Annotated in this window: 71 protein-coding genes, 3 tRNA genes and 5 pseudogenes; 14 read left to right on the forward strand and 65 right to left on the reverse strand. The window is 38.5% G+C overall.

The features are described 5' to 3' along the window. Positions 1 to 285 precede the first annotated feature (285 nt). Positions 286 to 657 (reverse strand): annotated as a pseudogene (gene ubiT, locus G468_RS19540) (ubiquinone anaerobic biosynthesis accessory factor UbiT); the annotation flags it as partial. 256 nt (positions 658 to 913) lie between these two features. Here ubiT and ubiU point away from each other — a divergent pair. Next, the gene (ubiU, locus tag G468_RS0102825) at positions 914 to 1,903 is read left to right on the forward strand and encodes a ubiquinone anaerobic biosynthesis protein UbiU (RefSeq protein ID WP_026821815.1); all 990 of its coding nucleotides are present in this window, start codon (positions 914 to 916) and stop codon (positions 1,901 to 1,903) included. 14 nt (positions 1,904 to 1,917) lie between these two features. Then, positions 1,918 to 2,796, forward strand: a complete 879-nt coding sequence (locus G468_RS0102830; protein WP_026821816.1) for a U32 family peptidase — start codon at positions 1,918 to 1,920, stop codon at positions 2,794 to 2,796. Positions 2,797 to 2,800: 4 nt separating this feature from the next. On the opposite strand, the gene G468_RS0102835 is transcribed toward G468_RS0102830, so the two are convergent. Genes G468_RS0102835 through G468_RS0102845 form a run of 3 tightly spaced genes read right to left on the reverse strand, consistent with a single transcriptional unit; the run spans position 2,801 to position 6,083 of the window. Next, positions 2,801 to 3,961 (reverse strand): ABC transporter permease, encoded by a 1,161-nt coding sequence (locus G468_RS0102835; protein ID WP_026821817.1) that lies wholly within the window; start codon positions 3,959 to 3,961, stop codon positions 2,801 to 2,803. Further along, positions 3,961 to 5,103 (reverse strand): ABC transporter permease, encoded by a 1,143-nt coding sequence (locus G468_RS0102840; protein WP_026821818.1) that lies wholly within the window; start codon positions 5,101 to 5,103, stop codon positions 3,961 to 3,963. Before G468_RS0102840 ends, G468_RS0102835 begins: the two co-directional genes overlap by 1 nt. An 8-nt stretch (positions 5,104 to 5,111) precedes the next feature. Further along, positions 5,112 to 6,083, reverse strand: coding sequence for an HlyD family secretion protein (locus tag G468_RS0102845; protein ID WP_026821819.1), 972 nt, complete (start codon positions 6,081 to 6,083; stop codon positions 5,112 to 5,114). A 403-nt stretch (positions 6,084 to 6,486) separates the two neighbouring features. Between G468_RS0102845 and G468_RS25200 the strand changes: the two are divergent. Then, a pseudogene (locus tag G468_RS25200) lies at positions 6,487 to 6,561 on the forward strand (hypothetical protein); the annotation flags it as partial. Positions 6,562 to 6,647: 86 nt separating this feature from the next. Here the strand turns inward: G468_RS25200 and G468_RS0102850 are convergent. The 17 genes from G468_RS0102850 to rlmE all read right to left on the reverse strand — a co-directional run bounded on the left by G468_RS0102850 (position 6,648) and on the right by rlmE (position 24,744). After that, entirely contained in the window at positions 6,648 to 8,480 is a 1,833-nt protein-coding gene (locus tag G468_RS0102850) for a DEAD/DEAH family ATP-dependent RNA helicase (protein ID WP_026821820.1), read from the reverse strand. Next, positions 8,473 to 8,550, reverse strand: a complete 78-nt coding sequence (yrbN, locus tag G468_RS25245; protein ID WP_135678145.1) for a protein YrbN — start codon at positions 8,548 to 8,550, stop codon at positions 8,473 to 8,475. The genes G468_RS0102850 and yrbN overlap by 8 nt, the downstream gene beginning before the upstream one ends. Before the next feature lie 105 nt (positions 8,551 to 8,655). Next, positions 8,656 to 9,534: a lipoprotein NlpI gene (gene nlpI, locus G468_RS0102855; RefSeq protein ID WP_026821821.1), complete on the reverse strand. Its 879-nt coding sequence runs from the start codon at positions 9,532 to 9,534 to the stop codon at positions 8,656 to 8,658. A 122-nt stretch (positions 9,535 to 9,656) separates the two neighbouring features. Then, positions 9,657 to 11,783: a polyribonucleotide nucleotidyltransferase gene (gene pnp / locus G468_RS0102860; protein ID WP_026821822.1), complete on the reverse strand. Its 2,127-nt coding sequence runs from the start codon at positions 11,781 to 11,783 to the stop codon at positions 9,657 to 9,659. Positions 11,784 to 12,074: 291 nt separating this feature from the next. Continuing rightward, positions 12,075 to 12,344 carry a 30S ribosomal protein S15 gene (gene rpsO / locus G468_RS0102865; protein ID WP_026821823.1) on the reverse strand — a complete coding sequence of 90 codons (270 nt, stop codon included), beginning with the start codon at positions 12,342 to 12,344 and terminating at the stop codon, positions 12,075 to 12,077. Positions 12,345 to 12,467: 123 nt separating this feature from the next. Next, on the reverse strand, positions 12,468 to 13,409 hold the full coding sequence (gene truB, locus G468_RS0102870) for a tRNA pseudouridine(55) synthase TruB (RefSeq protein WP_026821824.1): 942 nt from the start codon (positions 13,407 to 13,409) through the stop codon (positions 12,468 to 12,470). Then, positions 13,406 to 13,819: a 30S ribosome-binding factor RbfA gene (gene rbfA, locus G468_RS0102875; protein WP_026821825.1), complete on the reverse strand. Its 414-nt coding sequence runs from the start codon at positions 13,817 to 13,819 to the stop codon at positions 13,406 to 13,408. Before rbfA ends, truB begins: the two co-directional genes overlap by 4 nt. Before the next feature lie 270 nt (positions 13,820 to 14,089). Next, the gene (gene infB, locus G468_RS0102880) at positions 14,090 to 16,780 is read right to left on the reverse strand and encodes a translation initiation factor IF-2 (protein ID WP_026821826.1); all 2,691 of its coding nucleotides are present in this window, start codon (positions 16,778 to 16,780) and stop codon (positions 14,090 to 14,092) included. A gap of 21 nt (positions 16,781 to 16,801) precedes the next feature. Then, positions 16,802 to 18,316, reverse strand: coding sequence for a transcription termination factor NusA (nusA, locus tag G468_RS0102885; protein ID WP_026821827.1), 1,515 nt, complete (start codon positions 18,314 to 18,316; stop codon positions 16,802 to 16,804). A gap of 23 nt (positions 18,317 to 18,339) precedes the next feature. After that, positions 18,340 to 18,792, reverse strand: coding sequence for a ribosome maturation factor RimP (gene rimP / locus G468_RS0102890; RefSeq protein ID WP_026821828.1), 453 nt, complete (start codon positions 18,790 to 18,792; stop codon positions 18,340 to 18,342). 190 nt (positions 18,793 to 18,982) lie between these two features. After that, positions 18,983 to 19,059, reverse strand: a tRNA-Met gene (locus G468_RS0102895). A gap of 60 nt (positions 19,060 to 19,119) precedes the next feature. Continuing rightward, positions 19,120 to 19,209, reverse strand: a tRNA-Leu gene (locus G468_RS0102900). Between the two features lie 56 nt (positions 19,210 to 19,265). Further along, positions 19,266 to 19,604 carry a preprotein translocase subunit SecG gene (gene secG, locus G468_RS0102905; RefSeq protein ID WP_026821829.1) on the reverse strand — a complete coding sequence of 113 codons (339 nt, stop codon included), beginning with the start codon at positions 19,602 to 19,604 and terminating at the stop codon, positions 19,266 to 19,268. Positions 19,605 to 19,845: 241 nt separating this feature from the next. Beyond that, positions 19,846 to 21,183, reverse strand: a complete 1,338-nt coding sequence (glmM, locus tag G468_RS0102910; protein ID WP_026821830.1) for a phosphoglucosamine mutase — start codon at positions 21,181 to 21,183, stop codon at positions 19,846 to 19,848. Beyond that, positions 21,176 to 22,024 carry a dihydropteroate synthase gene (gene folP, locus G468_RS0102915; RefSeq protein WP_026821831.1) on the reverse strand — a complete coding sequence of 283 codons (849 nt, stop codon included), beginning with the start codon at positions 22,022 to 22,024 and terminating at the stop codon, positions 21,176 to 21,178. The genes glmM and folP overlap by 8 nt, the downstream gene beginning before the upstream one ends. Before the next feature lie 84 nt (positions 22,025 to 22,108). Beyond that, positions 22,109 to 24,055 (reverse strand): ATP-dependent zinc metalloprotease FtsH, encoded by a 1,947-nt coding sequence (ftsH, locus tag G468_RS19545; protein ID WP_246067318.1) that lies wholly within the window; start codon positions 24,053 to 24,055, stop codon positions 22,109 to 22,111. A gap of 59 nt (positions 24,056 to 24,114) precedes the next feature. Continuing rightward, on the reverse strand, positions 24,115 to 24,744 hold the full coding sequence (gene rlmE, locus G468_RS0102925) for a 23S rRNA (uridine(2552)-2'-O)-methyltransferase RlmE (protein WP_026821832.1): 630 nt from the start codon (positions 24,742 to 24,744) through the stop codon (positions 24,115 to 24,117). Between the two features lie 134 nt (positions 24,745 to 24,878). Between rlmE and yhbY the strand changes: the two genes are divergently transcribed. Then, positions 24,879 to 25,172 (forward strand): ribosome assembly RNA-binding protein YhbY, encoded by a 294-nt coding sequence (gene yhbY / locus G468_RS0102930; protein WP_026821833.1) that lies wholly within the window; start codon positions 24,879 to 24,881, stop codon positions 25,170 to 25,172. A 119-nt stretch (positions 25,173 to 25,291) separates the two neighbouring features. On the opposite strand, the gene greA is transcribed toward yhbY, so the two are convergent. Beyond that, positions 25,292 to 25,768, reverse strand: coding sequence for a transcription elongation factor GreA (greA, locus tag G468_RS0102935; RefSeq protein WP_026821834.1), 477 nt, complete (start codon positions 25,766 to 25,768; stop codon positions 25,292 to 25,294). Between the two features lie 282 nt (positions 25,769 to 26,050). Between greA and dacB the strand changes: the two genes are divergently transcribed. Continuing rightward, entirely contained in the window at positions 26,051 to 27,481 is a 1,431-nt protein-coding gene (gene dacB, locus G468_RS0102940; protein ID WP_034249240.1) for a serine-type D-Ala-D-Ala carboxypeptidase, read from the forward strand. 50 nt (positions 27,482 to 27,531) lie between these two features. Here dacB and cgtA read toward each other — a convergent pair whose 3' ends face one another. The 3 genes from cgtA to rplU form a co-directional block, all read right to left on the reverse strand. Continuing rightward, a complete protein-coding gene (cgtA, locus tag G468_RS0102945; protein ID WP_026821836.1) occupies positions 27,532 to 28,698 on the reverse strand; it encodes an Obg family GTPase CgtA in 1,167 nt (388 codons plus the stop codon). Between the two features lie 133 nt (positions 28,699 to 28,831). Continuing rightward, positions 28,832 to 29,089, reverse strand: a complete 258-nt coding sequence (gene rpmA / locus G468_RS0102950) for a 50S ribosomal protein L27 (RefSeq protein ID WP_026821837.1) — start codon at positions 29,087 to 29,089, stop codon at positions 28,832 to 28,834. A 19-nt stretch (positions 29,090 to 29,108) separates the two neighbouring features. Further along, the gene (gene rplU / locus G468_RS0102955) at positions 29,109 to 29,417 is read right to left on the reverse strand and encodes a 50S ribosomal protein L21 (RefSeq protein WP_026821838.1); all 309 of its coding nucleotides are present in this window, start codon (positions 29,415 to 29,417) and stop codon (positions 29,109 to 29,111) included. A gap of 276 nt (positions 29,418 to 29,693) precedes the next feature. Here rplU and ispB point away from each other — a divergent pair, with 276 nt between their 5' ends. After that, complete coding sequence (ispB, locus tag G468_RS0102960; RefSeq protein ID WP_026821839.1) at positions 29,694 to 30,665, forward strand: octaprenyl diphosphate synthase; 972 nt, start codon at positions 29,694 to 29,696, stop codon at positions 30,663 to 30,665. Between the two features lie 20 nt (positions 30,666 to 30,685). Here ispB and G468_RS0102965 read toward each other — a convergent pair whose 3' ends face one another. After that, a complete protein-coding gene (locus G468_RS0102965) occupies positions 30,686 to 31,078 on the reverse strand; it encodes a DNA-binding protein (protein ID WP_026821840.1) in 393 nt (130 codons plus the stop codon). Between the two features lie 570 nt (positions 31,079 to 31,648). Here G468_RS0102965 and G468_RS0102975 point away from each other — a divergent pair. Further along, complete coding sequence (locus tag G468_RS0102975; protein WP_026821841.1) at positions 31,649 to 31,924, forward strand: helix-turn-helix domain-containing protein; 276 nt, start codon at positions 31,649 to 31,651, stop codon at positions 31,922 to 31,924. Positions 31,925 to 31,982: 58 nt separating this feature from the next. Here G468_RS0102975 and mdh read toward each other — a convergent pair whose 3' ends face one another. After that, positions 31,983 to 32,921: a malate dehydrogenase gene (mdh, locus tag G468_RS0102980; protein ID WP_026821842.1), complete on the reverse strand. Its 939-nt coding sequence runs from the start codon at positions 32,919 to 32,921 to the stop codon at positions 31,983 to 31,985. Positions 32,922 to 33,337: 416 nt separating this feature from the next. On the opposite strand from mdh, the gene argR reads away from it, so the two are divergent. The 3 genes from argR to ppa all read left to right on the forward strand — a co-directional run bounded on the left by argR (position 33,338) and on the right by ppa (position 35,669). Then, entirely contained in the window at positions 33,338 to 33,808 is a 471-nt protein-coding gene (gene argR, locus G468_RS0102985) for a transcriptional regulator ArgR (RefSeq protein WP_026821843.1), read from the forward strand. Positions 33,809 to 33,976: 168 nt separating this feature from the next. Further along, positions 33,977 to 34,990 (forward strand): class 1 fructose-bisphosphatase, encoded by a 1,014-nt coding sequence (fbp, locus tag G468_RS0102990; RefSeq protein ID WP_026821844.1) that lies wholly within the window; start codon positions 33,977 to 33,979, stop codon positions 34,988 to 34,990. 148 nt (positions 34,991 to 35,138) lie between these two features. After that, positions 35,139 to 35,669: an inorganic diphosphatase gene (ppa, locus tag G468_RS0102995; protein ID WP_026821845.1), complete on the forward strand. Its 531-nt coding sequence runs from the start codon at positions 35,139 to 35,141 to the stop codon at positions 35,667 to 35,669. A 63-nt stretch (positions 35,670 to 35,732) separates the two neighbouring features. On the opposite strand, the gene G468_RS0103000 is transcribed toward ppa, so the two are convergent. From G468_RS0103000 to G468_RS0103030, 8 genes and pseudogenes are all read right to left on the reverse strand, one after another. After that, on the reverse strand, positions 35,733 to 36,083 hold the full coding sequence (locus G468_RS0103000) for a gamma-glutamylcyclotransferase family protein (protein ID WP_026821846.1): 351 nt from the start codon (positions 36,081 to 36,083) through the stop codon (positions 35,733 to 35,735). Between the two features lie 2 nt (positions 36,084 to 36,085). Then, positions 36,086 to 39,859: an autotransporter assembly complex protein TamB gene (tamB, locus tag G468_RS0103005; protein WP_026821847.1), complete on the reverse strand. Its 3,774-nt coding sequence runs from the start codon at positions 39,857 to 39,859 to the stop codon at positions 36,086 to 36,088. Beyond that, complete coding sequence (gene tamA, locus G468_RS0103010; protein WP_026821848.1) at positions 39,856 to 41,598, reverse strand: autotransporter assembly complex protein TamA; 1,743 nt, start codon at positions 41,596 to 41,598, stop codon at positions 39,856 to 39,858. Before tamA ends, tamB begins: the two co-directional genes overlap by 4 nt. Positions 41,599 to 42,029: 431 nt before the next feature. Beyond that, positions 42,030 to 43,049: a carbon-nitrogen hydrolase family protein gene (locus tag G468_RS19550; protein ID WP_081700610.1), complete on the reverse strand. Its 1,020-nt coding sequence runs from the start codon at positions 43,047 to 43,049 to the stop codon at positions 42,030 to 42,032. Between the two features lie 133 nt (positions 43,050 to 43,182). Continuing rightward, on the reverse strand, positions 43,183 to 44,031 hold the full coding sequence (locus G468_RS24595) for a M13-type metalloendopeptidase (RefSeq protein WP_338023348.1): 849 nt from the start codon (positions 44,029 to 44,031) through the stop codon (positions 43,183 to 43,185). Then, positions 44,023 to 44,649 (reverse strand): annotated as a pseudogene (locus tag G468_RS25035) (M13 family metallopeptidase); the annotation flags it as partial. The gene G468_RS24595 and the pseudogene G468_RS25035, both read right to left, overlap by 9 nt. 74 nt (positions 44,650 to 44,723) lie before the next feature. Then, positions 44,724 to 45,209, reverse strand: coding sequence for a M13 family metallopeptidase (locus tag G468_RS25040; RefSeq protein ID WP_276324654.1), 486 nt, complete (start codon positions 45,207 to 45,209; stop codon positions 44,724 to 44,726). 376 nt (positions 45,210 to 45,585) lie between these two features. Next, positions 45,586 to 45,792: a DUF1107 domain-containing protein gene (locus tag G468_RS0103030; protein WP_026821849.1), complete on the reverse strand. Its 207-nt coding sequence runs from the start codon at positions 45,790 to 45,792 to the stop codon at positions 45,586 to 45,588. A 313-nt stretch (positions 45,793 to 46,105) separates the two neighbouring features. Here G468_RS0103030 and G468_RS0103040 point away from each other — a divergent pair, with 313 nt between their 5' ends. Beyond that, the gene (locus G468_RS0103040; protein ID WP_026821851.1) at positions 46,106 to 46,669 is read left to right on the forward strand and encodes a YtfJ family protein; all 564 of its coding nucleotides are present in this window, start codon (positions 46,106 to 46,108) and stop codon (positions 46,667 to 46,669) included. Between the two features lie 8 nt (positions 46,670 to 46,677). On the opposite strand, the pseudogene cysQ reads toward G468_RS0103040, so the two are convergent. The 20 genes and pseudogenes from cysQ to orn form a co-directional block, all read right to left on the reverse strand. Next, positions 46,678 to 47,418 (reverse strand): annotated as a pseudogene (gene cysQ, locus G468_RS19560) (3'(2'),5'-bisphosphate nucleotidase CysQ). A gap of 83 nt (positions 47,419 to 47,501) precedes the next feature. Beyond that, the gene (locus tag G468_RS0103050; RefSeq protein WP_026821852.1) at positions 47,502 to 48,122 is read right to left on the reverse strand and encodes a BamJ family beta-barrel-assembly machinery protein; all 621 of its coding nucleotides are present in this window, start codon (positions 48,120 to 48,122) and stop codon (positions 47,502 to 47,504) included. A 397-nt stretch (positions 48,123 to 48,519) separates the two neighbouring features. After that, positions 48,520 to 48,969: a 50S ribosomal protein L9 gene (gene rplI, locus G468_RS0103055; RefSeq protein WP_026821853.1), complete on the reverse strand. Its 450-nt coding sequence runs from the start codon at positions 48,967 to 48,969 to the stop codon at positions 48,520 to 48,522. Between the two features lie 38 nt (positions 48,970 to 49,007). Beyond that, positions 49,008 to 49,235, reverse strand: coding sequence for a 30S ribosomal protein S18 (gene rpsR, locus G468_RS0103060; RefSeq protein WP_000135199.1), 228 nt, complete (start codon positions 49,233 to 49,235; stop codon positions 49,008 to 49,010). Between the two features lie 4 nt (positions 49,236 to 49,239). Continuing rightward, on the reverse strand, positions 49,240 to 49,557 hold the full coding sequence (gene priB, locus G468_RS0103065; protein ID WP_026821854.1) for a primosomal replication protein N: 318 nt from the start codon (positions 49,555 to 49,557) through the stop codon (positions 49,240 to 49,242). Positions 49,558 to 49,565: 8 nt separating this feature from the next. Then, positions 49,566 to 49,958, reverse strand: coding sequence for a 30S ribosomal protein S6 (gene rpsF, locus G468_RS0103070; protein WP_026821855.1), 393 nt, complete (start codon positions 49,956 to 49,958; stop codon positions 49,566 to 49,568). A 210-nt stretch (positions 49,959 to 50,168) separates the two neighbouring features. Next, positions 50,169 to 50,903, reverse strand: a complete 735-nt coding sequence (gene rlmB / locus G468_RS0103075; protein ID WP_026821856.1) for a 23S rRNA (guanosine(2251)-2'-O)-methyltransferase RlmB — start codon at positions 50,901 to 50,903, stop codon at positions 50,169 to 50,171. 75 nt (positions 50,904 to 50,978) lie between these two features. Continuing rightward, complete coding sequence (gene rnr / locus G468_RS0103080) at positions 50,979 to 53,429, reverse strand: ribonuclease R (protein WP_026821857.1); 2,451 nt, start codon at positions 53,427 to 53,429, stop codon at positions 50,979 to 50,981. 57 nt (positions 53,430 to 53,486) lie between these two features. Beyond that, complete coding sequence (gene nsrR / locus G468_RS0103085) at positions 53,487 to 53,909, reverse strand: nitric oxide-sensing transcriptional repressor NsrR (protein WP_026821858.1); 423 nt, start codon at positions 53,907 to 53,909, stop codon at positions 53,487 to 53,489. 195 nt (positions 53,910 to 54,104) lie between these two features. Beyond that, complete coding sequence (locus G468_RS0103090) at positions 54,105 to 55,403, reverse strand: adenylosuccinate synthase (RefSeq protein ID WP_026821859.1); 1,299 nt, start codon at positions 55,401 to 55,403, stop codon at positions 54,105 to 54,107. A 172-nt stretch (positions 55,404 to 55,575) separates the two neighbouring features. Further along, positions 55,576 to 56,577, reverse strand: coding sequence for a protease modulator HflC (gene hflC / locus G468_RS0103095; protein ID WP_026821860.1), 1,002 nt, complete (start codon positions 56,575 to 56,577; stop codon positions 55,576 to 55,578). Positions 56,578 to 56,579: 2 nt separating this feature from the next. After that, positions 56,580 to 57,797 (reverse strand): FtsH protease activity modulator HflK, encoded by a 1,218-nt coding sequence (gene hflK / locus G468_RS0103100; RefSeq protein ID WP_026821861.1) that lies wholly within the window; start codon positions 57,795 to 57,797, stop codon positions 56,580 to 56,582. 84 nt (positions 57,798 to 57,881) lie between these two features. Continuing rightward, positions 57,882 to 59,174, reverse strand: coding sequence for a ribosome rescue GTPase HflX (hflX, locus tag G468_RS0103105; RefSeq protein ID WP_026821862.1), 1,293 nt, complete (start codon positions 59,172 to 59,174; stop codon positions 57,882 to 57,884). A 94-nt stretch (positions 59,175 to 59,268) separates the two neighbouring features. After that, positions 59,269 to 59,565 (reverse strand): RNA chaperone Hfq, encoded by a 297-nt coding sequence (gene hfq, locus G468_RS0103110; protein ID WP_026821863.1) that lies wholly within the window; start codon positions 59,563 to 59,565, stop codon positions 59,269 to 59,271. A 109-nt stretch (positions 59,566 to 59,674) separates the two neighbouring features. After that, on the reverse strand, positions 59,675 to 60,616 hold the full coding sequence (miaA, locus tag G468_RS0103115) for a tRNA (adenosine(37)-N6)-dimethylallyltransferase MiaA (protein ID WP_026821864.1): 942 nt from the start codon (positions 60,614 to 60,616) through the stop codon (positions 59,675 to 59,677). Next, positions 60,609 to 62,546: a DNA mismatch repair endonuclease MutL gene (gene mutL / locus G468_RS0103120; protein WP_034249235.1), complete on the reverse strand. Its 1,938-nt coding sequence runs from the start codon at positions 62,544 to 62,546 to the stop codon at positions 60,609 to 60,611. Before mutL ends, miaA begins: the two co-directional genes overlap by 8 nt. 21 nt (positions 62,547 to 62,567) lie before the next feature. Continuing rightward, positions 62,568 to 63,857, reverse strand: a complete 1,290-nt coding sequence (locus tag G468_RS0103125) for an N-acetylmuramoyl-L-alanine amidase (protein ID WP_026821866.1) — start codon at positions 63,855 to 63,857, stop codon at positions 62,568 to 62,570. A 14-nt stretch (positions 63,858 to 63,871) separates the two neighbouring features. Continuing rightward, on the reverse strand, positions 63,872 to 64,330 hold the full coding sequence (gene tsaE, locus G468_RS0103130) for a tRNA (adenosine(37)-N6)-threonylcarbamoyltransferase complex ATPase subunit type 1 TsaE (protein WP_026821867.1): 459 nt from the start codon (positions 64,328 to 64,330) through the stop codon (positions 63,872 to 63,874). 1,349 nt (positions 64,331 to 65,679) lie between these two features. Then, positions 65,680 to 65,755 (reverse strand) — tRNA-Gly (locus tag G468_RS0103135). Between the two features lie 155 nt (positions 65,756 to 65,910). Next, the gene (orn, locus tag G468_RS0103140) at positions 65,911 to 66,456 is read right to left on the reverse strand and encodes an oligoribonuclease (protein WP_026821868.1); all 546 of its coding nucleotides are present in this window, start codon (positions 66,454 to 66,456) and stop codon (positions 65,911 to 65,913) included. 130 nt (positions 66,457 to 66,586) lie between these two features. Between orn and rsgA the strand changes: the two genes are divergently transcribed. The 3 genes from rsgA to mscM all read left to right on the forward strand — a co-directional run bounded on the left by rsgA (position 66,587) and on the right by mscM (position 72,029). Beyond that, positions 66,587 to 67,636, forward strand: a complete 1,050-nt coding sequence (rsgA, locus tag G468_RS0103145; RefSeq protein ID WP_026821869.1) for a small ribosomal subunit biogenesis GTPase RsgA — start codon at positions 66,587 to 66,589, stop codon at positions 67,634 to 67,636. A gap of 98 nt (positions 67,637 to 67,734) precedes the next feature. Continuing rightward, the gene (gene asd / locus G468_RS0103150) at positions 67,735 to 68,652 is read left to right on the forward strand and encodes an archaetidylserine decarboxylase (RefSeq protein WP_210409093.1); all 918 of its coding nucleotides are present in this window, start codon (positions 67,735 to 67,737) and stop codon (positions 68,650 to 68,652) included. Between the two features lie 20 nt (positions 68,653 to 68,672). After that, positions 68,673 to 72,029 (forward strand): miniconductance mechanosensitive channel MscM, encoded by a 3,357-nt coding sequence (mscM, locus tag G468_RS0103155; protein WP_026821871.1) that lies wholly within the window; start codon positions 68,673 to 68,675, stop codon positions 72,027 to 72,029. 133 nt (positions 72,030 to 72,162) lie between these two features. Here mscM and G468_RS0103160 read toward each other — a convergent pair whose 3' ends face one another. The 10 genes and pseudogenes from G468_RS0103160 to G468_RS0103205 form a co-directional block, all read right to left on the reverse strand. After that, a complete protein-coding gene (locus tag G468_RS0103160; RefSeq protein WP_026821872.1) occupies positions 72,163 to 72,945 on the reverse strand; it encodes a tetratricopeptide repeat protein in 783 nt (260 codons plus the stop codon). Between the two features lie 288 nt (positions 72,946 to 73,233). Next, positions 73,234 to 74,040: a sugar/pyridoxal phosphate phosphatase YigL gene (gene yigL, locus G468_RS0103165; RefSeq protein WP_026821873.1), complete on the reverse strand. Its 807-nt coding sequence runs from the start codon at positions 74,038 to 74,040 to the stop codon at positions 73,234 to 73,236. 17 nt (positions 74,041 to 74,057) lie between these two features. Further along, a complete protein-coding gene (gene pldB / locus G468_RS0103170) occupies positions 74,058 to 75,053 on the reverse strand; it encodes a lysophospholipase L2 (RefSeq protein WP_026821874.1) in 996 nt (331 codons plus the stop codon). A gap of 14 nt (positions 75,054 to 75,067) precedes the next feature. Next, on the reverse strand, positions 75,068 to 76,894 hold the full coding sequence (gene recQ, locus G468_RS0103175; protein WP_026821875.1) for an ATP-dependent DNA helicase RecQ: 1,827 nt from the start codon (positions 76,892 to 76,894) through the stop codon (positions 75,068 to 75,070). Positions 76,895 to 77,147: 253 nt separating this feature from the next. Continuing rightward, complete coding sequence (locus tag G468_RS0103180; RefSeq protein WP_135677423.1) at positions 77,148 to 77,345, reverse strand: hypothetical protein; 198 nt, start codon at positions 77,343 to 77,345, stop codon at positions 77,148 to 77,150. Positions 77,346 to 77,746: 401 nt separating this feature from the next. Further along, entirely contained in the window at positions 77,747 to 78,025 is a 279-nt protein-coding gene (locus G468_RS0103185; RefSeq protein WP_026821877.1) for a hypothetical protein, read from the reverse strand. A gap of 208 nt (positions 78,026 to 78,233) precedes the next feature. Beyond that, positions 78,234 to 79,361, reverse strand: a complete 1,128-nt coding sequence (locus tag G468_RS0103190; protein WP_026821878.1) for a type II secretion system protein GspD — start codon at positions 79,359 to 79,361, stop codon at positions 78,234 to 78,236. After that, positions 79,358 to 80,392, reverse strand: coding sequence for a zonular occludens toxin family protein (locus G468_RS0103195; protein ID WP_026821879.1), 1,035 nt, complete (start codon positions 80,390 to 80,392; stop codon positions 79,358 to 79,360). Before G468_RS0103195 ends, G468_RS0103190 begins: the two co-directional genes overlap by 4 nt. 10 nt (positions 80,393 to 80,402) lie before the next feature. Beyond that, a complete protein-coding gene (locus G468_RS0103200; RefSeq protein WP_026821880.1) occupies positions 80,403 to 80,693 on the reverse strand; it encodes a DUF2523 family protein in 291 nt (96 codons plus the stop codon). A 7-nt stretch (positions 80,694 to 80,700) separates the two neighbouring features. Next, a pseudogene (locus G468_RS0103205) lies at positions 80,701 to 82,110 on the reverse strand (hypothetical protein); the annotation flags it as partial.

The following is an 82,110-nucleotide window of genomic DNA, read 5'->3' on the forward strand; positions in this document are numbered from 1 at the left end:
CAAATGTATTCTGTGTGGCGACAGGCTGCTTTTCACCGGGGCGCAAATGGGTAAAAAAGCAACGGAATTGTTGTCAGAAAGACTGCATAACCTGGAGAAAAAGCGATGGTTACGCAGCTAAACGCAGGATCAATGTGTCTAAAATAAGGAAATCAGGTTAGAAATTACACTCTCTGAGGAAATGTTAACTGGCACTAAACACAATAAATCGATCCCCATCTCCTTTTTGCAATAAGGGATGGCTTTTGCTACTCACTTTAAAAGCGATTCAATTTCCTAACCATCAAGCTCTGTATCGCCTTCGATGTGTAACCGACGTTGGAAAAATAAGGTATCAGGATCTTCTTTCCGCGCAGCGATTAAAACTAAATCATTCGCCCCACTACAAAAACTGACATCGGCTTGTTGATCTTTACTGACGATAATTTTACCTGCCTGCAAGCTAATGTACCAAACAAGTTGCACATCCAGTACCTCAACTTTTAGCCATTTATTGTGCAAAAAATCCAGTTCACCATCGTTTAGTGCCTGCTGAAATTGCCAGCTCAGTAATTGCTCCAGAATTTGACGCTCTATGATAAAAGGCGTAACTTTTAATGGTAAACGCATCAATTTCGGTCCTTGTTGGATAATCTGCTGACGAATTTTCTTTAACACGATCCAAATTCCTCTTACACTTTTATGATATATATATTTTTAAGCATTAATTATAATTATACATTCTGCCAAATTATTAATTAATATCTTTGAATCCACATCAAAATTTAACCAACAATCAATTAATCCCCATTCAATTTTATGCTCCATCTAGCAAAATCAATTCACAAAAGAAAATAATCTGGTTTAAGTCAAAACAACAATATTACACCTTGACTACAATCGATAGACATCTAACTATACGCTAGGATTACCTATGGAATTATTATGTCCGGCAGGCAATCTACCTGCCTTAAAAATAGCTGTCGACAATGGCGCTGATGCAGTCTATATCGGTTTTAAAGACGACACTAATGCACGTCATTTTGCTGGTTTAAATTTTAGCGAAAAAAAATTGGTTGAAGCCGTCAAATATGCTCATGCTTGTAAATTACATGTTGCGATCAATACTTTTGCTCATCCAAACGGTTTTAATCGCTGGCTATCCGCCGTTGATATGGCAGCGGAAATCGGTGTTGATGCCTTAATCCTGGCTGATCTGGCTATCTTAGAATATGCTGCCAATAAATATCCCCACATTGAACGTCATGTGTCTGTTCAAGCTTCAGTGACAAATATTGCGGCGATTCAATTTTATCACCGTAATTTCTCTGTCCAACGAATCGTTCTTCCTCGTGTTCTATCATTACATCAAGTCAAACAATTAGCCCAAACCAGCCCTGTCGCATTGGAAGTTTTTGCTTTTGGCAGCCTGTGTATCATGGCAGAAGGACGCTGTTATCTTTCTTCTTACCTGACAGGAGAATCACCCAATACCGTAGGTGCTTGTTCACCAGCCAGATTTGTACGCTGGCAACAAACCGATCAAGGTTTGGAGTCACGTTTAAATAATATTTTAATCGATTGCTATTCAAATAATGAAAATGCGAGTTATCCAACCCTTTGTAAAGGAAGATACTGTCTTAATGGAAAAAAATATCATGTCTTAGAAGAGCCTACCAGCCTAAATACACTGGAATTGTTACCAGAACTAATGCTGGCAGATATTGCCGCTATCAAAATTGAAGGCCGCCAACGAAGCCCAACTTATGTTGGCGATGTTACCCATATCTGGCGACAAGCGATTGATCATTGCAAAAAGGATCCTAAAAAATTCATCACCAACCAAAACTGGATGAATGTCTTGGAAAATCTCTCTGAAGGCAAACAGACTACATTAGGTGCTTATCATCGTAGATGGCAGTAGGATAAGGCGAAAAAATAAAATATTCCTTAGGTTCGGTACTTTATTATTGGTCAAAAGAAACATTAATTCAGTTTTATCAAAATGCGATTAATAGTAGTGCGGATATTATTTATCTTGGTGAAACGGTTTGTAGTAAACGTCGGCAAATGCAAGTAGCTGACTGGCTTGAACTGGCAAAAGAAATCACTTTACATGGTAAACAAGTAGTAATCTCTAGCTTGTCTTTATTGCAAAACGCGGCCGAACTTAGACAAATCGCTAAATTGGTCGACAATGGTGAATTTTTAGTGGAAGCGCACGATTTTGGTGTCGTTAATCAGCTTATTGAGCAAAAAATACCTTTTATGGCAGGATATGGACTCAATTGCTACAATGCTTATGCATTACAACTACTCTATCGCCAAGGCATGATACGCTGGTGCTTACCAATTGAACTTTCTCGTGATTGGTTACAAGATCTGCTTTATCAATGTGAACAGCTAGGATTTCGCCACAAGTTTGAAGTTGAAGTGTTTGGCTATGGGCATTTACCCCTGGCCCTGTCAGCTCGCTGTTTTACTGCCCGCTCAGAAAATCGCCATAAAGATAACTGTGAGACATGTTGTGAAAAATATCCCCAGGGCAGAAAAGTTTTTTCCCAGGAAAATCAATTACTCTTTACCCTTAATGGCATTCAGGCACAAAGTGGCTACTGTTATAATCTCGGCAATGAACAAACTTCAATGGCCGGATTAGTCGATATTGTCCGCATCTCTGCCGAAAATCTAGCTTCACTCACCATTTTGGAACAATTTAGAGCCAATCAACAAGGTAAGTATCCTCTCACATTAACTAATGATTTAAATTGCAACGGTTATTGGCGACGTGCAGCCGGTTTATCGCTTATACCATAAAAATTTAAGAACGTTTTTTTCTTTTCAATAGACTTCGCACATGGTGGCTGAACTGGCGCAGTTCACCACTACGTAGCATATTGATCAATGTGCCCAGCAAAGCATAAATTGTGCCTAACATTAGCATCATCACGATATCAATACCCACGTCAGATAAACTTAAATCAAGTTGGTTGATACCCGCTATCGCTTTTATTGCCCACGTTGAAGGTAAAGAATAAGCCACCATTCTTACCCAATCGGGCATAGCTTGTAATGGCCAAATAGCACCTGAAATATAAAATACCGGCGTGGTTAGAAAAGCCAGTGTCAGATATATCATTTCGACACTACGTAAAAATTCGGCAACAAACTTACCTAACCCCAAAACCGCTAATAAGAACGGTAAAGTGACGATCAAAAGCTGATAAAGTGGCGCTTCTTGTCGGTAACCTAATACCCAAGGCCAGAGCGCAAAAAAAATGGCCGACAGGAATAACCAAATAGGTAGCAACGCTGACCATGCACCTAGATAAATAGCGGTAGAGACTTTGTCGTTTGCCATTTTGTGAACGTCAATATAGGCTTTCACACAAGCGACTAACAGTGAGTGTTGTAATAACATGACCAATAAACCTGGAAAAACAATCGCAGCGAAACTCGGTCCTGGATTGAATAAAGGGTCTGTTATTCCTTTAATGGGTGTTAATAATGTACTAGCCTGTTGATCAGTAAACCCTGCATTTCTTAGCCGTTGAGTATTATATTCGTTTAATAACTGAAGATAAGCGGAGGAAATTTCTTGTTGTATTTGTCCACTGGCAAGTCGATTAGTACCATCACCATAAACCGGTACGGTAATATTTTTACCATTTAGTAAACTTTTTTCAAAATCGATCGGAATAAGAATAATGGCAAACAATTTTCGTTCACGCATATCAGCCCTTGCTCTGGCCAAATTATCATAACTATATAATTTTATTTTCGGTATCGTATCCAATCGATCCATGAGTAAACGGCTAGCAGAACTATGATCTTGATTAATAATCGCTACCGGCAAACCCCACAATACTGGCCGAATGTAAACCAAACTCATTATTGATAATGAAACCAACAGCAATAACCACATCGGCTTTGCCAACATGCCAAGTAATACCCGATAAAAGGTTAACAAATATTGTTTTATCAAAATGCCTCCTGCATCCTTAGCCTTGTTAACAGGCGATTACGGATCAAAAGAGCACAGATAACAGGATAAAGTAGCAATATTAAACAGACTTGTATGACACGTAGCAAAGAAACTTCTCGCAGAAAAATATCAAACATCACATTTAATGCATGGGTAAGCGGTTGAATATTTGCCACTATCTGTGCGGGCCAAGCCATTGCCATTATTGGCATCGTAAAACCGGAAAAAGCCAGTGCAATACTAACTAACATGCCGATCAAACTATAAGCTGTAAAAATATTTTTGGTAAAAACAAACAGCAGCATACCAATACTTTGAGCAGCCGTTACATAAAAAAAGCCCACCAAAAAAAGGTAAAATGGGTTACCTGCAACCCTAGCATCAAAGAAAAAAGAGAGTGCAGCAATTTCAATTAATAATAATGTGGTAAAAAACAGAGTGTAAGGTGCCAGTTTGCCGAATAATGCACTGATAAATGTTTTGTTGGTTAATAATGCTGTTCCACGCGACATAACATAAATAGTACAAGTGATAACAAACAGTTGTAACATATGAATGGTAGCGGCAAATTGCTGATAATAGATATAGTTTCCACTAGGGTTAAACAAACTATCATAAGAGAGGGTAACTCTAGCCAAGGGAGGTATGTTGCGCCCCATCGATGAAGCTAATATCGGACGGTATTGCGCATTCAATTCAGCAACTACCCCGCTAAAATCTTGAATAGCATAACTACCAGAGGCATAAAATAAAGCATTATAATACATTCTGACCGTCGGTTGCCGACCGGTAAGAACATCCTTTTCAAAATGATAAGGAATATAGAGTAAAGCATAATCTTTAGCGCTGCCTAAACGTAATAACGAAGTATTAAGTGAACCATCAATTGCTTTAATATCAGCATGTGGCGCTGCATTTAAATGACGAATTAACTTTTTTGACAGTTGACTATGATCATGATCAACGACTGAAACAGGAAGATTTAACAAGGTTCCTTCAGAAAAGTTAGCGCTTACTAATATAAACAGCAGTAATGGAAATATCCAACTGAGCCAATGTAGAATCGGGCTACGAACAGCAATCTGCATTTCTTGATTAAAAGCAAACCTAAAGTTAGGCCATATCACTTTTATGGTCATAAAAACACCTATTTATCCCAAGCCCACAGTGCGCTCATACCAGGACGCAGTCCATCAATAGGCTCTAGTGGATAAAGGCGTACTTCAAACGTTCTTAAATCAAAATCTCCTGTTGCCCGTGTTGCGCGTTTAGTTGCATAGTCTCCCATCGGGGCAATATAGCGTATTTCCGCTGTAATAATTTTGTCTTGCAAAGCAGGAACACGTATCGATACCTTATCGCCTTTACGTACATGAGCCATAATATCTTCGCGTGAATTATAGATAAAATAGGCCTGCGGTAAACGAACAAGTGTTAGCAATGGGCTATTGGCATTAAATAATTCGCCAACTTCAGCCGGTATGGGACCAACTTCACCATCAACCGGAGCTTTAACAAGTAAATCATCAACTTGCACCTGTAACTCAATCATTTGCTGCTCGGTTTGTCGTAATGCCGCAGCATATTTATTCCGCAATTCAATGCGATCACCATTTTTAGCTTCATCTAATTGCGCCTGAGCACTATTTACCTGCTGAAAAGCAACATCTTTGGCCCGGCGTGCTTTATCTAACTCATTAGCCGAAACATAGCCTTTACCGGATAAATTATTCAATCTAATATATTCGTTATTCGCATTGGTATACTGAGATTGGGCCTGTTTTAATGCCGCTTGAACATTGCGTATGGTCTCTTCGCGAGTACCGTTTAAGGATAAATCTAGCTGCGCTTTAGCTTGATCACGTACTGCACTCAATGCCGCTAGTTGCGCTTGCAATTCTGGGCTTTCCAAAGTGATCAATAATTGGCCTTTCTTTACCATGTCACCGCGTTCAATATGACGTTCAATTACGCGTCCCCTTGCTTTAGAGGTCACGATAACTTCAGGCGCGTCCACTTCCCCTTGTAATAACAGGTGCTTATTTTGTGTATAAAGTAACACCGCAATCGCAATAACGATCAGCATCAGTAGCACTAAAAATGATATTCTTCTTTTCATATTAACTTTAATACACCTTAACTATTTTATATGCAATTATACCGCTTGCAATTAACAAACAATTTAGTATGCGCTTTTAAATTGTAAGTCGTTAATAAATTCGTGCGCTAAATTGCATAAAACAGACGATATACCTTTACTACAGCACAATCTAATCTTTATCCTAAGCATATTTTGACTAGTAACCATTCAATTTTAGTCTCGCTCATGCAGTTATGCGATACTATCAAATGTGTTTTTTACTGGATTAACTATGTATGTCTTTGATTTATTAATATTATTACTCCAACAAATGTGTGTTTATTTAATTATCGCCTGGATACTTAGTAAAACTCTTTCAAAAAAGTGTCCGCTTTTTCTTGACCACGACACTTTTGCTGAAAATAGTTAGGCAAAATTAGTATTAAGTAATGACCAACCTATTCCAATCAGCCGTCGCTATCTAAAAGCCTTTAAAGAGGCGTTAGGATTATGTTGATTCGGTTAATGTCGTTTTAATAAATAAAAAGCTGAATTCAATTGAATTCAGCTTTTGCCGTCAAATAAGATATTAATCTTATTACATTAGATATTGTGATTACTACGACGACGTAATCCAGCGTTATTATGTCCTTCATTACGTCCACGGAACTGTTCACGCTCACTACGACGTTCATTACCAAAGCGACGTCCTCGCTCACGTAATTCACCACCATTGCGTTGTCCATTACCACGACGTTCAAACGGTTGTGCTTCACCTAACAATTGCATTTGCATTGGTTTGTTCAAAATACGTGTACGTGTCAAATGATTAAGTAATTCATTTGGCATTCCTTTTGGTAACTCTATCGTTGAGTGCGAGGCAAACAACTTAATATTACCAATATAGCGACTACTAATATCCGCTTCGTTAGCAATTGCACCGACAATGTGGCGAACTTCTACGCCATCATCACGACCAACTTCAATACGATACAATTCCATATCACCAACATCACGACGCTCACGACGCGGACTACGCTCCGAAGCACCATTACTATTATTGCGACGACGCTCATCACGCGAATTAAATTCACGCTTTGCACGACGCACAGGATCAGGTGGCAATATTAACGGCCGATCACCTTGCGCCATTTTTAATAGCGCAGAAGCTAAAGTTTCCATATCCAGTTCATCATTAGCAACTAATTTAGTCAGTAAGGCACGATATTTCTCTAAATCACCGCTTTCTAATTGCTTTTGAATATTTTCAGCAAACTTAGCCTGGCGACGCTCACTTAAAACCGCCGCACTAGGTAATTCAACTTCGGTAATTGGCTGCTTCATGGTACGTTCAATATTGCGTAATAGTCGACGTTCACGATTATCCACAAACAAAATAGCGCGCCCAGCTCGGCCTGCCCGACCAGTACGACCAATTCGATGCACATAAGACTCAGCATCCATCGGTATGTCATAATTGACAACTAAACTAATACGTTCAACATCTAGACCACGTGCTGCCACATCAGTGGCAATTAATATATCAAGGCGACCATCTTTCAAACGCTCTAATGTTTGCTCACGTAGCGCTTGATTCATATCGCCATTTAGCGCTGAACTGTTATAGCCACTACGTTCAAGCGCTTCAGCAACCTCTAATGTGGCATTTTTAGTGCGCACAAAAATAATTGCCGCATCAAAATCTTCTGCTTCCAAAAAACGAACCAATGCTTCATTTTTACGCATACCATAGACAGACCAGTAACTTTGGGTAATGTCTGGGCGCGTCGTCACACTGGATTGAATGCTGATCTCTTTTGGAGATTTCATAAAGCGACGGGTAATACGACGGATCGCTTCCGGCATGGTGGCAGAAAACAGCGCCGTTTGATGCTCGCTTGGGATCTGGCTCATGATATTTTCAACGTCTTCAATGAACCCCATACGTAACATTTCATCCGCTTCATCAAGAACCAAACCACGTAAATGGGATAAATTTAATGTCCCTCGTTTCAAGTGATCTAATAAGCGACCCGGTGTTCCCACTACAATTTGTGGACCTTGTCTTAGTGCGCGTAACTGCGAATCGTAACGCTGCCCACCATAGAGTGCCACCACATTAACTGAACGCATGTGTTTGGAAAATTCACCCATGGCTTCCGCAACTTGTACGGCTAACTCACGCGTTGGTGCCAGCACTAAGATTTGCGGGGCTTTTAATGTGATATCGATATTATGTAATAGCGGTAAACTAAAAGCTGCTGTTTTACCACTACCGGTTTGTGCCATACCTAATACGTCACATCCGTCTAATAAATAGGGGATACATTGCTGCTGGATTGGCGATGGTTTTTCATAACCAAGGTCATTTAGTGCAGAAAGAATTGGTGTTGATAAACCTAAATCAGCAAAAGAGATTTCAGTCTCATTAGTCATGTAAAAGTGCCTCATTCATTATGGCGGCCAGTTTACATAACTCTGCGAAAAAAATTTCGGTCATTTTCATTTAAAATGTGAACTGGCTCAAATTATGTTATTAAACGAACAACAAGCCCTCATCACAATCGATGAAGACTTAAAAAAAGCAGTGATGATATGTTCGTCGCTACTGTTAGCCTGATTCTGAAAGGTCGTCTTGTGCCTGACCTAACAAAGCCAGTTCCAACAGAGCATAGCGGTGCTCAACAAAGCTATGTGCATTGCTAGCTACCGTAAGCTTGAATAACGCTATAGCGCTATCCTTATCCCCCAGACTTAGGTAATGTTTACCTAAATAGAAGTTAGTTTCACTAAGATGCTCAGCGAGCGAAGTGTTATCTGTTGAATTTTCTTTCAGACGAATCATCAATGTTTTTTCACTGATTTTGCCTAAATAGAATTCAACTGCATTCCAGCCCCATTGCCCTTTTTCCGCTTGGTTATAACGAGATAACAAATTGGCTAGTGCCATTTTGGGTTCTATCTCTTTCTCCACTAAATATAGCCATAAGCTGCGGAAAGGATCATTTGGATCTTGTCGATAATACGCCAGCAGATCACCCTGCGCCAATCGATATCTCCCACCATAATACAGTGCAATACCCCGATTCATGCGCGCGAAATTGTAAGTTGGATCAAGCTCTAAAACAGAATCAAACGCTTCATAGGCAGCATCAAAGTTGCCTGCCTGTGTAAAATATATCCCAAGGAAATTAAAAACTTCCGGAATATCAGGACGTATAGCTAGCGCCATAGTAAAATCATTGCGCGCTAACGCCCTCAATCCGAGACTATCATACAATACACCGCGTTCATATAAAAGCTGTGCATATTCATCATCGGACAATGACAGGCTCGCAAGGATCTGTTCCATACGAGCCAATATTACTTCTTGTTGTAATGTGGGTTGCAATGGGATAGCAAAGACTTCATTTTTACGCCAGTTTCCACTGCTGCAACCGACAACAAAAACAATAGCAGCAGTATAAAGCCAGCGCAGAAAAGAATTCATTTCCTTCTCCCAAAGACAGAAACTAATCAATATATCCCGTCAATCCCCACAACTACCGGAGACTCAGCTTTTAAAAAACTGAGTAGGTGCTCTTTTTACAGGACATCGAGCCTTACGTCAAATTATTCTGCAGAAATCTGTGTTTCCGTTTCAGCCGGTTTTTCAGCAGACACCGCCTCTTTAATACTAAGGCGAATACGACCCTGCCGATCAATTTCCAATACTTTAACCGGCACTTCCTGACCTAACTGTAAGTAATCAGTAACTTTTTCAACACGTTTTTCTGCTATCTGAGAGATATGCACTAACCCTTCTTTGCCACCACCAATGGCAACAAAAGCACCAAAATCAACAATACGTGTGACTTTACCCTGATAGACACGACCAACTTCCACTTCTGCGGTAATATCTTCAATACGACGAATAGCCGCTTCTGCTTTAGAACTATCGGTTGCAGCAATTTTTACGGTACCATCATCATCAATTTCAATGGTAGTACCGGTCTCTTCAGTTAATGCTCTAATGACAGAACCACCTTTTCCTATCACATCTTTGATCTTGTCAGGATTAATGTGGATAGTATGAATTCGTGGTGCAAACTCAGAAATCTCTTCACGGGGGCGATTAATCGCTTCTTCCATAATAGTTAAAATGTGTAAACGAGCCCCTTTTGCCTGATTTAATGCAACTTGCATAATTTCACGCGTTATGCCCTCAATTTTAATATCCATTTGCAGAGCACTAATACCTTCACGACTACCTGCAACTTTAAAATCCATATCGCCTAAATGATCTTCATCACCCAAGATATCGGAAAGCACAACATAATCATCGTTTTCTTTCACTAACCCCATTGCAATACCAGCCACCGCTGCCTTAATTGGAACACCAGCATCCATTAATGCTAGTGATGCCCCGCAAACGGAAGCCATTGAAGAAGAGCCATTAGATTCGGTAATTTCAGATACTACACGTACAGTATAAGGAAACTCTGATTGGTTCGGCATAACCGCCAATACTCCACGCTTAGCCAAACGTCCATGACCAATTTCACGACGTTTTGGCGAACCGACCATGCCTGTTTCACCCACTGAATAAGGAGGAAAATTATAATGGAATAGGAAACGATCGGTATACTCACCCATAAGCTCATCAATAACTTGTGCATCACGTTCAGTACCGAGGGTGGCCGTGACCAACGCCTGAGTTTCTCCGCGCGTAAATAACGCTGAACCATGGGTACGAGGTAATACGCCAGTACGTACATCAAGGGCACGTACCATGTCTTTTTCTCGACCATCAATCCGCGGTTCACCTTTTAACACTCGCGTACGGACAACTTTTTTCTCTAAACCGGAAAGAATGTCGTTTATTTCCGCAACATCTAAAGATTCATTTTCTGCCAAAAGTGTATTAGTGACATCTTCTTTAATTGCATCAACATTAGTATAACGTTCTTGTTTTTCAGTAATACGGTAAGCATCACCCAAACGCTGTTCAGCTAATTCAGCGATACGACTATGTAATTCTTCATTAATCGCTTCTGGCTGCCAATCCCATTTTTCTTTATTCGTTTCCGCTGCCAAGGCATTAATATTCTCAATCACGATTTGTTGCTGTTCGTGACCAAAAACAACCGCACCAAGCATCTGCTCTTCCGTCAATAGATCAGCCTCAGACTCTACCATTAGTACCGCACTTGACGTGCCTGCGACAACTAAATCTAAGCGGCTGCTTTTCAATTCATCAACGGTGGGATTTAAAACATACTGGTCATCAATATAACCAACACGCGCTGCACCAATTGGACCATTAAAGGGAATACCTGATATAGATAATGCAGCAGATGCTCCAATCATAGCAACAATATCTGGATTCACTTGTGGATTAATGGAGACAACCGTAGCAATAATTTGTATTTCATTGAAAAATCCCTCTGGAAACAAGGGACGGAGTGGACGATCAATTAGCCGAGCAATCAGTGTTTCACCTTCACCAGGACGACCTTCGCGACGAAAAAAGCTACCGGGAATTCGACCGGCAGCATAAGATCGTTCTTGATAGTTAACGGTTAGTGGAAAGAAATCCTGCCCTTCTTTCACTTTTTTCTGCCCAACAACAGTGACAAATACGGCGGTATCATCCATATTAACCATAACCGCAGCAGTCGCTTGACGCGCCATCATACCCGTTTCGATAGTGACGGTATGTTGGCCATATTGAAATTTACGAACAATAGGATTAAGCAAAATAATACCCTTTTAATAGCTGATTATTTATATAACAACATCAATATTTCCCTTCTTGCTACATCCTCACGACTAATGACAATACTGAATATTTTATTTATCTTGTGAATATCAGCATTCTCATTAGCCGCGCGAACCGGCTGTAGCTAAAGAAGCTCACTTTCTTTAGAAATAAATTGGCAAAAATCTATTTCCTAAAATTATTTTGTAAGTGTAAACCAATTCTAAAAATTTTTTACGCTTTCTAGCAGAAAAGGGGCCTCAGGCCCCTTTTCTTTTGAAACCAACTAATCAGCGACGTAATCCTAAGCGCTCAATAAGTCCGGTATAACGAGCAACATCTGTACGCTTCAGATAATTCAATTGTTTACGGCGCTGAGCAACCATTCGCAACAAGCCGCGGCGGCTATGGTGATCTTTCTTATGCTCTGCAAAGTGATCTTGTAAATGATTGATTTGCGCAGTCAATAGAGCAACTTGAACTTCACTAGAACCCGTATCATTTTTATCACGACCATAGTCTGCAATAATTTGCGCTTTTGCTTCAGTACTTAGAGACATAAAATAACTCCAAATTTTCCATTAAACATAAGGAAAGCCGATCTCTAATTCAGCCTTCCCGAACAAATGCTCACCTATTTTACGCTTCAATCAATCATAACGCAAGATAACATCTAAATCCTATCAGACACTTTCCATGACTAAACGACGAGGGGCTATCCTATTTTGTTCATCTATCTCAGCAATACCAATAAATTTATGAATATCACCTTCTGTTACGCGAACTTTATTACCTTCTGAAAAACAATGATTAGCAACAACTGCTTGCCCTTGTTTAAAATAGGTTGCAACAATCGATGAAATATTGACTACCGGAAAATGACTAACCGCTGTATCCATAGGTAATAATAAAGGATCTAATTGTTCCTCCAGGGAAGTTGTCCCTAATTCAACTTGCTGCTTAAGCGTATATAGTTGCTCTAACGTTACCATACGTTCACTGGGATAAGTAGCTACCTGTAAGCGCCTTAGATAAATCACATGAGCACCACAACCCAACAATTCACCTAAATCATCAATAATAGTCCGTATATAAGTCCCTTTTGAACAATGAATCATTAATTCCAGTTCATTCTCTTGCCAACGCTCAAATTGTAAATCATAAACAGTAATCGGGCGGCCTTCACGTTCAATAGTAATACCTTGACGGGCATATTCGTAAAGTGGTTTACCCTGATATTTAAGCGCAGAATACATAGACGGTACTTGGATTAAATTACCACGAAATTTATCTAATGCCTTATCCAGTTGCCGCTGGGTTATTTCGATCGGACGTTGACAAATTATTTTGCCATGCGCATCTGAAGTATCAGTGCGCTGTCCTAAACGAGCAACAACACGATAGCGTTTATCCGAATCAAGTAAAAATTGAGAAAACTTTGTTGCCTCACCCAGACAAATCGGTAACATGCCGGTTGCCAAAGGATCAAGTGCGCCGGTATGACCTGCTTTTTTAGCATTAAATAAACGACGTACTTTTTGCAAAGCATCATTAGATGAAACTTCTGCGGGTTTATCTAATAACAACACCCCGTGAACTTCACGACCAGGACGACGCCTCATCACTTCCTCTCTTTATCTTTGGCAGTATGACGGCGCTTTTCATCATCACGGATCACGTTGCTAACTAAATTAGACATACGCATACCTTCAACCAAAGAGTTATCATAAAAAAAAGTTAATTCAGGAACGATACGTAAACGCATTGCTTTACCCAGCAAAGAACGAATATGTTTCGCCATATCGCCATTCAATACTTTGATACCATTTTTAACCATTTCTGTTTCATTTTCTTGATCTGTTATGTTTAAAAAAGTCACAAACACTTTGGCATAAGCCAGATCACGAGAAACTTCCACTCCTGAAACAGTCGCCATTTTAACTCGTGGATCTTTAATTTCTCGATGCAGAATAATGGCGATCTCTTTTTGTATTTCCTGAGCAACACGCTGAGCACGACCAAACTCTCTTGCCATTATGATATCTCCTCACAGGGGTAAATCTAAAAATATAATAACCATTCATTATTATGATATATATTAGAAAAATAAAATTTAATAGTTATATCATTTTGATTTTTATATAAAATAAATAATAACTGTTAAATATTATTTCTCATCATAGAATTAATACCACCGTCACAATCGATAACCAATATGTAAGATTTAAAAGGTTATCTATAATTCTTTAGTTAAAAGGCCATAACTGATGTTATGGCCTTTTAATAAGCAACAGTAAAAGAGGTATTAATTATCAATAGAACGTTTCACTTCAATGACTTCAAATACTTCTATCATATCACCAACACGGACATCATTGTAATTCTTCACACCTATACCACATTCCATACCATTGCGTACTTCGTTAACATCATCTTTAAAGCGACGTAGTGATTCCAATTCACCTTCATAAATAACCACATTATCCCGTAATACACGGATAGGATTATTACGCTTGATTATACCTTCAACAACCATACAACCAGCAATTGCACCAAATTTAGGTGATTTAAAAACATCACGCACTTCTGCTAATCCGATAATTTGCTGTTTATATTCAGGCGCCAACATACCACTCATCGCCTGTTTGATCTCATCGATAAGACTATAAATAACGGAGTAATAGCGCAGATCCAAATTTTCACTTTCGACAATACGTCTTGCCGCTGCATCGGCGCGAACATTAAAGCCAATAATAATTGCATTAGAAGCAGCAGCCAATGTGACATCCGTTTCTGTAATACCGCCAACACCTGAACCAATAATTTTTACTTTCACTTCATCAGTTGACAGTTTTTGCAACGAATCAATAATGGCTTCACAGCTACCTTGTACATCGGTTTTTAATACAATATTTAACTCAGAAATCTTACCATCTTCCATGTCAGCAAACATGTTCTCAAGTTTTGACTTCTGCTGGCGCGCCAATTTCACTTCCCGGAATTTACCTTGACGATAAAGTGCAACCTCACGCGCTTTCTTTTCATCACGGACAACCGTTGCTTCATCACCTGCTGAAGGTACATTTGATAACCCCAGAATTTCAACTGGAATTGATGGCCCAGCAGACTGAATATCTTCGCCTAATTCATTACGCATTGCACGAATACGGCCATACTCAAAACCACATAGTACAATGTCACCTTTATTAAGAGTGCCTTCCTGAACTAAAATAGTCGCAACCGAACCACGACCTTTATCCAAATAGGACTCGATGACAACACCACTTGCCATACCAGTACGAACCGCTTTCAGTTCTAATACTTCAGCTTGCAATAAGATAGCTTCTAATAATTCATCAATACCTGTCCCTTTTTTGGCAGATACATTGATAAATTGGTTTTCACCACCCCACTCTTCAGCCACAATACCATATTGCGATAGTTCATTTTTAACGCGATCAGGATCAGCTTCGTGTTTATCAATTTTATTAACTGCAACGACAACGGGCACATTAGCAGCCTTGGCATGCTGAATAGCTTCTATCGTCTGAGGCATAACACCATCATCCGCCGCAACGACCAAAACAACAATATCGGTTGCTTTAGCACCACGAGCACGCATTGAAGTAAATGCAGCATGTCCTGGTGTATCTAAGAAGGTAATCATGCCTTTATCTGTTTCAACATGATAAGCACCTATGTGCTGTGTGATCCCACCGGCTTCACCTGATGCCACTTTAGTCGAACGAATATAGTCAAGTAATGAAGTTTTACCATGGTCAACATGTCCCATGATCGTGACAACTGGCGCTCGTGGTTCTGCGATTGCTTCACCGGTATCACGATCACTTAAAATCGCTTCTTCCAGCTCATTTTCACGACGCAAAATGACTTTATGCCCCATCTCTTCTGCCACAAGTTGTGCTGTTTCTTGATCAACAACCTGATTAATGGTTACCATCGCGCCCATTTTCATCATAGTCTTAACAACTTGGGAGCCTTTGACTGCCATCTTATTCGCTAATTCAGCAACCGAGATAGTTTCACCAATAACAACATCACGATTAATCACCGCAACCGGTTTTGTAAAACTTTGCTGTAAAGAACTGGTTTTTTTCTGTTTACCTTTGGTTTTATTCGTACGACCAACCGCTCGCTCTTCTTCGCGATCAGCTTTCTCAGAATGTTTATTATTTTTTTTCTGCCGAGTAGCCTTCCCGCCTCGATTTCGGGCGCGACGCCCTTCTTCTTGGGCATCATTTTCGTCTTCTGCTTCACGAGCATGACGAGAAGTCGTAGTATGATAATCTACATTATCTTCCACTTCATCACTACTACTCCAACGATTGGAGTTTTCCTCTGCCATCCGGCGCGCTTCTTCAGCAACTCGTTTGGCTTCAGCTTCAACCTTACGTCGCATCTCTTCTTCAGCTTTACGCTTAAGCTCTGCTGCTTCAGCTTCGCGACGCTGTTTTTCAGTATAAGCAGCCGAATCTTGATTCGATTTAGCTGTTTTTTGATTATTTTTACTTTGTTTCACTTTCTCTTTTTCCGCTGCTTCGCGCTTGGCTTTTTCAGCTGTTTCACGTTTCGCTTTTTTCTCTTCGGCTTCACGTTTTGCTTTTTTTTCTGCTTCGCGCTTTGCTTGCTCTTCCGCTTCTTGCTTCACTTGCTCTTCAGCTTTTGCCTTTTCCAATGCATCGCGGTCAACATATGTGCGCTTTTTACGGACTTCAATATTGACTGATTTACTTTTTCCGCCTGTACTAGGAACACTTAGTGTGCTGCGAGTTTTTCGCTGGAGTGTTAATTTGCCAGTCTGGTTACCTATGGTCCCATCTTCACGATTTAAGTATGCAAGTAAAGTTTCTTTCTCATTTTGAGTAACAGCATCATTTTCAGTTTTCTTTATTCCGGCATCAGCAAACTGCTGTACCAGGCGTTCAACTGAAGTTTGAATCTCTGCTGCCAATGATTTTACAGTTTCATCTGCCATTCTGTTCCTTCCTGCTACAAATTATTTTGGATCGTTGCCAAACCAGCAAATATTGCGCGCAGCCATAATAATTTCACCAGCCTGTTCATCATTCAGCCCTTCTTCAATATCTCTCAGATCGTCGATCCCCTGCTCGGCAAGATCTTCCAATGTACAAATACCATGAGCAGCTAGGTTCATTGCTAAAGCATGATTCATACCTGGTAGATTTAACAGATCCTCAGTTCGCTGATTATCCCCCATACTCTCTTTTTGAGCCAGTTCTAATGTCGTCAGCGCCGCTTTCGCTCTTTCACGCAAAACTTCAATCGTTGTCTCATCAAGACCTTCAATTTCTAATAGTTCGTTGATTGGTACATAAGCTAATTCTTCTAATGTAGAAAAACCTTCTTCAACGAGAGCAGTAGCGAATTCTTCATCAATATCAAGATGCTTCACAAAAGAATTAATAGATGCATGTGCCTCTGCTTGATGTTTAGCTTCAAGTTCTTCCGCAGTCATGACATTCAATTCCCATCTGTCATCTCCACGATGCTTTTTTAGTAACTGAGAAGCTAAGCGAACATTTTGCCCATTACGACCAATTGCCTGAGCCAAATTACTACTTTCAACGGCAACATCCATCGTACATTTATCTTCATCAACGACAATAGAAGCAACATCAGCTGGCGCCATCGCATTAATCACAAATTGTGCAGGATTATCATCCCACAAAACAATATCAATACGCTCACCGCCAAGTTCGCTTGATACTGCTTGCACCCTTGCGCCACGCATTCCAACACAAGCGCCTACTGGATCAATGCGTTTATCATTCGTTTTTACGGCAATTTTTGTCCGCGATCCTGGATCACGCGCAGCAGCTTTAATTTCAATAATTTCTTCACCAATTTCAGGTACTTCTATGCGAAATAATTCTACTAACATTTCAGGACGAGAACGGCTAACAAATAGCTGCGCCCCACGAGCTTCTGGACGTACATCATACAATACACCACGCACACGGTCACCTGGACGAAAGTTTTCACGTGGTAACATATCTTCTCGCAAAATTACCGCTTCAGCATTATTTCCTAAATCTAAGGTAATATTTTCACGATTTACTTTTTTTACCACTCCGGTAATGATTTCACCTTGCTGCTCACGAAATTGTTCGACCACCATCGCTCTTTCAGCTTCACGTACCTTTTGAACAATAACCTGTTTTGCAGTTTGAGTGGTAATGCGGTCAAACGTTACAGACTCTATTTGATCCTCTACATAATCGCCTAATTTAATCTCTGAGTCTTCAAATTTTGCCGCATCTAACGTAATTTCACGTGTTGGCTGCGTCACTTCTTCAACTACCAACCACCGCCGAAAGGTATCAAAATCTCCCGTTTTACGATCAATATTAACGCGAACATCAATCTCTTGTTCATATTTTTTCTTAGTAGCTGTTGCTAATGCGGTTTCAAGCGCCTCAAAGATTTTTTCGCGAGGAAGAGATTTTTCATTAGAAACCGCTTCCACAACAGCCAGAATTTCTTTATTCATCCTAGTTGCCTCATTGAACTTTATTAAAAGTGGGGTACCAGGTTAGCTTTCTGGATGTTTTTTAGTGCAAACACTTCGTCCTTGCCATCCACAGTAACCGTAATCATTTCGTCATTAACAGCCTTAATTATACCTTGCCATTTACGACGGTTCTGCATTGCTATTCTTAATATTAAATTCACTTCTTTACCAATAAAACGCTGATAGTGTGCAACAGTAAAGAGTGGACGCTCAAGCCCTGGTGAAGATATCTCCAGGTTATAGAGCACTGAGATCGGATCTTCAACATCCAGTACTGCGCTGACCTGGTGGCTAACATCGGCACAATCATCAACAGTAACACCATTTTCATTATCAATATAAACGCGTAATGTCGAAACACGTGCTCGAATAAATTCCAGCCCAACAAATTCAAAACCTAACGCTTCTACCGGCACTGAAATCATCGATGTTAATTTTTGCTCTAACGTGGACAAACCCCACCCCCAGACATAAAAAAAGGGCTAAAAGCCCAGTAATTCTGTTTTAAATAACAAAAAACCCCGAAAACCGGGGCTTTATGCAACTGGACCCTATACACTGCCAGTAGGTTTAACCCCTGACTCAGCACTCTTCCAAACGAAAATAATCCAATAAAACGCCTGAGATAGATCGCATGCTAAGACGTGGTTGCGGGAGCCGGATTTGAACCGACGACCTTCGGGTTATGAGCCCGACGAGCTACCAAGCTGCTCCATCCCGCGTTCGAAAAACTTTGCAAATTTTACGCTGATAATATGCGAAACGCAAGTTATCTTTTAAAATGGTGCCGAGGACGGGACTTGAACCCGTACGCCCGTTTTGTAGGCACTACCACCTCAAGGTAGCGTGTATACCAATTTCACCACCTCGGCACACCAGTAAGACAATTTTTTCACAAAACCGCCTCACTAAACGAACTGTTGTTTAATTAATGAGGGATATCACTTGTTGGTACTGCAGGGGCTGTAGGCACTCCAGCTGGTTTTTCAACTTTAACCGGTTCACCAATGTTTTCCCATTTGCTCCCAGTCACACTTTTATTGGAGGTCAAATTCCCTAAAATTAAACTGATAATAAAGAACAATGTTGCAAAGATAGCCGTCATCCGCGTCATAAAATTACCTGATCCTGATGAACCAAATAATGTTGCAGAAGCGCCTGCACCGAATGAAGCCCCCATATCAGCACCTTTCCCTTGTTGCAACATGACCATACCAATCAGCGCAATTGAGACTAATAAAAAGATAACCAAAAGGGTTATGTACATAGCTAACTACCTATTTGACAATAAAGTTTGGAAAAACCTATCTACTGCAGTTTGCTCCTTACGTCGTTACTTTAAGGAGCGGTTTTGAATACTAACTAAAGCTTAGCTGACAAGCAAGATTATTTTTATCTCATTGTCCTGTTTGTAGAAAAAAACAACAAAAATCGTTACCTGAAGACAACTGGTGAAAAATAACACAATACTTATACAACCATATGATTTTTTCTAAAAATATTATGATCTATTTTGCTTGCTTGACCACTTCAGCAATTCGATTAGCCATTGCAGTCACCTGTTTTTCATTCTCCCCTTCCACCATAATACGAATTAAAGGCTCGGTACCTGATTTACGCAATAGAACCCGCCCTCTACCTGCTAGGTCATTTTCCACTTGATTTACCACATTTAAAACATCTTCTGTAACCAATGGATTATGGGTACCGGAAAAACGCACATTTACCAATACCTGAGGCATCAATTTTACCTCTCGGCAAAGATCATAAAGGCTCGTCTTATTACGTATCATCGCACTTAGAACTTGTAAACCAGCGATGATACCATCACCTGTAGTTGTTTTATCTAACAAAATAATGTGGCCTGAATTTTCAGCACCAAGTCGCCATCCTTGTTCTTGTAATTTTTCCAGAACATAGCGATCGCCGACTTTTGCCCGGATAAAAGGTATATCCAACTGTTGCAAGGCTAATTCTAATCCCATATTACTCATTAAAGTGCCAACAACACCACCATGCAATTGACCTTGTCGAAGTGCATCCCGAGCAATAATATAAATAATTTGATCGCCATCTATCCTATTGCCCCGATGATCAACCATTATTAGCCGATCACCATCACCATCAAACGCAAGGCCAATATCTGCTTTTTCTGCTACAACATGTTTTTGCAGCAGCGCAACGTCAGTCGCCCCACAGTCCTGATTAATATTCAAACCGTTTGGTTCACAGCCAATTGTGACGACTTCAGCACCAAGCTCAGTTAAAACATTCGGTGCTATGTGATATGTTGCACCATTAGCACAATCTAAAACTATTTTTAATCCACTTAGACTTTGGTCACTGGGGAACGTCCCTTTGCAATACTCTATATAACGCCCGGCTGCATCAACAATACGACTCGCTCGTCCTAATTCGGCAGATTCTACACAAGTAAGCGGTTTCTCCATCTCAGCTTCTATTGCTTCTTCTACGTCATCAGGTAACTTAGTTCCATCAATCGAAAAGAATTTAATACCATTATCATAATAGGGGTTATGAGAAGCAGAAATGACTATACCCGCCTCAGCACGGTATGTGCGTGTTAAATAAGCAATTGCTGGCGTGGGCATAGGACCTGTAAATGCAGCAGATAATCCAGCTGCTGCAAGACCCGCTTCTAAAGATGACTCCAACATATAACCTGAAATGCGTGTATCTTTACCTATGATTATTTTACGAGAACCATGCCGCGCTAAAACTTTACCCGCTGCCCAACCCAATTTCAAAACAAAATCAGGGGTAATTGGGTTTTCTCCTACTTTGCCACGAATACCATCGGTGCCAAAATATTTGCGCTTACTCATAATCATCTGTTTCCTTTACTGAAAGGGTTGCTTGAACAATCTTCATAGCCTGTACAGTTTCTTTCACATCATGCGCACGAATAATCTGTGCTCCCTGCATAGCTGCGATAACAGCGCATGCGATACCGCCAATAAGCCGTTCCTCTAGTGGTACATCTAATAATTCACCGATCATAGTTTTACGCGACATACCAACTAGTAGCGGCACTCCTAGAGCATGAAATTCATTCAATTTTGCTAATAATTGATAATTATGCGCCAAATTTTTACCAAAACCGAAACCTGGATCAATAATCAAACGACTTTTCGCAATGCCCGCCGCTTCACAGCGGTCAATTTCATCGGATAAATACTGTTTTACTTCTGCAACCACATTTTTATAATCAGGTGTTTGTTGCATTGTCTTAGGTTGACCTAACATATGCATAATACAGATAGGTAACCCTGTTTCAGCTGCGGCTTCTAATGCACCCGGCTCATGTAACGACCGAACATCATTAATAATATGCGCACCTGCTCTGGCTGCCTCTGCCATGACAACAGCTTTAGATGTATCAACAGAAACCCAAACATCAAAACGTTCAGTTACGGCTTCAATTATTGGGATAACCCGGTCAAGTTCTTGCTGTAAACTAACTTCACTAGCACCCGGACGGGTCGATTCACCACCAATATCGATAATTGTCGCGCCATGGTCAACCATACTAGCTGCATGCTTGAGCGCATAGTCGTAACGATTGTATATACCACCATCAGAAAAAGAGTCTGGAGTAACATTTAATATTCCCATGACAATAGGACGATTAAGATCAAGCTCTATTTTTCGGGCAGTAATTTTCATAATCACCTTACTCAACCAAACAAAACCCCAGGCTATCCTGGGGTTTCAATTATTTATTCATTTCACATAGAGAAACAATGTGCATTAACGATTCTCTGTGTTACTACCATTATCATTTCCATCCACACTATCTTCACCCTGAGAGGCAGAAATATTCTTTTCTGACTCTCCTTGTGATGAGGATGTTGCAGTAGAATTACTACTATCATTATCATCCCAGCCAGCTGGTTTTCTGACTGGACGGCGGTTCATTAAATCATCAATTTGAGGTGCATCAATGGTTTCATATTTCATTAATGCATCCTTCATCGCATGCAGAATATCCATATGATCATTCAAAATCTGACGAGCTCGTTTATAATTACGATCAATAATTACCTTGATCTCTTCATCAATTGCTCGCGCAGTTTCGTCTGACATATGATTAGCTTTAGCAACCGAACGGCCTAGGAAAACCTCACCTTCTTCCTCGGCATAGAGCAATGGTCCTAATTTCTCAGAAAAACCCCATTGCGTTACCATGTTACGAGCAAGATTAGTTGCTACTTTAATATCGTTTGACGCGCCAGTAGATACCTTTTCTGAACCGTAAATAATTTCTTCCGCTAACCTACCACCATAAAGGGTAGAAATTTGACTTTCTAGCTTTTGCCGACTCGCACTAATTTGATCACCTTCTGGCAAGAAGAATGTAACACCTAACGCACGACCACGCGGGATAATTGTCACTTTGTGAACAGGATCATGCTCTGGAACAATACGTCCTATAATTGCATGACCGGCCTCATGATAAGCAGTAGATTCTTTTTGTTCTTCTGTCATGACCATAGAGCGACGTTCAGCACCCATCATGATCTTGTCTTTTGCCTTTTCGAATTCCACCATAGTGACAACACGCTTATTTCCGCGCGCCGCAAAAAGGGCGGCTTCATTAACTAAATTAGCTAAATCAGCACCAGAAAAACCAGGTGTACCTCGTGCCAATACTGAAGCATCAACACTAGGATCTAACGGTACACGGCGCATATGAACTTTCAAAATCTGTTCACGACCACGTACATCAGGTAGACCGACAACAACTTGCCGATCAAAACGTCCAGGACGCAATAATGCCGGATCTAACACATCGGGACGGTTGGTAGCAGCAATAACGATAATACCTTCATTACCTTCAAATCCATCCATCTCTACCAGCATTTGGTTAAGAGTCTGTTCACGTTCATCGTGTCCTCCACCCAAACCTGCACCACGTTGACGACCAACAGCATCTATTTCGTCAATAAAGATGATACAAGGCGCTGCTTTCTTGGCTTGCTCAAACATATCACGAACGCGAGAAGCACCAACACCAACGAACATTTCGACGAAATCTGAACCGGAGATAGTAAAAAAGGGTACCTTTGCTTCGCCAGCAATCGCTTTTGCCAATAAGGTTTTACCTGTTCCCGGTGGTCCTACCATCAAAATACCCTTAGGAATTTTACCACCTAATTTTTGAAAACGTCCAGGTTCACGCAGATATTCAACTAACTCACCCACTTCTTCTTTTGCTTCATCACAACCGGCAACATCAGCAAAAGTGGTTTTAATTTGATCTTCTGTCAGCATGCGAGCCTTACTCTTACCAAAGGACATAGCACCTTTGCCACCTCCTCCCTGCATCTGACGCATAAAAAAGATCCAAACCCCAATCAGTAATAACATTGGGAACCAAGAAATGAAAATAGTTGCTAAGAAACTTTGCTCTTGAGGTGGTTCACCAATGACGGTGACATGCCTTTCAAGCAAAGTATCCAACAATCTTGGATCTTCTCTTACTGGAATATAAGTCGTATAACGACTGTTATCCGTTTTCTTAACACTAATTTCACGATCAGAAATCCGCACTTCACGTATCTGATCCTGAGTTAACTCATTCATAAAGGTAGAATAATCCACCCTGCGACTATTTGAATCGCTAGGACCAAAACTCTGGAATAGAGACATCAGGACTACCGCAATGACTACCCAGAGAATCAGGTTTTTCGCCATGTCACTCAAGGGATGAACCTCTTCATTACAACTATGTTAAATAAATAACGTACAGGGTACTATATTTTTCGTCCTGTCGCTACAATGTACACTTCACGTGAACGTGACCGCGAAGCATCTGGTTTACGAATTTTAACTTTCAAAAATAGAGAGCGAATTTCCCTCAGATATTCATCAAAGCCTTCTCCCTGAAATACTTTAACAATAAAACTTCCGCCGGTAGCCAGTACATCACGACACATATCCAATGCTAGCTCAACCAGATACATGGAGCGGGGAATATCGACTGCAGGTGTCCCACTCATATTGGGCGCCATATCCGACATAACAACCTGGACTTTTTTATCACCAACGCGTTCAAGCAATGCCTTTAATATCTGCTCATCTCGAAAATCTCCTTGCAAGAAATCAACACCAACGATGGGATCCATTAGTAATAAATCACATGCAATAAGCCGCCCCGTCAGGCCAACTTTACTTACTGCATATTGAGACCAACCTCCAGGCGCTGCACCTAAATCAACAACGGTCATACCAGGTTTAAATATTTTATCACTCTGCTGGATCTCATCCAATTTAAACCATGCACGTGAGCGAAACCCTTTTTTTTGTGCTTGAAGAACGTATTTATCGCTAAAATGTTCCTGCAGCCAACGACTAGAGCTTGCTGAACGCTTTTTATTAGCCATTGTTTTTCCAACTATACTTATAAAATAACATCTATCTTTGCCATTTTCGATATACCAAAATTATAGAATTTATGGTGATAACTAAAAGATGGCGGTAGAATGTACCGTTTTCAATCCCACTAAAGCAAAAAACAATGACTCTTAATAAAAAGCAAATACAATATCTAAAAAGCCTTGCTCATCATCTAAACCCTGTTGTAATGATAGGTAACAATGGTTTAACTGAAGGTGTTTTAGCTGAAATCGAACAATCCCTGTCATATCATGAACTTATCAAAATCAAAATAGCGAGTGAAGATCGAGATACCAAAAATTTGATAGCAAACGCTATTGTTAGAGAAACCGATGCTACCAATGTGCAAATTATTGGTAAAATCTTGATACTCTATCGTCCTTCTGATACACACAAGATCATTTTACCTAAATAAGTCTTTTACATTTATACAAAAATGCCATCTCATTTCAGGATAAAAAAGGCCATATTGGCCTCTTTTACTTTTATTTTAAAATTAACTCAAGAATATAACGCTTTAAGATAAAAGGAAAATCAAATATATTCCACTTTCAAAATTTCATATTCAACTTCACCGCCAGGGGTAGTGATGACTGCCACATCATCCATAGTCTTACCGATCAACCCTCGAGCTATTGGTGAATTAACAGAAATGAGATTTTCTTTGATATCAGCTTCATCATCACCCACAATACGATAAATCTGATCTTCATTTGTCGTTACATTGAATACCGTGACTGTCGCACCAAATATTACACGACCTTCATTTTTCATTTTTGTTACATCAATAACTTGCGCATGAGACAATTTAGCCTCAATTTCTTGGATACGCCCTTCGCAAAACCCTTGCTGCTCACGCGCTGCATGATATTCTGCATTTTCTTTCAAATCACCATGTTCACGAGCTTCTGCAATAGCAGCAATAATTTCAGGACGGCGGATATTCTTTAAAAATTCTAACTCTTTACGCAACTTTTCTGCGCCACGTACCGTCATTGGAATCTGTTTCATTAATAAATGCCTCTGATTCTTTCCTAAATAAAAAATTAAATATCTTCCTGATTTTTCTATCATTAAAGCAAATTAGCACTTCTGACAAAACAACATTCTAGGCAAACAAAAAAGGGTTAAACCTTGTTAACTATTAATTTGCAACTTTATTATTCTATCATTTAATTAACCATTCTAACTCACACTTAATGCTAGGTCACCGTTTACTTTTTTCTGCATTACACTTTAGTATGTGTATTATGTCTACTTTTATATACCGCACTTATGGCTTTTTTTAAAAAAATGGGAAGATCATATTGGTTATTTAACCTACTTTTCATATTCAATCAGGCGCTATCAGCACCAATTGAAACTTACATTAATTATCTGCCTGCAGGCACAAATCTCGCTTTTATCGCGCAAAAGGTGGGGAGTGATACTCCATTGATTGATTACCATAGCCAACAAATGGCTTTGCCTGCAAGTACTCAAAAAATTATTACCGCATTAGCCGCATTGCTTCAGTTAGGAAGCGATTATCAATTTGTCACCCATTTTGAAACTGAAGGAAAAATTATCGGTCATCGTTTAAAAGGTGATTTGGTTGTACGCTTCACGGGCGATCCAACCTTAACCCGCCAACAAATTCGCAGTATGGTAGCTGAATTAAAGCAGCTAGGCATTGAACAAGTTGATGGCGATTTAATTATTGATATATCAGTCTTCGCTGGCCAAGATAAGGCTCCTGGGTGGGTATGGAATGATATGACACAATGTTTTAGTGCGCCACCAAGCGCCGCTATTATCGATAAAAACTGTTTCTCAGTCACTTTACAAAGTGGCCAGAAACCTGGCGATATTGCTTATGTCCATACTGCCCCTTTTTATCCTATTAATATGTTCAGCCAAGTTATTACGCTCGCAAAAGGTTCTACTGATGCACGTTATTGTACATTAGATGTTATACCAGGAGAACTAAACCGTTATATACTAACTGGTTGCTTAATTCAACGCACTGAACCGTTACCATTAGCATTTGCCATTCAAAATGGCGCAAGCTATGCAGGAGCCATAATAAAAAATAGCCTGACAGATGCCAAGATAGCGATCACCGGGCATATTAAACGGCGCCACTTGCCTACCATGGCAGGAAATATTTTGGCCACAACAAAATCTAAGCCATTACATCATTTGCTAACAATAATGTTAAAAAAATCTGACAATATGATAGCTGATGCGATCTTTAGAACCATAGGCCGTGAATATTATGGTGTCCCGGGCACCTGGTCTTCTGGCTCCGATGCTATCCGCCAGATTTTAAAACAAAAAGCCAATATTAACTTAGCTAATACAATTATGGTAGATGGTTCAGGGCTATCTCGTCACAATTTAATTACACCAGCAGCTATGATGTCTATTTTGCAATATATTGCTAAACATGATGGTCAACTAAACTTTATTGCTATGTTACCCTTAGCTGGCCATGACGGCACGCTACGTTATCGTGGCGGCTTAGACAACGCCGGCGTTAATGGTAAGGTCTCAGCTAAAACCGGTGCTTTGCAAGGAGTATATAATCTCGTCGGCTTCATTACTACACAAAGTGGTCAACGTATCGCTTTCGTACAGTTTATTTCAGCTTATAGCTTACCACCTGCACAATATAATAGTCGCCGTATTCCACTTGTCCGTTTTGAGGGCCATCTCTACAAAGATCTTTATCGTAATAACTAAAAAAACAAAAGGGTATCTACTCGATACCCGCTAAAAATAATTCGTATTAATTAACGTTTATAAATGAAGTCGATTCCCTCTTCATCGTCTTCATCCCAATCGTCATCATCTATATCCGTTTTATTATCAAATAGTTGCTCTTTATGATAATCATCCCACATAAATTCAGCTTTATCTGCTCCGGTACTATTATCTTGCGATATATTTTGCGGATGGGCTTGCATAAATGTCATAATATCCCAACAAAGTGCTTTAACGCCTAGCTGATTTACCGCAGAAATCTGATAATACTTATCTTGCCATTTTAAAGTTTCAATAATAGCTTTTGCACGATCATTTGCCTCTTCAGTAGTCAAAAGATCAACTTTGTTAAACACTAACCACCGCGGTTTTTGAGATAACTTTTCACTATATTTTTCCAGTTCAGCATCAATTATTTTGACATTCTCAACCGGATCAGAACCATCAATAGGGCAAATATCAATAAGATGCAGAAGTATCGTGCAGCGTTCTAAATGCTTTAAGAAACGAATGCCAAGACCAGCACCTTCTGCTGCTCCCGCAATTAAACCGGGAATATCTGCAATAACAAAGCTTTGCTCACTATCCATACGTACTACACCCAAACTCGGTACCAAAGTAGTAAATGGATAATCAGCAACTTTAGGTTTTGCTGCAGAAACTGAGCGAATGAAAGTCGATTTACCTGCATTTGGCATACCTAGCATGCCTACATCAGCAAGTAACATCAATTCAAGTAGCAATTCTCTTGTTTCGCCTTTCGTTCCCATGGTTTTTTGACGGGGAGCACGGTTGACTGATGATTTAAATCGAGTATTCCCTAAACCATGAAATCCACCTTTCGCAACCATTAAACGCTGCCCGTGACGAGTCATATCACCCACGATTTCACTGGTTGAAAAATCACGTATCCGCGTGCCAATCGGGACTTTAATGGTGTTATCTTGACCACGTTTACCTGTACAATCACGACTTTGGCCATTCTGACCCCGTTCAGCTCGGAAGATGGTTTCAAACCGATAATCAATTAACGTATTAAGATTTTCATCAGCCAACAGATAAACATCTCCACCATCTCCTCCATCTCCACCATCAGGCCCGCCCTTAGGGATATATTTTTCACGGCGGAAGCTAACGCAGCCATTGCCACCATCGCCAGCTATAACTAATATTTTGGCTTCATCAACAAATTTCATTATCTTTTCTCCGCATACTAGACATTATACGCTAGATGGTAGTTTTACCCAGAGATGGTATCACATAAGGTAATATAAAAAGCCCTGCAAATTTGCAGGGCTTTTTTAAACTCTATTTAAAGATCAAAAAAACTTATTCAGCTTCGATACTGACATATTTACGATTTTTTGGTCCTTTAATTTCAAATTTAACTTTTCCGTCAGCCAATGCAAATAGGGTATGATCGCGACCACAACCAACATTACTACCAGCATGGAATTTAGTACCACGCTGACGAACAATAATGCTACCTGCTAACACAGACTCACCACCAAAACGTTTTACACCTAGGCGTTTTGCTTCGGAATCGCGACCATTACGCGTTGAGCCGCCAGCCTTTTTATGTGCCATTAATCTGCTCTCCTAATTCTTAAGCAATACCAGTGATCTTAACATCAGTAAACCACTGACGGTGGCCCTGTTGTTTACGGCTATGTTTACGGCGACGAAATTTAACAATTTTAATTTTCTCACCGCGACCATGCGCAATAACTTCAGCTTTAACTTTGATGCCTTCAACGACAGGAGCACCGATTTTAATATCATCACCGTCGGCGATCATCAATACTTGATCGAACTCAACAGTTTCACCTGTCGCAATGTCTAGCTTTTCCAGGCGAACTGTTTGGCCTTCGCTGACTCGGTGTTGTTTACCACCACTTTGGAAAACCGCGTACATATAAACTCCGCTTAACACACTCCCTTAGCATATTTGATTTCAGAGTGCATTTTATAAATATTCACAATAGGGCGCGAATTCTACGCAAAAAAGCATCAGAAGACAAGCCTAGAATTCAATCTAATAATAAAAAATCTACTTTATAAAGTGTATTTATTCCGTAGCCGTTCATTTGTAATTAATTTTACAGTACAATCTGTGACAGATTAACAGCACAAGACCACACGACTAAATATTATGTTTAGGTAAAATCAAATTGATAAAAGAATTTATAAAATGAATTTAGAATCAATTATCAATCTAACTGCAAAAGATATGGAAGCGGTTAATAAAGCAATCTTGAATCAATTGAATTCAGATGTCCACCTCATTAATCAACTAGGTCACTATATTATTAGTGGTGGCGGAAAAAAAATTCGGCCCATGATTGCTATTCTGGTTGGAAGAGCACTAGGTTATGAAGGAAAAAAGCATATTAATGTAGCAGCATTGATTGAATTTATTCATACCGCAACGTTACTACATGATGATGTTGTTGATGAGTCGACCCTGAGGCGCGGTAAAAAAACTGCAAATGCTGTTTTCGGTAATGCTGCCAGTGTATTAGTAGGAGACTTCATTTACACCCGCTCATTTCAAATGATGACAGAGCTTGATTCTATGCCTATTTTAAAACTGATGTCTGATGCAACAAATGTCATCGCAGAAGGTGAAGTTTCACAATTAATCAATTGTAATAATCCAGACATCACCGAAAGTACCTATATGCAAATAATATATAGTAAAACTGCACGCCTATTTGAAGCAGCGACACATGCATCAGCGATCGTATCAGGCGCTAATGAAACCCAGCAGCAAGCCTTGCGAGATTATGGTCGTTATCTTGGTACTGCCTTCCAACTGATTGATGATCTTTTGGATTATGACGCGGATAGTACTACTATTGGCAAAAATATCGGCGATGATTTAGATGAGGGAAAGTTAACACTACCTCTACTTCATGCAATGAAAAAAGGCACCGCAGAAGAATCCGCACTTATTCGTAACTCAATAGAAAAAGGTAATGGGCGCCATTTACTTAGTGCTATATTAATTACCATGAAACGCTGTGGCTCTCTTGAATATACCCGCGACCGAGCTAGAGAGGAAGCCGATAAAGCGATTAAAGCTCTCGATATCTTACCTGATACATCTTATAAAGATGCTCTGATCAGCTTGGCTTGCATTTCCGTTCAACGCCTCTCGTAATAAAACTTCTCTGGAACAGCTCATCCTGTTCCAGAGTGATCTTCTTCCACTAATATCACTTCACAACAATTGATATAACCAATTAACTTTTCCAATCCTTCCCGTAAAATAAATTTAATAATTTTTTCACGCTCTTTTTTTGTTAATTGTTTATAAGCTTCAACCCAAATTAAAAAAGCATCTTGTCGTTTCCCTTTGCCTCGATAATCAATAGAGTTATCATTTAGTGATAATACATTAAATACATCTTCAGGCAGACTACTAACATGATATTCAACAGCTTTGCCTTGGACTCCACGTTTTCGACGTTGCTCCCAACCTTCCCTGCGAGCCATTAGGTTGATACCTTGTGGTGATGAAGGCAAACCAACCAATCCAGCGAGTTCTTTCGCGGTATACCATTCTTTTTTCATAATTTTCTCGCATCACTTTTGGTATTAATACATAACCTAATTCTGCAAATCTAATCGTTAAAAATGGTGGCTTTCTTGATTATTTTTTTCTTTTTAAAACCCTCCAAATTTCTTAAACATAGAAAAATCATTGAATAAAATCGCAGGGGTATTTCTTTTTTTATGTTTTGCAAATATTGTTCTCCTTTTTACTATCATTATTAACTAATTTTTTTTCTATTAATATCGGACAAATTATTTTATAACTATTAATTCTAAGGAATTAATATGAATTAAAGATTTTTATTTTTGTCATTCTATTATACTGAATTAATATAACTAGAATTAATTATTTACACTCCTAATAAATTGAAGAAAACCTCACTATATTTCCTAAAATATCTGTAAAATTTCTCTATTTTTTGCAATCAAGTTCAAAAAAGAGATTTTTAAGAAAAAAATAAGAAACTATTAAAGAAAAAAAATGTTATTTTATTTCTAATAACAAGTTCTAGTTCGAAATACATGTGAGAACTATCTGTTATTTATACCACTAACACAGCAATATATTTAATAGAAAAAGGATTAAAAATGATTTCACAGAAATCTGATTGGCATCCTGCGGATATTATTGCAGCGCTAAGAAAACGCGGAACAACATTAGCAGCTATATCAAGACAGGCAGGTTTAAGCTCTTCTACCCTAGCCAATGCTTTATCTCGGCCCTGGCCAAAAGGAGAATGGATAATTGCAAACTTTTTAAACCTTCATCCCTCTGAAATATGGCCTAGCCGTTATTACGATTTCAATACAGGAGAATTATTAGAACGAAATATTCGTCAGCCTACTAATAAAAATAACGAATAAATTATAAAAAAACCGCAGACTCATATCTGCGGTTTATTATTTAATGAAGTTAATAATATTATTTATTAATAAAATCTTCGCCTAATTTAATATCTTTATTGAGTGTCTCTAACATATTTTCCAATTTATTTTTTTCATGTGTATTCATAATATTAATAGGTAATCTTTCTTCAATACCATTTTTACCTAAACGTATTGGCTGAGCAAAAAATCGCGCATATTCACCATCACTTTCTACATAAGCGCACTCAATTATATTTTCTTTACCATTTAATGCTTGAATTAATGATAAACCAAACCGTGCTGCTGCTTGTCCCATGGAAAGTGTCGCTGATCCGCCACCCGCTTTTGCTTCAACAACTTCAGTACCCGCATTTTGAATACGTTTAGTTAGCTCCTCGGCTTCCTGTTCAGTAAAGTTAACCGTTGGAATTTGAGAGAGTAACGGTAGAATCGTTACGCCTGAATGGCCTCCAATAACCGTCACTTCAATTTCTTGCGGTTTTTTACCTTTTAATTCAGCAACAAAAGTGTTAGAACGGATAATATCTAAGGTTGTTACCCCAAATAGTCGATTTCTATCATACACGCCAGCTTTTTTTAATACTTCTGCAGCTATCGGAACGGTGGTATTAACCGGATTAGTAATAATACCAATTAACGCCTTAGGACAGCTATGAGCCACTTTTTCTATCAGATTACGCACGATACCGGCATTGATATTAAACAAATCTGAGCGATCCATTCCCGGTTTCCTGGCAACACCTGCCGAAATTAATACTACATCGGCACCGTCAAGTGCAGGTGTCGGATCTTCACCAGCAAAGCCAATGACCTTTACATCTGTTGGAATATGGCTTAAGTCTTTAGCAACACCAGGAGTCACAGGAGCAATATCATAAAGTGAAAGCTCTGAGCCTGATGGAAGCTGGTTTTTAAGAAGAAGTGCAAGTGCTTGACCGATACCACCTGCTGCCCCAAGAATAGCTAATTTCATGCTGATACTCCTTTATATGATGACACTTCGAAATGGCTTAAAACTTTCAATCTATTACATACGTTATTCATATGGCAGTCTATTAATTACGACTAATTGTTGTTAATAGATGAGTCTTGTAAATTTTTTCTTTTATTTTAAATAAAATCTTTATCAACTAATGCGATAAGGAACACTTTTTTAATATTGCTTAGGTAGCAGCATAAGGTATAGACACAAGGTTTTTTTACAATTAACATTATTTTTTAAACAAAGATTTATCGTCAATTTCCACAAAGTAGACAAATAACTAACAAATAATTTTTATTATTGCTATTTTTATTATTTTCATAGCACTATAACTAGACTGCTTGTTGCATAAAAATTCACCTTTATACATAATATCGCTCTACTTAACGTCTTGAAAAAGGTGATTTATGTATGCTTCTTCTAAACAAGAAGATCTCGTGAAAGCTTTTAAAGCTCTGCTCAAAGAAGAAAAATTTAGTTCACAAAGTGAGATTGTTATAGCACTTCAAGAGCAAGGCTTTGAAAATATAAACCAATCAAAAATTTCTAGAATGCTGACTAAGTTTGGCGCGGTGCGTAACCGTAATGCTAAAATGGAAATGGTTTATTGCCTACCCGCTGAACTGGTAGTTCCTACAACAACTAGCCCGCTAAAAAATTTGGTATTAGATGTTAATTACAATGAATCAATTGTGGTTATTCGTACTAGTCCTGGCGCTGCGCAACTCATTGCTCGTTTATTGGATTCTTTAGGAACTTCAGAAGGAATTTTAGGTAGCATCGCTGGCGATGATACTATTTTTTCTACCCCAACTCTGGGATTTACCACCAAACGACTTTATGAAGCCATCTTAAATTTATTTGAACAAGAGTTATAAACGTCAAAGTTATCGCGCTGATTAGCGCGATAATATGAAATGAATTGCTATCTTAATTAACAAAAATAATCCAACTATTAATCTTGGCCTAATTTGGCTAAACTGCACGCACACAAGGAACACAATTCCTTAAAAAACTTCTATAAAATTTGACTCAGGACCTTGGTCATGAAAACATTAGACGAATTTATCGTTGAAAAACAACATGATTTTCCTCATGCTACTGGTGAACTTACTGCATTATTGTCAGCAATTAAATTAGGTGCAAAAATCATTCACCGCGATATTAACAAAGCCGGTTTGGTGGATATTTTAGGCGCAAGTGGTGCCTCTAATGTTCAAGGCGAAGTTCAAATGAAACTTGACCTATACGCGAATGAAAAATTAAAAGCTGCTTTGAAAGCAAGAGGAGAGGTTGCTGGTATCGCCTCTGAAGAAGAAGAAGAAGACGAAATTGTTATTTTTGATGGTGATCGAGCAGAAAATGCCAAGTATGTTGTGTTAATGGATCCTTTAGACGGTTCATCAAATATCGATGTAAATGTTTCCGTTGGAACTATTTTCTCTATTTATCGCCGTATTACACCGATTGGGCAACCGGTTACTAAAGTAGATTTTTTACAACCAGGCCATCAACAAGTCGCTGCCGGCTACGTTGTGTATGGCTCTTCAACCATGCTGGTATATACAACCGGTTATGGCGTGCATGCCTTTACCTATGATCCTTCTCTGGGCGTCTTCTGTCTATCTCACGAAAAAGTAATGTTTCCGACCCAAGGTAATATGTATTCAATCAATGAAGGAAATTATAGTAAATTTCCATTAGGGGTAAAAAAATATATAAAATATTGCCAGGAACAAGATCCCGCTACGTTTCGCCCTTATACCACCCGTTATATTGGCTCTCTGGTGGCAGATTTTCATCGAAATTTACTAAAAGGTGGTATTTATATTTATCCAAGTACCGCAAGCCATCCTAAAGGTAAATTACGTTTGCTATATGAATGTAATCCAATCGCTTTTTTAGCCGAACAGGCGGGAGGTAAAGCAAGCGATGGTACTAATCGGATTTTAGATATTGTTCCAGAACAACTGCATCAACGTGTACCTTTCTTCGTTGGAACAAAATCTATGGTAGAGAAAGCCGAAAGCTTTATGTTTGAGTTTTCAGTTAATGAATAACGCCCTATCAACCAATAAAGGCAATCGATCCGGCCTTTATTGTTAAGATTATTTTTATAATAAGATCCTATCTGATAGTGAGTTTTTCTTTCGTTTACGGCTATAATAGCCGCTACTCAATTTTAGTTTTAAATAAAGGACATTTTTTATGAGCCTAAATAACGTACCGGCGGGGAAAGAACTGCCTGAAGATATCTATGTCATTATAGAAATTCCAGCGAATGCTGATCCGATAAAATATGAAGTAGATAAAAATTCTGGCACCATCTTTGTCGATCGTTTTATGTCGACTGCTATGTTTTATCCCTGTAATTATGGTTATATCAATCATACTCTCTCACTAGATGGCGATCCGGTTGATGTTTTAGTTCCGACACCATATCCGCTACAACCAGGAGCAGTAATCCGTTGTCGCCCAATCGGTGTATTAAAAATGACCGATGAATCCGGTGAAGATGCAAAATTAGTTGCTGTGCCTCATTCTAAATTAACTAAAGAATATGATCATATTAAAGATATTAACGATTTACCTGAATTATTACGCGCGCAAATTAAACATTTCTTTGAACACTATAAAGATTTAGAACAAGGCAAATGGGTAAAAGTGGAAGGGTGGGAAAATGTTGATGCGGCAAAAGCCGAAATTCTTTCTTCTTTTGAACGCGCAGCTAAAAAATAACCATCATAGCGATTTAACCAGATCCCCTTTATTATCAATAAATGGGGATTTGGTTAGAAAAATTTATTTGCTTTTTCCATCACGTTTTAGCCAATCACCACTTTCAATTCGCCGTAAACCATCTACCGGAAGTTTATAAAGATAAATCCATGCATTACCATAAGGTGTAGATATCAACTCTCTTTCATAATCTTGGGAATTCCTTTTTAATTCATCAAGCTCAGTCAAAATCGATGGTGTAATACGATAAACTTCACATTCTATCGTCCCTTCACCACGTATTACTGCAGGGTAATAACCTAAGTCATAAATCTCATAACCTTCCAACCTATACTCTCCTAATAGCTGAGCATAGGTCATCCAATGATGATTTCCCTGTTTACGTCTTAAACTACCATAAACAATTATACGCATAATTAAAACTCAAACTGATAAAGCAAATCTAGTGCCTGATCAACACCAGACACAGCTTCTAGATACAATTTTGGCATCAAACGATAGCGTAGCGTTAATGTAGCAAGAGAATTAAATATTCCTACACCATATTTAACTTGCAAATCATTAGTTATCTTACCGCTCACTACAACTTGAGATTTGTCACCAACTCCCTGAGTATCTAATGCTAAGTCGGAAACACCAAATGTTTCACCAATACTTCCCAATAATTTTCCACTTTTGGAAACTCCCATACTAATCAGCAAAGCAGCCATATGGGTACTATCTGCACCACTACTATCTAACCCTTCACCTCTAAGCAAATAAGACAGCGCTTCTTCCTGCGATTTAACTGGCTCAGAGAAAATTGTTGCTTTTGGCTTATCAGCCAAGCCTGTAACTCTTACACCCGCAATCACATTATCATGGGTACTCTCTGGATTGCGGATCGCTTCTACATTTAAGAATGGCTGATCAACGGGGCCAGAAAATAAAATTTGTCCTTTACGTACAATAAGATCTTGCCCATATGCATGAAATCGCCCTTCAGGAATATTAATCTGGCCATTTAAACCCAATCCTTGTTTATCTTGGATAACTTTTAATATTCCTGTTAATCGAGCTTTTAAACCAAATGCATCCAAACGAACATCATTGCCAATTTTAATCTGTAGATTGGTTAAGATTGGTATTGATATACCTTTTTTCTCTATTGGCTGTAAATTTGCGTCTAACATCACTTCATCTGATGAAACGCCAACTGCTGATTCCGGCAATTCTTGTACCGTAATACGTGCCCAGGGAATATTTACATTACCATTGAGACTTAATAAATTAGGTGTAGCTTCAAAAACAATATCCGGCTCCACATCAATACGAACCATTGGCGGTAAGGTTATTCGCAGTTTGTTACCGGTGGCAGAAACTCTCGCTTGCCAAGCTTTAATATTAGGCCAATCCGCCTCTCCGGTTAACTTTAAATAACCTTCTGGTGTATTAATACGTCCTGTTAATTGAGAATGAGTTCCCATAAAATTCAGTTTGAGGAAAGCCTGATTGATATCAAATGGAAACCAGTGTCCTTTTGCTGCCACATTAGAAAGTGCCAAATCACCATTTAATAGTGGCTGCTTCATATTGCCAGCTAAACTTAAATTGGCATTCAAATTGCCATCTAAACTTTCACCTTTACTTAGCACTGGACGAATTAATGCTAATGTAATATTTTCAATATTAACCCTACCTGATAATTTACGACTTTGTTCCGGATCGTCAATCCGTATATTGCCTGAAAATTTACCATTATTGTTAATTTGTATTAACCACTGTAATGCCGCCTTACCATTACTGATGTCTGCATTTAATGTTAGCGTTTGAAATTCAACTGGTAACAATGATCCTTCAATTAATTGCTTAATTTTCACACTATTACCAAGCAAATTTACTTTTGCCTGGGGCGAACGACCATCCGCATACCAACTCACTTTGGCATCCCCATCAAAACTGCCGGTGAGCTGAGTTTCAGTGGGCAAAAAGGGTTTAAGCAGCGCTAAATCAAACTGCTGTAGTAGAATATCTGCATTACCTGATTTACCAATTTTAGCCGTTTTAGACAGACACAAACGCCCTTTAGCATTTAACCAGCAATGCGGGGACAGCGTGACTTCCTGTTGTTGATTAGCATACTCAATCACTACTGGCCGACTTAATTGCCATTCACCGATCGGTGTGTTAAATAATGTATTATCTAACACGCCTTGCCATAATCCTTTCTGTCGATCAAAACGGCCTTTCAGTATTAAATGACCTGAAATCGGTTTTCCATCGATATTCATTTTAACGCTATGCTGTTGTTCATTACCTTTAGCATCTAGGTTGAAATTGTGCACAACTAAATCGGCCTGTTTCAACTGATGAATAGCAACGGTTAACTGACCATGGATCTGTTTATCAGAACGGATATCACCTTGAATAATTGCTTTATCGATAGCTAAATCATTTTGCCATTTAACCTTGCGGGCTGCGAGATCAACCATTAATTGTGGTGACATTAAATCACCTCGTAATTTTAATTGTCCCTTTATGACACCCGCTAAACCAGGTAATACACCATCGAGACCAGGTGCATCAACTATTCCATCCAGTTGCCATTTGTCATTAACATGTCCATTAATAGCGAATTTATTGCGGCCGAGTAAAACATTGAACACCGGAATGTTCCATTGACCTGCGGCATTGCCGCTTATCTGTCCGCGGGTGCGTAATAAATTACCTTTTACATTACCATCCAAGCTAATTTCAGGGACTGTTAATTGCCAGCTACCCCCATGAACACTACCTGTCGTGACGATTTTACCCTGTAATTTAGCTGGCCATTGTGGCCACTGTTTTGCGGTATTAATATCAGATATAGTTAATAATCCATTCCAACTTATTGCTTTACGCCAATCAATAATACCGATTAATTCTGTTTTTCCCTGCAATGCATTCAATCGCAAACTCGTTAACCGAAACTGTTCTTCATTCCCTTTAGCATCAAGCGTTAATAAGGTCGGAGGCACATTCCGTCCATCAATATTGGTGCGCAATGACAGATCATAACCCATCACCTTACCATTCATACGTAAACGCAGATCTTTTAAACGATATTCTGGCGCGCCTTGCAGTGGCCAATTAAGTTGCTGACTTTCTAAGGTTAATTGAATTGGCAATCCTGCCTGTGATAAGGCTACTTCTGCGATCAAATTAGCCTTGATGGGGCCCGTTAAACTTAACATTAATTTAAGCTGTTGTAATAAAGCCCCTTTTAGTTTCAAATCAACTTGTTGGCCTTTAAGATCATCCAGATAAGATACAGCTTGAGCGGTTATATTGACCGGCCACTGCTGAGCCAAATTAGCATCACCGGTGAGAGTAATCTTGCCTTCAGGCGCCACAACAGCAAATTGCTTAATAGCTATCTGCTGATTTTGTACGTTAGCCATTAATGTTAAATTATCAATCACTACTTTAGTATCACCAGTTAAATGCCAGTTTATTCCTTGAATCTGCTCAATATTAATATCAATAGGCAACACGACTTCAGGTAATTTAGCCAATAAGGGCTTAGCAAACAGGGCTTTTAATGTTTCAGCCGGTGTTTTATCTGCTACCTCATTAGGGGTTTTTGTCACTATTTTTTCTGTCGCTTTATTTTCTGCCGCTGAGGTTTTTGGCAAATTAATTACTAATCCATTAATTGTCGTTGGTTTAATTGTCAATAGATTAGCTTGCCAATCCGCTGCCATGGTTAATTCAGCCAGTGAAACCTGGGTGTTATCAAGCTGGATGCTGATATTTTTTAGGATTAACTGATTTAAAAAAATAGGATAAGGCGTCGACAATTTAGTTAAAGGTTTTGAGCTGGCTTGCTCTTTGGCAGATGGAAAGGCTTTGCTATCAATCTTAACATTGACGCCTTCAGTTGAAATATTATTAACGCACAATTGAAAGCGTTTTAAACAGTTAACTTGGAGTGAAAGATTAAATTTATCAACATCAACATTAATACCCTTGGTTTGATAACGAACTCCTTGCAAATTCAAATCATTCCAGCCACCAGAAATGGTCGCAATTTCTAATCCTGGCAACCAACGTACCGCGGTGTTAAGGACAAAATGTAAGCCTGATTGCGTGGTAACTATCCAACCAATCATCGTTAATAATATTAATAACAAAAACAATAGAGCTAGACTAATACGTTTTATCCATTTCATAGCTCAGCACCTAACCCAATATAAAATTGTACTTTGCTATGATCAGGATCACCGACCGGCGCGGCAATATCCAGTTTAATTGGCCCAACAGGTGAAACCCAGCGAATACCAACACCAGCACCGACTTTAAAATCATTCTTATTAAAATCATTGACCGCCTCACCACCATCAACAAATATGGCACCCCACCAGTTGCCCGTCACATTATATTGATATTCCAGTGAGCCGACGGCTAATTTGGCAGCACCGGTCAATTTTCCTTGGCTATTGGTGGGGGAAATTTTTTGATAGCCATAACCTCTAATACTGCGATCACCACCAGCAAAAAAACGCAGATCGGGAGGGACTTTGTCAAATCGATTAGCTTCTATCCACCCCAGATGGCCTCTTACAACGAAACGATGCCCTTTCCAGGGTGTTCTTATCCACACATTTTGCGCTTGTAATACAATAAAATCGATATCTGAACCCCAGATAGTATTAGAAATATCAATAGTATATCGCTGGCTATCCCCCCAATAGGGCATAGCGCCACCTCGTTGTCGCATGCGGCTGAGACTGACGCCAGGATACAACAGCATAGTCGTATTGGTTACATTTGCCTGAGTAAAATGGCTGAGACTCCAGCGCAAATTAACACCATATTGCCAACCTTGATAATAATCCCAATTCCTTAATAAATTTAGGGTTGTCGTATCAGACTGAGTATCATTTAGGTCAGTACGTTTGAAGCCGGCCTGAACGGCATAATATTGTTCTAAGGGACTCTTTTTGAGTGGAATTTTATAGCTTGCATCAATAATTTGTTCAGGTTGCGAAAGACTAAGGCTGGAAGTAAAGCTCTGTCCTCTGGAATTAATCCAAGGTTTATTCCAAGTCGCTTTGACTCGAGGACCTACATCGGTGGAATAACCCCCACCTAATTCAACATGATTACGCGCACGGGGCGTTAATACTGCATCCATTGGCAGAATATGCGTGCCTTTCTCTCGTGCTTTATTAATATCAGGTGTAACAATGGCGGAATTGAACCAACCCGTATTGACTAACCGTTGATTGAATTCAGCTAATTGCTCAGAAGCGTAATAGTCTCCTTGTTTAAAAGGAACAATATTATTTAAATAATCTTCGCGAATTTGTGCGCCTTCATATTTGATAGCGCCGAAACGATAACGCTCACCACTATTGAAATCAAATATCCAGTAAGAAGCTCGATGAGCTAATGAGACACCTAACTGACTTTTTTCCATTTCTGCATCAAAATAACCTTTACGGACTGCCAAACGACTAAAGCCCTGTTTCAAATCTTCATAATCGCCATGATTAAGAATAATTCCTTTGGGGGGTGTATTGCGGGCTATCATTACCGCATAGTCTTTATCATATTTAGCCTCACCCTTTAGAGTTATCTTAACATCTGCAACATGAACAGGTTTTCCAGGATCAACTTTCGCTGTTAAAACAGGTCGAGACGGTGGTTGAAATTCTTGATAAGAAAATTCAATAGTGGGTTCATAATAACCTAACGGCCTTAATCCTAAACGAATTGCTTTATCAACCCTCACGCGAAAACGGCCATCAGTGGCAATTTCATCCTGAGTGATACTTGAGAGCTGAATACGAACGTTTTTTTCAAGTTCTCCTGTCAAACCCTCAACTTTTAAACGAAGATTGGCACCATTGGCAACAGGGACTACCATCGACATACAAAGAAAACAAAGCAAAGAATATCTTGGCACGCCAACTCCTAATGGAAAATAACGATAAAAACTCACTCATTTTGGTTAAATTAAACAAGATATACAAGATATTAATGATAAATAATGCAATCTTTCACTCTCTATTTTGGCGCAATTACGGTCGCTAATAGCATGGCTAAAACATTTTTAACTAATAGCACTATTGGTTATTTATTTTTAAACCGTTAAGCCAAAATTTATGCACCAAATACCTTATTAAAAATAGCAACTTTCTTTCGAAAAAACGAAATGCAAAAAATTTTCTTTTCATAAAAATTTAAGAAAGGGATATAAATAGAGGATAGGCTGAAAAATAATTACCAAGTAACCCCAAAATTTGGTAATTATATTATTGCTAGAACAGCTAAATGCGGTCAAGTGGATATATTAGGGTTAATCATTACATCTATTCAAATAAAAGTCTGAATATTTTAATTAGCCTGAACTTCTTCACTACCTGGCGATACAATCTGTTTTGTATCTGTTAGGGCAATAAAAGAAGCCGTTTTAGTTGCTAATGGAAGGTTAGCCGTAGGGTTAAATAGTAAGCAAGTCACGTCTGGACGTGAATAATGGCCGACCGGATCAGCGATTGCTTTGGCATAGGTAATTGCGGCAGGTTCGAGCGTGGCCAAGAGTAGTCCTTCCTCATTTTCTGCCAGAGGGGTTGTTAACTCACGGCCATCTGGACCAAATATACGCGCATGACCCCCACCTGCTTTTAACAAATTCCGCTTAGTCTCATCAGTACATAACTGTTCAATCATCTGCTCTGACACAATGGCACACGGCGCAATAACAAAACATTGCCCTTCTGCTGCATAGGATCGTGAAAGCGCGAGATTAACTTCCGGACTCAAAGCTGCGGTTGCATCGCGATAAAGGCTAAAACTAGGCCAAGCCGCAATATGAATTTGCTCATGCTGAGCATACATAACATATCGCGTTAACGGTTGAATGTGTTCCCAACAACACAATGCCCCAATCACGCCTAACTGAGTGGTAAATGTTTTTAGCGATGAACCATCACTTTCACCAAATAGAGTGCGCTCAACATGGGTTGGTTTAAGTTTTCGCCGCACACCGATCGTTTCTCCCGTATTACTGATAAGCCATTGAGCCATATAAAGCGTACCATGATCTCTTTCACTCAGACCCAATAGCAGCCAAATATTATTCTCTCTAGCAACCGAAGCGATATGCTTTGCTTGTTCACTGCCTAATACTAAAGAATTTTGATAATATTGATAAACTAGTGGGGTTAATGCGGCAGGTGAGTCCAACCAAAGAAACCAGGGATAACCCGGTAGCCAATTTTCCGGAAAAGCGATCAATTCCGCCCCTTTACATGCCGCTTCTTTTATTAAATCGATAGTTTTATCGATAGTTCCTTCCAAATCCATAAATACCGGAGCTGCCTGTACACAGGCAACGGTGATTGATTTATCCATTATTAATTCACCTTATAGTTGAATATCGCATATCATTTATGTTTGCGATTATACAAATGAAGTGCTTAATAATGTTATTACCCAAAAGCAGCAAGTTTATCAGGCTCTATGCTTTAGAGCCTGATATTAAAGTCTACCAGATACGGATTCTCTCTTTAGGTGCCAGATAAAGCTTATGCTCTTTTTCTACCTTAAAGGCTGCATACCAATCATCCATATTACGTACCACGCCATTGGCACGATAGGGATTCGGACTATGGGGATCAGTCATAATTTTATTACGCTCGGACTCTTTATTCGCTAACTCCCGCCACGTTCTCGCCCAGGCAATAAAGAAGCGTTGTAACCCCGTCATTCCATCAATAATCGGCGGTTCACCATTTGGATAATGTTCTTTAGAAAATTGCTTATAAGCATTGAGGGCAATATTTAACCCACCGAGATCACCAATATTTTCACCTAGAGTGAGTTTACCGTTAACCGTTAAACCATCAATTTTAAACCCATTATACTGCTTAATAAGTTTGGCGGTTTTTTCTTTAAAATGCCGCTGTGAAGCCGCTGACCACCAGTTTCTTAATTGCCCAGTTCCGTCATAAAGGCGACCTTGATCGTCAAAGCCATGTCCCATTTCATGCCCGATCACCGCTCCAATGGCACCATAGTTATAAGCAGGATCAACATTTTGGTCAAAAAATGGCGCTTGCAAAATAGCAGCCGGGAAAACAATTTCATTCTGAACGGGATTATAGTAAGCATTAATTGTTTGTGGCGTCATCCCCCATTCCCACTTCCTGACTTTTTCACCGATCCTGCTCATATTATCTTGATAGAGCCAGTTTTGTACTTGCAGATAATTGTCGAATAATGTATCTGGTTGCAAGTGCAGGGTACTAAAATCATGCCATTTTTCAGGGTAACCAATTTTAACTGTAAATTGGTTAAGCTTATTTAGTGCTTCCTGGCGGGTTTGTTTATCCATCCAGTCATTATTTTGCAAACGAGTTTTAAAAGTCCCTTTGACATAGCTCACCAAATTTTGGATCTTATTTTTAGCCTCAGGATCAAAATAAGTTGCAACATAAAGTTGCCCCAATGGCTCCCCTTGTAGTTTATTAACAATTTCTAATGCCCGTTCTTTACGTGAACGCTGTTGTTTAATACCATTTAATTAGCTTGAATAAAAATTAAATCGAGCATCAGAAAAAGCTTCATTCAAGTAATTGGCTTTACTACTCAGATAATGGAAAAGTAAGTAGTCTTGTAAGGTAGATACCGGGGTATTAGCCAATATTTTTGCCAGTTGCTGAACTGCACTGTCATTTTCTACGATAACTTTGGCAAGTTGTTCATCAGAAAGTTTCCATTGTTGAATAAAACCTTGCCATTGATAATCTGGCGTAAACTTGTTCAATTGGCTAAGCGACATTGGATGATAATTTTTCAACGTGTCACGTGCAGATTCTGGTGTCCAATGAACTTTTGCCAACGATTTTTCTAACGCAAAAATTTGCTTAGCCTTTAATTGCGTTTCTTTTTCTCCAGCTAATTGTAAAATAGTGGCAATATAAGCGACATAATCCTGACGGATAGTCTCCATCTGTTTAGTCTTATCCAGATAGTAGTTTCTATTATAAGCCTAAACCCCCTTGTCCTAGATAAAGAACATAAATATCAGGTGCTTTTGCATCCAACCCAATAGGAAATAAATGGCATATAACCTGGTTTTGCCATTAGATTAGTAATATCAGCATGAGTTTTTGCCTGCTTTATATTATTAAGCGCGTTTTGTACCGGCATTAAACCTGCTTTTTCAACCGCCGTTTCATTCAAATAGCTGCGATAAAGATTACGGATATTGCGTTGATTATGATTAAGCTCACTTTCCGGTTGAACTTCAAGTTTATTTATCAGTGCTTGCAGCTGTTTTTCTGTTTTGAGATATAACTCAACAAAGGAATTAATGCGTGACATTCCAGCTGGGATTTTTGCATGGTTTATCCAATCCTGATTAACATACTGATAAAAATCATTACCCGGAGAAATGGAATCAGTTAGCGTGATTTTTTGTTCGCCGTAAGTAACGCCTTTGGCAACAGCAAAAGAGGAAGCTGTCAGAGCAGACAGACTAATAAGTAGTGCTAACACAGTTTTTTGCATAGGAGAAAACCTTTCTCTGCTTTGAGATTGATATGTCCCATCAACTAGTGTTGATAAGCTGATAAGTTATCTATACTACTTCAATCTTTTAACAAAAATGTACATATAAATTTAATTTTCTTCAAAATTACAATCTTTATCGCAATCGAAACATTGCTGTTTGCATAGCCAAAACCAAATTATCAAACGCCAGCCACAAAATAAAATGCGGTTGGTATACATCCAATCTAACATGAAGCGAGTAGAATGAGGAATGGTAAAATATTTTTTGCTAATCTGGTCTGAAGCAAAACTTAGGTATTAAAACCGTTATGTCATGATTAATTAATATTTTATTTGCGCCACCGAGGATGTGGCGCACCACTTATCAGACGAGTTAACCTATTTCTGTCTGGAGGATAAGCACTTCTTTATTGATTTCATTCATTATGTTGAAATGCCGCTTATCTTTAATTCTAGGGGGTAATATCTTTCCTTTGTCAAATTCAAATACTCCCATATCTTTAATATACAATCGACCACGAAATAATATCTTAACGTAACGCGCAATCTTCAGTGGGTTATAACGGTGAAAAATCTTCATTCAACTTTTTCCTCCCCTTTGTTGATCTTGAAGTCACAAAAATGTGATTCATGACACATTTTATAGTCATAGACTCTCGTTACAAGCTTTAGTTCTCCTTTTCCAATAAGATTTAACGATTTTACATAACATGATAACTGGTTATATAGTTTTGAATAATTATTACAATATTTTTCATTTGATGTCTTAACAACTTTGGCTGTATGTGCTAGAGCTGCTCTCTGTAGTAAAGACATTATATTTAAGATTGACTATGCTAATAAACAATGACAATCATCAATAACCAGTTTAGAAAAAATTAACGAGGAGCACTATGTTAAAAAAGATCATAGCAATAGTAATTTTATTAACTCTCCCTATCTCTGCTTTAACTGCTACATTTGAAATCAATAAGCCAGTACCTGCTGTAACTGTTACCGATCGAGGTGAACTGCTGTTGAACGAAAATGGTAAGCTGATTTATCAAGATTGGAGCAGCAAAGGACTTGCTGGCAAAGTAAGGACAATCCTACATATTGCCGGGCGTCTTTCCGCTAAAGAGCTCAATGAGCCATTAATAGAGGCAATTAAACAACAGAAATTTGATCAGCAAAAATATCAGACAACGACAATAATAAATACTGATGATACTATCCTGGGAACCGGTTTTTTTGTCCGCAGTAGTATTGAAGACAGCAAACGAGAATTCCCGTTTTCTCAAATCATTGTTGATAATAATGGTGTAGTTAAAAAAACTTGGCAGCTAAAACCCAAGAGCTCGACCATCATCGTATTAAATAAAAATGGTAATGTATTATTTGCTAAAGATGGCGCACTAACATCTGAAGAGACAAACAAAGTTATCAAACTGATTGAAACACAATTAAAAAATAATTAATTAAACCATCAGAATATTGATACTCTAAATCCCGGATTAATAAATGACTCTCTAGGGGAATAGTCTAGGGTTCTACCATACCAATCTGTCACTTTAGCACCTGCCGCCTAGGCGATAGCATGGCCTGCGGCAGTATCCCAGATATGAGTGGGCCCAAATCGCGGATAAAGCTGTGCTTTACCTTCAGCGATGAGGCAGAATTTTAATGAAGAGCCGATCACCATGACTTCATGCTGTCCCAATTGCGCTAAATAATCGGCCAATTCTTTATCCTGATAAGAGCGGCTAATGACAATTAGCGGGGGATAACCATTAGCAACATGAAGTGATTGTTTTACACCATCCACTATTTTCCATGCCATCCCATGCTCACTAGCAAAAAGCGCATTTTTTGCTGGCGCATAAATAATTCCCATAACAGGGGAACCCGATTTGATTAAAGCAATGTTAACGGTAAATTCGCCATTCCTTTGAATAAACTCTTTAGTTCCGTCAAGTGGATCCACTAACCAGTAGCACTCCCAATGACAACGCTCTTGCCAAGCCGGCGGTGCTTCTTCAGAGAGTAGTGGAATGTGCGGTGTTATACTTGCCAATCCAGTTTTAATAATTTGGTGAGCAATCAGATCGGCTTCAGTCACCGGTGAGCTATCTTTTTTGTGCTTAACAGAAAGCTGTTGGCCACTTTCATAGATAGTCATAATTGCTCTACCCGCTTCTTTTGCCAAATCACATATTTGCTCAAGCATAATATATCTCGGAAAACGGCATAAATTATTTATTGAATTAGCTTATTCATAAATCAACTAATTCGCTGAAAAGTAAAACTTAATTATATAATCTCGAGTAATTCCACTTCAAAAATTAGCGTGCTAAAAGGCGGAATAGCGGCGCCAGCACCACGTTCACCATAAGCCAAATTATGCGGAATATAAAGTTCCCACTTTGATCCGGTAGGCATCAATGTGAACGCTTCAATCCAGCCAGGAATAACACCATTCACAGGAAATTCAGCTGGTTGTTCTCGTTCCCTTGAACAATCAAAAATCGTACCATCGATTAATCGACCAGTATAATGAACACGAACCCGATCTGCTTTAGCCGGGATCGGTCCTTCACCTTGTTTTAATATACTAAATTGTAATCCTGATTCTGTCGTATTGACTTCTTCACGTTGCTGGTTGTTATCCAGAAACTGTTGTCCTTCCACTGCCGACGCTTGCTGGAATTTACGCCGCTGCGCATCCGCACGTTCATGGATCTCACGTAATGCTCTGTGCAAAGCTTGAATAGGGACAACTGGCGTTTTACTATGTAATGCATCACATAAGCCAGCAAGTAAAGCTTCTGGCTGAATGCCTTCCAGGCCTGATTCTAAAAGCTGTTGACCAACTTGAAGACCAATGCCATAACTTGCCTGAGTTTCAATTGAATCAAATGCCTGATCTGTCATAACAGCACCTATTTATTAAATAATAAAGAATAACAGTCACAAATAAACCGGTAAATAACCGTATAAAATAAATTTAGTCAAAAATAATATTATAATTTTATATCAATTCATTAATTTTATAATACTAAAAACCGACATGTCGGACTTTAATTTGAAAAATAGACTTTATTCCTAAAATAATATTTATAAATGGTAATTGATGAATAGTGGCAATTTCATGCATTAAAATTATCGACTACCAACCAGAAATTCCCTTAACTGTAGTAGATATACTAAAGTAAAGTTGTTAACTTTATACAATTGATTGATAGCGACGATGATTTAGCCCGCAAAAATAGAAATAAAAACACCAGCATTGGCTGGTGTTTTTATTTGTGCCTAATAATTCAAAAAGCAATTATTCAGCAATAATATTCACATTCAGTTTTGCAAATACATCACTATGCACTTGGAAATGAACTTCGTGTTCACCAACAGTACGCAATACACCATTTGGTAAGCGAACTTCGCTTTTCGCAACCTCGACACCGGCAGCTGTGACTGCCTGAGCAATATCACGAGTCCCGATCGAACCAAACAGTTTACCTTCATCACCAGCTTTAGAAGCGATGGTTACTGTTGCTAATGAATTAATTTTCTCAGCGCGCCCTTTCGCGACAGCCAGAACGTCGGCTAATTTAGCTTCTAATTCGGCACGGCGTGCTTCAAAAAATTCAACATTCTTTTTAGTTGCAGGAACAGCTTTTCCCTGTGGAACTAAAAAGTTACGCGCATAACCCGCTTTAACATCAACTTGATCACCCAGGCTACCCAGGTTTGCTACTTTATCCAGTAGAATAATTTCCATTACCTTATCCTCTTTAAGTCGTTAATGGACTATACCAATTACTGATGACGATCAGTATATGGCAACAGAGACAGGTAACGCGCGCGCTTGATCGCACGAGCGAGCTGACGCTGGTATTTTGCACGAGTACCAGTAATACGACTTGGTACAATTTTACCACTTTCAGTGATATAGTTTTTTAGCGTTGCGATATCTTTATAATCAATCTCTTGAACGCCTTCCGCTGTGAAACGGCAGAACTTACGACGACGGAAATAACGTGCCATTTGGCTAGTCTCCAGAATCTATCAATTCAATCTGCTCGGCATGAAGCACTAGTTTATTCAAGCCATTAGCGCCCTGATGGCTGCTAATGAAACCTATAACAGTGATCCGACTACCGACCGTTATACTGTGAGTAAACTGTTGTAATTTTTGTCCGCTGGCGATAATGGTTATTCTACACCATACTTGCCGATCAAAACCGGCCTCCTGCTGCTGTGAACGATGTTCGAGCACAAACTGACAGTGAGGAACTCCAGCTGGACTGACTTTTCTTATCGGTGCATTACAGATTTTGCCTGACAACACCAATCGATTAGTATTCACAACCAAAATTACTCTTCAGAATCCTCAGCTCCCTCAATTCCTTCCAGGTCTTCATCAACCAAATCACGACTGCGACGATCGTCTTTGGCTTTAACCATTGGAGAAGCTTCAGTAACCGCATGCTTAACACGCATAATCATGCTGCGGACAACGGCATCATTGAAGCGGAAGTTTGTTTCTAACTCATCAATCACTTCTTGCGGCGCTTCAACATTCATCAGAACATAGTGTGCTTTGTGCAATTTATTGATTGGATAAGCCAATTGACGACGACCCCAGTCTTCCAAGCGATGGATTTGACCTTGCGCTTCGGTAATAGAACCACTATAACGCTCAATCATACCTGCAACTTGCTCGCTCTGGTCCGGGTGAACCATAAAAACGATTTCGTAATGACGCATGAGTTTTGCTCCTTACGGATTAATCAGCCTCCTGTCAGGGTCAACCGCATCCCATGGAGGCAAGGAACTTATTTAATTGCGGCTGAAAAATTGACGCGTAACTATACCTATCCTTTAGTTAAAACTCAAGTATTAGATTAAATCATCACTTGTCGCATATTGAATTGAGGCCGGTAATCTGCCAAGATTATCAATGATCTGGCGTTTTTCTCACTGACTACGCCGTTGACGTACTGCTTCAAACAAACAAACACCCGTCGCAACAGAAACATTTAGAGACGAAACCACTCCTGCCATTGGAATACTAATCAGTTCATCGCAATGTTCCCTTGTTAATCGACGCATACCTTCACCTTCTGCGCCCATCACCAATGCAATAGCCCCGGTTAATTTACTCTCATATAACGTATGATTGGCTTCACCTGCGGTACCAACAATCCAGATATGCTGCTGCAATTGACGTAACGTCCGCGCAAGATTGGTAACCCGAATTAATGGCACACTCTCTGCTGCGCCACAGGCAACTTTCTTAGCGGTAGCATTAAGCTGAGCAGATTTATCCTTTGGCACAATAACCGCATCAATACCGGCGGCTTCTGCACTACGTAAACAAGCACCTAAGTTATGTGGATCGGTAATACCATCTAATATAAGCAAAAAGGGTGATGGCACCTGAGAAATAATAATATCTAAATCACTCTCTTGATATTGTCGCCCAGGCTTTACCTCGGCAATAATACCTTGATGAACAGCGTTTTCTGTCTGCCTATCCATCCATTGACGATTAGCTAACTGGATGATAATCCCCAATTTTTCAAGCTGATGAATAATCGGCAATAAACGTTTATCTTCACGCCCTTTGAGTATATAAACTTGTTTTAAACGCAAAGGATCGCGTTCCAACAGTGCACGCACTGCATGAATACCATAAATAATTTCACTCATAAATTTATCAATTACTTAAATAACGCTTAAAGATAGTCAACCATGGCCAATAAAAAAAATCATTAATAAAAATAACTAAGATTTTTTTTGTGCTTTTTTACGCACCTTTTTTGCTTTCAATTTTGCAGCAATTTTTGTGCTCTTATCAGAAACCTTTTTCCCTTTCTTATCTGCTTTTTTAGCGTTCTTGCTGCCTTTCTTATTAGGTTTAACAAATGCACTATTAGATTCAAAATTTTTGTCTTGGCTGTGATCTAGCTGGCCATTAGTTGAAATTGCTTTTTTAAATTGCTTTTTGGCTTTTTCTTTTGTTGTCTTACCTGGATTTTTTGCCTTGCGTAAAGTTGATATCAACGCGAAATCGATCTTGCGTTCATCCATATGTACCGCTTCAACGCTAATTTCAACTTCATCACCAAGGCGATAAACCATGCCCGAAGACTCACCAATAAGTCGTTGTCCTACATTATCGTAGCGATAGTAATCATTATTCAGTGAAGAGATATGCACCAAACCATCAATAAAAAGATCTTTTAAACGGACAAAAAAACCAAAACCGGTGACACTGGTAATAATGCCAGTAAACACATTGCCAACGTGATCTTGCATAAAATCACATTTCAACCAATCAGCAACATCTCTCGTTGCTTCATCAGCACGCCGTTCTGTCATTGAACAATGTTCACCTAATTGCAACATTTCATGGGTATCAGCATGCCAACCACCGGTTGGCGTCGAGCGATGTTGATTGTTTCCATGTTGTGTAGATAAAAGATATTTAATCGAACGATGTAGGGCTAAATCAGGATAACGACGAATTGGTGAAGTGAAATGGGCATAAGATTTCAATGCTAAGCCAAAATGTCCTCTATTTTCAGGATCATAAATAGCCTGTTTCATTGAACGCAAAATCATTGTTTGCAGCAATTCATGATCCGGACGTTCAGCGACTTCGTCCATGATTTTAGCATAATCAGCCGGCTGTGGTTTCATTCCTCCTGGTAATGTTAAGCCCAATTCACTAAATACCGTTCGTAAGTTTACAATACTCTCTTGTTTAGGCCTATCATGGACACGATACAAGCTAGGTTCTTTATTCCGCTCAACAAAACGTGCAGCAGCGATATTGGCTAAAATCATACATTCTTCAATTAATTTATGCGCATCATTACGTTCAACCGGCTCTATCCGCTCAATGCGTTTTTCTGCATTAAAAATAAATTTTGCTTCTTCAGATTCAAAGGAGATAGCCCCTCGTTTCACGCGCGCGCTATCTAACGCTTGATATAATCGATGAAGTTGTTCTAGATGTGGCACTAGCTCTTGATAATGTTGACGTAATTGTTCATCACCCTGTAAAATTTTCCAGACTTTGGTATAAGTCAATCTGGCATGAGAACGCATTACGGCTTCATAGAATTTAGATGAAGTAATTTGCCCCCCCGCCGATAACTGCATCTCACATACCATGCATAGTCTTTCGACTTCAGGGTTTAATGAACATAATCCATTAGAAAGAATTTCAGGCAACATGGGGATCACCCGTGATGGAAAATAGACTGAGTTTCCCCGACTAACCGCTTCACTATCCAAAGCCGTTTGTGGTCGTACATAATAACTAACATCTGCAATTGCGACCCACAAGCACCAACCACCGTCTTCTTTCGGCATACAATAAACTGCATCATCAAAATCCCGGGCATCTTCACCATCAATCGTGACTAAAGGTAGATGACATAAATCTACTCGCCCTTTTTTTGCTGACGCAGGGATCTGTTCGGATAAATCAGCAACTTGTTTTTCAACTTGTGGCGGCCAATGATAAGGGATTTCATAGGTTCTTAATGCAATCTCTACCGCCATGTTAGTACCCATGCTTTCGCCTAATACTTCAACAATATTGCCTACTGCTTGAATATGGCGTGCTGGCCGGGTTATCATCTCAACGACAACCACATTTCCCATCCTGGCACCGTTAACCTGTTCTCTAGGGATCAAAATGTCAAAAGATAGTCGACTATCATCAGGAACTACATATCCCATGCCTGATTCTAAAAAATAACGTCCTACAATATGATTATTGCGTGGAACAAGCACTCGAACAATGCGAACTTCTGTACGTCCACGCCGATCTTTGCCCAATGGTTGAGCAAGCACAACATCACCATGCAGCGCTTTTCTCATTTCTTCCAAAGAAAGGTAAAAATCTTCTTTCTGCCCTTCTACGCGTAAAAAACCAAAACCATCACGATGACCAATAACAGAACCTTTGAGTAAATCAAGGCGCTCAGGTAAGGCATAACATTGACGACGAGTAAATACCAATTGTCCATCACGTTCCATAGCACGTAAACGGCGACGCAAGGCCTCTAACTCTTCTTCTTTGGTTAACTTTAATATTCGGGCGATTTCCTGTCGACTCACAGGTGTAGTAAATTTTGCTAATACCTCTAAGATATATTCACGACTTGCAATTGGTGAATGATATTTCTCAGCCTCTCGGTCTTTATATGGATCTTTTGCCATCACCCACCTCCGCAACTATATCGATTAATATACCTACAAATATATTAGGTCTATTGTTTATTTTAACAGTAACTTATACAGTGGCTCGTTATTTTTTATTAGATCAGCCAGTGTATATTTATCTAATTCATTTAAAAAATGATCAATCGCTTGATTTAATATCTGTTTTAATCGACAAGCAGAGGTAATATGGCAGTAATCGCTACCGCAATTGACTAATGCCAGGGGCTCTAACAGACGAACAACCTCACCGATCCGGATCTGATCAGCTGGCTTGCCTAAATAAATACCCCCATTTTTCCCTCTCACCGCAGCAACAAGTCCAACTCGGCTTAATTGATTAATAATTTTTACCATATGGTTACGTGAGACACCGTAAACATTAGTGACTTCAGTAATATTAGTCATTTTATCCTTAGGTAATGACGCCATATAAATCAATGCTCTTAAGCCATAATCTGTAAAACTTGTTAACTGCACATCAACCTCTGGTTATAAAACAAAAATGGAAGGACACTTTTTTGACATTAATTCATTTGGTTATATCTATTATGTAAATTTTCACTCTATTGAGCAAAATTGCTCAGTAAATTCGGTAACATGAATTAATCGATATAAAAATAACGCCTGAATGTTCAGGCGTCACTCATTAAGCGATATTATTTAGGGGTAAAATTATGCATCAAAAGGATCTTGTAATATCATTGTTTCAGCCCGATCAGGCCCGGTCGAAATAATATCTATCGGGATGCCAGTTAATTCCTCAATCCGTTTAATATAATCAATTGCTGCTTTAGGTAATTGATTATGTTCTTTTACCCCAAAAGTACTTTCACTCCAGCCTGGTAACGTTTCATATATCGGCTCTAAACCTTCCCATTCCTCTGCCGCTAATGGTGTTATTGTCAATTCAGTCCCATCTGGTTTGCGATAAGCAATACAAAGTTTGACTTCATCCAAACCATCTAATACATCTAATTTAGTTAAACAGAAACCAGAAAGTGAATTGATTTGAACAGCTCGGTTAATAGCAACAATATCTAACCAGCCAGTACGGCGGCAACGACCGGTTGTTGCACCAAATTCCTGCCCTTTTTCACGCAGATATTCGCCCGTTTCATCGGATAACTCGGTTGGGAAAGGCCCTCCACCAACACGGGTAGAATAAGCTTTCAATATTCCTAAAACATAATCAATATAGCATGGACCTAAGCCAGAGCCAGTAGCAACACCACCCGCCGTTGTGTTTGATGAAGTCACATAGGGATAGGTTCCATGATCAATATCCAGCAATGTTCCCTGTGCCCCTTCATACATCACTAATTCGCCTTTTTGATGCGCTTTATACAACAAATCAGCAACATCAACGGTCATCGCCGTCAAAATATCGGCAATAACCATAATATCATCTAATGTTTTTTGGTAATCAATTGCAGGCGCTTTATAATAATTCACTAATTGAAAATTATGGTAATCAACAATTTCTTTAAGTTTGACTGGAAACGTTTTTTTATTAAACAGATCACCAACGCGTATTCCACGGCGAGCAACTTTATCTTCATAAGCCGGTCCAATGCCCCGGCCGGTCGTGCCTATCGCTTTCGCGCCGCGCGCTTTTTCACGCGCGTTATCTAAAGCAACATGGTAGGGCAAGATTAATGGACAAGCTGCTGAAATTTTGAGACGTTCACGCACTGGCACGCCGCGCGCTTCCAATTTTTTCATTTCATCCATTAATGCATCAGGTGCTAACACGACACCATTGCCAATGACGCTTATGACATTTTCACGCAGAATACCCGATGGGATAAGATGGAGTACAGTTTTTTCACCATTTACCACAAGAGTATGACCAGCATTATGGCCACCTTGATAACGAACAACATACTTAGCGCGTTCAGTTAGTAAATCGACGATTTTGCCTTTACCTTCGTCACCCCACTGAGTACCTAATACGACAACGTTTTTACCCATTTCAAAATTCACTCGATTGCTTAAAAAAGAATTCTACCATTTCAAACATTAGCTGCCAGCAATTTTTATAACACCAATACCTCTTTTCATCACAATCTTAACAGATTAAAGCCCGCCTAATGCGGGCTTATCCAGAGTCATTTAGCAATCATTTTGCTTATCTTTTAAATAATCACTGTACCGCTCTTTGTTTAGTTGGTGCTCGCATATAACGGAAAAAATCTGTATCTGGGCTTAATACCATCACATCATCACCATTTTTACTAAAACTCTTCTCGTATGCCCGCAAACTACGGATAAAAGCATAGAAATCAGGATATTGATTAAATGCATCAGCAAATAGCTTAGTCGCCATCGCATCGCCTTCACCACGTAATCTCAACGCAGTGCGCTCCGCTTCTGCCAATGTTTCAGTCACAGTTTTATCTGCTGCAGCACGGATCTTCACTGCTTCTTCTTGACCTTGTGAACGATGCTGACGCGCTACAGCCTCTCGTTCAGCACGCATACGCTGATATATCGCTTCCGAAACTTCACTTGGCAATTCAATACGTTTGATACGCACATCGACAACTTCAATCCCTAATGCCGCCATGCTGTTTGGATTCACAACTGGCAAATTACCTTTTATCTCTTTATCAAAACGGGCTGCTGCCGAGGCAATAGCCTGATCAGCCTCTTTTGTCGCTTCAGTATCTGAACCTTTATTAAGTGCATCACGTACATCGACGGTTAAGCGTCCGCGAGAATCGGTAATAATATCTTTCACATTTAAACGGCCAAATTCTGAACGCAGGCGATCACTAAATTTACGTTTTAGTAAGGTTTCAGCTTGATAAGGATTACCGCCACCGGTCGCAACATAGTAACGACTAAAATCAGTAATTCGCCATTTTAAATAAGAATCAACCATTAAATCTTTATTTTCTCTAGTCAGATAGCGATCTGCCTGAACATCCAATGTCTGAATACGAGCATCCAACATTTTTACCGTTTCAATAAATGGTATTTTGAGATTCAAACCTGGCTCATAAATAATAGGTTTATTGTCACCATCACGTACAACCTTACCAAAGCGTAGAATGATGCCTCTCTCTGTCTGTTGAACTGTGAAAATTGATATATACAACACAACTAATGCAGCAACAATAATAACAATCACTGATTTACGCATGATTATTGTCTCCCTACACGAGCTGAATTACTGCCCCGAGCATTATCCCGCGTACCATAGCTATACGAGTAAGGCGATTCAGTAGAAATATCCGATTGCTGAATAACTTTTGGTGGCGTTATTTTTTGTACATCTGCGGCATTATTTTTGCTTCCATTGCGTAGAATTTGTTCTAACGGCAACACTAACATACTATTGCTCTTGTCGTTAACAATGACCTTACGCGTATTACCTAGTACCCGCTCCATCGTCTCAATATATAAACGTTCTCGAGTAATTTGAGGAGCCGCTCTATATTCCGGCAACATTTTGGCAAAACTGGCTACTTCACCTTCAGCCTTGAAAACCACACTTGACTTATAAGCGGTCGCTTCTTCAATCAATTTCTGCGCATTCCCTTTTGCTAATGGTAGGACTTCATTACGATAAGCTTGCGCTTCACGAATAGTCTTCTGCTCTTCTTCTCGTGCTGCAATAACATCATCAAATGCCGCTTTAACCGCTTCCGGTGGACGAGCAGCTTGGAAGTTAACATCTAATATCGTTATACCCATATTATAAGGTCTTATCGTATTTTCTAACTCTTTTTGTGTTTCATCACGGATAAAAGCACGTTTCGTCGTCAGCACCTGTTCCATTGCTGATTGACCAATAATTCCACGTACTGCGCTATCTATTGCCTGACGTAAACTGTTATCGGGGTTAGTAACATTAAATAAATATTGAGCAGGATCTGTTACTCGATACTGGACATTCATTTCTACTTGAATAACATTTTCATCCGAAGTTAACATCATACCACTAGTCGCTTGTTCACGTATGGTTTCCACATTAACCGGAATGACTTTTTCAATAAAATTCGGCTTCCAATTTAAACCTGGTTCAACAGTATGGCTATATTTACCAAAACGAAATACCACGCCACGATCACTCTCTTTTATCGTATAAAAACCACTTGCAGCCCAAATAATAACAATTGCTGCCATAATAATTGCGATAAAACGACCGTTTATATTGATGCCATTTGGATTACTCGAACCATTTCTATCTTTATTATTCCCACCTAAACCACCAAGTTTGCGACTTAACTTGCGGAACAGATCATCAAGATCAGTTGTCCCTTTTTTCCGATTACCTTTATTACCACTGGAGTTGCCGCTATTGCTGCTTCCCCACGGGTCGCGGTCCTGTCCGTTATTACCGGGCTGATTCCACGCCATGTTATAGCTCCATTCGTTATGATTGGTTTTTCTGGGCTAAGAGTAAAATATTTACTCTTAATTTATTCAATTTATTGACCACATTCAATGTGTTGACTTAACAATGTACTCAAGCAAAGGTTGTTCTTGCTTACAAAGTCTTTGCCAGTCAACAATAGGCAGCTTCACTGCAAGCATGATACTGCCATCTATATCCATTTCTTCATACTCGATTGCCTGAAGTTGATAAAACCGACTGCGTAAACGACCCGCTTCTGGCGGTAAACGCAATTCATAATGTGCAATTTCACCAGAAAGACGTTCTGTTAGCGCCTGTAATAATAATGGAATTCCTTCGCCGGTTTGGGCTGAAAGCCAGACCCGAATAGGGACATTATTCTCATCTCGATCAATACGGGGGATAAATCCATTCAACATGTCAATTTTATTCATGACTAACAGTGCTGGAATTTCATTAGCCTCAATTTCTTCTAATACACTTTCAACTGCTTGGATATTTTCTTCCATACGGTTATCCACAGCATCGACAACATGTAATAATAAACTGGCTTCACGTGTTTCCTGCAATGTTGCTTTAAATGCCGCAACAAGATCATGAGGAAGATGACGAATAAAACCGACAGTATCGGCCAATACTATCGCTCCAACATCATCTATATCAATACGCCGTAATGTAGGATCTAACGTCGCAAATAATTGATCTGCAGCATATACTTCAGACTTTGTCATTTGATTAAACAGACTAGACTTGCCTGCATTAGTGTAACCTACCAATGATATGGTGGGAATACCCGCTTTAGTTCTAGCTTGTCTACCCTGCTCTCTCTGCTTTTCAACCTTTGCCAATCGAGAAAGGATTTGCCGAATTTTACCTCGGATCAATCGACGATCCGTTTCAAGTTGAGTTTCACCAGGTCCACGCAGGCCGATCCCGCCTTTTTGTCGCTCAAGATGAGTCCAACCACGTACCAAACGGGTAGAAATATGCCTTAACTGAGCTAATTCAACTTGTAGTTTACCTTCATGGGTTCGAGCGCGCTGTGCAAATATATCTAAAATTAAACCCGTACGATCAATAACTCGACACTGACATAATCGCTCAAGATTTCTTTCCTGTGCAGGGCTTAAAGTATGGTCAAAAAGAACCACATCGGCATTACTAACTTTAACGGCTGCCGCGATTTCTTCCGCTTTACCCTCGCCAACAAAATATTTAGCCTGGGGTGATTTGCGATTACCTGTGATTATCTGTACTGGCTTAATGCCCGCAGAGATGACTAATGATTCAAATTCAATGAGGTTTTCAGTATCTTTTTCATTTGCGAAAAAAACATGCACAAGAACAGCTAATTCCCCACCTTCATGTCTATCAAACAAAAGCACAACTCCTTAGACTTAAAAAATATCAAACAGGCAAAATACAGATAAAGTTCCCTTTATCTGTATTTTTTTGTTCAAATAATTAACTGTATTATTCAGTCGCATCACTATCCTGTGGAACTGCCACATTGCCTGTATTGTAATTACCTAGGCCTGTATTACCCCCTTGATTACTATGGTGAGATACAGGACGAGAAGGTACTACAGTAGAAATAGCATGCTTATATACCATTTGGCTTACTGTGTTTTTCAGTAAAATAACAAATTGATCAAATGATTCGATTTGACCTTGTAATTTGATGCCATTGACCAAATAAATGGAAACCGGAACCCTTTCACGACGTAACGCGTTTAGGAACGGATCTTGCAAAGATTGCCCCTTAGCCATTCTCTATTTTCCTTATTTTGTTGTTTTTAACTAAGAACCTTTATGGTTCGAAAAAATTAACTACTCAAAAAATTGTGCCTTTACCACCAATTGTACATAAATAGCAAACCTATGCACTAATAAGATGCAATATTGTGTTAAGTGCTCCCTTAATATCATCGCTATCGAGTCTATGCACGTTTTTCCATCCTTTTAACCATGTAATTTGACGTTTAGCCAATTGACGTGTTGCACATATACCACGATAAACCATTTCATCATAGTTGATTTCACCAGACAAATATGACCACATCTGACGATAACCAACAGAACGAATAGCAGGTAGATCTTGATGGAGATCCCCCCTAGCATAAAGAGCGCTAACTTCATCCTCAAAACCCGCATTCAACATTTGTAGAAAACGCATCTCGATACGTTGATGAAGAATTTTACGATCTTGCGGTGAAATCGCAAACTGTAACACATTATATGGTAATTCTGCTTCTACAATTTCAGTCAATTCTGTCAGGCTCTTTCCAGAAACTAAAAAAACCTCCAAGGCACGAGACAATCGTTGCGGATCATTAGGATGGATTCTAGCTGCCGATATAGGATCAACCTCTTGTAAACGTTTATGAATTGCCCCCCAACCCGATTGCTTCGCTTGCAATTCAATTTCTGCCCGAATTGTAACATCGGCTGAAGGTAAGGGTGACAACCCATCTAGTAACGCTTTAAAATATAGCATAGTCCCTCCAACGAGTAAGGGAATACGACCTGAAGCGACTATTTTTTCCATTTCTGCTAAAGCATCACGACGAAAGTCTGCCACAGAATAAGACTGTGACGGATCCAAAATGTCAATCAATCGGTGTGGCGCAATTTGTTGCTCTTCCAGTGTTGGTTTCGCTGTTCCTATATTCATATCTCGATAAATTAATGCAGAATCTACACTAATTATTTCAACGGGTAATTTTTGACACAATGCCATTGCCAATGCTGTCTTTCCCGACGCCGTAGGCCCCATTATAAAAATCGCTTGCGGTTTAGGTTGAAAAATTTTTTTACTCATGAGTTAAAGCCGTTATCACCGATTCAAAATCAATTAGTTGTAGTAATGTTTTCGGTGGTTCTTTAACTAATTCAGGGTGAGCCCGCTCAAGATCCGCTAGTAACTGTACCCCTTGTGCAACCGTCCACACTTGTTTTTCATTCACTAAATAATCTGCTAACCAAACAACTAATTCCTTCACCTGACAAGAAGTATTTTGAGCAAGATATTTCAACAGTTTTGGAAATAATTCAGCCAAATTTTGCGATCTCAAGGGACAAGATACAGCACTAATTGTTGCTTTATTATGAGAAATATTGATATCAAAACCTAATGTACTTAATAATACCTTTACTCGATAAAAAGTTTCAATTTCCTTTTCTGTTAATGCGAGTTTTATTGGTATAAGTAACGGCTGAGATTTTAATCCTTTATCAGTAGGAATTAATTGACTTCGTTTCAAATATCGCTCAGCTTCCGCTAATGATAACAAACCTATTCCAAATGATGATTCAATAAATGCGAAATTTTTAGAGTAAATTGTTAGTATTTTACCAAATGTATAATTTTTATCATTTTTTTCAACAAATACCGATTTTACTGCTAATTTTTCAGTTTTTATGGGTTTCCGCTCTGGAAAAAGTGGGATTTTTTCTTGTTCACATGCTTCATTTTGCATCAATTGCTGATAAAGCTCACCCTGTTTTTTGTTATAAGTTTTTTGGGTTATTTTTCCATTATTGTAGCAAGAAAATGATGTCGTTTCAGATGGCGAAATTTGGTTACACGCCCTTAATTCTGTTATTACTTGCGCTTTTTGCTCTTCAACAACTAAATCCTGTTTTGGATTATCTGAGGCAAAAAAATTTTCACCCGCAGCTAACCTATTTTGCAATCCTAAAACAGGATGACTTTCTTGTTTTAAATCAATAGTCACTTGATTAAATTGTTTTTGTTGTTGGCTTAGTAGCGTGTTCACACCCTGATAGATAAAATCATGCACCAATCTTGCTTGGTGAAAACGGACTTCCTGTTTAGCTGGATGAACATTAACATCAACCTGACTAGGATCAATCGTTAAATAAAGAACATAAGCAGCTTGCTGCTCATCTGGCTGACGATCAGCATAGGCCTGGCGAATGGCATGATTAATTAATCGATCACGCATCATGCGGCCATTAACATAACAGTATTGAATTTCAACAGTCTTACCTAAATCGGGATTAGTTATCCAACCTTTAATTGCTAAATCACCATGTTGCCAACCTAATTTCAGCGCATTTTGTATAAAAGTGCTGCCACAAATTGCAGCCAGACGTCGTTCATATTGCTCTTCACTCTTTGTCGCACGATACTGGCGAACTAATTTACCATTATGATGCAAGTTGATTGCAACATCGAAACGCGCTAAAGCGATTCTACGTACCACCTCATCAATATGGCTAAATTCGGTCTTCTCTGTACGTAAAAATTTACGTCGAGCTGGAGTATTATAAAACAGATCAAGAACTTCAACTGTTGTTCCTATTGGGTGAGCAGCAGGTTTTAGCGTAACATTCATCTCACGCCCTTCAGCATAAGCTTGCCAGGCTTCTGTTTGTGTCTCGACGCGTGAAGTTAGTATTAAACGAGAAACTGAACTAATACTAGCTAGCGCTTCTCCTCTAAATCCCATACTCTTAATAGCGGCGAGATCTTCTAGCGTAGCTATTTTGCTGGTAGCGTGTCGCTCTAACGCTAAGGTTAAATCTTCTTTGGCAATACCACTACCATTATCATGGATACGGATAAGCTTTGCACCACCACGCTCAATTTCTATATCAATACGACTGGCGCCAGCATCAAGACTATTTTCGACTAACTCTTTCACAACCGATGATGGACGTTCAACAACTTCACCTGCAGCAATTTGATTAGCTAACTGAGGAGAAAGAATTTGTATTGCTGACATAATGACCTCTGTCGTATTCCATCATTTTGGCGCTGCTTGTAGGGGGTGCTGGGTAAAATAATTGCGTAAACCTTGATGAATAGCTATCGCCAAACGTTCCTGATAATCATCGGAAACTAAAAGACGTTCTTCAGAAATATTACTAATAAAACCGGTTTCCACAAGAATAGAGGGAATGTCAGGAGAACGGAGTACACCAAGACTAGCATGTTCCGGATCATATTTATGGATATTACCAATTTTATTTAATTCTCTCAGTACTTTTACCGCAACAGCATAACCTACACGCTGGGAATTGCCAAATTGCAAGTCTAAAACAGCTTGGCTAAGATATGGATCTGAGCCATTAGCTAACGCATCACCTGCACCACCTAATAATTCAGATTGCTTCTCATGTTGTTCAAGCCAATTACCCAATTCACTATTCGCTCTTCGATTGGAAAGAACCCAAACAGAAGCACCTCGAGCACGATTATTAGGTGCTGCATCAGCATGAATTGAAACGAGCATATCAGCTGCTTTTTGTCGCGCCACTTCTGAACGACCCGCTACAGAAATAAAATAATCGCCATTGCGAGTCATCACGGGCTTAAACATCGGATCTGTCTTTAAATAGTTTTCTAATTTACGCGCGATACTCATTGTTATATTTTTTTCTCGATGACCATTTTGCCCAATTGCACCTGGATCTTTACCACCATGCCCAGCATCAATTGCCACGACAACTTGCCGGGTTCCTTTAGGTAAATTTTTATATATTACGGGGGTCGGAGAGTAATTGACTAACTTTTTCTCTGTTTTTGAATTAATTGCTAGCGATTTATTGGTTACTTCATTTGCTGGCTGAAATATCTGAGACTGTGACGCGCCAGCACGACTATTCTTTAATGTAAAAACTATTTGATAATGCTGATTTATTTGTTTAACCACCGCACTTGCTGTCACTGCATTTGCCAGTTCTATAACAATACGTTGATACTGACTATTCGGTGGCTGACTAGTACGAACCCCTTGAACTAAATTATTATTTATAAACTTCATTGGTAATCCAGCTACCGGATCAGATTGACGAAAATCGATAACTAAACGCTCAGGTTCATGGAGTGGAAAAAAGTGGTACTCTGGATTACCTCCAGCAAAGCGTAAAATGACTTTTGCTTCGGATAAATTATCATTGACGTGAATATTGAATAAAGTAGCAGCCTGTGCACTAGACAACAATAAGTTGTTAAGTAATATCATTGTCATTAATAAAAGAAATACATGAATTTGCCATCTTTTTATTATATTAATCATCGAAGTCGTCATCATGATTAGTATTCCTATTACGACAATTTTTCTAATAACATTTCCCCATATGTTGATAACGCGACAAAACGTGCTTGTCTTCCATTATTGTCATATGATAGATAGAGTTCGAGATCAGCGGATGGTAATATTCCTTCACCTTTCTTTGGCCATTCCACTAAACATATGGCCTGCCAATCAAAATAATCACGGATACCCATAAATTCAAGCTCTTCAGGATCAGTTAAACGATATAAATCAAAATGGTAAACGGGATTAGGAACTAATAAATACGATTCAACTAACGTGTAAGTTGGACTTTTTACATGTCCTTGGTAACCTAATCCTTGCAAAAAACCGCGACTAAAAGTCGTTTTCCCTGCGCCCAAATCGCCATATAAATAAAGAATAAAACGTTGCTTACAAAGATGAGCTAAACGATGCCCTAAAGCTATTGTTGCTTTTTCATTAGCAAGCAATAATATAAGTTCTTTCATAAAAATATTGCCATTTTTTGTAATTTTTTATTTAATAGTTTAACTCATAAAATATATCACAAAATACTATTACTTACCGAATATTATAGCGATATTTAATGTTATTTTTGCCAATAAAACTTACATCATATGCTTATGATTTAACTAATTAATTTTTTTTAGTTAGTTACTTTTATCAATATTGTATCATTTGATCTGAACAAATTTATATAAAAACAAAGCCATTAAATTTTTCTTTAATATCAAATAATTATCGTTTATCATCTAAAATATTGCAAATAATCATAAAACAGACTTCATCAAATAAAACCATGAAATAATTTTGTCTTAAACAATTAAAATTATTTGGTTAAGAGAAGCTTTTTTACATGACTAAAGAGGCGCTATATTATATCGAAACATAGATAAATGCCCGCTAACTAAAAAATATTATATTGCGCTACCTAGTTACACCTTGAAATATATCAATAAAATAATACTTCTATTATAAATAAAACCTTACCCAAATAATAATAGCGTCTTGCGAACAATATCTATTGACTAACATCAATATTTTCAAGAGTTAGATACTTCAATTTTACTTGTGTATAAAATAAAAATGCATTGATCATAAAAAAATTATTATATAATCAATCATCAAAAAATATAAATATTTTTTAAAATGTTTTCAATAGGTTAAATGAAATTCATGAAGAAAAGTATCAATAGTGATAGCGATAAAAAAATGTATTTTTCTGTGGATAACTCTGTGCAACAAAGCAAAAGACACACGATGTGCTATAACCAAAATTCAATTGTAAATGAATCAGTTATTAAAACATTTTAACTGAGAAAATGTAGCAACTTTAGCCATAAAATTTCTAAGATTAATGTAGATAACAACATCAATTCACCTAAAATACATTTTAAGTACTAAAACAATTTCCCTGCCAAGAATGACACCACATGGTTCACTTCACTGATAAAGTATATGCCGTAACACCTACTTCAAAATTGGGGGAGTGGAATTCTATGCCTAGCAGATACGATTTGCAAGTCCTATGTGCCCGATTTTTCAAATAAATTTTTCTCGACTAGCTATATAATTGTTGACTATGAAGCAAGACTGTGACTTCTTTCAGTAGCTAATCTCCTATTTAAAAATAGACGGTTTTTATCAGAGTGCAATAAAAAATTTTATTCTTATCATTAAATACAATCCAAACAGAAAAATAAAAATTCACCAACAAAATAGATATAAATAGTCACTAAATTCTGAGTGGCTAACAAGCTGAAAGAATGAAAAACAAGTAAAAAAAACAACAAATTATATCACAGATTTTTATGTTAATTATGATAAAAAGAGAACTTGGAGCGGGAAACGAGACTCGAACTCGCGACCCCGACCTTGGCAAGGTCGTGCTCTACCAACTGAGCTATTCCCGCATATTTATAACAACAATATTACCAATCACTATGGGTTGCGAATTATACGAAAAATTGCCAAACAGACAAGTACTTTTGCCATAAAAAATCTATTTTCAGTCTAAATGCTGATTAAAGCAGCAAATAGCTCATAATCAGCATGATAATAACACGACTTAAAGGTTGATAAAGTGTTGGCGATAATAATCTAATTCTGCAATAGATTCCCTTATATCTTCTAAAGCCTTATGGGTATTTTTTTTTGTAAAACCGGGTAATATATCAGGCTTCCAACGCCGAGCCAGCTCTTTTAAGGTACTAACATCTAAATAACGATAATGAAAGTATTTTTCCAACTCAGGCATATATTTGAATAAAAAACGACGGTCTTGAGCAACACTATTACCACAAATAGGTGAAACGCCAATAGGCACCCACTTTTCTAAAAATGCTATTGTGGCTAACTCTGCTTTTTTTTCATCATATTGACTAGATTTAACTCTATCAATCAGTCCACTTTCAGTATGAGTTTTAATATTCCACTCATCCATAAGTGATAACTGTTGCTCCGATTGATGAATGGCGATCACTGGCCCTTCGGATAAAATTGTCAGATTGGAATCCGTGACGATGGTTGCAATCTCAATAATGCGATCCTGTTGCGGATCTAATCCCGTCATTTCCAAATCTATCCAAATTAAATTGTTCTCACGATTTACCATGTTATATCCTAGGTTCCATTCTAAACTGATAGCATGCAATACTTAGTGTATGATAGCTTCTTAAAAGCACAACTACGATAACGCTTGATAATGAACTCAATTAATAAACCAATAAAACTAGTGAGGTCAGGTGGCTAAAAAGAAATTTACTAAAGGCCAACAACGCCGAATAGATGTAAACCATCAAACTAAGCTAAAAAAACAATCTCAGCAAGATATTGATGATAATCAGCTTGGCATTCCTCAGGAAGGATTAGTTATTAGCCGTTTTGGTCAGCATGCAGATATCGAGACAAATGAAGGTGACATTCAACGCTGCAATATTCGTCGAACAATCCATTCATTAGTCACAGGTGATCGGGTTATTTGGCGTCCTGCGCTATATCAGCAATCTAATATAAAAGTTAACGGTGTCATTGAAGCAGTCTATGAACGGACCTCTCTCTTAACTCGCCCCGATTACTATGACGGACTCAGACCGATCGCGGCTAATATCGACCAAGCGATCATTGTTTCAGCAATCTTACCTCAATTATCATTAAATATTATTGATCGTTATTTAGTTGCCTGCGAAACACTTAATGTTGCACCAATTATTATTTTAAATAAAATTGACCTACTCAATATAGAGAACAGGAAAGAGATAAGTAAAGTAATAAAACTTTATCATAATATTGGTTATGAAGTTTTGGAGGTGTCTAGCCGTACTAATGAAGGAATTGATACGCTTATTAAGACCCTTATAGGAAAAATATCTATTTTTGTTGGACAATCAGGTGTTGGTAAGTCTAGTTTGATAAATAACTTACTACCTAATAATGAAGAAAAAATTTTAACCAACCAAGTATCTGATAATTCAGGATTAGGTCAACATACAACCACAACTGCGCGCCTTTACCATTTCGCCAAAGGAGGCGATCTTATTGATTCACCAGGTATCCGTGAATTTGGCTTATGGCATCTGACAAAGGAACAAATAACTAAAGGCTTTGTCGAATTTAGGCAATACTTGGGATACTGTAAATTTCGTGATTGTAAGCATTTAGATGATCCTGGATGTGCTTTACTACAAGCAGTAACCGCTGGAAAAATAGCAAAATCACGTTTTGAAAATTATCATCGTATTTTAGCAAGCATGGAACAAATAAAACCACGTAGACCTTTTATAGATAATAAATAGTTATAAATATAACTCTGGAATTCATGAAAAGCATAGGTACAATGACTATCTTTTTTTGATTACAACCCAATAACATTAGAATCAGACTAGAGGTTAATGTGCTGGAAAAAATAAAGATCAAGCTACAATATCTACTACCAAAACAAGGGCTAACACATTTAGCTGGTTGGCTTGCAGATCAAAAAGCGGCTGGATTTACTCAGTTAATGATTAAGCTTTTTGCCAAATTTTATAAAGTTGATATGACGGAAGCAAAAGAAAGCGAATTTTCAGCTTATTCTACCTTTAATGAATTTTTTACTCGCCCATTAAAAGAAAATATTCGTCCTATTGTTGTCGGCAGCAACCAACTTGCTCTACCTGCCGATGGGGTCATAAGCCAATTAGGATTAATTGTAGATGAGCAGATCTTACAAGCTAAAGGCCATTCTTATAGTTTAGCGGCATTATTAGCCGGTAATTATATACTGGCTGATAAATTTCGTAATGGGGCGTTTGTAACTACTTACTTATCTCCACGTGATTATCATCGGGTCCATATGCCTTGTGACGGTTTACTAACTGAAATGATTTATGTTCCTGGTGATCTCTTTTCCGTTAACCAACTGACTGCAACAAACGTTCCCAATCTTTTTGCTCGTAATGAACGTCTAATCTGTATTTTTGACACGTCGATTGGCAAAATGGCACAAATTCTAATAGGTGCAACAATTGTCGGCAGCATAGATACCTGCTGGTGTGGCTGCGTCAATAATGAACGTGAAGGGATTATCAAACGCTGGACTTATCCAGAAAAAGATAAAACAGGAGCCGTTTATCTGAAAAAAGGCGAAGAAATGGGAAAATTCAAACTGGGTTCAACCGTTATCAATTTGTTTGAATTTAACCATATTAAGCTTAATTCTGCATTAGAGCCAGGAACCGTCACGCGAGTAGGTGAATTATTAGCAGAATCAATTTATGCAAATACTGGGGAACATACTAGTCCACATAATTTAATAGATGGAACTGAATAATTTATCTGAGGAATCCTATTGTGCGCCTGATAGTCTGCATACTATTTAGTCTCTTATTCATCACGATACCTGTATTTGCAGCGATTAATCTTGATGAAATACAGATTAAAAAAGAGATTAAACAACTTGAAGCAAATAAAAACGCCAAAAATGCAGAAATTATTCAGGCATTACAAGTTGCGCTTAATTGGTTATCTGAGGCGCAAGAATCAGAAAAAAAAACCCGCGCTTATCAAGAAGCGATTGATGATTTCCCCAAAATCATAAAGGAATTACAACAACAATTTCTTATTGAGAGTAATAAAACAGTTACTATACCAACCAATATAACTATTCTGGAACTAGAGCAACGTATTGTTCAGGCTAGTAGTCAATTACTTGAGCAAGGCAGACAAATTCAGCGAGAACAGGATAGAAATCGTGAAATTAGCGACTCTCTTGTAACATTACCTCAACAATTATTAGATGCTCGCCGCCTGCTTTCTGACGCTATAGTAAGACTGGAATCCCTGCCTGTTCCGGTTTCTCCTTTAGCCGAAGCACAATATAATTTAGCGCAAACAGAAGTCACGGCAAGAAAGTCAAAAACCAATGAACTAGAAATAGCCCAGCTTTCAGCCAATAATCGCCAAGAAATTGCACGCTTACGCATTGAGCTTTTTAAAAAACGTTATCAGCAAATTGATCAAGAGCTTCAACAACTACGAAATCATCTAAACTTTCAGCGCCAACAGAAAGCACAATTGGCACTTAAACACACTGAAATGCTTGCTGCTCAAGGCGGGGAACTGCCTAAATTTTTAACAGAGCAATTGCAACTAAACCGTAAATTATCACAACGGCTTAATGAACAAGCATACAGAATAAATGATATTGAACAAAGGCAACGCCAGACTTCCAGTGATATACTAACCGTTCGTCAAGCACTTGGCACAATTCGCGAGCAAGCCCAATGGTTAAGTGGTTCAACGACTTTGGGTGAAGCATTACGCGCACAGTTATACCATTTGCCAGAAATTCCAAAAAATCAGCAAATTGACAGAGAAATTGTCAACAAGCGTATTGATCGCCTTAAGTACCAAGATATGTTGGAAAATCTCAACCCCAACAATAAAGAGGCTGAGGAAAAGCAAGCCGAAACAAAAAATTTCACGGCAGAACAAACGCAAATTTATGAGTCACTCGTCCAAACTCGGAAAGAATTATTAAGCTCAATAATTTCTGGTTATGACAGTGAAATATTGGAATTAACCAAGCTAAACGTTGCAGCAACCCAGTTAACAGATGCATTAACAGATATCAAAGATGCGACCCATCGTTATATGTTCTGGATCGCGGATACCGATCCTATAAATCTCAACTATCCAATTACAATAGTAAAAGATCTGACTCGCTTACTATCGTTAGATACGCTATCTCAACTTAGTGGAGCAATTAGCGTTATCTTCGCCAGCCAGGATAGCTTGTTATACCTGCTCGCTGCTGTTGCTATCGTCATCTTTAGCATTAGTACCCATCAGCATTACAATAATTTTCTTCTTCGTGCCAGTACACGGATCGGTAAAGTAACCCAGGATCGCTTTGCGCTAACCTTACGAACCGTATTTTGGTCTATTCTGATTGCACTTCCTTTACCTATTTTATGGTCAGCGATTGGTTACGGCCTACAAAGCGCCTGGCAATTCCCAATGGCCACAGCTATTGGCTCAGGTGTGAGAGCGACAACACCGGTTTTATGGGTTTTTATGATTAGTGCCACTTTTGCACTGCCAAATGGATTGTTTATTTCTCATTTTGGTTGGTCAGAAGAAAACGTAAAAAGAGCAATGCGTTATTATCAACTATCAGTTTTTGTCATAGTGCCGTTGATGATGGCCTTGATTACGTTTGAATATTACAATGACCGTGAATTTGCTCCAAGCTTAGGTAGACTTTGCTTCTTATTATTGTGTATTGCGCTAAGTCTAATTACACATAACCTCAAAAGGGTTGGCGTACCCCTTTATTTAGATCGCCACGGCTCAGGCGAGAATGCAATTAGCAATTTATTGTGGTTATTACTTATCATAGCGCCAATTTTTTCTGCTGTTGCAGCACTCTTGGGTTATCTTTCAACATCCGAAGAGCTTTTAGCCAGGCTAGAAACCTCTGTTGCAATCTGGTTTTTTTTACTGATTATTTATCACATTATCCGCCGCTGGATGTCTATCCAACGGCGTAAAATTGCTTTTGAAAGAGCAAAACAACGGCGCGCTGACATTCTCGCTCAACGGGCAAAAGATGAAGGTGACAATAATAGTAATATTAATAGTAGCGGCGAAGCCTTAGTCGATATCGAAGAAAGTACAATTGACTTAGATACAATCAGTGCCCAGTCTTTAGGTCTAGTGCGTTCTATTCTTACCATGATAGCGTTAGTCTCACTGATTTTAATTTGGTCTGAGCTACATTCAGCATTCTCTTTTCTGGAAAATGTCCGGCTTTGGAATGTAACTACCACGATAAATGGTGTAGATACCATTCAACCTATTACCCTCAGCTCTCTCTTTATTACTATTCTTATTATTATAATTACTGCACAACTAATTAGAAATTTGCCGGCATTATTGGAACTCGCCCTGTTACAACACCTTGATTTAACTCCCGGAACAGGTTATGCAATCACTACTTTGACTAAATATACTATTGCGCTTATAGGTAGCTTAGTTGCATTTTCGATGCTTGGGATTGAGTGGTCAAAACTACAATGGTTAATTGCTGCCATGGGTGTTGGACTAGGTTTTGGTCTCCAAGAAATCTTTACCAATATCATCTCAGGTTTAATGATCTTATTTGAGAAACCAATTCGTATTGGCGATACCGTCACTATCCGTGACTTAACAGGTAGCATTACCAAAATCAATACTAGGGCAACAACCTTGACAGATTGGGATCGCAAAGAAATTATTGTTCCTAATAAGGCATTTATTACCGAACAATTCATTAACTGGTCGTTATCCGATACCATCACGCGTATTGTTTTAACCATTCCAGCACCCGCTGATATAGATAGTGCCGAGATCAGTCGGATCTTACTGAATGCTGCTGAGAAAACACCGATGATTTTAACTAACCCGGCACCTGAGGTATATCTGGTTGATTTACAACAAGGCATTCAAATCTTTGAATTACGTATCTACGCGGCAGAAATGGGGCATAGGATGCCAGCCCGACATGAAGTTCATCAAAATATATTAATCGGTTTTGCGCAGCATGGGATCACGCTACCGTTTCCTCCCTTTCAAGCTCGAATTGATATAGCCAGTAATAACCTATTAAAAAGTGCAACAAAAAATAGATCCGGGCGCAACCTAGCAAGAAAAGCAGGAGAATTATAAAGTGCAATGAACTTTCGCCATTAAATAATAGGGATAACTCGCATAAAATTTAAACAAAATATATCATATTTATTTTTAAAATAAATATAATATTATTTTTAATATATAATGGATTTAATCTAGTAATTAATTTTTAATCAATTGGGGTGGGATACTTTTTAATATAACGTTCAGCTAATGCCTCTGCTGCCTTCATTTCTTTAACAGAAAACAATTTTCCGATCTTATCATGAAATTTTTGACTTTCTTTATTACCATTACAAGCGGCGGTAGCTAACCATGCATAGGCCTTTTTATTATCTTTATTAACACCATGTCCCTCTGCATACATAACACCTAAACGATCCTGAGCTTTAGCATATCCCTGTTTTGCGGCGTGCTTGAACCAATAGACGGCTTTTTTGTAATCTTTTATCACACCGTTGCCAATACTATACATTAATCCCAAATTAAATTGTGCCAATGCATAACCCCCTTTTGATGCTTGCTCAAACCAATATGCTGCTTCCGGTAAATTTCGTTTCACACCTAATCCATGAGCATACATAGTAGCCATATTGCTTTGCGCACGAACATGTTGTTGGATTGCTGCCCTCTGGTACCATTCTATTGCCTGATCATAATTACGCCTAACACCAAAACCATTAACATACATGGTAGCGAGCCTAAACTGCGCATCTGCATTACCTAATTCAGCCGATTTCAAATACCAAACAACGGACTGTTTGAAATCTTGAGAAATTCCTTGTCCACGAAAATATTTTTCCCCCAATTCATACTGAGCTTTATCATTACCTTGTTCAGCTAATTGCTGTAATTGCGTTATTACATTAGATTTTGTATTTGTTATATCAGCAGAGACCAAAGAACCATAACTCAATATTCCTAGCGTAAATACCAGAATTAATTTTCTCATATCGCCAGCTCCTTTTTATAACTAACGCTTCAAAAATTATACTAAGATAATAGTTAATCTTAGTATCCCTTTATTTCGCACTATAAAAATCAAAAATAGATTTAAGCAATTTATTTTCCATAATATAAATATAAGTCATAATAAATTTTAAAAATTCATTATTAATTGACTTGTTGATATAATTAAAAAACAAAATCACTTTAGCAAATTAATAATAAATTATTTTGTTGTTTTCTAAAGTGAATTTTCGTAACCTCAATTTAGATGGTTTTTATCTGCAGCAAATATTTAAATACCACTATAAAGTCGACGCAAATAATAAGAAACCGCTTCTTCTTCATTAGAACCAATTATTTCCATATCGGGTAAATTATCTCGCAATAATTGATGTGAGTTTTTCATTATGCAGCCTTTTCCCGCCATCGTTAACATTTCATAATCATTCATTCCATCACCAAAAGCGATACAATCCTGCAAAGTATAGCCTAATAAATTGGCTACCTGTTTTAATGCATTTCCTTTGGAAACACTACCATTCATAACTTCTAAACAACTTGGTAATGAAAAACTAACGTTGATACGATTGCCCCAACGATTGCTTATTTGTTCCTGTAATAGCAATAATTGCTGATGATCTTCACAAGTAAAATAGACTTTGCTCACATCGGTCGTAGAAAAATTATCACGCTCAAAAAGTTGATAGTGAAAAACAGACTCTTTAAAAAATGCTTTTTGTTCTGGGCTCTCCCGATTAATTAACCAATTATTGCTAGAATAATAGTTTGTCAGAATATTTGGATTATCAAACTCCATTAGACAGAGCTCATGAACAATATTAGGATCAAGATTATGCTTTAAGATAAGCTCGCCATTAGTATTATGTACCCTAGCACCATTAGATGTGATCATATAAGCATTAATACCTAACCCATTACGGATCTGATCAACATCAATATAGTGGCGACCCGTAGCAAAAATGAAATGAATATTTTTTTCTGCTAATAATTTTAACGTTTCTTTTGTATATAGCGGTAAAGTGTGGTCAGGAGATAGTAAAGTACCATCTAAATCTGAAGCAACAACAGAATACGTCATTGTTTTTCCTTGGTTAATCAATGTTGATCAAAAAAATCACAAATTGCATTAAGTGCCATAGCACGTAACACATCATTTTCAAATAATATTTCGTGGTCTGCCCCTTCTATAATTAAAGGTAGCTTTTCCCCTCTTCCCATCTGCATTTTTTGTCGAGCGAGACAAAATTTCTGAATATCCCGATTACTAACAACCTTATCTTCACTCGCTTGTAATAGCATAAGCGGAACCTCAATTTCTCCCGCTTTTTCAATTAAACTAGTACAAAACTGCAGACTTTCTCCGATCCAATGATAAGTTGGACCTCCAATACGTAATTCAGGATAATCAGCATAATAACGTAAATAACGCCGATAACGTTCATAACTATGAGTCAATATGTTAATAATATAGGGTAATGGCTGCCATTTACCGGTTGATACTGCATAATCATCACGGGTATTAGCGCTCGCCTCAGCACACTGAATGATAAAATTTGCCAACCAACGTGAGACCGGTAAATTAATGCCCAGCATCGGAGCACATAAAACTGCGGCATTAAAAATCAGACTATCACTTAACAGATAGCCACCGAGAATAGCCCCTCCCATTGAATGGGAGAGTGCATAACGACGTGAATAGTATCGCGGCTTAATCTCAAGGGTGATAAAAGATTCAAAATCATCAATATAATCAGTAAATTTTTCGACATGTCCCTTTTGAGGATCGGCCAACATTCTTCCCGATCGACCTTGTCCACGATGATCTATGATAAAAATATCATAACCAAGATGATAAAAATCATAAGCAACTTCAGGATATTTTACATAACTTTCACTGCGTCCGGGCAAAATGACAATCGCTTTATCATGCTGAGCGGAGCAAATTTTTACATAACGAATAGGAATATTATCGACGCCAATAAATTCTGCTTCATCACGCATTTTCCAAAAATCTAAAAGCGGACCATTAGCAAAAGCTAAAAACTGAGATTCACGCGTCAGCCAACTCGCTTTTAGCATGTCAGGCGTCATAATTGCTCCTCAATTCATTCAAAACCAGCCAGATGATCACGAATCAATGTCATGAATGCTTCTCCAAATCGCGCTAATTTTCTTTGGCCTACACCATTAATCAATAGTAATTCATTCGGCTGGACAGGATATCGCTCCGCCATCTCTATTAAAGTGGCATCGTTAAAAACAACAAAAGGTGGAATATTTTCTTCATTCGCAATAACTTTTCGCAATTGACGTAATTTAGCAAATAATTTTTTATCATAATGACTTTGGTAGTTTTTATTTTGCTGATTACGGCTTTTTTTCGATAAGACTCTAGCAACAGCCAGCTGTAATGGCACCTGGCCACGCAATATCGGTCGAGCCGCTTCTGTTAATTGTAATGCTGAAAAATGGGCAATATTTTGGCTCACTAACCCCATATGAATAAGTTGCCGACACACACTCACCCAATGCTCATGACTCTGTTCTTTACCTAAGCCATAAACTGGCAACTTATCATGGCCAAATTCACGAATACGTTGATGATTCGCACCGCGCAAAATGTCAACAATATAGCCGATACCAAAACGCTGCCCTGTTCGATAAATACAAGAAAGTACTTTCTGAGCATCAATTAGGCCATCATACCGTTTCGGTGGATCTAAACAAATATCGCAGTTACCACAAGGCTGCTGCCGATTTTCACCAAAATAATTTAACAATACTAGCCGGCGACAGGTTTGCGCCTCGGCAAAAGCGCTCATCGCATTCAATTTATGACGTTCAATTTCTTGCAATTGTCCGGCAGGCTTTTCCGCTAAACAACGACGCAACCAGGATAAATCAGCAGGATCATAAAATAAGATTGCCTCTGCAGCTAAGCCATCACGCCCAGCTCTCCCCGTTTCTTGATAATAAGATTCTATATTACGGGCAATATCAAAATGGACGACAAAACGGACATTAGATTTATTAATTCCCATACCAAATGCCACCGTTGCTACCACCACTTGCAAGTCATCTTTTTGAAAAGCATCTTGTACTTTGGCGCGTTGTGTATTATCAAGACCAGCATGATAAGCCGCCGCACTTAAACCGCGTTTATGCAATCGCTCAGCTGTCTCTTCCGCTTTACTGCGACTATTGCAATAAACAATACCACTGTTACCTTTTTGTCCTTTAATAAAAAACCAAAGTTGATCAAGAGGCTTATATTTTTCTACTAAAGTATAACGAATATTAGGTCGATCGAAGCTGCTAATATGGACAAGTGGTTCACACAGTTCAAGACCGTGAATAATATCATTACGCGTTGTTTGATCCGCAGTGGCGGTTAAGGCAATAACCGGTAACTGCGAAAAGCGACGCCGCAATTGCCCTAATGCTCGATATTCAGGACGAAAATCATGTCCCCACTGTGAAATACAATGGGCTTCATCGACAGCCAATAAAACCGGATTTAATTTTGGCAATCGATCAAGAAAATTATCCATAACCAATCGTTCTGGAGCAATATAAAGTAATTTTATTTTGCCTTGTCGACAATACTCAATGACCTGCTTTTGCTGTTGCCCAGTTTGGCTTGAATTAAGATAACTGGCTTCGATACCATACTGAGAAAGCTGATCAACTTGATCTTTCATTAATGAAATTAGGGGGGAAACTACTATTGTTAAGCCGGGCAAAATTAAAGCGGGTATTTGATAACAGAGAGATTTTCCTCCCCCGGTTGGCATGACGACCAAACAATCTTGCTTGGTAAGTATAGTATTAATAATTTGTTCTTGGCCTGGCCGAAATTGCTGATAACCAAAAATCTGCTGCAACACTTGCCGAGCCGGGGATGTAATATTGATAATTTCCGCAGTAGACACTGGTATCCCTAATAAACGTGACTAATCAATTTTGATAAAAAGCGGTAAATAAATATATGCTACCTGACTCTGATAAGAATTACAGCATCTCATTAGTTTCCGCTAAAAAAATAAAACGTTAGAAGAAAAAAGATCACTCCGTACTAAATAACTATTTATTTTTGCCAGTTTATGAATCAAATCATAGAAAAACCGTTAATCTTTGCATAGTATCAACCATTAATTAACATAATATCTAAATATTGTGCGAACCTTAATACATATGTTCAAAATCGGGATCATCTATATCACTGACACAATCTAGTAATAATGAAGGTTTCTCTCTATATCTACGCTCGCAAATTTGTCGCTTTCGCCATTCTCTATCATGCTTTTTTATAATCGCTTTTTTTTCTTCTAGTGTGTATTTTGAAAAACCATTTTTACACCCAACCAGAACTAATGAACTCAAGGTCAACACCAATAAGTATTTCATCATTGTTTTTACTCAGTATCTTCACTCAAACACTAATACTAACAATTGACATTGCAAAAAAACAGGCTTGGCAGGAGGCGCAAGCGCAGGGTTTCCTGCTACTCGATTAGTCCCCCCTGGCTTCGGCGGTTTTCCATTCAGTTATCTTTGTGATTTCAATCTGCCGCCTTACATGTCCTGACGGACATTTTAAAACATAAAAAAAAGCCCGCCATAAAGTAGCGGGTTTTCCTGATGTTAGTGTGATGCGACTCAAAATCAGAAGTGGCGGTATTTCATAATTGATTTTAGAAGTTATGACCTAATACCGAATCGATATTATCTCATCGAATAAAATACCCTAGGTGCGTTTAACGCACCTAGATTGACAGCCTTTTTTATGTCTTACGAATGCGTTGCTGGCAATCATACAAAGCAAATAACACTAAACGAACATGAAATACCGTTAATAATCCCGTCAATGACGCTGGCTCAAATTTCATTCTGGATTCTGTTATCGTCTGTCTCACCACTTTATACGCCACTGAACGCAACACTGAGATTTCTTTTTGTGGAATGCCAAAAGCAAATAACAATGCCGTTTCAAACTGCACTGGCGTTAATTCAGGAAAAAGATTGCGTAACTCTGGATATTGAGTAGGATCGAACACAGTCATATAGACCTCTGCTTAGGTTTATGTGATAGCTGTATAGTCAGATGGACGTCTGGCTATACAGCGCTAAAAAACAGCGTAACGCTTAACAAACAACATTTTAAAACTGAACAGATTATAACGATTATTACCCGTGACAACCTTCGTTCTCCGTTCATAAAAATCTGCCTCCTCGCTCAGCTGCGGGGGACGATTTTTATGAACGGAAAACTTAAATCACTTTCACCTGTAATAAAACGACAATATCTGTTTTAGTCCTTGACGTAGACTTACCCGATAAAAAACCTTTAGGCAAAAAACTAAAACCCGTTCCCCCTTCTTCCAGCTTATTCTCTGCTAAACCCCCAAGCACAATCACATCACCACTTTTTACAGTGACATCAGTGACAATATCCCGTTTAATCAACGTAGGAGATTGATTAACGCCTGTATCCGTTTTCACAAAGTTAGATAATTGCTGCTGAATTTTTAAATCAATTGCCTGACTTTTTATCGTTGGCTGAATATCGAATATCACCCCACTTGAACGGTATTCAACAGACTGAACAGGACGACCATCCTGATAAGTCACACTGGATAAAACAGGGACATCAGAGCCTACACTAAAATTTCCTTTTGAACCGGATTTAACCCGTAATGTTGGACTACTCACCACATGAAAACGGCTATCAGTGCGAAATAATTCAATCATCGCATCCAGATTGCCCGTATTAATCGTAATAAAATTCTCATAATTTTGTTTTATGCCAATATTAATGCCCAGTTTTCCTGACAATAATTTAGCTAATAAATTAATTCCACTGCCTTCTTTTTCAATATCCTGAACCTCAAACACATAACCAGTCACAACCAGTTCACGTGAAGGTGTATCGACAGAACTCAACACACGCTGAACGCGTACAATCTCCTCTTTCGTACCGTAAAAAACCAATTTATCACCATTAGCCGCAATCTCCCCTTCGGACTTTAAAAAACCCTGAAGATAGTCAACATCACGGTGTATCGGATTATAAACAAAACTCTGTTTGATTACTTTAGGTTCAGGTGGCTTAACCTTAACCAGATAAACCACCCCTTGTTTTTCATAAACACGAATATTCATATTCTCAAAATAACGAATAATAAACTGATTAAAATCCTGCTTTTCCGTAGCATGAAAACTCATTAAACTCAAATCATTCGCTAAATTAGGGTCAAGCATATAAGGCTTTTGCAAAACTTCATCATAAATCAGCGAAATCGCTTTAGGTAATGGAACCGCTTCAAGCTTAAAATCAACATTCTTTGCGTCAACAGAAAAAATAAAGAAAAATACCCCCCCCCATAATGCTTTATTCACTGTCCACCTCCTGAATAATAATTCACTAACTGCCCATCAATTTCTCCCTGTAAAAGACGTCCGTTAAACTGAAACTGACTCCGTGGCTCAAGACGTAACTGCCCTTGTTTATCCGCTAGAATGACATACGCTTTCCCTTCTCTGAGCAGTTCCCCTGTAATACGCCATTTTGACGATAAAACCACTTTAGACGAACGGATGGAAAAACTAGCTACTGGATTAGAACTTTGAGAAACAGAATTAACAGATTGCGCATGTTTCGGCTTTTCAGGATTTAAATACTGATTGAAGTACTGATAAACGAAATAAAGAGAAACCAGAATAGCCAAAGGCACAAGCACCATTAACATCAACACTTTTGTTGATGAAAAAATAGACTGCCGTTTATCCGTCTTTAAGGTATTAGGATTATTTCCCTCAACCGATTTATAAAGCTCAAAAATCGCCTTATCGTATTTTTCCTGATAATAATTCATCCGATTCGATTTGGTGATTTTAACGCCTTGAAACACATCAACCCGATAGCGATTACTTAATCCCAGAGAAACATGCTTTTGCATCCGATAGGTTGTTTCAATACGGGCTTTAATAAAACGGGGAATATCCGTTACCGTCTGATTAATCACCACCAAATCAGACATAATACCCGTCTTTTTATTGATAAAATGACCATGTTCAGCAATAAACGAACGATGATTTTTAGGAATATCTTTATCGCTGCCCCATACCCGCCAAACTTCATCAATCACCACCAAATCGCCAGCCTGACAAAAGGTAGACTGATTTTCCATCGACGGTAAAAAATCTTCATCAAGACACTGACCATTCTCAACGTGAACCAATAAGCCTAATTTTTCATGCATCAATTTTTTATTTTGTTTCAGGCAATAATCTTTTATTTTTTGCTCATTCAGCCCGTAAATATTAGAAACAACACGACGACCGGACGCAATCGCAGGAACAATAACCGATTTCACCACCTCGTAAGACTTGCCGGAGCGAGGAACGCCGACATAAGCAGTAATTGGCATACGAATCCCCTTACCCGATTATCGGCAATCTACGGATAATAAAGCGCGTCACCATTGCTGATATCACCAATGGCACGCCAAATGGAAACTGTAATAAATTTAGGAAATACCAAATCGCATCAGGCAAAGCAGCAAAAAGCTCCGCTAAATTTGTCGATTTAAGCAAAAACACGTCTATAACAATAGGAATAAACTCTGTCGTAATATAAAACAACGCAAAAAACAAAAAAAACTTAGGCACAATTCCTTTAAAAACAAACTCAAATGCACCACTGAATAACGTAATAAATAATCGTCCCATATATCACCTATGCACTTAATAATTTCCGCAATGCGATAAATGCCCAAACCAACGCAAATATGGTTCCAATAACTCCCCTGTTTTGTTCAATCAACGGACAATGTGAGTCAATTTTGTAATCTTTGCCATAAAATGGAACACTCCAGACCGGACACTGAACATTACGGGACGGTAAACTAAAATTTTGCAAGAAGGGAAAAAACGACTTATAAGGCTGTAATATCTGTTCCGCCGTTGGCATTTTTAAGTCAGGATATTTAATATCATTCTCTTTAAAATCCACATTATTGCCGGATAAATCACCTGATTCATTATTATTGGAATATGATGGCATCACCTGAATAGGTGAATGAGAATTAAGTTGTGCAGGTTTAAACCATTCACTTTTTTTAAGATTAGATAATTCAGGATTACTGGAAGTGACTTCTTCCTTAGAAATTGCATTACTTGAGCTATAGGGAACGCCTTGATAATCCGTAGATAAAGAAGCTTCCATAAATATATCATTATAAAATTTTGTTAATTCATCAATATCTATCGAAACCTCGTTTAATTTTTTTAAAAAAGATTCTTTAACTTGATTAGGCTGTTTTTCAGGTTCTTTTGGAATACCTTTGAAACCACTATTAGTATGAACATGAACATTAGTCTCAAATTTTCCCACCTCGCCTTTTTTATAAAAACCCCGAGATTCAGTATAGACACCCACGTATTCTAATGTCACAAAACCCATATCTTTATTAATACGCTTTACGCTAGGCGAATCAACACTACAAGCGACTCCAGCTAATCCACAAACTTTTTTTTGATTTGAATTTTTATATTGATAAAAATAAGACAAAGCAACACTTGCCCAATCATAACCCTGTATGATTTTCTTATTAAAATAAGTATAAAATGGATAAGAGTTATTTAATGAATCCGAAATAATGACATCACCATTTTCTGTTGTATTTATTGTTATAAAAAAGGGATTATCTGGAGATGGCTCAAAATCTGAAATATAGTTTTTTCCATTTATAAAAACATCATACCGACCATCATCTCTTTTCTTACCACTCGTAGCGACTTTAATTTCATCAGAAACAAAAGCATTTTCATTTATAGTCCCAATGCTATAACCCACGCCAGCCCAGCTCAACGCCCCTCCAACGGACTTATAAATTGATTTATCACTTATCTTTGATGAAATACGTTTCAACAGTGAACTTGAAATAGAACGGCTTGTATTACTCACTAAGGATAAATACACGGCATCATTAGCAGCAATAGCAGAAGCTCTCGTCGCTATTATTCTGGCTAAACCCGCACCAATAGCCGTACGAGCAAGTAAAATCGCCGGATTCGCATAGGAATAATAAATAGGAAAAAATAAAAAGATAAAAATCAAATGATAAACAACCATTTTTTTCTTCAA

It is taken from the genome of Arsenophonus nasoniae DSM 15247, assembly GCF_000429565.1.
GTDB classification, from domain to species: domain Bacteria; phylum Pseudomonadota; class Gammaproteobacteria; order Enterobacterales; family Enterobacteriaceae; genus Arsenophonus; species Arsenophonus nasoniae.

What these genes read in the sequence shown, in the direction of transcription:
- ubiU (WP_026821815.1), top strand. Translation starts at nt 914, where the DNA reads ATGGAATTATTATGTCCGGCAGGCAATCTACCTGCCTTAAAAATAGCT.
- G468_RS0102840 (WP_026821818.1), bottom strand. Translation starts at nt 5,103, where the DNA reads ATGACCATAAAAGTGATATGGCCTAACTTTAGGTTTGCTTTTAATCAA.
- G468_RS0102845 (WP_026821819.1), bottom strand. Translation starts at nt 6,083, where the DNA reads ATGAAAAGAAGAATATCATTTTTAGTGCTACTGATGCTGATCGTTATT.
- G468_RS0102850 (WP_026821820.1), bottom strand. Translation starts at nt 8,480, where the DNA reads ATGACTAATGAGACTGAAATCTCTTTTGCTGATTTAGGTTTATCAACA.
- yrbN (WP_135678145.1), bottom strand. Translation starts at nt 8,550, where the DNA reads ATGAAAATGACCGAAATTTTTTTCGCAGAGTTATGTAAACTGGCCGCC.
- nlpI (WP_026821821.1), bottom strand. Translation starts at nt 9,534, where the DNA reads ATGAATTCTTTTCTGCGCTGGCTTTATACTGCTGCTATTGTTTTTGTT.
- rpsO (WP_026821823.1), bottom strand. Translation starts at nt 12,344, where the DNA reads ATGTCTCTAAGTACTGAAGCAAAAGCGCAAATTATTGCAGACTATGGT.
- rbfA (WP_026821825.1), bottom strand. Translation starts at nt 13,819, where the DNA reads ATGGCAAGAGAGTTTGGTCGTGCTCAGCGTGTTGCTCAGGAAATACAA.
- infB (WP_026821826.1), bottom strand. Translation starts at nt 16,780, where the DNA reads ATGGCAGATGAAACTGTAAAATCATTGGCAGCAGAGATTCAAACTTCA.
- nusA (WP_026821827.1), bottom strand. Translation starts at nt 18,316, where the DNA reads ATGAATAAAGAAATTCTGGCTGTTGTGGAAGCGGTTTCTAATGAAAAA.
- secG (WP_026821829.1), bottom strand. Translation starts at nt 19,604, where the DNA reads ATGTACATAACCCTTTTGGTTATCTTTTTATTAGTCTCAATTGCGCTG.
- glmM (WP_026821830.1), bottom strand. Translation starts at nt 21,183, where the DNA reads ATGAGTAAGCGCAAATATTTTGGCACCGATGGTATTCGTGGCAAAGTA.
- folP (WP_026821831.1), bottom strand. Translation starts at nt 22,024, where the DNA reads ATGAAAATTACTGCCCGAAAAATAGAGCTTGATCTTAATCGTCCTATT.
- ftsH (WP_246067318.1), bottom strand. Translation starts at nt 24,055, where the DNA reads ATGGCGAAAAACCTGATTCTCTGGGTAGTCATTGCGGTAGTCCTGATG.
- rlmE (WP_026821832.1), bottom strand. Translation starts at nt 24,744, where the DNA reads ATGGCTAATAAAAAGCGTTCAGCAAGCTCTAGTCGTTGGCTGCAGGAA.
- yhbY (WP_026821833.1), top strand. Translation starts at nt 24,879, where the DNA reads ATGACTCTTAATAAAAAGCAAATACAATATCTAAAAAGCCTTGCTCAT.
- greA (WP_026821834.1), bottom strand. Translation starts at nt 25,768, where the DNA reads ATGAAACAGATTCCAATGACGGTACGTGGCGCAGAAAAGTTGCGTAAA.
- dacB (WP_034249240.1), top strand. Translation starts at nt 26,051, where the DNA reads ATGGGAAGATCATATTGGTTATTTAACCTACTTTTCATATTCAATCAG.
- cgtA (WP_026821836.1), bottom strand. Translation starts at nt 28,698, where the DNA reads ATGAAATTTGTTGATGAAGCCAAAATATTAGTTATAGCTGGCGATGGT.
- rpmA (WP_026821837.1), bottom strand. Translation starts at nt 29,089, where the DNA reads ATGGCACATAAAAAGGCTGGCGGCTCAACGCGTAATGGTCGCGATTCC.
- rplU (WP_026821838.1), bottom strand. Translation starts at nt 29,417, where the DNA reads ATGTACGCGGTTTTCCAAAGTGGTGGTAAACAACACCGAGTCAGCGAA.
- ispB (WP_026821839.1), top strand. Translation starts at nt 29,694, where the DNA reads ATGAATTTAGAATCAATTATCAATCTAACTGCAAAAGATATGGAAGCG.
- G468_RS0102965 (WP_026821840.1), bottom strand. Translation starts at nt 31,078, where the DNA reads ATGAAAAAAGAATGGTATACCGCGAAAGAACTCGCTGGATTGGTTGGT.
- G468_RS0102975 (WP_026821841.1), top strand. Translation starts at nt 31,649, where the DNA reads ATGATTTCACAGAAATCTGATTGGCATCCTGCGGATATTATTGCAGCG.
- mdh (WP_026821842.1), bottom strand. Translation starts at nt 32,921, where the DNA reads ATGAAATTAGCTATTCTTGGGGCAGCAGGTGGTATCGGTCAAGCACTT.
- argR (WP_026821843.1), top strand. Translation starts at nt 33,338, where the DNA reads ATGTATGCTTCTTCTAAACAAGAAGATCTCGTGAAAGCTTTTAAAGCT.
- fbp (WP_026821844.1), top strand. Translation starts at nt 33,977, where the DNA reads ATGAAAACATTAGACGAATTTATCGTTGAAAAACAACATGATTTTCCT.
- ppa (WP_026821845.1), top strand. Translation starts at nt 35,139, where the DNA reads ATGAGCCTAAATAACGTACCGGCGGGGAAAGAACTGCCTGAAGATATC.
- G468_RS0103000 (WP_026821846.1), bottom strand. Translation starts at nt 36,083, where the DNA reads ATGCGTATAATTGTTTATGGTAGTTTAAGACGTAAACAGGGAAATCAT.
- tamB (WP_026821847.1), bottom strand. Translation starts at nt 39,859, where the DNA reads ATGAAATGGATAAAACGTATTAGTCTAGCTCTATTGTTTTTGTTATTA.
- G468_RS19550 (WP_081700610.1), bottom strand. Translation starts at nt 43,049, where the DNA reads ATGGATAAATCAATCACCGTTGCCTGTGTACAGGCAGCTCCGGTATTT.
- G468_RS24595 (WP_338023348.1), bottom strand. Translation starts at nt 44,031, where the DNA reads ATGGATAAACAAACCCGCCAGGAAGCACTAAATAAGCTTAACCAATTT.
- G468_RS25040 (WP_276324654.1), bottom strand. Translation starts at nt 45,209, where the DNA reads ATGCAAAAAACTGTGTTAGCACTACTTATTAGTCTGTCTGCTCTGACA.
- G468_RS0103030 (WP_026821849.1), bottom strand. Translation starts at nt 45,792, where the DNA reads ATGAAGATTTTTCACCGTTATAACCCACTGAAGATTGCGCGTTACGTT.
- G468_RS0103040 (WP_026821851.1), top strand. Translation starts at nt 46,106, where the DNA reads ATGTTAAAAAAGATCATAGCAATAGTAATTTTATTAACTCTCCCTATC.
- G468_RS0103050 (WP_026821852.1), bottom strand. Translation starts at nt 48,122, where the DNA reads ATGACAGATCAGGCATTTGATTCAATTGAAACTCAGGCAAGTTATGGC.
- rplI (WP_026821853.1), bottom strand. Translation starts at nt 48,969, where the DNA reads ATGGAAATTATTCTACTGGATAAAGTAGCAAACCTGGGTAGCCTGGGT.
- rpsR (WP_000135199.1), bottom strand. Translation starts at nt 49,235, where the DNA reads ATGGCACGTTATTTCCGTCGTCGTAAGTTCTGCCGTTTCACAGCGGAA.
- rpsF (WP_026821855.1), bottom strand. Translation starts at nt 49,958, where the DNA reads ATGCGTCATTACGAAATCGTTTTTATGGTTCACCCGGACCAGAGCGAG.
- rlmB (WP_026821856.1), bottom strand. Translation starts at nt 50,903, where the DNA reads ATGAGTGAAATTATTTATGGTATTCATGCAGTGCGTGCACTGTTGGAA.
- rnr (WP_026821857.1), bottom strand. Translation starts at nt 53,429, where the DNA reads ATGGCAAAAGATCCATATAAAGACCGAGAGGCTGAGAAATATCATTCA.
- G468_RS0103090 (WP_026821859.1), bottom strand. Translation starts at nt 55,403, where the DNA reads ATGGGTAAAAACGTTGTCGTATTAGGTACTCAGTGGGGTGACGAAGGT.
- hflC (WP_026821860.1), bottom strand. Translation starts at nt 56,577, where the DNA reads ATGCGTAAATCAGTGATTGTTATTATTGTTGCTGCATTAGTTGTGTTG.
- hflK (WP_026821861.1), bottom strand. Translation starts at nt 57,797, where the DNA reads ATGGCGTGGAATCAGCCCGGTAATAACGGACAGGACCGCGACCCGTGG.
- hfq (WP_026821863.1), bottom strand. Translation starts at nt 59,565, where the DNA reads ATGGCTAAGGGGCAATCTTTGCAAGATCCGTTCCTAAACGCGTTACGT.
- miaA (WP_026821864.1), bottom strand. Translation starts at nt 60,616, where the DNA reads ATGAGTAAAAAAATTTTTCAACCTAAACCGCAAGCGATTTTTATAATG.
- mutL (WP_034249235.1), bottom strand. Translation starts at nt 62,546, where the DNA reads ATGTCAGCAATACAAATTCTTTCTCCTCAGTTAGCTAATCAAATTGCT.
- G468_RS0103125 (WP_026821866.1), bottom strand. Translation starts at nt 63,857, where the DNA reads ATGATGACGACTTCGATGATTAATATAATAAAAAGATGGCAAATTCAT.
- tsaE (WP_026821867.1), bottom strand. Translation starts at nt 64,330, where the DNA reads ATGAAAGAACTTATATTATTGCTTGCTAATGAAAAAGCAACAATAGCT.
- orn (WP_026821868.1), bottom strand. Translation starts at nt 66,456, where the DNA reads ATGGTAAATCGTGAGAACAATTTAATTTGGATAGATTTGGAAATGACG.
- G468_RS0103160 (WP_026821872.1), bottom strand. Translation starts at nt 72,945, where the DNA reads ATGAGAAAATTAATTCTGGTATTTACGCTAGGAATATTGAGTTATGGT.
- yigL (WP_026821873.1), bottom strand. Translation starts at nt 74,040, where the DNA reads ATGACGTATTCTGTTGTTGCTTCAGATTTAGATGGTACTTTACTATCT.
- pldB (WP_026821874.1), bottom strand. Translation starts at nt 75,053, where the DNA reads ATGACGCCTGACATGCTAAAAGCGAGTTGGCTGACGCGTGAATCTCAG.
- G468_RS0103185 (WP_026821877.1), bottom strand. Translation starts at nt 78,025, where the DNA reads ATGACTGTGTTCGATCCTACTCAATATCCAGAGTTACGCAATCTTTTT.
- G468_RS0103195 (WP_026821879.1), bottom strand. Translation starts at nt 80,392, where the DNA reads ATGCCAATTACTGCTTATGTCGGCGTTCCTCGCTCCGGCAAGTCTTAC.
- G468_RS0103200 (WP_026821880.1), bottom strand. Translation starts at nt 80,693, where the DNA reads ATGGGACGATTATTTATTACGTTATTCAGTGGTGCATTTGAGTTTGTT.